We start from the raw sequence: 114265 nt of genomic DNA, 5'->3' as shown, positions 1-114265 counted from the left end.
GCCAGCGCGCCCTGCGGCGCCGTCGACTTCGAACAGGCCACCAGCGCCCGGGCCAGCGGCTTGGGTCCGGTGACCTTGACCGCGGAATCGTCGGCGAGCAACTCGATCAGCAGCTTCACCGAATCGAGCGCCGACTTGCTGCGCACGAAACGGGGGAAGGCCTCATGGGCCGCGGTGAACGCCTCGAGCACCAGGTCGTGGCGAGCCCGCAGATGCGAACGTTCGTGGCTGAGGATCGCGGTGAGTTCGCGCTCGTCGAGATTGTCCAGCGTGCCCGCGCTCACCACCACCCGCTGGCGCAGGCCGGGCAGGCAATAGGCGATGGGTTCGGAGGCGGCGAGCACCCGGATATCGGCGGCGCGGCGTTCGGGGCCGCTCTGGTCCAGCAGGTCGACCAGCATCCGATGGCGAGCGCGCCGGCGCCGGGTGTGCACGCCGACCCGGATCGCGGCCCAGATCAGGCGTGCGCCGACCATCAGCGTCAGCGCGAAGACGAACACATAGGCCAGCCACAGCGGCAGCCCGAGCGCGTCGATCTCGTCGGTGGGTGAGGTGGTCGGCCGCCCGTCCGCACCGGGCACCAGCAGCTCACTGGCGATCGCCAGTCCGGAACCGAACGCGCTCAGCACGGCGGCCAGCGCGATCGCCTGCCACAGCACCAGCGCGGCCCGGGGTGTGCGGTATGTCCACTTCGACCGGGCGAGCAGGGCTGGGGCAGGCCCCGCGAGAAGCAATGCGAGACCGGCGAAGACCGGCGCGGTTGCGTTCATCGACTCAGCTCACTGCGTTGTGGGGCCAGGGGTCGAAGACACTGCGGTCACGGCGACGGTGCGGTGTCCTCATCTGCTTCGAGCTTAGCGAGTGCCTCGCGCAGCGCCGCAGCCTCGTCCTTACCGACCTGTTCCACGAAGTGCACCAGGGCGGCGGCCTTGCTGCCCGCTTCCTCGGCCTGCTGCAACGCATCGACCATGAGGCTGGCCACCAGCTCGTCGCGGGTATGCACGGGAGCGTACCGATGGGCGCGGTCATCGCGCCGCTGAACGACCAGGTTCTTCTTCGCCAGACGCTGCAGAACCGTCATCACCGTGGTGTACGCGAGCTCGCGGCGCGCCGACAGCGCTTCGTGTACCTGCCGGACCGTTTGCGGTTCGTCGGCCGACCACAGTTGGTCCATGACCGCTTTCTCGAGTTCACCAAGTCCTGCCATTCCACAATTTTACGGACTCAACGACGCGGATGCGTACTACAGGGTGTCGTAACTGGCTGGTAGCTGGTGTGGTATTGGTCATACTCCGTCGGCGGCCTCGGCGGCGACCGGGCCGCCCGCCGTACCGAGCACATGCCTGGTGCCGATCGGCACGATCATCGGCCGCCCCGACATCGGATCCTCCAACACGGTGGCCTCGAGCCCGAACACCTCGCGCAGCAGCGGGGCGTCGATGATATCGGCCGGTGCGCCCTTGGCGATGATGCGCCCGTCGCGCATGACGATCAGCTGGTCGCTGTAGCGGATGGCCAGGTTGAGATCGTGCAGCACCATCACCACGGTGCGGCCGAGCTCATCGTGCAACCGGTCGACCAGATCCAGCACCTCGAGCGAATGCGCCAGATCGAGGTAGGTGGTCGGCTCGTCGAGCAGCAGGATGTCGGTGCCCTGGGCCAGGGCCATGGAGATCCAGGCCCGTTGGCGCTGGCCACCGGACAGTTCGTCCAGCGATCGGTGCGCCAGATCGGCGATGCCGGTCTGTTCCAGGGCGGTGAGCACCTCGGATTCGTCGGTGGCCGACCACTGTTTGATCCACGACTGGTGTGGATGACGTCCGCGCGCGACCAGATCGGCCACCGTCAGGCCCTCGGGGGCGACCGGAGTCTGCGGCAGCATGCCGACGATGCGGGCGACGTCCTTGGTTTTCATCGACGAGATCGCCTTGCCGTCCAGCAGGACCTGCCCGGCGCTCGGCTTCAACAGCCGGCCCAGTGACCGCAGCAGGGTGGATTTGCCGCAGCCGTTGGGTCCGATGACGGTGGTGATCACGCCGGGGGCGATGTCGAGACTCAATCCGTCGACGATGACCCGTTCGCCGTAGCCGAGCGTCACGCCGTCGGCGGCCAGCTGATGCGAGCCGTTCTGCGGGGCTTGTCCGGTCTTCACAGCGTGGCCTTCCGATTCAAACGAATGAGCAACAACAGCAGGAACGGGCCGCCGATGGCCGCGGTCACGATGCCGACGGGCAGTTCGACCGAGAACAACGTGCGCGAGACGATATCGGCGCCGACTACCAGGATCGCACCGATCACCGCCGAACCGATGAGCGGTTCACCGGGAGTGCGCAGCACGCGGCGGGCGATCTGCGGCGCGGCGAGCCCGACGAACGCCACCGGCCCGACCGCCGCGGTCGCCACCGACGCGCCGATCACCGCCGCGCCGATGAGCACGGCCTGCTGGGTCTGGATCCGCACGCCGAGCACGCGCGTGGTGTCGGTGCCGAGGCGCAGCGCCGCCAGCGTCCTGGCCGAGCCGACCGCGACGACCAGCACCACGGCCAGCGCGATCGCGGCGGGTACGAGTTTGGAGTCGTCGGCCGAATTGAGCGAGCCGGTCAGCCACAGCTGGGCGCGGGCGGCGTCTTCGAGGCTGGCGCTGGTGAGCATCCAGCTGATCGCCGACAGCAGCAGCGAGTTCACCCCGACGCCGATGAGCACCAGCCGCATCACCGTCACCCCGCTGCCGCCGAGCGGGTTGCGTCCCCAGGCGAGTAGATAGATCACAGCGGCCGTGCCGAGCCCGCCGACCATGGCGGCGATGGGGGTGCCGAGCGAGATCGCCCAGCCGGTGGTCGCGCCGCCGGTGCCGACCATCACCGCGACGGCGCCGAGCGCGGCCCCGGAGGTGATGCCGAGGAAGTCCGGCGCGGCCAGTGGATTGTGCAGGATCGACTGGGTGATGGCGCCGGCGATCGCGAGCGCCGCACCGACCACGACAGCCGTCAGGGCGCGTGGCAGCCGGGATTCGAACACGATGAACCGTTGCGAGCGGGTGCCGCCACCGGCCAGCACATCGAGCACCTTGCCGAAGCCCAGATTGGTTTCCCCGATGGCGATGTCGAGGCAGAACAGGCCGAACAGCGCGACGGCGAGCACCGCGATGATCACGACCATCCTGGGCCGCAGCACCAGCGAAACCGGGCCCCACCGCAGGGCCGAACGCAGCCGCGGCGCGGTGGCCTGCTCGGACTCGGGCAGTGAGATCGTCATACGCTCACCAGCTTCCGTCGCCGGACCAAGGCGATGAAGAAGGGCGCGCCGACCGCGGCCAGCATCACGCCCACCTGGAGTTCGCCCGGACGCGCGACCACCCGGCCCGCCGTATCGGCGACCAGCAGCACCAGGGCGCCGAACAGGCCCGAATAGGGGATCAGCCAACGGTTGTCGGGCCCGGTGAACACGCGCGCGATATGCGGAACCACCAGGCCGATGAACGCGATCGGCCCGACGGCGGCCGTCGCGGCACCGCACAGCAGCACCACCGCGGTCAGGCCGAGTGCCCGGCTGCGGCCGATGTTCACGCCGAGACTGCGCGCCACATCGTCGCCGAGGCTGAGCAGATTGAGTCCGGGTGCGGCGATCAGCGCCAGCACCGCGCCGGCCGCGAGGAAGGGCAACACCTGCCAGAAGACCTCGGCGCCGCGCCCGGAGACCTCGCCGACCACCCAGAACCGGTAGCTGTCGAGGGCGCTGGTGTCGAGGGTGACGATGGCGTTGGTCAGCGCCTGCAGGAACGCCGTCACCGCGGCGCCCGCCAGCACGAGACTCAACGGGCTCGCCGAGCCCGCGCCGATCGAGGATGCGCCGAACACGATCAGCCCGGCGATGAGCGTGCCCGCGAACGCGAACCAGATGTACTGCTCCGGGGCGGTGAACGCGAACAGGTACATGCTCAGTGCCGCGAGGAACGCCGCACCGGCGTTGAGGCCGAGCAGTCCGGCGTCGGCCAGCGGGTTACGGGTGTAGCCCTGGATCAGCGCACCGGCCATGCCGAGGGCGAGCCCGGTGACCAGCGCGAGGACGGTGCGCGGCAGCCGCAGCCCGCGCACGATCTCTTCCTCGGTGGACAGCGCGGCGCAACGGAAGGGCCCGTCCGCGCAGGACAGGGCGTGGTCGAGGGCGTCGTAGACCGTGGTCGGGGCCAGCGATCGGGTTCCGATCGCGACGCTGGCGATCAGCGTCAGCCCCAGCAGCGCAATGAGCAGCAGGAGACCGGTGATACGACGCCGCCTCATGGTCGCAAGGGCGGTCACGGCGGCGAAAGACTCCTCACTGTGTTCGACGCAATACTTGCTAGGTCTGGTAAGGCTAACCTATCTTCCGAGTGACACCGCGACGGAGTCCACCCCGAGGAGGTTCGATGCCCGAACTCGCGACCACTGGCACATTCCGTGCCACCCAGCCGGCCTTCGGGCGCGCCTGTACCCGGCTGCGGGCATTGCAACCGGAGCATCCGAGAGTGTATGCCGTCGCCGCGATGGCCGAACAGGGCAAACGCCGCTGGTGGCGGCTGGCCGACGGGCTGCGCGAAGGCAGGATCGAACTCATGTACCGGCGCCATGCCGCCGAGATGATCAGCGCCGACATCGCCGCGGAAGTGGTTGCCACCGCGCTCATTCACGCCGTGCTCGGCCGGGTGGTCGCGCTACTGGTCGCCGAGGGCAGAGCCTGGGATCCGGGTCTGGAGAACCTCTGGATCCACACCGACAACGACGGCGGCATCGACTGGGCCGGCCTGGTCGACACCACCATCCGCGCGCTCGACGACGACATCCATGCGGGCGAGCGGGGTGTGGTCGGGTTGCCGTGCGAGGAGGCGATGTTCGTCTGGCTGGCCCATCGCTGCGAGCCGTCGCTGACCCTGATTCAGGAGTGCCTGACCCGGTGCTCGGGTCTGAGTGCCCGCCGTTTCTGGGGCCTGGTCGGTGAATCTGTGTCGGGCGCAGCGACTTACGTGCCCGATCTGGCGCGCACCGATGCTGCGGTCGGCATGCGCCGTGGGCAGGGTGTGCTCATGGCACTGGAGGAGCGCGGGCTGCCGGTGCGCCGTGCGGCAACGGGGGCACTGGTCCGGTAGGGCGCTCGACCCGGCGCGATGCTCGCGCGCCGGGTTTCCGGGCGTTCGGCTGTGCCGGGCGGGTCATGACGCGGGACCGAGGTGTCCGGCGTTGTTCCTGCCCGGTGCGGCGCTAGTGGGCGGGAGCCGAGCGGTCGAGGACGGCCGCACCCACGGCGGCCTGCATCGCGACCCCGTCCACATAGGAATGCTTTTCCTTGACGGCCCCGTTCTCGACCAGCACGAAGTCAGCGAGATCGACGGCCACCGGATTACCGGTCGCGGAGGTGCCGCGCAGCTGCCACCGCACCACCCAGAAGTCTTCGCCGACGCGCAACGAGACCAGATCGAAGACCAGGTCGGGCACCAGGGCGAAGGTTCCAGCGGCGGCGTCGCGGATCGCGGCCCGGCCGCGGGCGGGCTCTTGGCCCGAATGCAGGTGGAATATCGAGTCCTCGGTGTGCAGGGCGACAATGCGATCGGGATCGCGGTCGGCCCAGCAGGCGTGATAGCGGTCGAACAGCTCACGGGTTGCGGTGCTCATGGCGAGGAACTCCTGTCGTGGTGCGTCGGATGCGCGCGATCGGCGATGGCGCCGGGAATCGGTGTGCCCACCGCTGGAATTCGATGCTGATCGCGGACGTCCAGTGTCTTCGCCGCGGGCCCGTCGTGGCGACGGGCGTACGCCCCCGCTTCGGGCATTCCCGATGTGCGGCCGCACAACGGGAATTAGACTCGCCGGGTGACCTGGGACTCATCCGCCGGGCCTGCCGCGCTGTTGTCGGGCCTGCGGGCGGACCTGGCCGCGATTTCCGAAAGGGTCACCACCAGAATCGAATCCGACGAGCAGGATTACAGCGCCGCCGCGTTGGATCACGACGAGCTGGCAGCCGTCGTGACCGGCAACATCGCATCCATGCTCGACGCCATCGGGGGCGTGCCGTATTCCCTCGAGCCCGCCCGCCGCACCGGTCGTCTCAAGGCCGAACGCGGGGTCTCGCTGGACAGCCTGTTGCACGCCTACCGGCTTGCCGGGCTGGCGTTCTGGGAGATCATCGCCGAACGAGCGGGCCGGGCCGACGGCGCCGAGCTGTCCCGGCTGTCGACCGTCGTGTGGGCGACCGTGGACGAATACTCGGTCGCCGCGGCGGACGCCTACCGGCACATCGTGGCCGCCGAAGACGAGCGGCCCATGCCACGGCTGCTGCGCGCACTGCTCGATCCCGGGCTCCCGGCGACACGCCGTGCGCGGCTGTGTGAGCGGATGGGCCTGCCCGCACGTGGCGCGTTCCTCATCCTGGTCGGCGATGTTCGCCTCCAGGCCCCGGGCGTGACGACGGTGCGGACCGTGGTGGCCGACGATCGCGTGACGCTGGTCGCCGCGCGGACCCCCGACGTCCTCGATGACGCCGTACGCCGGGTGCGGTCCCGGGCGGGCGCCAGCAAGCCGTTCGACGATCTCGCCGCCGCACCCGGCGCGCTCGATCAGGCCCGGCTGGCTTTCCGATGCCTGGGCCCGGACGATCTCGGCGTCCACCGGTACGCGTCCTCGCCCGCGCGTGCCCTGATCGCGGCCCACCCCGCGCTCGCCACCGATGTCCTGGCCGACACCCTGGCCGCATTCGACGGACTCCGGCCCGACGACGCCGACGATCTCGTCCGCACCCTGTCGGCCTGGTTCGAACTGGCGGGTTCGACCGCCGCGGTCGGACAGCGAATGCACTTGCACCGCAATACCGTCCTGCACCGGCTCAAACGCGTGGAGAAGCTCACCGGTATCGCGCTGGCGGTGCCTGCGGAGGCTGCCCTGCTGTACCTGGCCGTGCAGGCTCGGTTGCTCGGGGCTCCCGGCAACGGGTTGCTCAGTTAGGTAAGCCTGACCTATACTCGGTCCTGGCGTACGGATCGAGCGAGAGTCCCGAGGGCTGCGGTGACCCCCGATCCATTGCCGCGACGGGCTCCACTCCGGTGGAGCCCGTCGCTCTGTTCCCGGACCCGCTGACGGGATGTGCCGCGAGCGGCCGAGACCGGTGGTGTAAAGGTGGATCCATGACCGAACAGCAGACCCACGCGCTCACCTCGCTGGCCGATATCACCCCCGAGCTGATGACGAAGTACAGCGAAGGCACCTTCACCGATCTGATCGGCCTGCGCTACACCGCCGTCGGCCCGGATCTGGTGCGCGGCGAATGGGAGGTCACCCCCAAGCTGCACCAGCCCGCGGGCATCCAGAACGGCGGCGTGCTCTGCACCGTCATCGAATCGCTGGCCAGCGTCGGTGGCGGCGTCTGGTACGGCGAGCGCGGCAATGTGGTCGGCGTGAACAACAGCACCGACTTCCTGCGCGCGGTGCGCGAGGGCACGCTCACCGGCGAGGCCACCCCGCTGCATCAGGGGCGGCTCCAGCAACTGTGGCAGGTCGTGGTCACCGACGAGACCGGGCGCGTGGTCGCGCGCGGTCAGGTGCGGTTGCAGAACCTGCCCCATCAGTCCTGATCCTCGCGGCCGGCCTTCCCGCCCGAGCGCTGTCGAGCGCGGAGCGGGGCACCGGAACCCGGCGACCCGGCTAACTTTCAGCGACCTCGGCTGCGGCGGTGCCGCGCAGATGGAAACTCTTCTCGCTCAGCGGCTTTGCTGCGGGGATTGTTAGGATCGCGCGGGCGTCGGCCGCGACGCCCGGTGGCCGTTGTCACCCGACGTCGACGTGGAATCGGCGGCGCCCAGCAGCTGGGCGCGGCCGCGCGGGAGTGAGGGAAAACGCTGTGTTCGGACTGACCAGGCGGCGCAGCCGGCAGATTCTGGCCGTGTTCGCGGTGCTCGCACTGGCCATGGGAATGCTGAGCTCGACCCTGTTCGACAAGGTGCAGGGCGGCGGATATATCGCCCCCGACAGCGAATCCAGCAGGGCCACCGAGGCGCTGGCCGACGAATTCGGGCAGGCCCCGCCCAACCTCGTCCTGCTGGTCGAGGCCGACCGGCCCGTCGAGGACGATGAGGTCGCCACCGCCGCAACCGAACTGGTCGATCAGCTGAAGGGTGAGGCAGGCGTCACCGGCGTCGCCTCCTACTGGACCGACAAGACGCCCGCGTTGCGCAGCGCCGACGGCCGCAAGGGCCTGATCGTGGCCAGCATCCTCGGCGACGAGGCCGACGTCGATCGCCGGGTCGGCGATATCGCCGAACGGTTCGAGGGCAGCCACGGCCCGGTCGAGGTCCGCATCGGCGGCTACGCGATGCTGCTGCGCGAAACCGTGCAGCAGAGCGAAAAAGACGTCGTGATGGGCGAATCCATCGCCTTCCCGATCACCCTCATCGCGCTGCTGTTCGTCTTCGGCGGCCTCGTCGCGGCCAGCCTGCCGCTGGTGGTCGCCATGGTCACGGTGATGATCACCATGGGCACGCTGTGGCTGATCGCGCTGGCCACCGATCTGGCCGCGACCGCGACCAATGTCGCCACCCTGCTCGGGCTCGGTCTGGCGATCGACTACAGCCTGCTGATGATCAACCGCTTCCGTGACGAACTGGTCGCGGGGACCGATCCGGGCCCCGCGGTCGCGGCCACCATGCGCTCGGCCGGTCGCACCGTGGCCTTCTCCGCCGCCACCGTCGCCGTCGCGCTGTCGGGGCTGCTGTTCTTCCCGCTGCTCGCGGTCCGCTCGATGGGCTACGCCGGGCTCGCCGTCGCGCTGATCGCGGCGACCGTCTCGCTCACCGTGCTGCCGGCGATCCTGTATCTGGTCGGCACCCGCATCGACAAAGGGCAGCTGGGCTGGTTCTTCCGGGCGCCGCGGCCCGCGCCCGGCGAAGGTTTCTGGCATCGCCTGGCCACCGCGGTCATGCGCAGGCCCGTCCCGATCGGACTGGCGGTCGCGGCGCTGCTGCTGGTGCTCGGAGCACCGTTCCTCGGCATCAAACTGGGCTTCCCCGACGAGCGTTCGCTGCCGGAGTCGATGAACAACAGGCAGGTCACCGAGGCGATCCAGCGCGATTTCACCGTCACCGAACAGAGCGGGCTGTTCATCGTGCTGCCCGAGGGCAAGTCCGGTCTCGACGCCTACGCCCGCCGCGTCTCCGACATCGACGATGTGCAACGGGTCGACACCGCGACCGGCAGCTACGCCCACGGTGGCCTGCTGGCCCCGGCCACCGACACCCACGAACAGTTCGCCACCGACTCCGCGGCCTACCTGTCGGTGGTCCCCGACACCACCGATCCCGAGGTGCTGGATCGGATCGTGGACGATGTGCGCGCGGTCGAGGCGCCTTCGGCGGTCCTGGTCGGCGGCGTGGCTGCCGCCAATGCCGACGCCATCGACGAGGTGATCTCGACCCTGCCGATCGCGCTCGGGTTCGTCATCCTGGTGATGCTGGTGGTGCTGTTCCTGCTCACCGGCAGCGTGGTGCTGCCGGTGCTGGCGGTCGTGCTCAGCTTCCTCAGCCTCACCGCCACCTTCGGCGCGCTGGTCTGGATCTTCCAGGACGGACATCTGTCCGGGCTGCTGGACTTCACCGTCACCGGGGATCTACCGGCCACGGTGCCGGTCATGCTCTTCGGCGTCGCCTTCGGCCTGGCGATGGACTACCAGGTCTTCCTGCTGGCCCGGATTCGCGAGGAATACGACCAGACCGGCAAGAACGAGGTCGCGATCGCGGTGGGCCTGGAACGCATCGGCCGCATCGTCACCGCCGCCGCGGTGCTGATCTCGCTGGTGTTCCTCGGCTTCCTCGCCTCCGACATCACCTTCATGAAGGCCTTCGGCATCGGACTGCCGCTGGCGGTGCTGGTCGATGCGACGCTGGTGCGCGGATTCCTGCTGCCCGCGGCGATGAAGGTGCTCGGCGACTGGAATTGGTGGGCGCCGGGACCGCTGCGCCGACTGCACGAGCGGTACGGCCTGGACGAGGGGCCGTCGCTGCCGCCGGCCCCGGTGGACAAGGACAAGGACGACTGGCGTCAGCCGGTCGGGGTCTGACAGCAACGGCGGTGTCCGCGACGACGCGGACACCGCCGAGTTGTTCGCCGGGTCTGTCAGATTCCGCCGGTGGAGAGCAGACCGCCGTCGACGCGCACGGTCTCGCCGGTGATCCAGCCGGATTCCGCCGAGACCAGGAACCCGATCAGCCGCGCCACATCCTCGGGCGCACCCAGCCGCTTCAACGGATACACCTTCGCGGCGGCCTCTTCATCGGCCGAGTAGAGCGCATCGGCGAAGGACGTCTTGACCACGCCGGGCGCCACCGCGTTCACCCGGATCTTCGGTCCCAGCTGCCAGGCCAGCTCCTCGGTGAGCCGGATCAGCGCGGCCTTGGACGCGCCGTAGGCGGCGATCACGCCGGTCGACCGGATGCCGGCCACGCTGGCCACGTTCACCACCGCGCCGCCGTGCTCACCCATCCAGGCCCGGTGGGCCTGCTGGATGTAGCCGAGCGCGGCCACCACGTTGACGTCGAAGATCTTGCGCACGGCATCGAGGTCGGCGTCCATGAGGGAGCCGTAGACCGGGTTGATGCCGGTGTTGTTGATCAGGATGTCGAGCGAACCGAACTCGGTCACCGCGCGATCCACCGCGGCTGCGCGCGCGTCGGCGTCACCGGAGTTGCCCGCCAGCGCCACCACCTCGCCCTGATGGCCGAGTTCGCGCAGCTGTGCGGCCGCCTGCTCGAGGGGTTCCGCCTTGCGCGCGGTGATCAGCACGTTCGCGCCCCGGCGCAGCAATTCGGCGGCCACCGCGTGACCGATTCCGCGGCTGGCTCCGGTCACCAGTGCGCTTTTGCCCAACAGATCCGTAGTCATGTGACGTCACGTTACTTCAGTCGCCGTGCCCACGGTGCCTGGCTGTGCGGCCGTCGCGGGCGACGGTAATGCCTCTCACGTCCGCCGGGTGTCCGGGGCGGGGCGGGCGGCAGGTAAAATCGGTGGTTCTTGTGCGCATCCCGTCGCACAATCGAGCAGCATTCCCACCACGCGCCTAGGAGACATCTGTGATCACCGCGACCGACCTGGAGGTCCGGGCCGGAGTCCGCACACTGCTGTCGGCCCCAGGGCCGGCCCTGCGCGTGCAGGCGGGCGACCGGATCGGGCTGGTCGGGCGCAACGGCGCGGGCAAGACCACCACGCTGCGCATCCTGGCCGGCGAGGGTGAACCCTATGCGGGCAAGATCCTGCGTTCCAGCGATATCGGCTACCTGCCGCAGGATCCGCGCGAAGGCAATCTCGATGTGCTCGCCCGCGATCGGGTGCTGTCGGCGCGTGGCCTGGACACGCTGATCCGCGATATGGAAAAGCAGCAGGCGCTGATGGCCGAGGTGGCCGACGAGGCCGAACGCGATCGCGCGGTCCGCAAATACGGCCGGCTCGAGGAGCGGTTCTCGGCGCTGGGTGGTTACGTCGCGGAGAGCGAGGCCGCGCGCATCTGCAGCAGCCTCGGCCTGCCCGATCGGGTGCTCGGCCAGGCGCTGCGCACGCTGTCCGGTGGTCAGCGGCGCCGCATCGAACTGGCGCGCATCCTGTTCGCCGCCTCCGACGGCAGCGGCGGCCGCTCCGATACCATCCTGCTGCTCGACGAACCGACCAACCACCTCGACGCCGACTCCATCACCTGGCTGCGCGGCTTCCTGCAGAACCACGAGGGCGGGCTGATCGTGATCAGCCACGATGTCGAGCTGCTCGCCGACGTGGTGAACAAGGTGTGGTTCCTGGACGCGGTACGCGGTGAGGCCGACGTCTACAACATGGGCTGGCACAAATACCTCGACGCCCGCGCCACCGACGAACAACGCCGCCGCCGCGAACGCGCCAATGCCGAGAAGAAGGCCTCGGCCCTGCGCGCGCAGGCCGCCAAGCTCGGTGCGAAGGCCACCAAAGCCGTTGCCGCGCAGAACATGGTCAAACGCGCCGAACGACTGATGTCCGAACTCGACGAGGTGCGCGTGGCCGACAAGGTGGCGCGGATCAAGTTCCCGGAACCCGCGGCCTGCGGCAAGACCCCGCTGATGGCGGAGAACCTGACCAAGGTCTACGGCTCGCTGGAGATCTTCACCGGCGTCGATCTGGCCATCGACCGCGGCAGCCGGGTCGTCGTGCTCGGCCTCAACGGCGCGGGCAAGACCACGCTGCTGCGATTGCTCGCCGGGGTGGAGAAGCCCACCGCGGGCGGACTGGTCGCCGGGCACGGACTGAAGGTCGGCTACTTCGCCCAGGAACACGACACTCTCGACGACAACGCGACGGTGTGGGAGAACATCCGTCACGCGGCGCCCGATGCGGGCGAACAGGATCTGCGCGGCCTGCTCGGCGCGTTCATGTTCACCGGCCCGCAGCTCGAGCAGCCCGCTGGCACCCTGTCCGGCGGTGAGAAGACCAGGTTGGCGCTGGCCGGTCTGGTGTCCTCGGCGGCGAATGTGCTGCTGCTCGACGAGCCGACCAACAACCTCGACCCGGTCTCGCGCGAGCAGGTGCTCGACGCGCTGCGCACCTATGCGGGCGCGGTCGTGCTGGTCACCCACGATCCGGGCGCGGCCGAAGCCCTGGCCCCCGAGCGGGTGATCCTGCTGCCGGACGGCACCGAGGACCACTGGTCGGCCGAGTATCTGGAATTGATTCAGCTCGCGTGATTTTCATCAGGGGAATCCGTTGATCACGGCCTCCGGAGTGCTTAGCCTGGAATGACGCTGCTCGGCGACTCGGAGGAAGCCATGAGCGACAGGCCGGCACACAGAGCCACATCGGGAAAGACCACCCTGGGTAAGGGCACACGCGTCACGGGAAAGTCGCGCGACCGCCTGCAATCGCAGTTGAAGAAGCAATACGAGGCGGGCGCGAGCATCCGCTCCCTGGCGCGCGCGACCGGCCGCTCCTACGGCTTCATCCACAACGTGCTGGTGGAGTCGCATGTGCAGCTCCGCAGCCGTGGCGGGGCCAACCGGCGCAAAGCCCAGTAATCACACCGGGGCGTTGCCGCGCACCCATGGTGGCGCGGCGTCTACCGGTGCGCGCGCATCAGCGCTCGGCGACGGCACCATCGCCGAGCACCAGCAGGTTCGCCAGGCTGGTGAAGATGGGCAGCCCGGTCTTGATCTCCAGGTAGGCGAACTGGCCCTGCGGATTGACCTCGAGGAAGTAGTACTCGCCGTCCACGCCGAGGCGCAGATCCAGCACGCCGAAGCTCAGACCGAGTGCCCCCATCAGGATCGCCAGCGATTTGCTCACCGAGGCCGGCAGCTGATCCGGGGCGAACTCGACCGAGGTGTCCAGCCGCGAATCGACGTGCCCGGCTCCGGCCTGAGAGTCGATGCGCACCGTCCACGCCACCCCGTCGACCCACACCACCCGCAGATCGCACCGGGCGACGACGTAATCCTGGAAGATGGTCGGCGCGCTGCGGATCCCGGCGAGCCTGGCCAGATCGGATTCGCCGACGATCCTGGTCTCGGCGAACTCGGCCCTGCTGGTGCCGGTGCGTTTGTAAACCACTGCGCCGGGCCGGGATTCGATGAAACTGCGCGCCTCGTCCGGATCGTTGGTGATCAGCGTCTCCGGGATGGCGAAGCCGGCCCGGTGGGCGGTCTCGAGCTGGACGATCTTGCGGTTGGCGGTGCGATCGTTGCCGGGGTCATTGACCCACAGCGCCGGGATCGACCACAGCAGGCCCTGGATGAATCCATCGCATTCGGCCTGCCGGAAGGCGTCGTCGGTGGCGCGCACGCCTGCGGGCACCTGGGCGGGATGCGGACGCCGCCACCACACCGAGCGCACCTCGTCGAGGCCGATGAGATGGGACATCGACCGTGTGGTGCCGAGCCGGTCGAGCCGGAAACTACCGGACTCGCGCGGAAAATCACGCAGATCCAATTGAATCGGGTTGACGCCGTGCTGTTCTCGCAGCGTCACCGCCATGGCGGTCGCGTGCAGATCGTCGGATTCGGACACGATCAATACCGAACCCGTCCGGGGAGCGGCCACCTGCCCGCCGCTCAGTCGAGGCTGTCGCAGTTGATGCCGTCGTCGCTGCCCGCGTGCGATTTCGTTTGGCAATAGGTGAATGTCGCGCCGGAGCCCGGTGCGTCGAGCAGCTGGAGTTCGTCGGCCCAGGACTCGGTGAGCTCACGTAGTAGATCGTCGCCGAAGGCCGGTGACGGTGGCGCGGCCAGCGTCATGGGCCGGTCGACGACGTCGATGCGTAGCCTGCGGGTGAAGTCGGCGGTGGCGCCGGGGCGGATGTCGACCAGCACCGGACGCCCCGGCGCGGCAGCGGTGGCGTCGGATTCGAGTACCCGCAGCACATCGGCGCGCCGGAAGGTCCACGTCCCTTCGGCCACCCGGACGGTGATATCGCGTTCCGACTGGGCCACGAGCATGCCCTGCAGTGCGGGAACACGGTCACCGGTCGCCGCGGCGCCGGGGAAGTGGATGGCATCGGTCATGGTGGAAACTCCGATCTGCTCACGATTTGCCAGGACCCCCGAGCGTGCTCTGGATCATATCGCGTGCGGGGTTGTCCCCGGCCCGGTTCGCGAGATTTACCGCGGCTCCGGCAAACCGGAATTGCGCGCGGGAACCGCTAGCGCCGAAAGATTTTCGGTGCGGTGGGGCGAACAGGCGCGCAATCACATGGCTATCGTGGGCGCGGCGCACCCGCCTGCGGGTATTGCCCGAAGGTGGCGTGCGCCCGGTCTCCGGGCGCAGTCAGACCCGTACGAGTTTCACAAAGACGCGGAGCCGGATGCTGCGTCCCGATGCGGTCCGGGTCGGCGCAGCGTCGGCGCCGGGTTGTCAGAGCCCGAGCAGTTCGGCGCGATCGGTGAGCGCGCGGAAGCGTTCCCGGGGATCGGCCACGAGTTTGCGCGCGGACAGATCGAGCAATCCGCCCACCACCCGGAATTCCGCCGCGACGGTGCCGTCGAGTTTGCGGATCTGCTGGAGCAGGCCGTAGATCTTGCCGTCCTGCCAGTCGAACTCGCAGGTGACCTCGACCTCGTCGCCGCCGCGCAGTTCGCGCAGGTACTTGATGGTCTGCTCCAGTACCACCGGGCCGACGCCGCTGGCGATCAGCTTGTCCTGGCTGACACCGGCCGCGCGCAGCAACTCCCAGCGCGCGTGTTCGGCGTACTGCAGGTACACGGCCTGGTTCAGGTGGCCCTGCGTGTCGAGCTCGTATCCGCGGACGATGACGGGGACGGAGAAGGTCATGCCTTGGCGAACCCCGGCGCGGCCCGCGATGTTCCCCGGTCCGGTGATATTCGTGTCACAGCGCGGGATTCAGCGGCGGCCCGCGGCGCGTTCATCCCACCACCGCGGCGCGTCGAGGAAATGGTTGTCGAACTCGTCCTGAGTGGCGGCGAGGTCGGCGAGCGTGGCCTCGCCCGCGGCGATCGGGTCCAGCAGCCGGAAGTAATCGAACCGCTGCACACCGGGCATCAGTGCGATCAGGATGCGGGCCCCGCTGTCGGGCGTCGCGCCGAAGGCGTGCGTCATATGCCGTGGGACCACGATCGACCCGCCCGCGCCCACGGTGACGATCTCCTCGCCTGCGAGCAGTTGCAATTCGCCGTCGGCGACGTAGAACAGCTCGTCGGAGCGGGTGTGAAAGTGCGGTGCCGCACCGTCGGCGCCGCGGCTCAGGGTGACTTCGACCGTGCTGACCGAGCCGCCCGTTTCGTCGCTGTCGATGAGCAGGCGCACCCGGGTGTCCTCGGTGCCGAGGAGTTCGGTCTCGTGCGGCTGACGGATGGCGGCGGCGCGTTCCGGGATCGGTATGACAGCTCCAGTTGTTCGTTGGTTGATAATTCGGTACCGAACTATATCCCAGCGAATAGAATGCTGTCCATGAACCAACCGATCGCCGACGCGGTGGACGCGATCGCGGCGCAATGGCGCCGCGAACGGCCCGACCTCGACCTGGAGGCGATGGCCGTACTCGGACGCCTGGCCCGGTTCGAAGCGCTGGCGCGCCGCGAGATCGAAGCGGTGTTCACCGCGCACGGCTTGCAACGCGGCGAGTTCGACGTGCTGGCGACGCTGCGCCGGGCAGGCGAGCCGTTCGAACTGAACCCCTCCGTGCTCGCGGACACGCTCATGCTGTCGCGGGCGGGCATGACGGGGCGGTTGGACCGGCTGGAATCGGCGGGTCTGGTGCGCCGCATCGCCGACGCCGCCGACCGCCGCGCCATCCGGGTGGCGCTGACCGACGCGGGCCGCGCGCTGATCGATACCGTCGTCACCGCGCACACGGAGAACGAAACCAGGCTGCTGTCGGTGCTTTCCGCTGCCGACCGCGGTGAACTGGACCGCATCGTCCGCGCCCTGCTCGCCGGATGGGAAGGCGATTCGCCCTAGCCGACGGGCTGGGCGCGGGCACAATTGGGGTAGTTCGCTACTCGGGCGCCGCTCGTGGCCCGGCCATACCGTTGGGTGCCCGCCGAGCAACGGCGGGCCGGTGAGGAGGGACTGGCGATGATCGACATCATCACGCTGCGCGGGACCGGAGAGCCACGCGATCCCGGCGGCGCCCCGACGGGGATGCTGCGCGACGTCACGAAACTGCTGGATCCGCAGCGGTTCCGGTGTTTCGAACCGGACTGGCCCGCCTCGGTGGGTCCCTCACCGGATGTCTGGGGGCCGTCGCTGGACACCTCGGTGCGGATCGGCACCGCCGCAGGCGTCGAAGCCATCCAGCAGTCCCCGAATGTCTGTGGGCTACTGAGCTATTCGCTGGGATCGATCTGCGCGAGTCGGATCCTCGAGGGCGTGCGGGCTGGCACCTACACCAATACCGACGGCAGCCCGCTCGAGATCGCCTTCGTGGTGAACTTCGCCAATCCGCTGCGCCGCGCGGGGGAGTCGGTGGGCGATCTGTGCCCGCCCGACACCTTCGGCCTGCACGGTCAGCGCGGCGACTGGCCCGATCTCGCGGTCCGCGAATACGCCAACCCCGGCGACATCATCACCTCGGTGCGCGCCGATTCACCGCTGCGTATCATCGATGTCGGGATTTCGCCGTTCTCGTTCGTCGAGGGCGCCAGGTTCGGCAACGCGGCGCCGCTGATCTTCGCCGAACTGCTGCGCTTCCTGCTGGCCGACCCGCTGGCCAATGCCGCCCGCTATGCCGAAGCGGTGCACGGGGTGATCGGTTACCTCACCCCGTGGCCCGATGGCCAGCACGTGCTGTACTCCGGCCACGATATGCCGGGCACCGGCGTGCTGTGGACGACGCACGCCGCCAATTATCTGAACGCGACGTTCTGACACCGCGGGCCATCATTCCCTGCGGCGCACCGATGCTTCGACCAGATCCAATACGGCGGACAGGTTTTCGTTGGTGTGCCCCGACGCGATGCGCGCGATGAGCCCGTCGAGCACCAGATCCAGATAGCCGAGCAGGACATCGGTCGGCACATCGTCGCGCAGCGCGCCCGCGGCCTTGCGGCGTTCCAGCCGCGCCAGCGTCGCGGCGGTCAACTCGGCCGAGCGCTGGGTCCAGCCGGCCCGGAACTCGGGATCGGTGCGCAGCCTGCGCGCGATCTCGAGCCGGGTGCCGAGCCAGTTGAACTGCTCGGGATTGGCCAGCATGTCCCGCATGACCTGCACGATGCCCTGATTGGCCGCGACATCGGCCATCCGCTCGGCGTCTTCCTGGGCCAGCGCGAGAAACAACGCGTCCTTGTCGCGGAAATGATGGAAGATCGCACCGCGCGAGAGCCCGATGGCCTCCTCCAATCGGCGCACGGTGGCGCCGTCGTAGCCGAATTCGGCGAAGCAGCGCCGGGCACCGTCGAGTATCTGGCTGCGCCGGGCAGCGAGGTGATCGTCACTGACCTTCGGCATGGTGCGAACTCCCTGGGAGTGGGGTGCGAACGAGAAATGTCGAATCGAAGGAATGCGCGAAGGTCCGCGCACCGCGGGCACGGTGCGCGGACCTCACTCTGCGCGACGACCGGAACCGGTCGCGAGGGTCATTCCCGCGTGCGCGGAGACCTGGCCTGATCAGCCACGAATCATGTTGCGCAGCACGTACTGCAGGATACCGCCGTTGCGGTAGTAGTCCGCCTCACCGGGGGTGTCGATGCGGACCACCGCGTCGAAGACGATCTTCTCGCCGTCCTCCTTGGTGGCGGTGACCTTCAGCGTCCGGGGAGTGACACCCTCGTTGAGCTGGGTGATGCCCTCGATGTCGAAGGTCTCGGTGCCGGTCAGGCCGAGGGTCGCGGCCGACTCGCCCGCCGGGAACTGCAGCGGGATGACGCCCATACCGATCAGGTTCGAGCGGTGGATGCGCTCGAAGGACTCGGTGATGACGGCCTTGACGCCCAGCAGGCGGGTGCCCTTGGCGGCCCAGTCACGCGAGGAGCCCGAACCGTACTCCTTACCACCGAGCACGACCAGCGGGATGCCGGCCTTCTGGTAGTTCTGCGAGGCGTCGTAGATGAACGCCTGCGGGCCACCCTCCTGGGTGAAGTCACGGGTGTAACCACCGGAGACGTCGTCGAGCAGCTGGTTGCGCAGCCGGATGTTGGCGAAGGTGCCGCGGATCATCACCTCGTGGTTACCACGACGCGAGCCGAGGGAGTTGTAATCCTTGCGCTGCACACCGTGCGCGTCCAGGTACTGCGCGGCCGGGGTGCCCGGCTTGATCGGACCGGCAGGGCTGATGTGGTCGGTGGTGACCGAGTCGCCCAGCAGTGCGAGCACGCGCGCACCCTTGATGTCCTCGACCGGCGAGGGCTCGAGCTGCATGCCGTCGAAGTACGGCGCCTTGCGCACGTAGGTCGAGTTCTCGTCCCATGCGAAGGTGTCGCCGGACGGGGTGGACAGGTTCTGCCAGCGCTCGTCGCCCTTGAAGACGTCGGCGTAGGACTTGCGGAACATGTCCTGGCTGATCGCCGACTTGATGGTGTCGTCGATCTCCTGCGGGGAGGGCCAGATGTCGCGCAGGAACACGTCGTTGCCGTCGGTGTCCTGGCCCAGCGGGTCGGTCTCGAAGTCGAAGTCCATGGTGCCCGCGAGCGCGTAGGCGATGACCAGCGGCGGCGAGGCCAGGTAGTTCATCTTCACGTCGGGGGAGATGCGGCCTTCGAAGTTGCGGTTACCCGAGAGCACCGCGGTGACCGACAGGTCGTTGTCGTTGACCGCCTTGGAGATCTCCTCCGGCAGCGGACCGGTGTTACCGATGCAGGTGGTGCAGCCGAAACCACCCAGGTAGAAGCCCAGCTTCTCCAGGTACGGCCACAGGCCGGCCTTCTCGTAGTAGTCGGAGACGACCTGCGAGCCCGGCGCCATGTTGGTCTTCACCCACGGCTTGGACGACAGGCCCTTCTCGACCGCATTGCGGGCCAGCAGCGCGGCGCCGATCATGACCGACGGGTTGGAGGTGTTGGTGCAGGAGGTGATACCGGCGACCACGACCGCGCCGTGGTCGAGCACGAACTCACCGCGCTCCTCGGACTTGACCAGCACCGGCTTGGAGGGGCGCCCCTCGGAGCCGTTGGCCGCCGAGGTGACGTCGATCGCGCCGTCGTCGGCGAAGGACAGCTCGGCCGGATCCGACGCCGGGAAGGACTCCTCGAGCGCCTCGTCCAGCTTGCTGTGCGGGGTGGCGACGGCATCGTCGGTGTAGTTGTAGATGTCCTTGCGGAAGGCGATCTTGCTCTCCGACAGCAGGATTCGGTCCTGCGGGCGCTTCGGGCCTGCGATGGACGGGACCACGGTGTTGAGGTCGAGCTCCAGGTACTCGGAGTAGGCGGGCTCGTGGTCCGGGTCGTGCCACATACCCTGCTCCTTGGCGTACGCCTCGACGAGCGCGAGCTGCTCGTCGCTGCGGCCGGTCAGGCGCAGGTAGTTGATGGTCTCGCCGTCGATCGGGAAGATCGCCGCGGTGGAACCGAACTCGGGGCTCATGTTGCCGAGGGTGGCGCGGTTGGCCAGCGGAACCTCGGCCACACCCTTGCCGTAGAACTCGACGAACTTGCCGACCACACCGTGCTTGCGCAGCATGTCGGTGACGGTGAGCACGACGTCGGTGGCGGTGACGCCGGGCTGGATCTCACCGGTGAGCTTGAAGCCGACGACGCGCGGGATCAGCATGGAGACCGGCTGGCCGAGCATGGCGGCCTCGGCCTCGATGCCGCCGACGCCCCAGCCCAGCACACCGAGGCCGTTGACCATGGTGGTGTGCGAGTCGGTGCCGACGCAGGTGTCGGGGTAGGCCTGGCCGTTGCGGACCATCACGGTCGGGGCCAGGTACTCGATGTTGACCTGGTGCACGATGCCCATGCCCGGCGGGACGACGCGGAAGTCGTCGAAGGCGCCCTGGCCCCAGCGCAGGAACTGGTAGCGCTCGGCGTTGCGCTCGTATTCGAGGTCGACGTTGCGCTCGAGGGCGTCGGCGCGGCCGAAGACGTCCAGGATGACCGAGTGGTCGATGACCATGTCGGCGGGGGAGAGCGGGTTGACCTTGTTCGGGTCGCCGCCGAGGGTGGTGACGGCCTCACGCATGGTGGCGAGGTCGACGACACACGGCACGCCGGTGAAGTCCTGCATGATCACGCGGGCCGGGGTGAACTGGATCTCGACGTTCGGCTCGGCCGACGGGTCCCAGTTGGCGATCGCGCGGATGTGGTCGGCGGTGATGTTGGCGCCGTCCTCGGTGCGCAGCAGGTTCTCCGCGAGGACTTTCAGTGCGTAGGGGAGTTTTTCGGTACCGGGCACGGCCGAGAGCCGGAAGATCTCGTAGGAGTTGCTTCCGACCTCGAGGGTGCCTTTGGCGCCGAAAGTATCGATACTTGTCGTCACGTCAGCTCCACTCATCTGTGAGGGTTGCCGTCGGCGGGGCTGTGCCGACGGCCTACGTCTTCGGAGGGCTGCCCGCACCGCACGGTGCCGGTTCCTCGCGCCTTCGACTCTAACAGTACGCTTGTCCTATGAACGCGGCGGGGCGTCGTTGCGGCGCCGGTCGGCGTGGCGAGTGGCGCCGATGCGACACTGCGTCGCGTACTGTGCCACCGTGAGCTGTCGGGGCGGCCGGTCCGGACGGACGGCCTCTCGGCGTGCTCATCCGCAGTGTAGGAGACCCCGTCGCCTCGCGTGCCGATGCGGCTCGACAAGACCGGATGGAAGATGACCGTCTCGCACACCTGGGCTTTTTCTCTCGTCGCCACCGGGCTGCCGGAGAACACCGACCTCGGCGAGATCCGCGCGGATCTCGCCGACGACGGCGTTGCCGCACCCGAGGGCAAGGATCAGTCCGAGCTGGCCGCCCTCGTGGCTCAGGCGCGCGCCGATGGCATTCCGCTGAGCGTGGTCGTGGTGCAGGGCAATCCGTGGCACGACTCGAGCCTGCGCGATCTGGCTACCGAGGTCGGCAAGTTCCAGCACGGCACCGTCGCGGTCTTCAGTGATGACTGGATGGGCACCTACAGCGATTCGATCAGTCGGGTGCACCTGGAATGGGCCGAGGACGCCGCGAAGTGGAAGGGCGGTAAGTCCGAAGAGGCCGTGCAGATCTTCGCCGACCGGCTGCAGCAGCCGGAATCGGTGCCGTGGACCGGATTCACGAGCGTGCTGCTGGCCGGCACCGTGGCCGCCGTCGGCGGGCTCTACTGGGTCAAGCGGCGTCGTGCGGCGAGCGCTGCGGCCGGTTCCGCCGACGATTCGGCGTCGGCGTCCGCCTGAGCCTTTCACTCGGCTCGCATCTCGATCCGCGCCGCATTTCCTGACGGTCGGTTTGTTTTTCGGGGCCGAAGCCTGTGCCGCATTCGGCTAATTTCGAGCAAAGTGCAAATTACGCACCTGTGATTCCGTCGCTGTAGTTCCGCGCGTGACGCAAGTGTCGTACGGTTCGAATGATCGCTGTTGGGGAAAGAGTGTTGACAGGGCAATATGCCGACCACAGTGCTCCATGGGTCGGCTGGTGCTCGTGATGCCACGCCGCAGTCGGATCGTCTGGAGGTGCGATGCGCAACATGCGAGGGCCCAGCCGTCGTCGTCCGCTCTCGATCGCTCTCGGTTTGCTGGTCGCGGCGGCGATCGTCGTCACCGGCGCCCCGTCGACCGCCGTGCCGCCGCCCCCGCCGAACCCGAGCGACGGTGAACTCGCCGACGCCGGAGCACGCGTCGACGCAGGCATCGGCCAGGTGGGTGTGCTGATCAATCAGGTCGCCGCCGTCGACGAGCAGGTGCGTCAGCTCGACGATGCGGTCGCGCTGCGCCGCGAGCAGGTCAACAAGGCGCTGGTCGATCTGCAGAACGCTCGCGATGCCGCCGACGCCGCGGCCGACCTGGTGGCCACCACCCAGCGCGAACTCTCCGACGCGGGCACGCGAGTGGACCAGGCGCGCACCAACTTCGACGCATTCGCCACCCAGGCCTACACCCGGCCCGGCACCGGCACGATGATGACCTACCTCTCGGCCTCCGACCCCGACGCCGCCCTCGACCGTGCGCAGATCATCGGCCTGGTCACCAAGAATCAGCAGCAGGTGATGGACGGCCTGCGCCGCGCCCAGATCGATCAGGGCAACAAGAACGCCTCGGCCCGGCACGCCAAGACCGCCGCCGACGCCGCGGCCGCCGACGCCGAGCAGAAGAAGACCGCCGCCGAGGCCGCCGTGAGCGCCGCGACCGCCGAGCTGAACCAGCAGACAGCGGTGCGCGATGACCTGCTGCGCCAGCGCGCGGATGCCCAGGCGCGGCTGGACGCGGCGCGGATGAACGTCACCGGGTTGCAGAACCAGCGCGATGCCTATCAGGCCTGGGATCAGCAGCGCCGGGCCGAAGAAGCGGCGGTGCTGGCCGCGGCGGCCGCTGCGGCGGCGCGTGCGGCCGCCGATCAGGCCGCCAAGGACCGCGCGGCCCAGCTCGGCGCGGGGAAACGCCCGCACACCCAGCTCGACGACTCCCCGCGCACGACCAAGCCGACCCCGAGATCCGGGACCGACGACGATGACTCCGAATCCGAGAGCGAATCCGGATCAGAGGACGGCGACGTCCCCTCGGTCACCGGCAGCGAGGCCATCGAGATCGTCGTCGACCGGGCCATGTCCCAGCTCGGGGTCACCTACGCCTGGGGCGGCGGCGACGAGGACGGCCCCACCCTCGGCATCCGCGACGGCGGCGTCGCCGACAGCCACGGCGATTACAACAAGGTCGGGTTCGACTGCTCCGGCTTGATGATCTACGCCTTCGCCGGAATCGGTGTCTCGCTGCCGCATTACAGCGGCTACCAGTACAACGCGGGCACCCGCGTGCCGGTCGACGAGCGCGAACGCGGCGACATGCTGTTCTGGGGGCCCAACGGCAGCCAGCACGTCGCGCTGTATCTGGGCGACGGCAAGATGATCGAGGCCCCACAGTCCGGCGATGTGGTCAAGGTTTCTCCGGTGCGGGAATCGGGCATCATGCCCTACGCGGTCCGCATCGTCACCGCCTGATCGGGCGCGAGTGCACGTACGGTGGACGGCGTAACGTCGCCAGGAGCGCGGATTCCGGCGCCGAATCCCGGCATATCGGGTCCGGTTGCGGCGAATGCGGTCATTACCTGGAATAGTTGTGGCAACACGCACAAGACCAAGGCGAAAGCGGGGATGTTGGTGACTTCGACGGACGGTGTGAGCGGGGCAAGTTTGGCGAAAAAGGCGCCTGCACCCGGGTCGAGCACCCTCGAGCGTGATGTCCAGACTCTCGAGAAGGCGATCTACGAGGTCAAGCGGGTCATCGTCGGACAGGACCGGCTCGTCGAGCGGCTGCTCGTCGGCGTGCTCGCCCGCGGCCACGTGCTGCTCGAAGGTGTTCCCGGTATCGCGAAGACCCTTGCCGTGGAGACCTTCGCCAAGGTCGTCGGCGGCTCGTTCTCCCGCGTCCAGTTCACCCCCGACCTGGTGCCCACCGACCTCATCGGTACCCGCATCTACCGGCAGGGCCGCGAGGAATTCGACACCGAGCTCGGCCCGGTGGTGGCGAACTTCGTGCTCGCCGACGAGATCAACCGCGCTCCCGCGAAGGTGCAGTCGGCGCTGCTAGAGGTGATGGCCGAACGGCATGTCTCGATCGGCGGCAAGACCTATCCTATGCCCGATCCGTTCCTGGTGATGGCGACCCAGAACCCGATCGAGAGCGAAGGTGTGTATCCGCTGCCCGAGGCGCAGCGCGACCGCTTCCTGTTCAAGGTCGTCGTCGACTACCCCTCGGTGGAGGAGGAGCGCGAGATCATCTACCGGATGGGCGTCAGCGCGCCGGAGGCCAAACAGATCCTGGAGCCGGCCGAACTCATCCGGTTGCAGCAGCTGGCCGCCAACACCTTCGTCCACCACGCGCTGGTCGATTACGTGGTCCGGGTGATCGCCGCGACCCGCACCCCCGCCGAATTCGGCATGAACGACGTCGCCGGTTGGATCTCCTACGGCGCCTCCCCGCGCGCCAGCCTCGGCATCATCGCCGCGGCGCGTGCGGTGGCGCTGATCCGCGGCCGCGACTATGTGGTGCCGCAGGACGTGGTCGAGGTGATCCCGGACGTGCTGCGGCACCGGCTGGTGCTGTCCTACGACGCACTCGCCGATGAGATCAGCCCCGAAGACGTCATCAAGCGGGTACTGCAGACCGTCGGCCTGCCGCAGGTCGCCCCCCAGGCCGTCGGCCAGGGTGGACCGGCCGCGCCCGCGCCGGTGCCCGCCAACGGCGCCCACCCCGGTAGCCCCGCGCCGCAGCAGCCGCAGCCGGCGCAGCAGCCGCCGGTGCCGCAGCAGGCGGGCCAGGTGCCGCAGGCCGCCGGCAACAGCCCGTCGAAGTGACCTCGACGCCGGAGCCGGTCGACCGAGTACCGATGTCATCGCACGCACCACCGTCGTTCCGATCGGGCGAGCTGACCGACCCGAAACTGTCGGCAGCCCTCAAGACCCTCGAACTCACCGTGCGCCGCCGCCTCGACGGCGTACTGCACGGTGATCACCTCGGTCTCATCCCGGGCCCCGGTTCCGAACCGGGGGAGGCCCGCGCCTACCAGCCGGGTGACGATGTGCGCCAGATGGATTGGTCGGTGACCGCGCGCACCACCCATCCGCATGTGCGGCAGATGATCGCCGACCGCGAGCTGGAGACCTGGATGGTCGTCGACCTGTCGGCCAGCCTGGATTTCGGCACCGCGGCCTGCCAGAAGCGCGATCTCGCCATCGCCGCCGCCGCCGCCATCACCCACCTGACCAGTGGCGGCGGTAACCGCATAGGCGCCGTCGTCGCCACCGGTGAGCACCTCACCCGGATTCCCGCGCGCAGCGGCCGGGTGCACGCGCAGTCGTTGCTGCGCGGCATCGCCACCACCCCGCACGCCCGTGATGGTGTGCGCGGTGATCTGCGCGGCGCCATCGAATCGTTGCGCCGCCCGCAGCGCAAACGCGGACTGGCCGTGATCATCAGCGATTTCCTCGGCGATATCGACTGGCAGCGTTCGCTACGCGCCATCTCCGCCCGCCACGACCTGCTCGCCGTGCAAGTGCTGGATCCGCGCGATATGTCGCTGCCGGATATGGGTGATGTGGTGCTGCACGATCCGGAGACCGGCCGCACCCGCGAGTTCAGCGTCACCCCCGCACTGCGCGCCGACTACGCGGCCGCGGCCCTGCGCCACCGTCAGCAGGTGGAGCAGGCGCTGCGCAGCTGCGGCGCGCCGGTGCTCACCTTGCAGACCGACCGGGACTGGATCGCCGACGTGGTCCGGTTCGTATCCACCCGGCGCCACAGCCTCGGCGCCCCGACCGGGCGGGTGCCACGTCAGTGAGTATTTCCAACTTCACCGCGCAGATCTGGCTGGGTTTCCTCGCCGTCGTCGCGCTCATCGCCCTCGGCTATGTGCTGGTGCAGCGCCGCAAACACCGGCACATGCTGCGGTTCAGCAACATGGAGCAGCTGGAGCGGGTCGCGCCTTCGCGGCCGAGCCCGCTGCGGCATGTGCCGGTGGCATTGATCCTGGTCGGCTTGGTCTTCTTGACCATCGCCGCGGCCGGACCCACCAAGGCGCAGAAGGAACCGCGTAACCGCGCCACGGTCGTGCTGGTCATGGACGTGTCGCTGTCGATGGAAGCGACAGATGTCGAACCGAACCGGCTCGAGGTGGCGCAGAAGGCGGCCAAGAAGTTCGCCGAGGGTCTCACCCCTGGCATCAACCTGGGGCTGGTGGCCTTCTCCGGCACCGCCTCGGTGCTGGTGTCGCCGACGACCAACCGCGAAGCCGTCAAGGCCGCGATCGACAACATCAAGCTCAGTGAGCGCACCGCCACCGGCGAGGGCATTTTCGCGGCGTTGCAGTCGATCGAGACGCTGGCCTCGGTGCTCGGTGGCGCCGAAACGCCGCCGCCTGCGCGCATCGTGCTGATGTCGGACGGTAAACAGACCGTGCCCGACGATCAGGACGTCGACAACCCGCGCCACGCCTTCACCGCGGCCCGGCTGGCCGAGACCAAGAACATCCCGGTGTCGACCATTTCCTTCGGCACCGAATGGGGTGTGGTCGAGATTCCGGACGAGGACGGCGGGCGCCCGCAGCGTGTTCCGGTGCCGGTGGACGACGATTCGCTGCGTGAAATCGCCAAATTGTCCGGCGGCGATTTCTATACGGCGTCCAGCCTGGCCGAACTGACCGCTGTTTACGACACTCTCGAAGAGCAGATCGGCTACGAGATGACGATGGGCGACGCCAGCAGACCGTGGTTGCTGTTCGGCCTGGTGTTCATCTCCGCCGGTGTGGTCACCGGTCTGGTGACGCGGCAGCGGCTGCCGTAGTCGCAGGCTGTGCCGGGGACCGTGCGGTTCCCGGCACGCCGCGGGTGCGTCGGCTGCTGCCACCGCGGTGGTTTCGCCGATTCTCGTTGCGCCCGAAATGGCATCCCGCCGGCGGTCTATCGCAGCGGCTCCCGTCACGTGCGATTGGTGGGTTTCCACGGCCGGTCGATGCTCATTCTGTGAATCGCGACAGTGGCCTGTGCGATCGAACTGTGACACCCGTCCCCGGCGGTTCACGAGCACAATTGTGATCGACTCCGCCGATCCGGACGTGTTTTTCGGTGGCAGGAACCATCGGCTAGATTGTCCGCATGTCGAACTCTGTCGAGGACAGTCGTAAGTCGGAATCGCAGAATGCGGAGCGGGCCTCCCGGTCGGTACTGGTGACCGGTGGTAACCGTGGCATCGGTCTCGCGGTCGCGCAGCGGCTCCTCGCCGATGGACACAAGGTTGCCGTCACCCACCGCGGCTCGGGTGTGCCGGACGGATTGTTCGGTGTGAAATGCGATGTGACCGACAGTGAATCGGTCGATCGGGCGTTCTCCGAGGTGGAGGCGCATCAGGGCCCGGTCGAGGTGCTGGTGGCCAATGCCGGTATCACCGACGACACGCTGCTGATGCGGATGACCGAGGAGCAGTTCACCCGGGTCATCGACGCCAACCTCACCGGCGCGTTCCGTTGCGCCAAGCGTGCCAACCGGGCCATGCTGCGGGCTCGCTGGGGGCGGATGATCTTCCTCGGTTCGGTGGTCGGCCTGGGCGGCGGGCCCGGCCAGATCAACTACGCCTCCTCGAAAGCCGGTGTCATCGGCCTGGCTCGCTCGGTCACCCGTGAGCTCGGTTCGCGCAATATCACCGCCAACGTGGTCGCCCCCGGTTTCATCGAAACCGATATGACCGCCGAGTTGCCGGAGGAGATGCGCGAGACCGCCAAGAAGTTCATTCCGTTGCAGCGTCTCGGCGCGCCCGAGGAGGTCGCCGCGGTGATCAGCTTCCTGGCCTCCGAGGACTCCCGCTACGTCTCCGGCGCCGTGATCCCCGTCGACGGCGGTATGGGCATGGGGCACTGACCCGACCGCCCGCCCACCGAGAATTCGAAAGCCGCGCTAACGAAATACGGCGTGCAGCCGACAGTCCTCGCGGACCGCGGCCCACATCCACACTGCAGGGAGAACCCAGAACTCATGAGCGGACTGCTCGACGGTAAGACCATCCTGGTCACCGGCATCATCACCGATGCCTCCATCGCGTTCCACGCGGCGGCCATCGCGCAGGAACAGGGCGCGAAGGTGATCATCACCGGCATCCCGGAGCGCCTGCGACTGATCGACCGGATCGCCAAGCGCCTGCCCAAGGAGGTGCCGCCGGCGATCGGCCTCGACGTCACCAACGAAGAGGACTTGGCCGCGCTGGCCGGCAAGATCGGCGAGCTGGCTCCGGAGGGTCTCGACGGTGTGCTGCACTCCATCGCGTTCGCGCCGCGCACCCTGATGGGGCCGGAAGCCAAGCCGTTCCTCGAGGGCCCGGGCCCGGATGCGGCCAAGGCGTTCGAGATCTCGGCATGGAGCTACGCCTCGCTGGCGCGGGCGGTGCTGCCGGTCATGAACGAGGGCGGCTCCATCGTCGGCATGGACTTCGATCCGCGCACCGCGATGCCGTACTACAACTGGATGGGCGTGGCGAAGGCGGCGCTGGAATCGGTGAACCGCTACGTCGCGCGTGAGGTCGGCGAGGCGAAGAAGATCCGCTCCAACCTCATCGCCGCCGGTCCGATCAAGACCCTGGCCGCCAAGGCCATCGCGGGCACCGCCACCGACGACGCCGCCAAGCTGAACCAGCTCAACACCTATTGGGACGGCGCCTCGCCGATCGGCTGGGACGTCGACGATCCGACCGTGGTCGGCAAGTCCGTGGTCGCGCTGCTCTCGGATTGGCTGCCCGGCACCACCGGCTCGATCATCTACGTCGACGGCGGCGCCAGCCACAACACGTGGTTCCCGGAGAACATGCCGGTCAACTGACCCTGCACCCGCGACAGAGGAGACACTGTGGGCCGCTCGGCCGATGCGTTGCTACTGCTGTCGTTCGGCGGCCCCGAACGCCCCGAGGACGTGATGCCGTTCCTGGAGAACGTCACTCGGGGCCGGGGCGTGCCGCGGGAACGTCTCGCCGAAGTCGCCGAGCACTATATGCACTTCGGCGGGGTGTCGCCGATCAACGAACTCAACCGCCGCATCATCGCCGATGTGGAAGCCGAATTGCGCACTGCCGGAAAAGATCTGCCGGTCTATTTCGGTAATCGCAACTGGCATCCGATGGCCGAGGACACCCTCGCCCGGATGGCTGCCGACGGGGTGCGTTCGGCGCTGGTCTTCCCCACCTCGGCGTGGGGTGGCTATTCGGGGTGCTTGCAGTATCAGGAAGACATCGTCCGGTCCCGCGCTGCAGTCGGCTCGGAAGCCCCCGAGCTGATCAAGTTGCGTCAGTACTTCGACCACCCGCTGCTGATCGAATCCTTCGCCGATGCCATTCGCGCTGCGGCACAACAGATCCCGGCTGATCGCCGCGACCGGATCCGAGTGGTGTTCACCGCCCACTCGATTCCGGTCTCGGCCGATCGCACCGCCGGACCGCCGGGCGAGGGCGGCGGGCTCTACAGCCGCCAGGTCGCCGAAGCCGCCCGCTTGTGCGCGGCGGCAACGGGTTTCGGAGACTACGACGTGGTATGGCAGTCGCGCTCGGGCCCACCGCAGGTGCCGTGGCTCGAGCCCGACATCGTCGATCACCTGGAGGAGCTGTCCGGCAAGGGCGTCGACGCCGTGGTGGTGTGCCCGGTCGGGTTCGTCTCCGATCACCTCGAGGTGATCTGGGACCTGGACAACGAGGCCGCCCAGAAGGCCGCCGAACTCGGCATGGCCTTCGCCCGCGCGGGCACACCGGGTGCCGATCCGCGGTTCGCGCGCATGGTCGTCGAGCTGATCGGTGAGCACCTCGACGATGTGCCGCCGCGGCGGCTCGGGTCGGTGCCGGGATACGGGTGCACCGTCGATGGCGCGCCGTGTGCCGTCGATTGCTGTAAGCCGGCTACGCGGCCCGGGCGCTGACCACAGCCGGAACCGGCGCAGGTCAACCGGGCGGAGCGAAGGCCGCGACATCGACCGGGCGCCGATGCCAAGGGTGCGGTAGTAGCCGGCAGCCTGGCGGTGCTGCCACGATCGACTCGGTGGCGGCGAACAATGGATCGACACGGCGTCCAGTGGGTCCGGTCGGTACGCCGCTATCAGGCGGTTGCCGCCCTGCCGGGCCGGCGGGAATCAGGCTCGGCGAGCCGAGGCGTGCACGGCGACCAGCCGCGCCGCCCGAATGGCATCCCACAGCGGCCGCAGCAGCGATTCGTGCTCGATGACCGCGCTCGCGGAGGTGGGGGAGGAGGCCGGTTCACGCTGGGCCACGGTGAGGATGGCGGCCACGTGATCGGCGCTGTCGAGGATGCGGCGCGCGCGCAGCGGAATCGATTCCGGGTAGTCGTGGCGGGAATAGTCGGCCAATTCGGCTTCGATCAGCTCACGCGGATCGGCGTCACCGGATCCGAGGCCGGTCGTGTGCAGACGCATGAGCGCGTCGGCGGCGTCGCGGACCGCCTCGCGCATAGCGAATTCGGCTTCGCCCAGCGACATGTCGATGCCCGTGGTGGCCGGGATGGGGGCGCTGTACACGGTCCATTGCAGCGTGTCCTCGCTCTCCCACTGCGGGATCAAACCGGTGCCGTCCGCGCCGGGCACACCGATCAGGATCCCCTCGCCTGCCTCGATGGCGTCGGCGGCGAACGCGGTACCGACCGGCAGCCCGCGCACATCACCGGGCACCGGAAGCACCAGCCGCAGATGCGCGCCCGGCTCGGCGAGAGCTTCCCGAATCACCTTGAGCAGCGGCATGACTCCGGTGCCCGTCGTCCCACGCGAGGACCACGGCAGATCGGTGCGTGCGCCGCTGAACGGATCCCCGGCGGCGATGGTGTGCCGCGGAGCCCATGCGTGTAGCGCCTCCAGTACGTCGTCGGGCGCACTGGAACCGGCCAGCCAGGAGCCGGCCCACACCGTCAGCGTGGCACTCGGGGAGCACATAATCTTCGAGCATAAAGGTTCGCCGCGACACGTGGACATCGGTGCGCCCGCTCGATCACGGCGCCGCCGTGATCGGGCCGCCGTCGTGATCACCGATCAGGTGTTGCACCCCTGCGACGGATCGCCGGAAGCCGACGGGGGCAGCTGGATGAGGCAGACGATCAGGTCGAGCAGCGCCGGCGCCAGATCGGCGGAACCGGTCGCGGCGGGGTGGCGGTGCTCGGTGCCGGGCGTGGCGCTCGCGGCCGGAGCAGCCAAGGCCGGCAGAGTCAGGGCGGCGGCTACCAGAAACGCCGACAGCGGCTTCACGGACATGTTCACCTCCGAATCCGGGCCGGCCGGGCGTTCCGGCCGGGCCGGCCGACCGCGCACCGGCGGTCGGCGAACTCCTCGAACGCCGGACGCTACCCGGGTTCGGTGACGAAGTCGATGAGCCGCTCGACCGCGCCGATCAGCGGCGCCTCGAGATCGCGGAACGAATCGACGGCGTTGTAGACCCGGCGCCACCCTTGCTGCGGTGTGCCCCAGCCGAGGCGGCGGCACACACCCGTTTTCCAGTCCTCCCCGCGCGGCACCTGCGGCCACTGCTGGATCCCGACCGCAGCCGGGCGCACCGCCTGCCAGACATCGATGAAAGGATGGCCGGTGACCAGCACATGGGGGCCGAGACCGGTGGTGAGCTGGGTTTCCTTCGAGCCGGTGACGAGATGGTCGACCAGCACCCCGACCCTCCGGCCCGGTCCCGGACCGAATTCGGCGAGTCGCGCCGCCAGATTGTCCAGGCCCTCGAGATGCTCGACCACCACGCCCTCGACCCGCAGATCGTGGCCCCATACGCGCTCGACCAGCGCGGCGTCGTGCACGCCCTCGACCCAGATCCGGCTTGCCGCCGCTACCCGGGCGCGCAGGCCTTCGACTCGGGTGGAGCCCGATGCGGAGCGTGTCTCGCGCTCGGGTGCGGCGCGCGCGGGCCGCACCAGGGTCACCGGCTGTCCGTCGATCAGGAACGCGGCCTCGCGCATCGCGAACAGCCGCACCGCGCCGCGAGCGTCCTCGAGTTTGACGAACTCGCCGTCGTAGCTGCGGTCGAATCCGACGACGGCGCCGCAGAATCCGCTCGCCGCGTCCTCGACGACGAGGTCACGCTCGGCGTCCACTCGCGGGACCGCGCGCTTGGTGGCGCGGGAGTGGCCGGAAAAGATGTCACCGCCGTACATGTCACGCGAACTCACCTGCCCGAAGCTACTGCACCGGAATCGCTTCGAGGGTGCGGCGCACCGGGGTCGCGCCGTGGCGGGCCGCACAGCGAACACGCCGGGTGCGTGCGGGTGAACGGGATGATCTTGCGCTGTAGGGCACCGGAATCGGCTCCGGCCACTACAGTGGAGACGTGGCCGCAGTTATCTGGCTGGTCGTGGGCATCCTGCTCGTGGCGGCCGAGATGTTCGTCGGTGAGCTGACCTTGCTGATGCTCGGTGGTGGGGCACTCATCACCGCCGGTATCAGTTTCGCCGCCGACACCAGTGTCGTGGCCGATGCGATCATCTTCGCGATCGTGTCCGTCGCGCTGATGCTCGGTGTGCGCCCGATGTTGTTGCGGCGCTTCGCGACTCCGCCGCCGACACTCACCAATGTCGATGCGCTGCCCGGTAAGACGGCGCTGGTGATCGATGACGTCGGTGCGCACAGCGGCCGGGTGAAACTCGGTGGTGAGGAGTGGACGGCGCGGCCGTTCGATCCGGCCGAGGAGTATCCGAAGGGAACCACGGTGTACGTGATGAAGATCGACGGCGCGACCGCCGTCGTCTGGAAAGGGCCGTAATGGCTGTATTGATCGTGGCCGCCGTCCTCGTGCTGCTGGTCGTGGTGGTGGTGTTCAAATCGATCGCGCTGGTGCCGCAGGCCGAGGCGGCGGTGATCGAGCGACTCGGCCGGTACTCGCGCACGGTGTCGGGCCAGCTGACCTTCCTCGTGCCCTTCGCCGACCGGATCCGGGCCAAGGTCGACCTGCGTGAACGGGTGGTCTCGTTCCCGCCGCAGCCGGTGATCACCCAGGACAACCTCACCCTGCAGATCGACTCGGTGGTGTATTTCCAGGTCACCAGCCCGCAGGCGGCGGTGTACGAGATCAGCAACTACATCGCCGCGGTCGAGCAGCTCACCGTCACCACACTGCGCAACGTGGTCGGCGGTATGACCCTGGAGGACACGCTGACCTCCCGCGATCAGATCAACAGCCAGCTGCGCGGTGTACTCGACGAAGCCACCGGACGCTGGGGTCTGCGGGTGGCGCGGGTGGAGCTCAAGGCGATCGATCCGCCGCCGTCGATCCAGGAGTCGATGGAAAAGCAGATGAAGGCCGACCGCGAGAAGCGCGCCATGATCCTCACCGCCGAGGGCCAGCGCGAATCGCAGATCAAGACCGCGGAGGGCGCCAAGCAGGCCCAGATCCTGTCCGCCGAGGGCGCCAAGCAGTCGGCCATCCTGTCGGCCGAGGGTGAACGTCAGAGCCGCATTCTGCGCGCACAGGGTGAACGTGCCGCCTCCTATCTGCAAGCCCAGGGCCAGGCCAAGGCGATCGAAAAGGTCTTCGCCGCCATCAAATCCGGTAAGCCGACGCCGGAACTGCTGGCCTACCAGTACATGCAGACGCTGCCGATGGTTGCGCGCGGCGACGCCAACAAGGTGTGGCTGGTGCCGAGCGATTTCGGTAAGGCCCTGGAAGGTTTCGCCAAGAACTTCGCCACCAAGGGCGAGGACGGCGTTTTCCGCTACGAGCCGCCGGAATCCGACGGCAGCGAGAGCAAACCCGAAGACGATTCCGAGGACGTCGCCGACTGGTTCGACACCGCACCGGATCCGGCCATCGAACGCGCCGTGCGCGCGGCCGAGGCCACGGCCCGCACCCCGGTCGAAGGTTTGGTGCCCGGTGTCGACCCCTCGCCCGCGAACCTGAACAAAGCCGCACCGACGGCGCCGCAATCGCCCGCGCGGCCGGAGCCGCCACAACCGCCGAGCGCCGGGGACATCCACGGCCGGCCGTGGCAGCCGCCGGGGGCGCAGCAGTAGCTCTCCGAACGCGCTGCGGCGGCGCAGCGTTATTCCCGGCGTCGATGTCGGATTGTGCACAGCCGAGGCGGAATTGCCTCGGGCCCGCGCGAGGTTGCTCTGCTGCGACAGGTTCGCGGACAGCGGATCGCGCGAGTGAGGGAACGCAGATGATCGCGTGGAGAAAGCGGCGCACGACCGCGCAGACGAGCACGATCGGCAGGCGGCGCGGCACCGTGGTGGCCGCGCTGCTGGCCACGGCGGCACTGGTACTCGCCGGCTGCTCCGACGACGCGGATGCCGAAGCCGCGGCCTGGTCCGACAGTTGGGTGAGCGCGCAACAGCCGGCGGTCGATCTGTGGGAACCCAATTGGTCCACCGGCGGATTCGACAACCACACCGTCCGTCAGGTGATCCGCCCGACCCTCGGCGGTGACGAGGTACGGATCAAGTTCTCCAATCTCTACGGTGAGCGTCCGCTGCGCATCACGTCGGCGACCATCGCCGAGCCGGGGCAGGGTGCGCAGGTCCGGGCCGACACCGTGCGTCCGCTGCTGTTCGGCGGGGTGGCGTCCACCGAGATTCCGGTCGGCGCGGAATCGACCACCGACGCGGTCGATTTCGCCATCACCGCGCTGCGGCCGGTGACGGTGACGATCTATCTGGCCGAGGCCACCGGGCCGGCCACCTTCCATCAGACCGCCAACGCCACCAGCTATCGGGCCGGCGGTGATCACGCTGCCGACCCGACCGCCACGGCGTTCACCGAAACCACCCGATCCTGGTACTACCTCGCCGATCTCGAGGTGAACAGCACGGCCGCCGAGGGTGCGGTGGTGACCTTCGGCGATTCGATCACCGACGGCGCAGAAGCCATCGCCGACGCCGACAACCGCTACCCGGACGTGCTGGCCACCCGGCTGGCCGCCGACGGATCCGGCCGCGCGGTGCTCAACACCGGCATCAGCGGCAACCGGGTGCTCACCGACTCCGAATTCACCGGCGACAGCGCCAGGACCCGGTTCCGCCGCGACGTGCTCGACCGGGACGGGGCGAGCACCGTCATCCTGCTGGAGGGCATCAACGACATCGGCGCCAGTGAACTCGACGAGCCGTGGGTGTACCCCAACCCGGAGGTCAGCGCCGAGCAGCTCATCGCCGGATACCGCGAACTGATCGCGCTGGCGCGCGCGGACGGCCTGCGGGTGGTGGGTGCGACGCTGATTCCGTACAAGGGGGCGCCGTACTACAGCGAACGCGGTGAAGCCGTGCGCGATGCGGTGAACGCGTGGATCCGGTCCTCGGGCGAGTTCGACGCGGTCATCGATTTCGAACGCGCGGTGGTCGCCCCGGACGATCCGGACGCGATCGCTGCGGCCTTCGACAGCGGCGATCACCTGCATCCGAGCCCGGCCGGATACGCCACGATGGCGCAGGCCATCGATCTGGCCCGACTCTGAGCGGAGCTTCGGCACCCACCTCAGCAGACGCGGGAGGTGGGATGGTCGGTCGGTGGTGCCGGACCGGTGTGACGCGGCCTCGGAGGGACCGCTCAGTGGCCGCGCGCCGAGACACGGGACCGAGCGAGCTTTCCGCGGCGCACAGCGTGGTCCCGGCAATTCGAGTGTGCCCGCCGACATGACGATTGCGCTTCTGGTGAACACGCTGCGTGCGCCCACACAGCTCGGCATCCTGGAGATATCGGGGTGCGAAGCAGGCGGTGATCAACGTGGACGATGCGGCGATGGATGCGTACTCGCGCACGGTGATCGCGGTGGCGGCCTCGGTGACACCGCATGTGGCCAGTGTTCGGGCGCGGCGGGGGAGCGGATCGGCGGTGGTGGTGTCCGGGGACGGATATCTGTTGACCAACGCGCACGTCGTCGGGTCCTCGCGCGGGGGTGAGCTGGTGTTCGCCGATGGCGCCGACACTCGGTACGACGTGGTCGGGACCGATCCGCTATCCGATCTCGCGGTGCTGCGCGCGCGGGGCGCGGCCCCCGGCGCCGTCACTCTCGGCGACGCCGACGCCCTCGTCGTCGGGCAGCTGGTGGTCGCCGTCGGCAGCCCGCTGGGGTTGGCGGGTTCGGTGACGGCCGGGGTGGTCAGCGCCCTCGGCCGGGCGGTGCCGGTGTCCTCGCGCCGCGCCGGACGGGTCATCGAAGACGTCATCCAGACCGACGCGGCGCTGAATCCGGGCAATTCCGGTGGTGCGCTCGCCGATTCGGCCGGGCGGGTGGTCGGGATCAATACCGCCGTCGCCGGCATCGGCCTCGGCCTGGCGATCCCGATCAACGCGACCACCCGCATGATCGTGCGGACCTTGCGCGCCGAGGGCCGGGTCCGCCGCGCGTATCTCGGACTGGTGGGTGTTCCGGCGCCGCTACCCGACGACGTCGCCGAACGCACCGGGCAGGACGGTGGCGTCCGCATCGTCGAAGTCATCGGCGGCGGCCCCGCCGATCGCGCGGGCCTGCGCCGTGGCGATCTGGTGCTCAGTGTCGCTCGCGCCGAGGTCAGGGACGCCCAAGGGATCCAGCGGCAGCTCTTCGCCGAGGCGATCGGGTCGCAGCTGCCGGTCACCGTGTTGCGCAACGGCGCCATGGTCGACGTGATCGCGGTGCCGATCGAACTGACCGTCGACTGATCGCCGGTGCCGCGTCAGCTGCACACCACGAGCAGCCGGTCAGTCGGTGACGGGGACCGGCTCGGCGGCGTTCTCGCGCGGCGCGGGGGTCCATCGGGCATCGAGGACCAACCCGATCACACCGATCGCCAGGCAGGTTCCGGAGATGACGACCATCGCCGGATGACTTCCTCCGGTCAGCGCATCCGCGAGCACCACCGTGGCGACCGTGCCCGGCAGCGACCCGAGGACGGTCGCGATCAGGTACGGCCAGAACCGGATCGAGGACAGGCCACAGCAGTAGTTGACCACCGAGAACGGGGCGAACGCGATCAAGCGCAGTGAACCGACCGCCAGCCAGCCGCGGCGCTCGAGCCGCTCGTCGATGGCGCGCACCGACGGATGGGTCAGCCGGGACGCTACTCGATCCCGGTCGAGGGCGCGTACCAGCAGCAGGGCCAGCGCGGCGGCGACCGCGGTGGCCGTGAGCGCCACCGCGCTGCCGAGGCCGGCGCCGAACAGCACGCCGCTGCTCACAGTGAGCACCGTCCGCGGCACCGGTGCGACAGCGACCAGCGCGTAGCCGAGGAGGAACAGCAGTGGGAAGATCGGGCCCACGCCCTCGGCCCAGTCCTGGATCTGCTCCGGACTCGGCAGCTCGATCAGCAACGCGACGACGAAAAGCGCGCCGACTCCGAGGATCAGCGCGACGACGCGTCGATCACGAATCAGTCGAGTCACCCGGGCAAGGTTACCGGTTGGTAGTGGTGGCCTCGCTCGAGCGCGTATTGGCGTCGGGCTAGCATCGGAGGAAACGAGTCGAATACTCGTTAACCAAAGTGTCCGCTGAGCTGGGCGGATGCACAGGTGCGGGCGTGCAGGAGTGGTGCGCCCGTACTCGAATGGAAGAGGGAAAGCAGCGTATGCCGATAGCTTCAGAGCCGGTGCCCGAGTACGCCGCCTGGCGTCAGGGCGTAGCGGGTGTGCTGGCCAAGACCCGCAGGGTCGATGCCGCGGAGCTTCCGGACGAACCCGAGAAGCTGCTCGAGGTCACCACCTATGACGGCCTCACCATCGCCCCGCTCTATACCCGTCGCGACGAGCTGCCCGAGCAGCCGTTGCCGGGGCAGTTCCCGTTCGTGCGCGGCCGCGACGCTACCCGCGATGTCCACCGCGGCTGGTTCGTCGGCGATCGGTTCACCGGAACCGATGGTGCGAGCGTCAACCAGGAGATCCTGGCGCGCCTGGAGAACGGCATCAGCGCCGTCTGGCTCAGCGCCGGCGAGCGCGGCGTGCCGGTCGCCGAGCTGCCCGCGGCGCTGTCGGGACTGCTGTTCGAGCTCGCCCCGCTGACCCTGGACGCCGGTGCCGCGGCGACCCAGGCCGCGCAGCAGGTGTTCGACGTGCTCGACGGCTACGACACTTCCGCCCGCGCCGATATCCGCGTCGGCCTCGGTTGCGCCCCGCTGACCAGCCGCTTCGCCGGGACCGATGATCTGGACCTGGCCGAGGCCGTGGCGCTGGCCGGGCAGGCGAACGGCCGGACGGAAACCGTGCGGGCGATCACCGTCGACGGCCGCGTCTTCCACGACGCCGGTGCCGCCGACGCCCAGGAGCTCGGGGCCGCGGTCGCCGCAGGTCTGGAATATCTGCGCGCACTGACCGGTGAACTCGATGTGGTCGCCGCGCTCGGCCAGCTGGAATTCCGCTTCGCCGCCACCGACGACCAGTTCGCCACCATCGCGAAATTCCGTGCCGCCCGCACGCTCTGGGCCCGCGTCGCGCACGTGTGCGGCGCGCCGGATGCCGGTGGCGCACCGCAGCACGCGGTGACCTCGGCGGCGATGATGAGCCGCCGCGATCCGTGGGTGAACATGCTGCGCACCACCCTCGCCGCGTTCGGTGCCGGTGTGGGTGGTGCCGATACGGTGACGGTCCTGCCGTTCGACGTCGCGTTGCCGCCGGGGGAGCTGGGCGTCTCACGTTCCTTCGCCGATCGGATGGCGCGCAATACCCAGCTGCTGCTGCTCGAGGAATCGCATCTGGGCCATGTCCAGGATCCGGGCGCCGGCTCCTGGTACGTCGAGGATCTCACAGCGGAGCTCGCCGCCAAGGCGTGGGAGTTCATGCAGGAGATCGAGGCCGCGGGTGGTTACCTCGCGGCTCTGGAATCGGGTCTGCTGGCCGAGCGCATCGCCGCCACCAAGGCCACCCGTGACGCGGATATCGCCCATCGCAAGACCGCGGTCACCGGCGTCAACGAGTTCCCGAATCTGGCCGAGCAGCCGCTGTCGGAGGCGGCCAGGCGCATCGAGTCGACGAGCTACGGCGCGGCATTCGAGGCGCTGCGTGATCGCTCCGACGCGTACCTGGCCGCGCACGGCAAGCGCCCGACGGCGCTGCTGGTGCCGCTGGGCACGGTGGCCGAACACAATGTGCGGGTCACCTTCATCGCGAACCTGCTGGCCTCCGGCGGGATCGCATCGATCAACCCCGGCCCCCTCGATATCGACGCGATCGAGGCCGCGGCCACCGAATCCGGCGCCCCGATCGCGGTGCTGTGTGGTTCGGACGCCCGGTACGGCACCGACGCGGGCCCGGCGACCGAGCGGCTGCGGGCGGCCGGTATCGAGACAGTGCTGCTGGCGGGCCCGGACAAGGCCGTCGCCGAAGTGGACGGCGCGCAGCGCCCGGACGGATTCCTGACCGCGCGCATCGACGCCGTCGCCGCGCTGTCGGGTCTGCTGGAGAAGGTGGGAGCCTGATGACATCGCGTATCGAGCATCTGATCGGCAGTTTCGCCGCGGTACCGCTCGCCGAGCGGGCGCCCGAGCCCGCCGCCGTCGACGCCGCGCAGGTCGAGCAATTCGTCCGCACGGCCGCCGCGGCCAACAACTACACCCCCGAACAGCTGGTGTGGGCCACCCCCGAGGGCATCGACGTGCCGCCGGTGTTCACCAAGGCCGATCGGGATGCGATTGCCGCGGCGGGCTTCCCGCTCGACAGCGTCCCCGGTATCGCGCCGTTCGTGCGCGGGCCGTACCCGACCATGTACGTCAACCAGCCGTGGACCATCCGCCAGTACGCGGGCTTTTCCACCGCCGCCGATTCCAACGCCTTCTACCGCCGCAACCTCCAGGCCGGTCAGAAGGGCCTGTCGGTGGCCTTCGACCTGGCCACCCACCGCGGCTACGACTCCGATCACCCGCGCGTGCAGGGCGATGTCGGTATGGCGGGTGTGGCCATCGACTCGATTCTCGACATGCGTCAGCTCTTCGATCACATTCCGCTGGACCAGGTCAGCGTCTCGATGACGATGAACGGTGCGGTGCTGCCGATCCTGGCGCTGTACGTGGTCGCCGCCGAAGAGCAGGGTGTCACCCCCGAACAGCTGGCCGGAACCATTCAGAACGACATTCTGAAGGAGTTCATGGTCCGCAATACCTACATCTATCCGCCGAAGCCGTCGATGCGGATCATCTCCGATATCTTCGCCTACACCAGCGCGAAGATGCCGAAGTTCAATTCGATCTCCATCTCCGGCTACCACATCCAGGAGGCCGGTGCGACGGCCGATCTGGAGCTGGCCTACACCCTCGCCGACGGTGTGGAGTACATCCGCGCGGGCATCGACGCGGGTATGGAGGTCGACAAGTTCGCCCCGCGGCTGTCGTTCTTCTGGGCGATCGGCATGAACTTCTTCATGGAGGTCGCCAAGCTGCGCGCGGGCAGGCTGCTGTGGAGCGAGCTGGTGGCGAAGTTCAACCCGAAGAGCGCGAAATCGCTGTCACTGCGCACTCATTCGCAGACCTCGGGCTGGTCGCTGACCGCGCAGGACGCCTACAACAACGTCGCGCGCACCTGCATCGAGGCGATGGCCGCCACCCAGGGCCACACCCAGTCGCTGCACACCAACGCCCTCGACGAGGCCCTGGCGCTGCCCACCGACTTCTCCGCCCGCATCGCCCGCAACACCCAGCTGCTGATCCAGCAGGAGTCCAACACCACTCGTCCGATCGACCCGTGGGGCGGTTCGTACTACGTGGAGTGGCTGACCCATCAGCTGGCCGAGCGTGCCCGCGCCCACATCGCCGAGGTGGAGGCGCACGGCGGTATGGCGCAGGCGATTTCGGAGGGGATACCGAAGCTGCGCATCGAGGAGGCGGCCGCACGCACCCAGGCGCGCATCGATACCGGCCAGCAGCCGGTGATCGGTGTCAACAAGTACCAGGTGGAAGAAGACCACGAGGTCGAGGTCCTCAAGGTCGAGAACTCCCGGGTGCGCGCCGAGCAGATCGAGAAGCTGCGGCAGCTGCGTGCCGAACGCGATTCCGCCGAGGTGGAGCGGGCGCTGAACGAATTGACCCGCGCCGCAGCGTCTTCCGACGGCGGGATGGAGAACAACCTGCTGGCGCTGGCCATCGATGCCGCCCGCGCCAAGGCCACCGTCGGTGAGATCTCCGATGCGCTGGAGAAGGTGTACGGCCGCCATCAGGCCGAGATCCGTACCCTGTCGGGTGTGTACCGCGACGAGGCAGGCAAGGTCACCAACATCACCACCGCCGGTGCGCTGGTGGAGGAGTTCGCCGAGGCCGAGGGCAGGCGTCCGCGCATCCTGGTGGCCAAGATGGGCCAGGACGGCCACGACCGCGGCCAGAAGGTGATCGCCACCGCCTTCGCCGACCTCGGCTTCGACGTCGACGTGGGCCCGTTGTTCCAGACCCCCGAAGAGGTGGCGCGCCAGGCCGCCGACAACGACGTGCACGTTGTCGGTGTGTCCTCGCTGGCGGCGGGCCACCTCACGCTGGTGCCGGCCCTGCGGCAGGCACTGGCCGATGTCGGTCGCCCCGACATCATGGTCATCGTCGGCGGTGTCATCCCGCCCGGTGACTTCGAGGAGCTCTACGCCGCGGGTGCGGCGGCGATCTTCCCGCCGGGCACCGTGATCGCTGACGCCGCGATCGATCTGCTGAAGAAGCTGGCAGCCGAACTCGGGCACGAGATCGGGGGCGGCGGCGCCGAATGAGCGGTCAGCCTGGCCGCGGTCGTGCTCAGACCAGTGGTCCCCGCGTACGCGGGGGTGATCCGCGCGTCATCGATATCGATGCACTAGCCCAGGCGGTCCGCTCTAACGAGCGGGCCGCCTTGGCGCGGGCGATCACCCTGGTCGAATCGACCCGCGCCGATCATCGGGAACTGGCGCAGCAGCTGCTGTTGCGTGTGACGCCGTCGACCGGTGCGGTGACCTCGAACCGGGTCGGCATCACCGGTGTGCCCGGCGTCGGCAAATCGACCTTCATCGACACGCTCGGTATGTATCTGATCGAGCAGGGGCATCGGGTCGCGGTGCTGGCCGTCGACCCGTCCTCGACCCGGACCGGCGGCTCCATCCTCGGCGACAAGACCAGGATGGCGCGGCTGTCGGTGCGGGAGGAGGCCTTCATCCGGCCTTCGCCGACGGCGGGCACGCTCGGCGGCGTCGCCAAGGCCACCCGCGAGACGATCGTGCTGCTCGAGGCCGCGGGCTACGACGTGATCCTGGTGGAGACCGTCGGCGTCGGCCAGTCCGAGGTGACGGTCGCGAACATGGTCGACGTGTTCTGCTTCCTCACGCTGGCCCGTACCGGCGATCAGTTGCAGGGCATCAAGAAGGGCGTGCTCGAACTGGCCGATCTGGTCGCGGTCAACAAGGCCGACGGCAAACACGAGATCGAGGCGAAGAAGGCCGCCAGGGAACTGACCGGCGCCATGCGGCTGATCCATCCGCACGACGCGCTCTGGCGACCGCCCGTGCTCACCATGAGCGGGCTCGAGGGCATCGGACTGGAGAAGTTCTGGTCCACGGTGCTCGAACACCGCCGGGTGCTCACCGACGCCGGTGAGTTCGACGAGAAGCGCCGCCGCCAGCAGGTGGACTGGACCTGGACCATGGTGCACGACCAACTGCTGCGCCGCCTCGCCGACAACCCACGGGTGAAGGCGATCCGCGACGACGTGGAAAAGCAGGTCCGCGAAGGCGCCCTCACCGCCGCCCTGGCCGCCGAGGAACTGCTGCGCGCCTTCGACGAAGGCTGATCGTTCGACGGGCTAGACAGCGCCGCTGTCCTTGCCGCCGGCCACGACGTCCGGCAGCTCGAATACCCGCACCGCGTTGTCGTGGCAGACGGCCCGCAACCAGTCGTCGCCCAGCTCGAGCCGTTCCAGAGCGATGATCGCCTGGTGGTACGGGTAGGGAATGTTCGGGAAATCGCTGCCGAAAAGGATGCGGTCGCCGAGATCGCGCAACCGGGGGCGGTCGGCGGCGGGGAACGGGACCTCTTCCTCGGTGAAGTCGGTGAAGGCCATGGTGGTATCGAGGCAGACGCCGGGGTAACGGTCGGCCAGATCCATGAACTCGGCGTACTCGGGCATGCCCATGTGCGCGACGATCAGCCGCAGGGCGGGATGGCGGCGCAGCAACTCCGCGATGGGCCCTGGACCGGTGAATTCGCCGGGCGCCGGGCCGGAACCGCAGTGGATGACGATCGGGGTGCCGGATTCGGCGAGCACGCCCCACACCGGGTCGAGCAACGGATCGAGCGGCGAGTAGGCGCCGACCTGGATGTGCGACTTGAATACCCGCGCCCCCTGCTCCAGCGCGGTGGTCACATAGTCGGCCGCGCCGGGCTCGGGGTAGAAGGTGGCGGTATGCAGGCAGTCGGGAACCTCGGCGGCGAACTCCGCGGTCCAGGAGTTGAGCCACGCCGCCATCAGCGGCTTGTGCGGATAGACCAGCGCCGTGAACGCGCGTACACCGAAGCCGCGCAACGTCTTCAACCGCACCGCCTGATCGTCACGGTAGGCGATCGGCCATTCACGTCCGGTGAGCGGGCCGACCGCATCGAAATAGGCCCACACCTTGCGCATCACCTGATCCGGCATGAAATGGGTGTGCACGTCGACGATGCCGGGCAGCCCGAGCCTGCCGCGGAATTCGGTGAGATAGCCGACGGTGTCATCGGTCATGGCGCCTCCTGTGCATGTGCGGGGATCAGACCGGTCCGCGCTGGGTACACCGCGGCCGCGAAGTCGCCGACGCGGCTGATCAGCCGGTCGAAGAACAGCTCGGGATCGGTGCCGACGACGATGTCGGCGTTGGGTTCACGCCCCCACATGCCCGCCCAGTCGGCCACCGTGGTGGCGCGGGTGAGGGTGCCGGTCAGCTCGACGTCGACCGTCGCGGGCCTGGTGCGCGCCAGCGCCGGGTCGAGCGCGACGGCGGCGGCGAACGGATCGTGCATATGCGCCAGGTACCCGAGGTCGTAGGAGTGGTGGAAATCGAAGTAGAAGCGCACCGCGTCGGTCAGGTGCCGGATAATCGGGTTGCTGGTGGCCGAGCGCGCGCCCGGCGGGTCGCTGGGCGAAACCCGTTCGGCGGGCACACTTCCCGCGCGTTCGGCCAGCCGCGTCAGATGCTCGGGCCGCATCTCGATGGTTTCGGTGATATCGAGGGCGCAGATCAGCGGACGCCGGTCGGGCGGTGCGGCGGAGAAGGCGTCGAAGACCTCTTTGGCGGCCTCGGGATCGACATGGATGTTCCACTCGTTGGTCGGCGTGGTGTTGCCCGGATGGTTGAACGCGCCGCCCATCACGACCAGCCGGCGCAGCAGCCGCGGCAGCGCCGGTTCACGGCGCAGCGCCAGCGCCAGATTGGTCAGCGGACCCGTGCACAGCCCGATGATCTCCCCTGGATGTTCGCGGGCCGATTCCACCCACAGATCGGGGGCATTGCGGTCGGAGACCTTCCGGCTCGGCGCCGGCAGCTCCGCATAGCCGACACCCTGCGGGCCGTGCGTGTCCTCGGTCGTGCGCAAGGCGATGACCAGCGGTTCGGCGGATCCCAGCGCGACCTCGATCTCGGGCGCGCGGCACAGCTCGAGCCAGGCCAGATTATTGACCGCGACCTGTGCGGCGCCGACATTGCCTGCGGTGGACACGATGCCGAGGATCTCCGCCTCGGGACTGGCCAGCAGATACAGCAGCGCCAGCGAATCGTCCACCCCGGTATCGACGTCAACGATGATCTTCTGCCGCACGGTTCGAGCCTATCGAGCGGGGCCGGGCCGGTGCCCGCCCGGACCCGTTCACACCCGCCGCAGCGGCGCCGGATGCGACCAGGTCGGCCGGTCGCATCCGTAGCGGCGGGCAGGCGCCGGATAATCCGGATACTCGGCGAGGGCGGGGATGGCGGTGGTGACGTTGCCGTGCGTGAGGGCGCAGTGCGGATCCGGTTCGGTGGCCGCGGGGTGCCGGGGCGTGCGTTCGGGCGCGGCGAGCAGCCAGGACGCGGTGCGCGCCAACGACACCCGCACATCGCGGCCGATGCCGTCGTCAGCGCGGGCGACGAGCGCGTCGATCACCCCGGCGGCGAGCAGATACCCCGAGGCGTGATCGAGTGCCTGGGCCGGCAGCGCGCTCGGCACCGACGGCGCGCCTTCGATGATGGCGATGCCGGTCGCGGCCTGCACGATGCTGTCGAATCCGCGGCGCCCGCCCCAGGGACCGAGTTCGCCCCAGGCGCTGACCCGTGCGTGCACCAGGCCCGGCCGGATCGTCAGCCCGGCGTGTTCGAGCGCACCGGGCCGGTAACCGGTCACCAGCACATCGGCGGTGTCGAGCAGGGCGTCGACTCGCGCGCGATCGTGGCGCAGATCGAGCACGGTGGTGCGTTTGCCCTGGCAGGTGTCGCGGAACTGCCACGCAATCTCGGGCAGTCCGGGCGGGTCGATCCGCAGCACGTCGGCGCCGAGCAGCGCGAGGGTGCGAGTGGCGACCGGACCGGCGATCACCCTTGTCATATCGAGGACGCGGATGCCGCGCAGCGGTTGGAACGGCGTCGCGCCGTCGGGCAGGCCGAGGCCGCGCGCGTCGGCGCGGGCGGTCGTGGCGACCAGCGGGCCGGCCGCTGCGGCCCGCGCCTGCGGGGTGGCCGCCCATTCCCGTTCGGTGCGCACCCGCACCGCGATGGCGCCGGTGGCGGCGGCCGCGTCCTCGATATCGGCGGCGCGGCTCATCGCGATCTGCGCGACGGCGAGGTCGACCGGGGCGTCGGCGGGCAGGTGCAGCGCGGCGAGCAATCGCGCGCGGTGATGGGGGTAGTTGGCGTGGGTGCGGACCCAGCCGTCGAAGGTCGGGAAGAAGCCCGACAGATCGGCGAACATCGCCACCGGCGCGTTGTCGATGCGCAGCAGCCGCTCGCTGGCGAAGGCGGCCGCCACCCGGCGCGGTTCGATGCGATGGTGCACCGGATCGAGTCCGCGAGCGCGCCGCAGCCGATTCGCCGCACCGATGACCGCGCCGATCGCGCCCGAGGCGAGCCCCGCCACGGGCAGCGCCGCCGCCAGCGTGGCACCGAAGTCCGGTGCGGGTGGCACGTACCGATCGTCGATCCCGATGCCATCCTGATAATCACGGACCAGCCGCTCGTGCACGCTCACCGCACCCAGCGTAATGGCCGGCGAGACGAACGGATTCCGACGTGAGCACCCCCACCGGGCCGATGCCGCGGTGGCGCGTGGCGGGTTCACCAGGGGGAGGGCCGGTAATCCTTCAGGAAGCAGCCGAACAGGTCGTTGCCCTGCTCGCCCTGCACGATCGGGTCGTAGACCCGCGCGGCACCGTCCACCAGATCCAGCGGCGCGCGGAAGCCCTCATCGGCCAGCCGCATCTTGGTGTAGTGCGGCCGTTCGTCGGTGATCCAGCCGGTGTCGACGGCGGTCATCAGAATCGAGTCGGTCTCGAACATTTCCCGGGCACTGGTGCGGGTCAACATGTTCAACGCCGCCTTGGCCATATTCGTGTGCGGATGTCCCGCACCCTTGTAGGCCCGGCTGAACTGCCCCTCCATCGCCGAGACGTTGACGATGTACTTGCGCCGCGCCTGCGCCGCCGCCATGGCCGGCCGCAGCCGCGAGACCAGGATGAACGGCGCGACCGAATTGCACAGCTGCACCTCGAGCAGCTCGGTCGGATCGACCTCGCCGACGGTTTGCACCCAGCTGTTGGTGTGCGCGAGGTCGGGCACCAGGCCACCGGCATCGATGGCGACCCCGCGGGAAATGCGTTCGGGGGTGGCCGAACCCGCCACCAGCGCCAGCTCGGCCACATCCGCGGCCGACAGCGTCGGGGTCAGCGAGGCCGTCAGCGCGCTGGGGTGGGCCTGCATCGTCTTGCCGAAGGTCACCACATCGGGCAGTTCACCGGCGGGCAGCGGCATGGATTCGGCCTCGACCAGTGCGCTGTAGGCCCCGGCCGAGCGCCGCACCGTCTGCGCGGCGTTGTTGATCAGGATGTCGAGCGGACCCTGCGCGGCGACGTCGTCGGCCAGCGCCACCACTTGCGCCGGATCACGCAGATCGATGCCGACGATGCGGACCCGGTGCAGCCAGTCGGCGCTGTCGGGCTGGGCGGCGAAACGCCGGATCGCGTCATTCGGGAAGCGGGTGGTGATGGTGGTGTGCGCGCCGTCGCGCAGCAGTCGCAGCGCGATGTACATGCCGATCTTGGCGCGTCCACCGGTGAGCAGCGCCCGCCGGCCGGTGAGGTCGGTGCGGGCATCGCGACGGGCGTGGCTTTCGGCGGCGCAGTCCGGGCACAGCTGGTGGTAGAACGCGTCGACCTGGGTGTAGCGCTCCTTGCAGATGTAGCACGGGCGCGGCCGGATCAGAGTGCCCGCGGTGGCGCCGGTGGCGCTGGAGCTGATCGGGATGCCTGCGGTCTCGTCGTCGATGCGCTGCGGCGAACCGGTCGCCGTGGCGGCGACCACCGCGCGGTCGGCCGAGGAGACCGCCTGCCTGGCCTCGGCGCGCCTGCGCTGCTTGAGCTTTTTGAACATATGCCCGACAGCGCGCTGCACCGCGACCGAATCCGGATGATCCTTGTCGAGCTGTCCGGCCTGCTCCAGGACCCGCAAACAGGTGGCGAGCGCGTCCGGATCGATCGTGGTTTCGGCCATCGGAGCTGGGATCATCCTTCATGAGCTGGGCGAGTATCGCGTCCATTGTCGCAAATGGCCTCCGGTGACCGGCCCCTCACCTCTGCTCGGAACCGGTCTCGCGCGCCCGGTTCAGTCGCGCAGCGCGGCCATCGTGGACTGCGCGGCGTCGGTGAGTTTGTCGATGACCTCCGATTCCGGCAGTACCTTCGCTTTACTCGTCGACGACGATGAGGTGGACACATACTGCGACCAGGTGAAGTATCCGATCACCCACCCGTCACGGACGCGGATGGTGACCGTGGGGGAGGGATCTCCGGCCTTGCTGGGCTCGACGGCCACCCACGCCTCATCACCCAGGCCCGAGATCTTCTCCTTGCGGCCGTCGCCGCTGTCATCCGACCGTGAGTTCTCCCAGGTGTCGAAGCCCGCGGTGAATTCCGGACCCGGATCGCTCTTCTTGTGGATCGTGACGCCGGAATACATGTACGCGTCTTCGTAATCGTCGTCGTCGACACCCTGCGGAAGGAACCGTTGCGCACAGAACATGGAGTCGCGTGCGGCGTGTTCGGAGCCTTCGAAGTTCGGGTAATCGTTCTTGCCGGAGGAGGACCTCGTGGAGACCGTGTAGCCGGCCTCGGTGAATGGCGCGGTGTCGGCGAGGTCGCAGAAATCGGCGGAATAGGTGTAGCCGCGCAGGTCGGGCACGCCCGGCGGGACACCGGCGGCGCTGCTGCCACCGAAGCCGCCGAATGCCAGCACCGCGCCGCCCCACACGGCCGAGGCGAGGACGATGCCCCCGAGCCCCCACAACCAGCCTTTGCCCGCGAGCCCCGAGGATGCGGGGGCGGCGGGTCCGGTCGAGCCGTAAGCGGAGGCGGACTGAGCGAAACCGGGACCGCCCGGCCCGAACCCCGCGGGGACGTTCTGGCCCTGCGGCGCGAATCCCTGGCCCTGGCCGAAGTTCTGGCCTTGCGGTGCGAACCCGTGGCCCTGGGGTGCCGAGGCGTGGCCTTCGGGTGCGAAGCTCTGGCCCTGGGCAACGCCATGTCCCTGCTGCGCGAAACCCTGGCCCTGTGGCGCGAAACCCTGGCCCTGTGGCGGGAGGCCCTGGCCCTGCGGCCCGAATCCCTGGCCTGGCGCCGCGAAACCTTGGCCCTGCTGTCCGAAGCTCTGATCCTGCGGTGGGTAGCCCTGTCCCGGGGCGGCGAAGCCCTGGCCCGGGGCGAAACTCGGGTCGGCGGTGAAACCTTGATCGGAGGTGCCACCGGGCTGCGCCGCGGCGGGCACGGCATAACCCGGCCCCGACTGCTGCGACGGCGGGAAAACCGGCTGCCCGAAACCCTGCGCGGGCGGCGGTGCGGCGGGTGCGAACCCACCCTGAGGCTGATCGAAGGAGCGCAGTTGAGTGGGATCCTGCTGCGGGTCCGGCGAATTCGGCTGCCGCAGAATCGTCGGATCCGAAGGCGCTACGTGCTGCTGCCCGGCATCGCCTGCCGTCTGCGGCTGATCACCTTGCGCGCCCGGCTGATTCGAAGAGTCCCCCGATGTCGTCATGGCGGGGAACGTACCACCGCAGCCAGGTGAGCGGCCATTCGACAGTGTCCGCGGCCGGACTCGGCAGTCGGCTAGTCGACTCGCAGTGCCTCGGCGAGCCGGTCACGCGCGGAGGCCGACCCGTCCCCGGCGGAGGCGGGCCGGGACGCGCTCGCTGCGTCGTCGGGCTCGGTCATCACCGGCAGCGCGGCCAGCCGGCGGCGATCCTCGTCCGGCAGCGCGGTGGCGAGGGGGATCACGGCCTCCCACTGGCCCGCGGCCCCGGCGCGGCGCAGCAGATCATCGAGCCGGTCCTCGGGTTCGGCGGCGATCCGGTCGGCGACGAAGGCCAACGGCTGCGGGGGCAGATAGCCGGTCAGCGGAAGCAGATCCAGCCACAGTTCCTCGCGCAGGGCGACGTCGACGCACGCGGCGAGGAACTGCTCGTCGTGCACGGCGGGCCGGGACGCCAGCGCCGCGAGCGCCGTGGCGCTCATGGCACGGGTGACCGGAAGCAGCGTCGATAGCGCATCGAGTTCGTAGGCAGCGCGGACGAGTCCGTCGAGGACCTCGTCACCGAGCCCGGCGACGATATCGCCGAGCCGGGCCTTGTTCGCGTCGTTCACGGTGGCGAGCAGATCCAGGCCCTGCGCCCACAACCGCTCGGTGTGCGCGGCGCGGATGATGGCGGGCAGCCGGTCGGCCACGATATCGATCAAGGTGTTGATCGAACTCTTGTCCTCCATCAGGAAGCCGATCCGCAGCAGGTCGGCGTCGTCGGTGACGGCGGCGGCCGCGCGCAGCGAGGGCTCGGGCACCACGCCGACGAACCGGCCCATGGTGACGTGCTCGTCGCGGCCCAGCAGTTCGGTCGCGACCGCGGCGACCTGCCGCGGCGGAACCTGGGCGATCACCGCGGCGGTGCGCCGCGGATCCAGGGCAATGGCCGCTTCGGCCAGGAACGGCGCGGGCAGGGCGGCCGCGATGTCCACGGCGCGCCGCGGCTCGACCGAGGCGGCCACCGCGGCGCACAGCACGGGCCCGAACGCGCGGGTGGCGATCTTCGCACTGATCGCCACCGGTACGAGATTGGCCGCCGCGGCCACCATCGCGAGTTTGGCGCGGTCGCGGTCGAAGAGCATGTCGGTGCTGCGATCGCGGAACTCACGGATCGCCGCAGGCGGCAGGTCGACCAGGAAGTCGAGCCGCTCGGTCTCCACGCCGAGCAGCCGGGCAAGTTTGGTCGTCTCGGCGAGCGCGAGCAGATGGTTGCTCACAGGCCGAGCGCCTTCTTCACCGCGGGACGCAGCAGTCGCGGGATCATCTGCAATCCGGATTCGAAGGCCGCGTGCATCTGCGCGGCCCGGCGCTCCGACGCCGCGCTCAGCACATGATCGAGCTCGGTGAGTTGTGCTTCGGACAGACGGGAGAACGCCTCGGGCAGGCGAGCGCCCAGCCTCTCGGACAAGGTGTCGGCTGCGGTGGTCATGATGCCTTTCGTCGGTGAATGGCTCGTCGCCGGTGGATGCCGGTCGTTTCAGTGCGTGGTGCGGAAGACGGGGTCGCTGTCGGCGCGCAGATCGCTGACGAAATTGGCGATGGCCTCGCCGACCAGCAGCGGTTCGGTCACCGGAAGCCAATGGTCCGCCGGCAGCGTGTAGCACCACAGCCGATCCACTCGTTCCTGTACGGCGGCCCGCACGCCCGGCCGCGCGGCCGGGTCGGCGGCATCGAGGAGCAGCTGCACGGGCACCGCGGCGTGCTGATCGCGGGGATGACGGAGATGGTGGCCGAGATTGGCGCGGACGATCCGCGCGCCCGCGAGGAGATCAGCGCGCCAGGTGGGCGCGATCGGCGCCACCGTATGGGCGGAGCGGTGCGTGAGCTGCCGTAGGCCGGCGTGGACCCGCGGCTGGTAGAGCGCCCGGCGCAGCATCGACGGCGAGCTGTGCAGCGTCAGCAGCGCCTCGTCCAGTGCGGACGCCATCGGCGCGCGCCGGCGCGGGCGTCGCGCCCGGGAGTCGGGTGCGGGTGCGGTGTCGCGTGGTGGGGCGGCGCCGTCGATCCCGGCCGCGGTGCGGCGCTCGAGCGGCGGGACGGCCGCGAACCGGCGCACTGCGCGGGATTGCACCCGATGCGCGGTGCGCCTGGTGCGACGACGCAGCTGATGCAACCACAGTCCGAGGTGGTCCAGATGGGGCGCCGACAGGGCCGTGAACGATGCGATGCGGGTGTTCGCGCGCGGATCGAGCACCGCTTCCCAGCCCTGCACCGCACCCCAGCCATGACCGGCCAGATGAACCGGCTGGTGCGGGGACGCGGTGTCGATGACGGCGTAGAGGTCCTCGGCGAGCCGGTCGAGCCGGTAGGCGGCGAGCTCATGGGGCGCGCCGGACCGGCCGTGCCCGCGCACGTCATAGGTGATCACCCGGAATTCGTCGGCGAGGATCACCGCCACCTGTTCCCAGACACGGTGGGTGTCGGAGGCGCCGTGTACGAGTACCAGGGGCTGCGCCGCCGGGTCTCCCCATTCGAAGCCGGCGAGCTCGACGCCGTCGACCGTGATCCGCCAGCGGCGGTCGGGTGCGGGCCCGTCCTGCGGGTGGCGGGCGGGATCGCGCGGTTCGGTCATCACGTCACCTCGTTCGAGCGTACTGGCGGTACGGTCGACGATACTGCCAGTACGTCGGCCGGAGAAGTCGGATACCCCAGGTAGACGCCGATGTGTGATGGATCACGTGAATCGCGGGTTTACTAGGCGAGCGGCCGAGCTCGGCTCGCGCGTACCAGGAGTACGTGTATGCTCTCGCACCAGGGTCGGTGGTGTTGCTCGAGGGGTGAATGCCGCCGCACTCGCCAACATCGACGTCGCCGGCACCCGGAGATGACCAGCGTGAACCGCTCCACCGTGCGCGCCGCCCCGCGATCCATCGGCCGCGACGAGATCGTCGACGCCGCCATCAGGGTGATCGATCGCGACGGCCCGCGGCCGAGCATGGACGACATCGCGCGCGAGGCAGGCATCACCAAACCACGCCTGTACCGGCGTTTCGCGGACAAGGCCGATCTGTTCACCGAGATCGGCGGCCGGATGGCGAAATCGGCGTTCGCCGCCGCGGGCAGCGACTTGACCCTCGTGCTGCAGCCGCCGCGGCAGGCGCTGCGGACGGTCCTGCGTGCCTACGCCGACAGCATCCTCGAACACCCGAACGTCTTCCGTTTCCTCGGCCAGGCCCCGACCGGACACGACCGCGACGGCTCGGTGGTGCAGGTGGACCTCGGCCGTCAGGTCGCCGGGCGCCTGGCGCGGCGGGCCGGCGCGGTGGCCGAAGCGGTGCCCATCGACGACAGCGGCGTCGACTATCTGGCGCGCGCCATCACCGGTGTGGTCGTCTCGATCACCGACCTGTGGCTCGGCGGCGATGATCCGGCCGACGACGCGAACGAATTCGTCGATCAGACCACCGAATACGTGTGGGGGCTCATCGACAGCTTCCTGCGTCGCCGTGGGATCGAGGCCGATCCGGCCACGCCCATCTTCACCACCCTCGCCGCGGTCGAACCCGACCGCTGAGTTCCCGTGCGCGCACTCGCGGCACCGCTGCGCGCGGCTTGTTGACAGAACGCCAATAGTGGGTGAATCTGAGTGCACGAGCCCCGGCGCGGCCGGGCGGGAGAGCGGAGGATGCGAGATGGCACGCGCGATGTGGAGTGATGACGAGGTCGAAGCGGTGCGGGATCTGGCCCGCAATTTCTTCGAGCGCGAGGTCGTTCCGCACGAGGAGAAATTCGTCGAGCAGGGTCACCCCGACCGCGAGCTCTACCGGACCGCGGGCAAGCTCGGCCTGCTCTGTGCGGCGCTGCCCGAGGCATTCGGCGGTGGTGGCGGCACCTTCGCCCACGAGGCCGCGATCATCGAGGAGCAGGTCCGCGCCGGTGACGGCGCCATGGGCATGCCGGTGCACAGCGCGATCATCGCCCCCTATCTGGCCGAATTCGGTTCCGACGACCTCAAGCAGCGGGTGCTGCCGCGGGCCGCGAGCGGCGATATGGTGCTCTCGATCGGCATGACCGAACCCGGTACCGGCTCGGACCTGCAGAACATCAAGACCCGCGCGGTGCGCGACGGCGACGACTACGTCATCACCGGATCGAAGATCTTCATCACCAACGGCTGGCTCTGCGACGGCATCATCGTCGCCGCCAAAACCGATCCCGAGCAGGGCGCTGCGGGCGTCTCCCTGCTGTTCGCCGAGGTGGGCGAGGACACTCCGGGTTTCACCAGGGGCCGCATCCTGTCCAAGATCGGCGGCAAGGGGCAGGACACCGCGGAGCTGTTCTTCGACGGCCTCCGGGTGCCGGCGGCGAACCTGCTCGGCGGCGTCGAGGGCCAGGGCTTTTACCAGATGATGCAGATGCTGGCCCAGGAACGACTCGTCACCGCGATCATGGCGGTCGCGATGATGGAACGCGCGGTCGAGCTGACCGTCGAATACACCAAGGGCCGTGCGGCGTTCGGCAAACCACTGTTCGCCATGCAGAACACCAAGTTCGAACTCGCCGAATGCGCGACGCTGGCCACGGTGAGCCGCACCTTCCTCGACGACTGCATCACCAAGCACCTGCGCGGCGAACTCGATATTCCCACCGCTGCGATGTCGAAGTACTGGTTGACCGACCAACTGGGTATCGTGGTTGACCGCTGCCTGCAACTGTTCGGCGGCTACGGCTACATGACGGAGTACCCGATTTCCCAGCTCTACACCGGCGCTCGTGTGCTGCGCATCCTCGCCGGGAGCAACGAGGTGATGAAGGATCTCATTGCGCGATCTCTCTGATACCCCAGTCTCGGCCACCGACGGGCAACCGCGCCGCCGGCGGCTCGAGCCAGACGAACGCCGGGCCCAGATCCTGGCCCAGGCGATCGAGATGTTCGGCGAGCGGCCCTATGCCGCGGTGTCGACGGCGGAGCTGGCGCAGCGCGCGGGCGTCGCGCGCGGGCTGATCAATCACTACTTCGGCAACAAGCGCGATCTGTATCTCGCGGTGGTGCGCCGGATGGTGACCCTGCCGCGCATCGACGACATGATCGTGCCCACCGGCACCGAACGCGAACGGGTCGAGGCCAGTGTGCGCTGGCTGCTCGACACCATCTCCGAACACGGCAGCACCTGGGTCAAGGTCACCAGTCATGAGGGCGTCGGCGACGATCCGGATGTGCAGCAGATCCTGGATCAGGCCGATGACGCCGCCGCGGAACGGCTGCTGCTGATGATCGGGCTCGCCGATTCGGCACACAGCGCCTCCATGCGCGCGATGGTGCGCGCCTACGGCGGATTGGTGAAAGTGGCCGGACGGGAATGGATCACCCGCGGCACGCTGTCCCGCGACCAGGTGCACGGACTGCTGGTGGACATGCTGCTCACCCTGGTCACCGAATCGCTGCCGAAGGTCGAACGCGGCCGCTGAGCTGCCCGCGTTCGCGGGACGGTTCAGCGGTGGGCCTCTATCCTTCTCATGTCGGGGCGGGTCCGGATCTGGCGGGGTTTCGCGCGACGGTGAGTGTGAGAGGTACCTCGGATGGCAGATTCGCAGCGCTGGGCAGATGAGCGCTGGCCGGAAGTTCGCGACGACACCACCGCGGCCCCCCGCCGTGGCCGAGGCGTCGCCGTCGACGAACCCGACGACGACTACGACTGGCCCCGCGGCTACGACGAACCCGCCACCCGCCGAATCGTCAACCCCTACGCGGTCATCGCGCTGGTCGCGGCCCTGCTGCTGTTGATCCCGGTCGCGATCGTGTTCGGGCTCATCGCCTTCAGCCACCCGCGCGGCCGGGTGATGGCGTTGTTCGCGCTGCTGCTCGGGCTGGCCGAGGCCGCGGTGATCGCGGCCTTGCTGGTACTGCCCGGCGACCTGCTCTCGGACGTGGTCTCCCGGACCGAGGACCTCGCCTCCACCCAGACCTCCCAGACCGCCTGGGCGACAGCGGCATCGGCGACCGGACCGGCCGCCGGTGGCCCGCCGGAGCACGCGGGTGCGCCGGAGGCGACCACCGGCCCCCCCGCCTCCGGTGCCGAGCCCGCCGGGCCCGCGGCGCCGACGGCCGTCCTGCGCACCGCCTGCCCGGAGGCCGGACTCATCGGCACCGCCGCCGACGGATCGACGCTGCTGTGCCTGACCGCCGCCACCTCCACCACCGGATTCCAGTGGAAGGGGCCCTACACGATCTCCGAGGTGGTCGGCGAAGGCGGCACCAGCTGCAATCCGGGGGTCGCGGCGACCGCGCGCACCGCCGACGGACGCGCGTTGGTCTGCGAAGGCCAGGGCCGAAGCGCGACCTGGGTGCTCTGGACCGCCTGAGCGCGCCGGATCGTCGACGGTGCGATGTCCGAATGTGACAGACAATCGTCATTGCCGTCATCGGTGCCGCGGGTGAGGATGGGTTCGTGCCCAGTTCCCATCAGGTCGTCATCGCGGTCTTCCCCGAGGTCGACCTCCTCGACGTCACCGGCCCGGCCGAAGTCTTCGCCCTGGCCAACCGCGAGACGGCAGGCCGCGCGGGCTACCGGGTCCGCCTCGCTGCTCCGGCGCCCGGCCCGGTCACCACGTCGGCCGGCGTGCGGGTACTGCCGGACCTGACCTTCGACGAAGTCGACGGCCGCGTCGACACCCTGTTGGTGCCCGGTGCCGTCGAGATGACCGAGGGCGGGCCGCTGGCGCGCATCGATACCGACGTGGTGGAGTGGCTGGCAGCGACCGCCCCGAGCGCCGGGCGGGTGGCCTCGGTCTGCGTCGGCGCGCACCTGCTCGCCGCGGCCGGGCTGCTCGACGGCAAGACGGCCACCACGCACTGGTCGACCGCCGCCCAGCTCGCGGCCCGCCATCCCGAGGTCACCGTCGATCCGGATCCGATCTTCGTACGCACCGACCGGGGCAGGCTGTGGACCGGCGCGGGCATCAGCGCCTGCCTGGACCTGGCGCTGGCCCTGGTCGCGGAGGACCTCGGCGAGCAGACGGCGCTGGCCGTGGCGCGTCAGCTGGTGATGTATCTGAAACGACAGGGCGGGCAGAGCCAGTTCTCGGTGCCGCTGAGCCGTCCCGCACCGGCCCGCCGCGATATCGACGAGCTCCGGCTGTGGATCGCCGAGCATTTCGACGAGGAACTGTCCACCGAGGTCCTCGCCGCGCGGATGCGGTTGAGCGAACGCCATTTCGTCCGGGTCTTCACCGCCGAGACGGGGGTCGGGCCCAGCGCCTACGTCGAAGCGACCAGGGTCGAAGTCGCCCGACGACTGCTCGAAGCCACCGACCACAGCCTCGACCAGATCGCCGCGAGCTCGGGACTCGGCTCGGTGGAGACCCTGCACCGGGCCGTCAAACGTCAGCTCGGTACCACACCGGCGGCCTACCGCCGCCGCTTCCGCACCCGGACGGCCTGAGCCCTCCGCCCCCACAGACCTCCCTCGGCCACCGCGCCGGGAGGAACTTCGCCATGCCCACATCACTGTCGAAAGGCTGTCATGACCACACCCCGGCCCTCGGATACCCTGCGCACCGTCGTCGGACTGAACGATTCGGCGCCACGGTTGCGCGATAGCGCCCTGATCATGATCGATTTCCAGAACACCTACCGGACCGGCGTGATGGCATTGGAAGGCGCCGAGCCGGCGTTGGCGGCCGGTGCCCGCTTGCTGGAACGTGCACGGGGTGCGGGGATTCCCATCGTGCACATCGTCAACGACGGCGGCGAAGGCACTCCGTACGACATCCGCGCCGAGATCGGCGCCATCAGCGCCGAAGTCGCGCCCATCGATGGTGAGCCGGTGGTGGTCAAGCTGTTCCCCGATTCCTTCCACCGCACCGAACTGGAACAGACGCTGCGGGATTCGGGTGTCGAGCCGGGCGGCGATCTGGTGCTGGCCGGGTTCATGACGCACATGTGCGTCGGCCACACCGCGCAGGGCGCGTTCAACCTCGGCTACCGCCCGACCGTCGTCGCCGAAGCCAGCGCCACCCGCGCCCTGACCGGCCCGGACGGTGCGGTCGTGCCCGCGGCCGCACTGCACACCGCGGCCCTGACCACCGTCACCGATCTGTTCGGCGTCGTCGTCCCGACCGTGGACGCGCTGCCGGACTGAGCCTCAGTCGGCCTTCTTGGCGCGGCTGGGCTGGACGCGTGGTGGCTCGTTGGGCATCTTCGGATACTGCGGCGGCCACGGCGCGTCCATCAGACCCGAGGCCATATCCCGCTCCGACATCTCCAGCAGCGGTTCGATCGACTGTGGCGGCCGATCGGCCCATGGGTCGCCGCGTTCGGCCAGCCGGGCCGGGACGGTGGCGATGGTCAGCTCCTCCGGCACCACCGTCGCCAGATCATCCCAGGAGATCGGCGTCGACACCTGGGCGCCGACTTTGGGCCGCACACACCACGCCCCGAAAACCGTTTTGTGCGGGGCGTTCTGGTTGTAGTCGACGAAGACGCGGCGGCCGCGCTCTTCCTTCCACCAGTGCGCGGTGATCTCCTCGGGATGGCGACGTTCCAGCTCACGGGCCAGCGCGACCGCCGCCGCACGCACCTGGTAGCCGTCCCAGCGCGGCTCCAGTGCCACATAGAGATGCAGCCCGCGCGATCCGGAGGTCTTGACCCGAGCGTCGATACCGAGTTCGGCGCACAGTTCCCGGGTGCGCACGGCAGCCGCGCGCAGATCGTCGAAGCCGATACCGGGGGAGGGGTCGAGATCCACGCGCAATTCGTCGGCGATGCGGAGATCGTCGACGTGATTGGGCCACACGTGGAACCCGAGACAGCCCTGATTCACCGCCCACAGAATGTGGGCCAGATCGTGGGCGACGAGCGCGTCGCTGGTGGTGCCGTTGGGGGTGGACACCTCGACCGTGTGCAACCAGTCGGGCGCGGATTTCGGCACCCGCTTCTGGAACCAGGATTTGCCCGACGCACCGTCGGGATAGCGCTCCAGCAGCAGTGGCCGGTGGCCGATGACGCCGAGCAGTGGTTCGGCCACGGCCTGGTAGTAGTGCACCAGATCGAGTTTCGTCTCCCCGCGCTTGCTGAAATACACCTTGTCGGGGTTGGAGATGGTGAGATTGCGGCCGTCGACCTCGATCTCGACCGAGCTGCTCATCGCGCCACCTCGGAACCGAAGATGGCGGCCAGTTCGGCCGGGGCGACCTCGTCGAGCTGGCCGTAGGTGCACGATTCGGGCGTGCGGTCGGTGCGGAACCGCACCAGCCTGCCGCCGTGGCGGAACCGCCCCGACTGCACATGCTCGTAGCGGACCTCGGCGACGAGCTCGGGCCGCAGCGCCTCCCAGGACAGATCCTTGCCCGCACTCCAGCGGCTCATCCCGCCCGGCATCTTGCCTTCGGCCGATGCCTGGGCAGCCGCGTCGGCCCAGTCGCGCCACGGATGGTTGTCCAGCGCGCCCTCGCGCCAGGGCGCGAGCTCGTCGATCAACTGCTTGCGTTTGGCCGCGGTGAAGCTGCTCGCCACCCCGACATGATGCAGGTTGCCCTCGTCGTCGTAGAGCCCGAGCAGCAGCGAACCGACCCCCTCGCCGTCTTTGTGCCAGCGGAATCCGGCGACCACGCAATCGGCGGTGCGTTCGTGTTTGACCTTGAGCATCACCCGTTTGTCCTGCTGATACCGCTGATCGTCGGCCTTGACCATCACTCCGTCGAAGCCGGCGCCCTCGAAGCGGGTGAACCAGTCCTCGGCGATATCGGGATCGGAGGTGATCGGCGTCAGGTGCACCCGGGCGAGTTCGGTATCGAGGATGGTCTCGAGCAGGCGCCTGCGTTCCCGGAACGGCTCGCCGGTCAAATCGTCGTCGCCGAGCGCGAGCAGATCGAAGGCGACGAAACTCGCCGGGGTTTCCGCGGCGAGTTTGGCCACCCGTGAGGCGGCTGGGTGCAGCCGCAGCTGCAGGGTGTCGAAATCGAGGCCGGCCTCGGTGACGATGACGATCTCGCCGTCGACCACGCAGCGCGGCGGCAACGCGTCCTTCAACAGCTCGGCGACCTCGGGGAAATACCTGGTCAGCGGGCGATCGTTGCGGGAGCCGAGTTCGATCTCGGCGCCGTCGCGGAACACGATGCACCGGAATCCATCCCATTTGGGTTCATAACTCAGCCCGGGTTCCCGCGGTACCGCTGGGGCGGATTTGGCGAGCATCGGCCGCACGGGTGGCATCACCGGTAGGTCCACGCGATCCTCCTCGGAGTCGGTCCTCACCGATGTCGACGTCGCGACCGACGATGATTCATCGGTGGGGCCGATGGATTCATCGGTGTGGCGATCGTATGTGGCGGCACCGACAGCGTGCGGGATCCCGGGCAGAACGGCGGGCGTGCCGGACGGGCGCGAGTGGCCGGGGTCAGTCGTCGAGCCAGCCGTGTTCGGCGGCGAAGGCGGTGAGTCGTTCGCGGATGGTGATGATCTCACCGGCGGTGAGGGCCGGGCTCGCATCCAGGAGCAGTTCGGTGACCAGCCGGGTGTGCTCGGCGGGGCTCAACACCACCACCCCCGCCCGGTCTTTGATGCGGACGCGAGGAGCGGGGCCGAGCGCGCCGCCAGCGGCGGCGAGATTGATCGCCTTCGGCCCGCGGTCGCCCTCGGTGATCTCGAACTCGAACACCCGGCCCTGGCGCAGTTCGTCCTCGTCGAGACCGATGTCGTTGACGTGCACGAAAACATCCGGGCCACCGTCTTCGGGGCGAATGAAACCGAATCCGCGCGAGCTGTCGAACGACACCAATTTCCCGATGGCCACCACACCCGCTCCTCGTCGCCGACGCTACCGGGCCACTTTAGCCCGCATTTTCTCCATCGTTGGAGGAAAGCGCCTTTTGCAGCGATGAGAACACCGTCAGGCCCTGACCGACCATCCCGTTGACCAATTCGCTGACCCCATCGGGTCCGTTGAGCACGGTGAGGTTGGCATTGGACAGACCGTGCGATGCCTGGCGCACGATCTCGGGCAATTGCTCGATGAGCAACTGGTCCAGCGCGATCCGGTTGTTGGAGGCCGCGGCCTCGGCCTGGATCCTGGTCCGGTCCGCCTCGGCCTCGGCGAGAATGCGCACCCGCTCGGCCTCGGCAGCGGCGGGTTTCACCACCTCGGCCTGCAACTGCTGTTCACGCAGTTCGGCTTCCTTGCGTGCCTGTTCGGCCTTTGGCGATGAGCACCTCTTGCTGGGCCAGCGCCTGCGCCAGCGGGCCGGCCGCGGCCGCCTCGGCTTCGGCCTTGTCGATATCGCGCTGGTACTGGGCCTTCAGGATCGAGGTCTCGCGCTGGTATTCGGCCTGCCGGCGCAGCGATTCCTGTTCGGCTTCGGCCGCCCGCTGCGCGGCCTGCGAGCGCGCGATCTGCGCGTCGCGCTGCACGGCGGCATTGTGCGGTGCGGCGAGGGCGTTGATGTAGCCGAGGTCGCCGTCGTCGATGGACATGATCTGGAACGAGTCGACCCACAGGCCGATATTGCCCATCTCGACCTTCGACGCCACCAGCACCTCGTCGGCCAGCTTCTGCCGTTCCCGGATGATTTCCTCCACGGTCATCGAACCGACGATGGAACGCAGATGGCCGGAGAAGATCCGCCCGGTCAGCATCGACATCTCGCGTTCCTGTTCGGACAGGAACCGTTGCGCGGCATTGACGATCGAGGCGGTGTCGTTGGCGACCTTGAACGCGACGACCGCGCGCACATCGAGCTGGATCGCCTGTTTGGTCTCGCAACGCTCCTTGATCTCGGCCTCGAACATGGCCAGCGACAGGTACCGCACCTTACGGAAGAACGGCACCACCCAGGCGCCGCGTCCGATGATCACCTTGAACGGCGCGTTGTCCTTGCTCTTGGCGCCGCTGACCAGCATTGCCTCGTCCGGATCCGGAACGTGGTAGCCCAGCACTGTGTCTCCCTTGCTGTTTCGAACACCTCATTGCGGCGGATCCGGGAGCGGGATCCACGGCACCACCTCGGCGATGCGGCCGGAGTCGACAGCGATGATCAGCACGGTCGCCCCGGCCGCGATCGGCTCGGTGGCGCGCGCGATGTAGAGCTCGGTTCCCCCTCGGACGGCGACCAGGACCTCACCCAGCATCCCGGCCCCCCGGATCGGCGACATCAGCGTACCCGTACAACCCACTACCGCATCGGTCAACGTTCGAACCTCCTGCGGTGAGCCTACTTTTCGCGGGGCCGGCCGAGCCGGCCGTCATGGATGATGACAGCGGCCCCGAGAAGTCCGATGCCGGAAACGATCTGGGCGGCCGACGCCAACGCCGGGCGGGGCCACTCGATGGTGAGCGGTGCCGCGGCCGCGATCAGTGCCGGTACAGCCCGCGGTAGGCGGTGATCATCGCGACGAGATGATCGACGATCTCATCGCGATCGGCCCGCAGGGATCCGTTGAGCCAGGCCGAGAACATGCCGGCATTGCCGCTGGCCATGGTGACCGCCGCCAGACGCCGCCGCACCGGGTCGTCGATATGGGAGAACAGGTGGTCCTGGATGAGCCGGGTGAACGCGGGCATCACCGCGATGGTGGTCTGCCCGAGGCCGGTACTGGAATACGGCTCCACCAGGAACAGGCGTGACTTGCGCGGATCCTCCAGCACCTTGTCGACCAGGACTTCCGACAGGGCGCGGTCCCTCGACGGATCGTCGGCCACGGCGAAGGCCGTCATCGGTTCCAGGAATTCCTCGGCGACCTGCCGGTAGAGCACGTCGAGCAGTTCGTCGCGGCTGGCGAAGCTCTCGTAGAAGTAGCGGTCGGTGAGAGTGGCCCGGCGGCACACCGCCCGCATGGTGACTCCGGCTGCTCCGGATTCGCCGATCAGATCCAGCGCCGCCTCCAGTAGCGCTGCCCGCCGCACCTGCTTGCGCTCGGTGAGGGTGGTTCCGCCCCAGATCCGGGGTCCGGCGAGTGGATCCGCGTGCGGGTGGTCTGATTCCTGGCCTGTCTGCACCGTTCCACCCTAGTGCCGGCCTTCGCGCCGCTCGGCCACCCCGCCGGATCTCCGACTCGGCGCCTTCACGCATCGGTAACTGTCGGTTAACTCGACCCGGTTACCTTTCCCGCGAGATCGAGCGTGTTGGTGAGGTGCAGGTGGTGGACTCCGCTACGAGGGCCGGGTCGAGGAGTTCGGGTGACCGGCTCGGTACGGGTCCGATACCGGTGTTGCGATCCGGGCACGCGCTGCCGGCGGCGGCGCGCCCGCCGGTGTTGATGCGCCGTCCCCGTCCGGCGCATCTGCCGCTGGCACCGGCGCAGGAGCGGATGTGGCATGCGGCGCGGGCGGGCCGCTCGGCGGACTGGAACGTGGCGCGCGCGGTCCGCATCCGCGGTGCCTCGATCGACGTCGACGCGCTGGTCACCGCGCTCACCGATGTGGTTGCCAGGCATGAGCCGTTGCGTACCCGCTACCCGGCCACCGAACACGGGCCCGAGCAGGTGGTGGTCCCGATCGCCGAGGCCGATCTGGACATCCGGGTATGCCCGGTATCGGAGGCCGATCTGCCCGCCCGGCTCGCCGAATTCGCCGGCCGCGAGTTCGACCTGGCCGCGCAGCTGCCGCTGCGGGCGCGGGTGTACGTGCTGAGCGAGGACGACGTGGTGCTGCTGCTGGTGGCCCATCACATCAGCATCGACGGCCGCTCGGTGGCCCCACTGATGCGCGACCTGGGCGCCGCCTATACCGCCCGCGCGTGCGGCCGGGCGCCGGTTCTGCCGCCGCTTCCGGTCGAGTACGCCGATTACACGGTGTGGAAGCACGCCAAGCTCGGTGAGTACGCCGACGAGTGGAGCCGCGCCACCCAGCAGCTGCGCTACTGGGCCAACACCCTCGCCGGACGGCCCGCGATGCTGCGGTTCCCCTACGATCGGCCCCGTGCCGCGGTGCCGTCCGCCGACGGCGCGACCATCGCGGTGGCTTTCGCGCCATCGGTGCACGCCGCCCTGCTCGCACGCGCCCAGCGGGGGCGGGCCAGCCTGTTCATGGTCGTGCAGGCGGCGTTCGCGGTGTGTGTCGGCTGGTTCGGCCGCAGCGACGACGTCACCGTGGCGACCGCGGTGAGCGGACGCGACCACCGGCTGCTCGACGATCTGGTCGGCAACTTCGCCGACGACGTGTTGCTGCGAATCCGCTTGGACCGTGCCGCGGATATGGACGAGCTCATCGAGCAGGTCCGCAGGGTGGCGCTGGCCGCGTTCGCGCATCCGGACACACCGAACCCGCGACTGAAGCGCTGCCTGCTCGAGGACGCGCGGACCCCGCTGTTCCAGGCCACCCTGATCCTCGAACGCGCGGCCGCGGCGCCACCGTCGGCCGGCGCGCGGACGCCCACCGTCACCGAGGTGCCGGTCGGGGCCCCGCGGGCCAAACATGATCTGGAGTTCGGGCTGGTCGAACGCTACGACGACGCCGGAGCCCCGGCCGGCGTCGACGGCGTGTTCCTCTATCCCACCGCGCTGTTCGATCCACCGACCGCGGAATCGTTCGTTGCCCGCTTCGAGTCCGTGGTACACGCTCTGGCGGCCGGCTACCGCGGGCCCATCCGAGCCGTCGTCGATCATTCATCGACCGCAGTGGCGTAACCGCACGGAACCTGTTGGCCATTAGGAGAATTCACAACCGTAACGTCCAGTCGCTTCCGGCCGGTACGTTGGATGACGTCCAACAGTGCTGGTATGAGCGGAAAGGACCCGGCCCCTTGGCAATCGGCGTGCTGGTCCGATCGGATCGACGAGATCGTCGCGGGCGCGCCGGAGTGTGCGCCGCCGTACCCGGGATCGGGTGATGTTCACTCGCTGGGGGCAGCTGGTGTACCGGTGGCGGTTCGCCGTCATCGTGGTGGTGGGCGCGGCGATGCTCGGCCTCGGCGCGATCGGCACCGGCCTCGACGACCACCTGACCTCGGGTGGTTTGGACGATCCCACCTCGGAATCCGCCGTAGCCGCACGCTTGTCCGACCGGGCCTTCGGCCGCAACCATGACGTCGACGTGGTGGTCCTCTACACCGCGCCCGACGGCGGCACCGTCGACGACCCGCAATTCCGCGATCGCGTCGTGGACAACCTCAACCGCCTGCCCCGCGAGCACCCCGACGAGATCCTCGGCATCAATGCCGCCTATTGGCCGACCGAGACCGGCAAACTGAGCGGACCGCAGGCGGCGACCGACGATCGCACCCACGCCGTCGCCGCGATCGCCATTCGCGGCGAGACCGACACCGAGATGGTGCAGAACTATCGCAAGGTCAAGGACGCCTTCGCGATTCCGGGGATCGAGGTGCAGGTCGGCGGCCTGCAAGCGGTCGCGGGCACCTTGAACGACACCGTCGCCCACGACACCAGGCGCTTGGAGATGCTGGCCATCCCGGCGGTCGCGGTGCTGCTGTTCTTCATCTTCGGCGGCGTGGTGGCGGCGGCGCTGCCGTTGATCGTCGGCGGGCTCACCGTGTTCGGCGCCTACGGCATTCTGCGGCTGCTCACCATGGCCACCGACGTGAATACCTTCGTCTCCCCGGTGGTCTCGATGATCGGGATCGGGCTGGCGATCGACTACGGCCTGTTCGTGGTGAGCCGGTTCCGCGAAGAACTGGCCGCGGGCCATGACACGCCGACCGCGGTGCGCCGCTCGGTGCTGACGGCCGGGCGCACGGTGGTGTTCTCGGCGACGATGATCATCGCCAGCCTCGGCGGCATGCTGCTGTTCCCGCAGGGTTTCCTGAAATCGATGGCCTACGGCGCCATCGCGACCGTCTCACTGGCGGCGCTGGCCTCGATCACCCTGTTGCCCGCGATGCTCGCGGTGCTCGGGCCCCGGGTGGATCTGCTCGGCTTCGAGCGGTTCCGTCGCACCAGGTCCGCCGACGAGATCGAGCACGGATTCTGGGCGCGCAGCACCGCGTGGGTGATGCGGCATCCGCGGAAGATCAGCATCGCCCTGTGCCTGGGGCTGCTGCTGTTGATCCTGCCCATGCGCAACCTCGTCTTCGGCGGTTTCAGTGAACGCTATCTGCCGCCGGACGATCCGACCCGAGTCGCCCAGGAGCGGATCGACGCGCTGTTCCCGGTCCGGAAATCGGATCCGCTGGAATTGATCTTCGTCTCCGACAACAGCACCGCGGTGGGTGATCTGTGGGATGCGGCGAATACCGCCCCCGGCCTGGCGGGCGATTTCGAGATTCCGTCGCGCTCGACGGTGCAGGGCGACGTGTACCGCACCAAGGCCACCCTCGTCGACTCGGCCGAAGCGGGCGAGACCATCGAGTACCTGCGCGATCTGGAACGGCCCGACGGGGTGACCATGCTGGTCGGCGGGGTCCCCGCGATTCAGAAAGACAGCATCGACGCGTTGCTGGTGCGTATCCCGTTCATGATCGCGCTGGTGCTGCTGGTGACCACGATGCTGATGTTCTTGACCTTCGGTTCGCTCGTGCTGCCGATCAAGGCGGCGTTGATGAGCGCGCTCGGGCTCGGCTCCACGCTCGGCATCCTGACCTGGATCTTCCTCGACGGGCACGGCGCCGACCTGCTGAACTTCACCCCGCAACCCATCCAGGCCAACATCCTGGTGCTCATCATCGCCATCATCTACGGGCTGTCCACCGATTACGAGGTCTTCCTGCTCTCGCGCATGGTGGAGGCCCGCGCCAAGGGCGCCTCCACCGAGGAGGCGGTGCGCACCGGCACCGCGCACACCGGGCGCATCATCACCGCCGCCGCGCTGATCCTGCTGGTGGTGACCGGCGCCTTCGCCTTCTCCGATCTGGTGATGATGCAGTACATCGCCTTCGGCATGATCGCCGCGCTGATCATCGACGCCACCGTGTTACGCATGATGCTGGTTCCGGCCACGATGACCCTGCTCGGCGACAGATGCTGGTGGGCGCCGGAATGGATGACACGGCTGCAGCGGCGCATCGGATTGGGCGAGCCCGTGCTCGCCGATGAACCACCGCAACCGACACCCATCGGCAAGGGGTGAGCGCCCGTCGGCGTCGCCGGGCTCTGGGCGAGATCGGCCGCCGCGGGTCCACGATGGCGTGAGCCGGCCATGCACAGCGCCGAATACAGTGGCGCGCAGCGGAACTCGACGTCTGCACCGCCGGTTGTCCAGCCCGGATTCGGGCGTGGCGCGTGCCGGGTCGCTAGACTCCGACAGTGCCGTGGCCGATGCCCGGTGGCCCGGCGAGAAGCGAGGTAAGTAGTGAGTGCGGTGGATCGGTGGCTGATAGCGCGTAGTGCCGACTTACGACCCACACCGGCGGACCGGGTGCTGCGCAAACTGAGCCGGATGGCCGACCGCAACCTGCTGTGGGTGGCCATCGCCGCGGTCATGTACCTGGTGGGGGACCGGGCGCAACGCCGGGCCGCGGTACGCGGAGTGCTGTCGGTCGGGCTGGCCAGCGGTATCGCCAACGGTATCGCCAAGCCGATGTTTCCGCGCCGCAGGCCACCGGACGCCTCCGTGCCGTTCGTGCGCAGGCCGGTCAAACCGCCCTACTCGTCGTCGTTCCCGTCCGGGCATTCGGCGTCGGCGGCCGCGTTCGTCACCGGCGTCGCGCTCGAAGACCGCCGCGCCGCCGTCGCGGTGGCACCGGTCGCGGTCGCGGTCGGCTACTCCCGCGTGCACATCGGGGTGCACTGGCCCTCCGATGTGGTCGCGGGCGCGATGCTCGGCTCGGCGCTGGCACTGGCCACCCGGCGCTGGTGGGCGGTGCACGCCGGTGAACCGGCCACCATGGGGCCCACCGAATCCACCACACCGTTGCCCGACGGCAAAGGGCTGCTGCTGGTGGTCAACCGGTCCTCCGGGCTGGGCAACGGCGACCAGCTCGACCCCCTCCGCGACAGGCTTCCCGCGGCGCAGATCCTCGAACTGGATCCGCGCGCCGATCTCGGCGCACAGATCGCCGAGCAGGTCCGCGCGGGAGGAGTGGTCGCACTCGGTGCACTCGGCGGCGACGGCACCGTCTCCGGTGTGGCCGAAGCCGCGCTCCGCCACGACCTGCCACTCGCGGTCTTCGCCGGCGGAACCCTCAACCATTTCGCGCGCGACCTCGGCGTCGACGACCCGGCCGCGACGGTGGCAGCGCTGGAATCGGGCGAGGTGATGCGCACCGATATCGCCCGCGTGCGCTTCGGTGGCGACGGTGAACGCACCTTCATCAACACCGCCAGCCTCGGCGGCTACCCGGATTTCGTGCGTCTGCGCGAGAAGCTGCAATCGCGACTCGGGAAATGGCCGGCCGCGGCGGTCGCGATGCTGCGGGTGCTGTCGCGGGCGCAGCCGTTGCACGCGATCATCGACGGGGAACGGGTCGAGATCTGGATGCTGTTCGTCGGCAACGGCACCTATCTGCCCGGCCACCAGATCCCGACTTCGCGCCCGCGCCTGCACGGCGGCACCCTCGACGTCCGCTACCTGCGCGCGGATCTGCCGCTGTCACGAACCCGGCTGATCTGGTCGACCATCACCGGCAGCCTGGAGCATTCGCACACCTACGTGCACCGTCGGGTGGCGCAGATGCGAGTGCAGGTGGTCGGCTCGGATGTCTCCCTCGCCACCGACGGCGAGGTCAACCATCGGGTCAGCGACCTCACCATCAGCAGCGAGCCCGGCGGGCTCGGCGTCTTCCGGTCCGCCGCCGTCGAGAGCACCACGCCACGCTGACTCCCGACGAGGCACGACCGCCTCCGGCGTCGGTGTCGGCTCCCCGGTGGGCTGCCGCACGGCGACAGTCACCGGTGTCGTCAGCCGGTCGGCGGCACGCCGAGGGTGGGCTTTCGCGGGCCGGCGCGGGCAACGCCTAGGCTGATTCGATGGTGTGGTTGGCGATCGTGCTCGCGGTGTCGGCGGTGAGCCTGACCTGGTTCGTCCTGCACGGCGGCGCCGAGGCGGCGGTGGATGTGCCGATCATGGACTGGGTGGTCGCGCACCGGGTCGACGCGCTGACCCCGGTCGTGAAGGTGATCACCCACTCCGGCGGCACCATCGCGATGTGGTCGGCGGCGATACTCGCGTGCGCGGTGCTGGCCACCCGCCGCCAGTGGCCCGAACTGACGCTGGTCGCGGTGACCGGAGCAGGTTCGGCGCTGCTGATTCCGCTGCTCAAATCCGTGATCGATCGCGAACGCCCGCCGATGGCGGACCGGCTGGTCGTGGTCACCAGCCACTCCTATCCGTCCGGGCACAGCCTCGGGTCGGCGGTCGTGGTCGGCGTCATCGCCGCCGTGGTCATCGCCGGCCTGCGCCGGCCCGGCCCCAAACGTGCCGTGGCCGTCGCCGCCGCGACGTTCGTCGCGCTGGTCGGCCTGTCCCGCGTCTACCTCGGCGTGCACTGGCCCACCGACGTCCTGGCCGGCTGGAGCATCGGCCTGCTCTGGTTGACCATCATGCTCACCGGCTACGCCCGCTACCGCCGCACCCTGCCGCCGGTCCAGGAGGATCTACCGGTCTCAGCGGCGGCTGCCGGCCGCGAACGCAGCACCGGCACACAGCGGGGCGCTCCCGTCCGGCGAGCTGCCGAGACCGGCCGCCGCGCCCACGACCATCGAAACGTCCGATCCGACAGCGGTGCCGACACCGAGCCGGACAGCGCAGGCACGCAGCGAAGCCTTCCCCGCTAGCCCGATCTCGCTCAGGCGACGGATGCGCTGAGCGCGCTGTGCAGCCAGCGTTGCGCGGTGCCGGTGGTGTGCTCGGTCCCGAGTATCGCGCCGGTCAGCGTCCAATACCGGCTGGTCGCCGGGTGAGTATCGGGGATGCCGAAGGCCAACTCGCGGCGGAAGGCCGTGGTGTCGGCGCGGCCGCGCACCTCGGCGTGCACAGCGACGAAACGGTCGAGTTCGGGGCCCGCGCACGGTGGGTGGCCGTCCAGTACTCGCTGCGCTACCGCGGCGTAGGCGTCGGCGACCCCGAGCAGCAGGGCCCGCCTGTCCTGGATCCGTTCGGTGTCGGTGCGCCAGAGCTGGCGTGCGATGACCCGATCCAGCTCCGGTGTGCCGACCAACCGCACGAGTTCGGCGAAGGCGATTACGTGATCCGGCGTCGGATGCGCCGGTACCCGCGGCACGTCCATCTCGACGAAGTCATCGAACAACTCGGTCGGCATGGCCGCGAGTACCCGTCGCCAGAACGAGATGATGGCGCTCCGGGCGGCGGCTCGATCCGGTACCTGCGCGAGCAGTTCGAGGCGGGCGGCACGTTCGCCGGGTGCGGCTCGTTCGATGGCGAGCAGCGAGGCGTGCCGCCACGACAGCGCGTCGAGTCGGCCGCTCACCTCGTGGCGGGCATCGGCGATCGCGTCCTCGATCGTCATGTCACCCGAGAGGATTCCGGCGATCTCGGCCAACCCGAGCCCGAGCGCGCGCATCCGACGCATCGATAGCACCTGGTCGACGACGGCGGGTTCGAACACCCGGTGTCCGCCCGCGGTGCGGCGCGGTGCGAGAAGTCCTTCGTCGCAATAGAACCGGAGGGTGCGCACCGCGACACCGGTGCGGCGGGACAGCTCACCAATGCTCACCAGATCACGAGGATGTGTGTCGTGCGTCACTTTAGCTGGAACCTCCACCCGGCTGGAGTTCCTACGGTACCGGTAGTCGAGCAACCAGGAGGAACACCGATGACGCAGGTATCGACCCCATCCGAGGAGCAGATCTGGCGGGCGGTCGCCGCCGAGCGCGAACGTTTGGCCGATCTGCTCGCGAGCTTGCCCGGCCATGCCTGGGATCAGGACTCGCTGTGCGCGGGCTGGCGGGTCCGTGAGGTCGTCGCGCACGTCGTGATCAGCTCTGAGGCATCCCTCGGCCGACTGCTATGGGAGCTGGTGCGGGCGCACGGCAGTCTCGACCGGCTCAACCGCGACACCGCGATTCGGCTCGCCACGCAGCTCGACAGCGCCGGCTTGCTGCGGCGGCTGCGCGCATCCGCCGACCGCCGTATCACCCCGATCGGCACCACACCCACCGATCGGCTGATGGATCTGCTGGTCCATGGCCAGGACATCGCCGTCCCGCTGGGCCTGCGGTACGAGATACCGGAGGAACCGGCTCGCTGGTCGCTGGAACGGATCTGGACGATGGGCTGGCCCTTCCATGCGGCGCGCAACTTCGCGGGCTATCGGCTGCGCGCCACCGACGCCGACTGGTCGGCGGGTGACGGTGTCCTGATTGCCGCACCCGCCTCGAGGCTGTTGCTGCTGCTGACCGGGCGGATCGCGCCGACGAGCCTGATCGCCGACTGAATCGCGCGGCCTGTCCGGTAGGTTCGGCGGCACCCGAGCAGCACGGTCGCCCGCGGAGCCCGCGCGCCGACCGGCCCGCGCCCACTCTCAGCTGCCGCGTTCCAGCGGCAGCCCCGCATCCCGCCAGGCGATCAGGCCGCCGTCGAGGCTGTAGGCCCGATGTCCGGTGCGCTGGATGGTGGCGGCGAAGTGACGGGACATGTCGCCGGTGGGGCAGATGAACACCACGGGACGGGTCACGGAGAAGGGGGTGGCGTGGGTGAGCAGATCGGCCAGGTGGTCGTCGGGGATATTGAGCGAACCGGGAACGTGGCCGATCCGGTAGGCCATGGCGCCTCTGGTGTCCACCAGCACCGGGTGCTCGGTGCGGTTCAGCTCGGCGAGTTCGGTGGGCGTGAGGACCGGTACGGCGGCCAGCTCCTGCGGTGTCGGTGTGTAGCGCCGCTTCGTCCCGCCGAACAGGTCGGGCCTGCGCTTCTTGATATAGGACAGATACGGTTCGATCCGATCGCAGACGACGACGACCGCCACGATCGGTTCGGTGCCCGAACGCTCGACGTCGGCGAGGCTGTCCACCGCCGCCGCGTATGCCGCGCCGCTCGTCGGGCCCGCGAGCACGCCGTAGCCGTGTGCCAGCGTCAGCGTCGCCTCGATCGCGCGGGCCGAATCCACGGTGACGATGCGGTCGTAGAAATCGGGCTGGAACAGCCCCACATCCCACATCTCGTGTTCGGAACGAATCCCCGGGATGAAATCCGACCGCTCCGACACCACGGCGATAGTGCGCAGCTCCGGATGATGTTTGCGCAGGTAGGTGGCGGTGCCGCGGGTCGAACCGGTGGTGCCGAGCCCGCCGACGAGGTAGTCGACGCGGTCGATGCCCACGGCGGCGAGGTCCTCATGGATCTCGCGTCCGGTGCCGTCGTGGTGGGCCTGCACGTTCTTCTCGTTGGTGTACTGCGACGGATGATGGAATGCGCCCGGCCGCTCCGCCATCGTCGCTTCGATCACCGAGTAGACGTCGTTGGGTGTGGTCGGATCCGGGCATTCGGACAGACCGGGCAGTTCCACGATCTCGGTGCCGAGCAGGCGAAGCAGATCGCGCACCTCGTCGACCTTGATCCGGTTCGTCACCGCCCGCAGCCCGACGCCGTGCACCGCGCCCAGCATCCGCAACGCCTTCGCGGTATTGCCGCTCGACGCTTCGATGAGCGTGCGCTGCTCGTCGGCGAGACCGGGGAGCTCGTCGCGAATCATGGCCCAGGCGACCCGGTCCTTGACCGAACCGAACGGGTTGTGCGACTCCAGTTTCGCGTACAGCTGCACGCCGTCGAGCCCGTGCACGGCGGGATCCAGGCGCAGCAGCGGAGTGTTGCCGATGAGTTCGGCGACGTGGTCGTAGAGCATCACCGCACCTCCGACAGTCCGGCCGTCGACTCGGCCCCGAACGCCGCGTCGGCATATACCCGGAACCCGCCGCTGTCACCGATGACGGCGACCTTGGCGGCGGGCGGGTGCATCGATGCCGTCGCCGCCGACAAATCCATGTGGTAGGCGGCGGTATTCGGGAAGACCACCCGATCTCCGGGGCGAGGCAGCCAGGGAAGGGCGACGACCCGGTTGGTGATCAGATCTCGCTCCAAACACAGCCGCCCGGCGAAGAACACCCGTACCGCGCCCGGATCCGGCGTCTCGCGCGCGTCACCGGGCAGCACCAGCGGATCGACCATGACCTCCTGATCGGCCGGGGTCACCGCGTCCCGGCTGATATCGAGATCCACCAGCACCGAACCGTTCGCGGCCTCCTTCACCACCTCGACCGTCGCCACCGTGATACCGGCGTGGTCGACGAGCGCCTTACCCGGTTCCAGCCACAGTTCGAGCAGATTGTCGGCCGCCACCTGCGCGACGGTCCGGCCACCGTGCCGCTCCAAGGGCGTATCCAGCAACTCGGCGAGCATGTGCTCGGCGGCAACGGTATTGGCGTACTTGTGGAACACCGGCACCCCGCGCACCGTGCCGCCGTCCACCTGATAGCCGAAGGTGGTGTTGCCCCAGCTCATCGGCTCGCCCAGACCGGCGAGCGAGGCGCGCAGTGCGCGCACGTACTGGTCGAAATCCGTGGCGTCGGCGGTGAATACCTGGCGCAGACCGCCGCCGATATCGAGCACCGACGGGGTGAGGTCGTGCTCGTAGGCGCGTTCGATCAGCGCCAGGCAGGCATCGAACGCGCGTACCCGCTCGCCGACATCACCGGAATCGAGATGGAACGCGAAGCCACGCAGGTCGATCCGACCCCGATGGGCCGCCAGCGTCCGCAGGGCCGGATCCATCCGCGCCAGCGCGATGCCGAACCGGCTCACCCGCGCCGGATCGAACCCGGACACCCGCACCAGCACCGGAACCGGCGCGCGCCCTTCCGCCAGTTCGGCGATCGTCTCCAGCTCCCACTGGTTGTCCACGTTCACCGTGACGCCCGCCTCGATCAGCTGCCGGAGAAATCCGGCGCCCTTGGGTCCGGTGGCCTCGATTCGCTCCGGCCCGAACCCACCGCGTCGCGCGCTGGCCAGCTCTCCGGCCGAGGCCACGTCGATGCCGATGCCCGCTCCGGCCGCTGCTCGGACGAAGGCCCGCGCCTGGTTCACCTTGTGCGCGTAGCAGATTCGGTACGCGATGCCACGCTGGTCGAGCACGCCGCGGAGTCGGCCCAGGTTGTGCTCGAAGACCTGGGGAAACACGATGTTCAGCGGGGAGCCGTACTCGGCCAGCGCGGTCTCGAGGCTCGCGCGTTCGGCGAGGAACGCCCGCACGATCGGAGCGATCAGTCCGGGCAACGCGGGTGCGGTCATCGACCGGATTCCGCCGCCGCGGCCGGCACACCCGCACCGGACTCGGACTGTGCGGGCACCGCCGACGGGTTGTACCCGCCGTCGCGCAGCGCCTCGAACGCGCGCGCCCGATTGCGGGGACTGCGGAAATCCGCCACCACCCGCTTGCTGACCAGATCGATCTCCGACACCCGGATACCCATGGACTCCAGCACGCCTCCGATGGTCCGCACACAGTGCTTGCAGGTCATATCGGGCACATAGAAGACCTGGTCGTCGGCGGCGAGCGGACCGTCACCGTCGAGCCCGTCCCTCTCATGCGGCAGCTCGCCGATGGTGAGATCGGAATGAATCCGGACGAAGGTGGCGACGAACTGCTCGGCCACCACCGGCAGAATGCTGTAGTGCTCGTCGCCGATCCGGTGCGGCATGGCGGCCAGACAGGCCGGTCGCGCACCCGAGGGCAGCAGCGCGTACTGGCGGGAGATGAGATCGAGGTCGTCGTGGTATTTCTCGATCGCCTCGGCCACGGTCAGACCCTCCGGCCCGGTGGCGCGTCGCATCACCGTGTGCGCGTCGGCGATCGTGGCGTCCTTCATCGCCCGCAGTACCGCGACCGTCTCGGCCGAATACCGCACCGTCGCATCCGGTTGCGCCCGCAACGTCACCGGGATCATGCCGCGCCGATACGTGGAGGCCTGGAGCTCCCAGTACCAGCGAGTCGCGACCGCGGCGAAAATGCCGGATCCGAGCAAGCCGTGGGCGAACTCGGCGCCGTCGCGGTAGGGGGTCTGCCGGGCCAGTAGCGCGTGCTGGGCCAGCGCTCGGCCGGTGGCCTCGATACCGACCCGGAAGATCTCGATCGGATCGTGATCGGTGGTCGTCGCCTCGAGCAGACCCTGCGCCGCGCCACCCAACCGCGAGATGCGTTCGGCCAGCTCATGATTGGCCGCGAGCCGATCCCAGAGCTCCAACACGGCCTCGCGGGCGGCGATCGGCATGATCGGGCCGAGGCCGTCATCGCGGTAGTGGCCGGTATTGGGGATGCCGTGGCTGTCGGTCCAGGTGATTCGATGGGTGGCGGTGGTGACCTGATCCGGGCGGCAGGGCCGCATGAACCGCTCCAGATACATCCGCTGCGAGACCGTGAGCTGGTGGCCGGGCTCGGGGGTCAGCGCTGTGCTGGTGTAGTCGATGTGCCGCGGCCGTGCCGGCGGTGCGGCGGCGAACAGGCCCGGCTGGGCGAGTTCGGCGAGGACCCGGGAGGCGCCCCTGCGGTCGTAGTGGAGCGGGGGGACGGCACCGGTCCCCGTCGATGCTTCCGTCATAGGACCTCCTCGGCGATCTGGCGGACGCAGTCGGTGAAACGATCGATCTCCGTGCGGGTGTTGTAGATCTGGGTGCTGACCCGCACCGATTCCGCCTCGCCCGGCGCATACCCCGGATCGGCGGGCACACAGTGGGCGCCGGTGCGGACCATGAACCCGGCTTCGGCCAGCACGAAACCGAGGTCACTCGCCGAGATCGCGTCGAGGGTGAACGCGGCGATCCCGTAGCCGTTCGCGCAGGGGGCGTGCGCGGGGCCGGGCAGCAAGCGCACACCCGGCACCGTGCGCAGGCCGTCGACGAGCCGCAGGGTGAGATCGCGATTGTGCTCGGCGATCGCCTGCATCCCGAACGACTCGAGCACCTCGAGCGCGGCACCCAGCGCCAGCAGCGCTGCGATATCGGGGGTTCCACCCTCGAGCAGGCCCGGCATCCGCGCCGACGCCGAGCCGCCGGGCCCGGAGCCACCGCCCGGCAGGAACGCCGTCAACTGATCGTGGACCCGGCGGTGGCAGTACAGGACGCCGGCGCCGGGTGCGCCGAACATCTTGTGGGCGGCGAACACCGCGAAGTCGGCCCCGAGTTCGACGACGTCGACCGGCAGGTGCCCGCCGCTCTGGCTGCAGTCGAAACACAGCAGCACTCGCTCCGGAATCCGGTCGCGCACCTCCTCGAGCGTGCTGACCGCCCCGTAGACGTGATGCAGGTGGCTGGTGGTGATCAACCGTGTGCGCGGGCCGATCTTGGCGGCGATATCGGCGACGTCGGCCTCGCCGAGCTCGGTCGTCCGATAGGGCACCAGCTCGATTCGCCGGCCGAACCTGGCCATGATCTCGCGCAGGTGCTGCCAGGGCAGCACGTTGGCGGCGTGATCGCGCGGACTGAACAGGATCTGGTCGCCGTCGTCGAGGTTCGCCAGACCCCACGACAGCGCAACGGCATTGAGCGCGGCCGTGGCCCCGGCGGTGAACACCACCTCGTCGGCATGCGCCGCGCCGATGAAACCCGCCATCCGCTCGCGCACCTGTGCGATCCGGGCGGTGAGCGTGGTGGACCACCGATAACTACCGCGCCCGGCATTGGCGGTGTGCGCGCGGTGATAACCGGTGACCGCATCGATCACCGGCCATGGCTTCTGAGTGGTGGCCGCGCTGTCGAGATACACCTCGCCGGTATCGCCCAACGACGGGAACAACGCGCGAGCGGTGTCGATCGCCCGCCGGGCGGGCGCGGGCCGATGGGCATGCTCCGGGGCCGGAGCCGGGTTCGACGCTCGCGCAGGTGACCCCACCGTGCCGCTCCCTCCGCCGGACGCGCTGAATATCGCTCAACGATACGCACAAACCGGAAAAGCTTCGAACTTTTCTCGTAGCCAACAGCTTTCACCACCACCCGGGGGCCTCGAGCACCGAAATGTGTCGGTGGGTCGGCGTAGTGTGCGGGCCATGCCGCTGACTTCCGTGGAACGCGAACAGTTTCTGGCCCAGCCGCAGCTGGCGTCGCTGGCCGTCGCAGGCCTCGACGGCCGCGGGCCGCTCACGGTGCCCATCTGGTACCAGTACAGTCCCGGTGGTGAGCTCTGGGTCATCACCGGCGCCGAGTCGCAGAAGCTGACCCATATCCGGGCCGCCGGTCGGTTCAGCCTCGTCGCGCAGCGTCTCGAACCGACGGTTCGGTACGTCAGCGTGGAGGGGCCCGTCACTCGGATCGCATCGATGACCGAGGAGCACAGCCGCGAGATGGCCACGCGGTTCCTGCCCGCCGAGAACGTGGAGGGTTATCTGCGCGTGTCGGCCCAGTTCGGGGAGCAGGTGGTGGTGTTCATGCGCCCCGAACACTGGCTGTCGGCGGATATGGGCGACACCTCGCAGCTGTGAACGCTCAGTAGGTGCCCTGCACGTAGCCGACCAGTTGTTCGCGTTCGGTGGCCAGTTCGGAGATCGCGCTCTTGACCACGTCGCCGATGCTGACGATGCCGATCAACCGGCCGTCGCGCACCACCGGAAGATGCCGGATGCGATGGTCGGTCATGGTGCGCCGCAGCCCGTCCACCAGATCGTCGGGGTCGCAGGTACGCACATCGGTGGTCATGATCTGCGAGACCGGGGCGTCGAGCAGTGCGGCGCCGTGCTGGTGCAGACTGCGCACCACATCGCGTTCGGAGACGATGCCGTTGATGCCGGCACCATCGGAGGAGACGACCACCGCGCCGATATTGTGCGCGGCGAGCGTCGCAAGCAGGGCACGAACCGTCGAGTCGGGCCGGACGGTCGCTACCTCACTGCCTTTTCTGCGCAGTATTTCCGCGATTCGCATGGTTCACCATCCAGAGGGGGACACTCCGCCTCTCAGGATCCCTCGTCGACGAGCGGGTGACCAGCACGAATCGGCATCACCTACGGGCGGCCGGCCGGACCGCGGTCCAGCTCGCGGGCCAGCAGCGCGATCGAGGCCTGGGAAATGCCCGCTGAGGTGGCCAGGTCGATCGTGGTGAGCTGGGCGATGCGACGTAGCCGGTAGTCGACGGTGTTCGGGTGCACATACAACTGCCGGGCGGTGAGCTGGCGGTTCATATCGTTGCGCAGATAGGCCCGCATGGTGGCGAACAGTTCGGGATGGTCGTCGAGCGGTGCCAGGATGGTTGCGAGCCGCCGGGTGGCGGGCCCGCCTCGGGTGAGCTGGTATTCCACCGCGAGATCGGTCATCTGGTACAGCCCGGGAGCGCGTTCGCCGGCCCGGACCAGTCCGAGCAGCTCATGTGCCTGATCGGCGGCTTCGGGCACCTCCGCGGTCGCGCTGACCACCATCGCGGCGGTGACCGGCACTTCCGCGGCGGCGGACAGCCGCACCAGTACGTCGTCGGTCAATTCGGCGTCGCCGTCGAGGGGGATGAGCAGGGTGCCGCCCTGCGGGCTGAGCAGCGCCAAGGCTTTGCCGTCGAAGACGATCGCCAGTTCGGACTGCACTCGGCGCAGCTTGCGGCGCGCCGCCACCCTGCGGTCGACCCTGGTGTCGAGCTCGTCGGGATGCGGCGGAATCGACAGCGCCGCCACCTGATAGCGCTCGGCCACCGGCATGCCGGATTGCAGCGCGAGTGCGGCGTGCGCGCGGCCGCTGAGCAGGGCGGATGCCAGCGTCTGGGTCGCGGTCTGGTGTTCGCGGGCCACCAATTGCTGTTCCTCGACATAGGCGTCCGACACCGCGGTGGTGATGGCCTCGAGCAGTTCCAGGATCAGGTCGGTCGCATCGAGCAGTTCCGGAATATCGGTGGCCACGGCGGGGGCGGTCACCAGTCCGAAGGCGAAGCGAATCCCCTCGTGATAGGCCCGCAGAATGGTGCCGAGCGGCACGCCTTCCCTGGCCCATCGCGCGGCCACCGAACGGAATTCGGCGAAGGCGGATTCGTCGGGCACCGCCCTGCGATCGAACATCTCGGCCACCAGGGCGAGGCAGTAGCGGGTGGCCTCGGTGACGTCGCCGCGCATCTGCTCGCCCGGCAGCGTGCGGCACGGTGCGACGCAGGTGGCGAAGTAGTCGACCATGCGAGAGGCGACCCGGTCGGCGTTCTGTAGGGGGACCGACGCGGGCCTGCCGCCGATCTCGACCGTGTCGTTGTCGCTGACCGACAGGTCGAGCGCGGAAAAGCTCATGTAGTTGCTCCGTTGCCACCTCGGATGCCGACCAGCAGCATCCGGTTCGTTCGCCTCACTATACGAGCGGGCGGGCAACGTGAAAGGGGTTCGTCTCAGATCGGCCGAACCGGTGGCGCGGCGGTAGATTTCGCCGGCGAGTAGCCGATCACTCGTCGTCGAGGCCTGCCGACAGGTATGCGGCGGCGGCGAGCCACTGCCTGCATCGCGGCCCGTGTACCTCATGGACCCGCAGGATTTCGCGGGCCTGCCGGTAGGTGAGACCCGGTGGTTCGAAATTGCAGTCGGCCGTGGCGGTTTCCGGTGCCGGGTAGTGGCGCAGGGCATCGGGAAGGTGCCGCAGGGTCTCGACGCCGGAGGATCCGGAGATCGCGACTCGGCGGGGAGTTCGGAATGGCTGGCTCATTTCGACCGCCCCTCGCATCAGAACGTGGGGGGAGGTGTGAATGGCGACGTCGGCGTGAACTCCGGCGTACCTCCCCGACTCTCATGATCGAGTTTAAGTGTCTGTCGCTTGCAAATGCAAGTACATTTGTAGCTTACATTGAAGAGAACACTTCGCCGCCGACGCGGTGGGCGGCCGATGATCGATGCTGTGTCGCAGGCGGATTCCCGATCGCCGGACACGCGCGAGTCCTAGTCATACACGGGGAATAGCCCACCGTCGCCGATCTGTGCGGCCGTCGTCGTTTCGTGACCCAGATGAGGCCGTGCGGCGACCGGTAGCGCGCATTCGTGCTGGTGGGGGCGCTGGTGGTGGTCCGGTGGCAGCGGGTCTGGCCTCGGCGGCCGCCCTCGGTGCGCGAACTGGACGGGTGATCATGCCGGCCGCCGCCACCGGTGATCGTGCACCTGTCAGGTTGCCGCGGTCGGGCAGCCGAACCTCTGTTGGCCTCCTTCGCCGAATCGCTGCCGTGTCGCTATTTCATTGCGGCAGCATGCAATTCGGTCCGGTCGGCGGCTCTGCGCGCGAGACTTACCGGATGCGGCTTCGCCGGCGCCGCAACCGGTGGTCCGGCCGGTTGCGCCGAGGTCGCGGAAGGGGTGTGAATCTGCGGGCGCGCGCGGGCGCGCGCCGTGCTATCGTCCAGATGGGTGTGCAAATGCAAGAACATTTGCGTGTGCATCTGCAAACACTGCGTCTAGGTAAACGTCGTAACCGAGGAGTGGGTCCAATGGCGGAGTCAGTCACCAATCGCGTCGCCGGAGCATGGCGCAAGAGCACTTTCAGCAATCCGAGCGGTAACTGCGTGGAAATGGCGGAGGCGACCAACAACCTGGTGGCCGTGCGCAATTCGCGCGAGCCCGACAGCGGCATCCTGTTCTACACCCGGCCCGAGATCGATGCCTTCATCCGCGGCGCGAAGGCCGGAGAGTTCGACGATCTGGCTAGCTGAGAGGTAGCATGGGCCGTCGGTGCGGTGTGTTCACGGTCTCAGTTGTGACACACTGTGGGTAAATCCCGAGTATCGGAGACGACTCCATGATCGCAGAGCCCGATGACGATGGTCGTGTGCAATCCGTTGTCGCGGAACGTGGTCCGACAGTGCTACGGATCGCCCTCGGTGGCCAGCTACGCAAGCTCCGGGAGGGCAAGGGCATCACTCGCGAAGCCGCGGGCGACGCCATCCGCGGCTCACACGCCAAGATCAGCCGGCTCGAACTCGGCCGCACCGGATTCAAGGAACGGGATATCCGGGATCTGCTGACCCTCTACGGCGTCCATGATCCCGAGGAGCGCGAGTCCTTCCTTGAACTCGCGCGCAAAGCGAACGAACCAGGATGGTGGCATCGCTACAGCGATCTGCTGCCGTCCTGGTTCGGCACCTATCTGGGGCTCGAACAGGCCGCCACCAAGATCCGCACCTACGAGGCGCACCTGGTGCCCGGCCTGCTGCAGACCCCGGAATACACGCGCGCCGTGGTCACCCTCGGCTACGAGGACGCCGACACCGATCGCCGCGTCGCGGTGCGCCAGCGCAGGCAGGAAATCCTGCACCGCTCCGATCCGCCCTTCGTCTGGGCGGTGATCGACGAGGCCGCGCTGCACCGCCCGGTCGGCGGCGCCGACGTGCACCGGGCCCAGATGCACCATCTGATCGAATTGGCCCAGCTGCCCAACGTCACCATTCAGGTGGTGCCGTACTCGGCGGGTGAACACGCCGCGGCGGGCAGCTCGTTCAGCATCCTGCGCTTCGCCGAGCCGGAGCTGCCCGACATCGTCTATCTCGAGCACCTGACCAGCGCCCTGTACCTGGACCGGCGCGAGGATCTGGCGCTGTACCTGTCGGTGATGGACCGGCTCAGCGTGCAGGCCGCTCGTCCGGAACGCTCGATCGAGATCATCAGTGACTACGCGAAGGGCCTGTGAGCGCAGCCCCGCGAACACCTCGGCCGTGACCGCCTGCCGGGCAGGCGGTCACGGCCGTCACGATCATCCGACAACGATGACGCCGGCCGGGAGCGGGCAGGTGGCATCGCGAGACGAGCCGGGCTAGGGCTACTCCTTGATGAAGCTGGAGGCGACGCGCCAGAACGTCGCGCTCTGCAACGAGGTGAAATCCCAGTCGTCGGCCAAGGCGTGCACCGTGGTGACGATCTGGTCGATATCGAAATCGTAACGAGTTGCCGCACCGGTGGATTCGATCGCGTCGATGACGAATTCGACGGCGCTTTCCCTGGTGGGGGGCTGGATTCGCTGGCCACCGCGGGCCGAGATCGTACTCATATCAATACCGTTCGCCGACCGGGCAGCCGGTGCGGGATCGGCAATCGCGAACCGGCCGCTGGGTAATGGTTGTTGCATGAACGCCCCTCACGTCAGGCGGCAGCGAACCGATGGTGATCTCAACCGCCGGCGCGCTCACGCGGCCTTCTTGGTTGTCCCCTGTAAAGCGTTGTACGGCTGAGTCTAAGTTCATGTGCCTTTCAGATGCAAGCACATCTGCACGATCTAATGTGCGCGCGCTCTTGGGTTTTGGCGGGCAAATCCTCAGCGTCGCAAGGCCGCGACCGCGTCCGCGACCGGCGTCGGGCCGCCGACCAGCTCCAGGGTCATACCTGCGGTGTGACCGGCGGGCAGCAGTGCCGCGAGCACCGCGGCGACGTCGGCCCTGGCAATATCGCCGCGCTCGATCCGCGGTGCGGCGAGGGTGACGCGGCCGGTGGCGGCACTGTCGGTCAACACGCCCGGCCGCAGGATCGTCCAGTCGAGATCGCGGGCACGCAGGTCGTCTTCGGCCTGGGTCTTGGCCTCGATGTAGGCAGCCCAGACGTCGTCCCGGCCGGGTGCGGGCGGCAATCCGGCGCCCATGGTGGAGATCTGCAGGAATCGGCGCACGCCCGCCGCCTCGGCGGCATCGGCCAGCAGTACCGAACCGTCGCGGTCCACGCTGTACTTGCGTGCCGCGGTGCTGCCCGGCCCGGCGCCGGCGGCGAAAACCACGGCGTCGGAGCCCTGGACGGTCGCGGTGAGGTCGGCGACGGCGGCGCGCTCGAGATCGATGACGACCGGCTCGGCGCCGACGGCATAGACCTCGGGGGCGTGTCCGGGATTGCGGATCAGCGCCGCGACGCTGTGGCCGCGCCCGGTGAGCAGTTCGGCCAGCAGGAGTGCGATCTTGCCGTGTCCGCCTGCCATGACGATGCGCATGGTCGTGTCCTTTCGCTCACCGTTCCGGTCCACCGGGGTTGCAGCGCGCCTCGACGGTGGCCATATAGCCGACGTCGGGCCGCCAGGGTTCCAGATTCCAGCTGGGCTTGTCGGGTGCGACGATGCGGGCCCAGTCCCAGTGGCAGATGAACTGATCGCGCATGCCTGGGCTGCCCGCCTGCGGCGACTGGGCGAGTACCTCCTGCCAGGCGCGTTCCTCGGATCCGGGGAAGGTGGTCTTGCGACCGGCCGGCGTGGGATGGACGAGTAGGCGGGGACCGTCGATGTTCTCGGTCCAGACGACGTTATCGATCAGCGGCTGACCAGCGTAGGGGTCGACGGTGGGCGCGGAGGCCAGCGGGGTTTCGGCGGGCGCACCGAGCGGCGCAGGAGCTGCCGGAGTGGTCGTGGTGGCGGGGGCGGCCGTCGTGGTGGACGCAACGGTCGTGGGCCGGGCGGCGGGGGAGTCGTCGGATCCGCATCCGGTGAGCGCGAGCGCGGCCGGGATGAGCAGAGCGCAGACCGCCCCTGCGCTTGGTCGCCCCATCTGCCGATCCTCCCGATCTCGTCACCGGCGCTCGTCTGCCCGGTCCGACCGAGCTTAGTGGTTGCGGTGGGCGAGGGCCCGATCGCGCCGCCACCCGCCGCGCGCCCCACCGATTGTGGTGTCTTGCCCGGCGTTGCCGGGTGCGGCGATAGTCGGTCGGTGAAACGGACTCGGATCTCGACGGTGACCGCGGGTGCCGTGCTGGCGGTGGCAGTTGTGCTGGCGAATCCGGTGGCCGCCTCGGCGGTGCAGGCGCCGGGCGCGGTCACCGACGCGGTGGTGTTGTCGGGACGCTTGTCGGTGCCCGCGGCGGCGTCGGCGCAACGATTGACCTACTGGTCGCGCGGCCCGCACGCGCCGATGCAGAGCACGGCGGCGGTGTACGTGCCGCCGGGTCCGGCACCGGCGGGTGGCTGGCCGATCGTGGCCTATGCGCATGGCTCGGTCGGGATCGCCGATCATTGCGCGTTCACCGAGAATCCCCGCGACTACTACCTCGACACCCTGTATCCCCGGCTGCTGGAGGCCGGGTACGCGGTGGTGATCTCCGATTATGTCGGGCTGGGAACACCGGGAATCCATCCGTATCTGGACGGTCCGTCCCAGGCGCGCAGTGTGATCGACGGCGTGCGGGCCGCACGGTCGGCGGTCCCCGAACTCAGCGCGCGGTGGGCGGTACTCGGCCAGTCCCAGGGCGGGCAAACCGCACTGTTCACCGCGCATATCGCTGCCGCCGACGCCCCCGAACTCGATTTCCGTGGTGCCGCGGCGACCGGGGCGCCGTCGAATCTGGAGTTGGCGGTGCCGCTGGCCGGGCCGTGGATTCCACGATTGCCGTTGCGCCGCACCACCACATATTTCGGTCTGCTGCTCGCCGGCCTGCGGGTCACCACACCCGAACTCGATATCGACAGCTACCTGACCCCGATCGGACACGATGTGCTGCGAATCGTGGAGTCCGAATGTGTGCCAGAAGCCGCCGCGCGAGTCGACGAGATCGCCATCGGTGCGATGCTGAACCGTCCGCTCGACGATCCGGCGCTGTGGGCGGCCGCCGAGGCGATGATGCGGATCCCGACTTCCGGCTATACGGCGCCGTTGTTCGTGGCCCAGGGACTCGGCGATCGGGAGGTGCCTGCGCCGTTGAGCGCCAAACTCATCGCCGAACTTCGGGCCTCGGGAACCGATATGCGGGTCGGGGTGTATCCGGGCGATCACCTCGAGGCCGCCGATCAAGCGTTACCGGACGTGCTGGTATTCCTGCATCGCCTCTTCGGAGGAGGATGAATCGGCCGGGCGCTGTCAATGCCAGAGCGAGTGGCACGGCAGGCGGCGCAGGCCGGGCCGGATCATGCCGTCGACGGTGACGGTGAGCCCGGCATGGACCGCGGCGGAGGTGAACTCCCATGCCTCGGTGGTGGTGGCCGCGTATTCGAGGATCGACGCGTCCTCGGGCGTCGGGCCGTCGAAGTAGACGGTGACGCGCCGGGTCGGCATCTCCGTGGGGTGGGTGCGGTAGGCGAATGCGTGTGCTGTGCCGTCCATGTCACCGTCTCCTTCCGCGGCGCCGGATCAGCGCCGCTAGGTGTGACGGTAAGTCCTCACCATTACCGAGAACATGTTCCAGCAGGCGTGCTGGACAATTCACAGCGGCACCCGTGGCAGTGTCGGAGATTCTCACCAGTGCGCGCCCCACCCGCTCACAGGGCGGTCGGTTCACACTTGTGAATTGTCAAAAAGTCTTACCGGACATGGGCCGGACGGCGCCGCCACGACAGAGCATGTTCACAAAACAGATCGCGAATATCGGGAGGCTCGACGTCGATGTGGCAGGCCAAACCTTCGACCGGAAAGGGACGGCCGCGTCGTCGGCTGCTGCGTGCGGCGGGCGCACTGGCCGCCGGGGTGATGCTGATCCTCGGCACTGCCGCACAGGGAAGCGCGGCGCCGCTGTATCCGGCTCCCGATCCCGACCCGTTCTACGCCGAACCGCCGGGACTGGCCGGCAAACAGCCCGGTGAGGTGCTCGCGGTCCGCCAGATGCCGCCGTTGCCGATGTTCCCGGACACCACGGTGACGGTGGTGCGTTTCCGATCGACCAACTCCACCGGCAAGCCGATCGCGGCGACCACCACGGTGCTGACCCCGCGCTCGCACCAGAAGAACGGCCCGCTGCTGTCGTTGCAGCACATCATCAACGCGCTCGGGGCGAAATGCTCGGTCTCGCGGGTGCTCTACACCGACGACCCCGATCTCATGGTGCGCGAGGCGCCGGCGTGGAACGTGCTGTTGCAGCGTGGCTGGAGCATCGCGCTGCCCGACCACCTCGGGCCGCAATTCGCCTACGGCGCAGCCAAACTGGGTGGCCAGGTGACCTTGGACGGCATTCGCGCGGTCAAACGGGTGGGTGAGCTCGGGGTCGAGCACAGCCCGGTGTCGATGGTCGGCTATTCCGGCGGCGGTATGGCCACCGCCTGGGCCGCGGCCTTGCAGCCGACCTACGCGCCGGAACTGACGATCGCCGGCGCCGCGATGGGCGGGGTGCCGATGAATCTGGTGAAGATGCTCGAGGGGCTCGGCTTCGGCTCGCATCCGGTGTTCGGGCTGGCGTTGGCCGCAGGCATCGGCCTGGAGCGGGAGTACCCGGAGCGTTTCCCGATCAGCGATCAGCTCAATGCGAAGGGCCTGGCCGCGCGGGCCGCGATGGCCAACAGCTGCACCAACGGGCTGCTGGCAACCGGTGCCGGGCACGGAGTGCTGGACTTCGCCGCGACGACCTCGATGGTCGACGACCCGCGGGCGCGGGCGGTCGTCGAGGAAAACAGCCTCGAGCTCTACGACGGTGCGCCGACGATGCCGGTGTTCGAATGGCATTCCCCGATCGACGGACTGGTCCCGGTCGACGCCATCGTCAACACCAACCGCCGCTGGTGCGCGGCGGGCACCAAGGTGCAGGCCGAGACCGTGGCTGTGCCGGACCATCTGACGGCGGCCGTGCTCGGTCTTCCCGCGGCGCTCACCTGGATCGATGCCAGATTCCGCGGGGAGCCCGCGCCGAGCAACTGCTGAGCCCACGGTAGGCGAATTCCGCTGGGCGAGGCCGTATCCGCACCGATCGTCACGATCCGGCCTCGCCACGCGCACAACTCGGGAACGGTGCGGTATCCCGGTGCGCGCAGCCGCGTAATCTGATCTTCCGGCCCCGGCGCACAAGGGGGTTTTCGGGGGTCGACTACCGCATCACCCGGGTGCCGGCATTCGAGGTCGCTGCAGAGGCGGGTGCCATGAAATCCTTCCGAGCCGTCGTCGTCGCGACCCTGGTCGCGGGGGTGGTGTCGACCGGTCCCGCCGCCGCGCAACCGACGTTTCCCGCCCCGCCACCGCCGGCGCCCGCCCTGGGTATCCCGTTGCCGCCGCCACCGATACTGCCCGATCCGGCGACCGTGCTGCCCGGAATCCAGCAGTGGATCGACCAGGTGGTGCCAGCGCCGCCGATTCCGGCGCTGCCCACGGGCCCGGCGCAATTGCCCACACCCACGATCACCTCACCTGCCGTGGCCGCCCTGCATCAGGCGGTGCTGCCGTCGCCGGTGGGCGACCCGATGTTCGACCTGTGGCCCGCCGACCTGGCCGATCAACGCAATGGGCAGGTGCTCGCGGTCCGCGATGTCACCGCCACCGCCGCACCACTGCTGACCGTGCCGATCGCCAGGGCACAGCTGGTGAAGTACCGCACCGAGGACGCGCACGGCAGGCCGTCGTTCGCGACCGCGACGCTGGCGGTCCCGGCCGCGGCGTGGACCGGACCGGGTGCGCGGCCGGTGGTCGTGAACAATCTGCCCATCGACGCTCTCGGGCGCGATTGCACACCGGGATACACCCTCGCGCATGGATTCTCGCCCCACACCGCGCTGACCGACTTCATCCCGCCGACCTCGCAACTGGCATTGCTGCGCGGCTACGCGCTGCTCATTCCCGATCACGAGGGCCCGCGCATGGCCTACGCCGAACCGTACGTCGCGGGCCATGCGGTGCTCGACGCCATCCGTGCGGTGCGCGCGCTCGCCCCGCACGAGCTCGGCACCAGCCGGTTCGCCCTCACCGGCTATTCCGGCGGCGCCATCGCCACCCACGGTGCGGTCAAACTCATCGACGGTTATGCCCCGGAGCTGGCGCCGGTGATCGTCGGTGCCGCGCTGGGCGGTGTGCCCGCCGACTACGAGATCCTGGCCCGCAGCATGAACGCCAATCTGGCGTCGGGGGTGTTCATGGCCGCCGTGCTCGCCATCGGCCGCGAGCGACCGGAGATCCTGGAACGGATGAATCATCTGGCGCAGTGGGTGGCGATCTCGCCGATGAAAGACCAGTGCGTGTCGATCTTCGCGCTGCCGGGCATCCTGCATCTGCCGATCGACATCGCCGCCGATATGGCCGACCCGCTGCGCTCACCGCTGGCCGCCGACATCTACCGGGTCACCCGGATGTCGGGTCTGCGCTCGGCCACCCCGCTCTACATCTACCACGGTGAACAGGAGTTCTGGCTGCCCGCCGAGGGGGCGAGGGCACTGTTCGACGAGCAATGCGCGCTCGGCGCGAACGCGGCCTACCGCAGCGTCTTCGGCGAACACATCATCGCCGCCGCCCTCGGTTATCCGGAGGCCATGCTCTGGCTCGACGAGCGACTGCGCGGGGCGCCCGCGGTCAGCGAATGCCCGCCGTGATTGTGACCGCCGACGACGCAGGCGCACGCGCGTTGTCGCCCGCCCCAGACTCGCCGCGCGGACCGGCGCAGTGCGCGAAGCGCCGATACCGTTACCCGGTCCCGGCGGCGTGTGGCCGGGTCGGAAGGCAGGCAGATGAACCCCACCTCGACCACGGCATCGGCACAGGCCGCCGCCCTCGTCGGACGGCACTACCGGATGGTCGACCACTATGAGGTCGGCCGGGAGAAGATCCGCGAATTCGCCCGAGCGGTGCAGGACCCGCACCCCGCGCATCGGCGCGAAGACGCCGCCGCCGCGCTCGGCTACGACGGTCTGATCGCCCCGCTGACCTTCCCGTCGGTGGTCTGGATGCAGATGCAGCGCGCGATGTTCGAGGCCGTGCTCACCGGCTACGACATCAGCCAGGTCCTGCAGACCGAGCAGACGATCCGGATGTACCGGCCGCTGGTGGCCGGTGACCGGTTGCGCTGCGACGCCTATGTCGAATCGTTTCGCCAGTTCGGTGACAAGGATTTCATGGTCACCCGCAACGTGCTCTCCGATGAGCACAAGGAGATCGTCCAGGTCGCCCACACCACGGTCGTCGCGGTCACCGGCGCGGTCGTCACCGATGAGCTGGCCGCCGCGGTGGACGGGGTGATCATGTCCGGGCATTCGAAGGCCGACCGGCTCGCCCTGGCGGCGCGCCGGGCCGAGGACGCCGACGAACCTGCGGTGCTGGAGTGTTTCGACGAGCTGACCCCGGTCGAGCTGGACCCGGCCCGACCCTCGCGGGCCCGGATCCGCTTCGACGACGTCGCGGTCGGCGACAGCCTGCCCGTGCGCACGGTGGCGCTCTCGCGCGGCGATCTGGTCAACTACGCGGGGGTGTCGGGCGATTCCAATCCGATCCACTACAGCGACCGGGTCGCCCGCGCGGCCGGTCTGCCCGACGTGGTGTCCCACGGTCTGCTCACCATGGGTCTCGGCGCCGGATACGTCACCGAGTGGCTCGACGATCCGGCCGCGGTCACCTACTACGGGGTGCGGTTCGCCGGGTTCGCGCCGATCGACGCCACCCGCGCGGGCGCGGTCGAATTCCGGGGCCGGATCAAGGCGCTGGACCCGGTCCGCCGCTGCGCGACGGTGGCGATCACCGCGACCTGCGGCGGCCGGAAACTGTTCGGCCGGGCCACCGCGGAGGTGCTGCTGCGCTGATCACGGCCGGTCGTGGCGTGAATGACGGTCGGGCCGAGCGGGTTTCGCGGACGCTGGGGCGCGCCGTTTCATGGGAGACTCGAAGGATGGGTGCCTCGGAGCTACGTTCTGTCCCTACCGACATCCCGCATACGGCGGGGGAGCGGACCCCGGCGATCGACGGCGGACCGACCGTCTTACGGATGGTGCTCGGCGGCCGGTTACGGCGGCTGCGGGAAGCGGGCAATATCACCAGGGAAGCGGCCGGTGAGCATATCCGCGGCTCGCATTCCAAGATCAGCCGCATCGAACTGGGCCGCACCCCGATCCGCGAACGCGATCTGCTGGACCTGCTCGCCCTCTACGGGGTGACCGACGAGGCCGAGATCGACGAATTCCGCAGGCTCGCAGAGCAAGCGGGCAGCTCGGGCTGGTGGCACCGGGACAGCGACTGGCTGCCGAAATGGTTCGACATGTATCTGGGCCTCGAACAGGCCGCGTCGATGATTCGCGGCTACGAGCCACGTGCGGTACCCGAACTGTTGCAGACCGCCGACTACGCCCGTGCCCTGATCCGGCTCGCCCATCCCACCGAATCCGAGGACGGCATCGAGCGCCGGGTCGCGCTGCGGATGCGCCGCCAGGCGATCCTCACCCGGCCCGACCCGCCCCGGCTGTGGCTGATGGTGGAGGAGGCGGCATTGCGTCGCCGCATCGGCGGCACCGCGGTGTGGAGTGAACAGCTCGACCGGTTGATGGCGGTGGTGGAGCAGCCGAATGTGACAGTGCAACTGCTCGCCGATCACGTGGGCGGCCCGGCCCTGACCGAGGGCGCGTTCACCATGCTGCGCTTCGCCGAGCCCGATCTGCCCGACATCGTCTATATCCAGCAGCTCACCGGCGCACTGTATCTGGACAAACGGGCCGATCTGGATGCCTACCGGGCGGTGGCCAACCAGCTGTCGGTGCACGCCACCCCGCCCGAACACACCCCGGGCCTGCTGCGCGCGTTGCGGCATCGGCAGCCGCCGATCCTGCGGCATCCCACCGGCGATTAGGTGCGCCCGCGACAGTGGCCTGCCCGGCGCGCAAGGGTAGGGAACGAGCGCGCCGGGCAGGCCGTGCACCCGGTCGACGCGGCGAACGAGAACCGGGCACGGCACCGACGTTAGGGCACATCGGCGGGCACGGCACGGTGCGCGGCCCGATCTCGGGAATTCTCCGGATCGGCGTGGAAACCGTTGTGAGCGAACACAACCGCCCGGCTACACCGGGAACAGGCTGTGCCGGCGCGGGTCGTGGTCGGCGACCGCGCCCTTCTCGCGCAGCAACCGCAACGCGCGCCGGATCTCGAGGCGGGTGTCGGCCGGTTCGATGACGGCGTCGATGTAGCCGCGTTCGGCCGCGATCCACGGCGTCGCGGTGGTGGCGTTGTACTGGTCGATCATGAACTCGCGCACGGCAGCGCGCTGGTCGGCGGGCACCATCGACAGCTGTTTGCGTCCGACGATGCTCACCGCGCTCTGCGCGCCCATGACCGCGATCCGGGCGGTCGGCCAGGCCAGGCTGATATCGGCGCCCAGCTGCTTACAGCCCATCACCGCGTAACCGCCGCCGTAGGCCTTGCGCACGACCACCGTCACGATCGGCACCGTCGCCTCCAGCACCGCGCGGAAGAACCGCCCACCGCGTTTGATCACGCCGCTGCGTTCCTCCTCCACCCCCGGCAGCACGCCGGGGGTGTCGACGATGAAGATCAGCGGCAGCCCGAAGGCATTGCAGAGCCGGATGAAATGGGTGGCCTTGTCCGAGCATTGCGCGTCGATGGCGCCGCCGAGGGCCATCGGCTGATTGGCGACCACGCCGACGCTGCGGCCGTCGACCCGGGTGAAGCCGGTGATCAGATTCGGCGCGGTGGCGGCGCTGATCTCGTGGAAATCGCCGTCGTCGAACAGGCGCACCAGGATGTCGTGCATGTCGTAGCCGTGGCTGTCGGCATCCGGGATGATCGCGTTCAGTTCGAGGTCGGATGCGGTGCGCTCGGGTTCCAGACCCGGGTTGACCACCGGCGGTTGTTCCAGGCAGCTCGACGGCAGGTAACTCAGGTAGCTGCGGGCCCACGCGAACGCGTCGTGTTCGGTGGCCGCGACGTGGTGCACGGTGCCGTTGGCGGCCTGCACCTGCGCGCCGCCGAGCTCCTCCATGCTGACCTCTTCGCCGGTCACCTCCTTGATGACCTCCGGCCCGGTGACGAACATGTAGGACTTCTCGGTGGCGATCAGTACATCGGTGTTGACCGGCGCATACACCGATCCGGCCGCGCATTTGCCCAGCATGATCGAGACCTGCGGGACGAACCCGGACAGTTTGCCCTGCCTGCGGCTCATCAGCGCGTACCAGGCGAGGGAGGTGACCGCGTCCTGGATGCGGGCGCCGCCGGAATCGTTGATCGCCACCACCGGGCAGGCGTTGTCGAGCGCGAAGTCCAGCGCTGCGGCGACCTTGCGGCCGAACATCTCGCCCACCGACCCGCCGAAAACGGTCTGGTCATGGGCGATGACCACCACCGGCCTGCCGTCGATCCGTCCGCGCCCGGTCACCACGCCGTCGCCGTACATGGCGTCGCCGGAGCCGGGTTGCCGCACCAGGGCGCCGATCTCGACGAAGCTGCCCGGGTCCACCAGGGCGCGTACCCGTGCCCGGGCGCTGGGAATGCCCTTCTGTTTGCGTTTGGTGATGCCGGCTTCGCCCGCGGGTTCTTCGGCGAGCTCCAGGATGGCCTGCAGCTGTTCCAGCTTTTCTCGGGTACCGCTCATCAGTTGTGGATCCAGCCCTTCACTCGCCGGCGCCGAAAATGACCGCGAGGCGGAGCCGTGCGGAGGCGCAGCGCTCGATGCTAATGGTGCGACGGGGCCGAGCACAGCGATGGAGCAGATCTGATGGGAGACCTCACAGCCGCGCACGCCCGGCTCTCAGCTGACCTCGGCGTGCGGTGGCGCGGCACCGACGGTTTTTGTGGGTATTCCCTGACAGAAAAGATCGGGCTGGTGATCGGTCCTCGAGGCGAACCCGGGCGCTGTGAACCGTTCTCGGGCGGCCGTACAGTGACCGCGACGCGGCGCCGGGAAATGCGCGGCCGGCGCCGCGTCGCACACATTTTCGTGACCATGACGACCGCTCGTGCGGATCATCGTACTCGTGGCCCGTTATCTGATTGTGATTCCGCCCAACCGGCCAGGATCGCGCTCATGACTTCTCCGATTCCCCGACGCTGTGGGCAATTTCGGCGCCGATCACCGATAACGTCCGGTAGTCATGATGGGCACACAGGCCGGCGCGGATATCTCGAGCCTGGAAGCGGAACTCGTGCGATTCCTGAGGCGCCGCAGAAACGGCACGTCCGGTGGCGACCTCGCGGCCACGGTGCGGCAGTGCCTGGCCGAAGCGGTGCAGCAGATGCATCCGCGCACCGCACGCCCTGGTGCGGGCGCCGCATCGATCGCGGGGTCCGCGGCACGCTGGGCACGGGAGGGGATCGCCCTCGAAACGGTGCTCGGCGCTTATCACGAGGGGATTCGGCAGGGGCTGGAATTCCTGGCCGATCACACCACCGCCGACGACGCGCCCGACGATTCGGCGCAGCGACTGCTGGCAGGCACCCAGCTGATGGTGCGGGTGCTGGAACTGGCCACGGTCACCGCCTCGGCGGCCTACCTCGACGAGCACCGCCTCGTCGCTCGCGAACATCAGACCGCCGCCCAGACCCTGGTCTCGGCGCTGCTGAGCGGTCACGGGGCCAGCGCGCTGGCCAGGCGCACGGGCATCGCGGTGGCCCCGGCCTACCAGGTGGTGGCCCTGGCGATCCCGCCGCATCCGGACGAACTCGATCCCGGGATCGGGGCGGTATCGGCGGGCAGGCGCAAATTGCGCCGCGTACAGGCCGCTCTGGCGGCACCGCTGGGGTCGCGATCGCTGTCGTTGCTGTCGGCCGACGGCGGCACCGTGCTGATCCCGCAGGATCCCGCCAGCGCCTTCGCGCCGTCGCCCGCGATGACCGGCGAGGTGCTCGAAGTGGTCGGCGAAGCCGCCGAAGTGGCGCTCACCGCGGTGGTGATCAGCGGCGCCACCGAGCGCATCCCCGAACTGGCCGGCCGTGCCCACGACGTGCTCGAACACGTGCGCGGCGCGGGGCATCCGGCAGGGCTCTACCGGATCACCGAAGGCAACGACGCGGACAGCGGCGAGGCGGGCCAATGGCGGTATCTGCCGGTCGGCGGCGCGGCGGCCGCCGCACGCATCGGCCGCTCCGCTTGAGCGGCGTCCGACGCCGAATCCGCCCCGGGACAAGGAGAACATTGTGACCACCGCGCTGACCGACCGCGATATCCTGCGCGAGTTGGAGCCGATCGCCGAGCGCCAGCTCGAGGACCATCTGCGCAAGGCCAAGGCCTGGCATCCGCACGACTATGTGCCCTGGGACGACGGGCGCAATTTCGCGGCTCTCGGCGGCATCGACTGGGAACCGGGACAGTCGAACCTGTCGGAAGTCGCGCGCGTCGCGATGGTCACCAATCTGCTGACCGAGGACAATCTGCCGTCTTACCATCGGGAATTGGCCGACACCTTCACTCAGGACGGGGTGTGGGGCACCTGGGTGGGCCGGTGGACCGCGGAGGAGAACCGGCATTCCATCGTGATGCGCGACTATCTGGTGGTGACCAGGGCGGTCGACCCGGTCGCGCTGGAACAGGCCCGCATGGCGCATATGACCACCGGTGTGGCGAAACCGGAGAAGGGCTCGCAATTCCTGCGCTCCACCGCCTACGTCACCTTCCAGGAGCTGGCGACGCGGATCAGCCATCGCAATACCGGAATCGCCTGTCAGGAACCGATTGCCGAACGGATGCTGCAGCGCATCGCCGCCGACGAAAACCTGCACATGATCTTCTATCGCACGATCAGCGGCACCGCACTGGATCTCGCGCCCGACGACATGCTCTGCGCGATCACCGATGTGGTGACCCGGTTTCAGATGCCCGGCCTCACCCAACCCGATTTCCGGCGCAATTCGGTGCTGTTGGCCAAGCACGGAATCTACGACCTGCGCCAGCACCTGGATGTGGTGCTGCGCCCGGTGCTGCGGGCCTGGCGGATCTTCGAACGCAGCGATCTCGGCGCCGCGGGCGAACGCGCCCGCGACGAACTGCACACCTTCCTCGACGATCTCGAGCGGCGTGCCCTGCGGTTCGAGGGACGGCGCGAGGCCGCGGCCGCGCGCCGGGCGGAACGGGCCGCCGCGGCCGGATGAGCACACGAATACCGGTGACAGCGGCGGCGATGGCGATGGTCGCCGCCGTCTGCGTGACGCCCGCGGCCGCGTTGCCGGCGCAGACCGCGCCGGGCCTGCGCTCGCCTGGGCCGAGCACCGAATCCGTCGTCACCCGAACCTCGCTGGTCCGCATCGAAGTGCTCGGCAAGCAGCGCATCCGGCTGCATATCGCGTCCGCGGCGATGCGGCGTGTCATCGCCATCGACACCCTGATCGGCACCGGCCCGGCGCCGCGTCCGACGCTGTATCTGCTCGACGGTGTCGACGGGGAGCAGACCTCGGGCTGGCTGACCAAGGGCGGGGCCGCGGAATTTTTCGCCGACAAACCGGTCGACGTCGTGCTCACCACCGGCGGCACCGGCAGCATGTACAGCGACTGGGTGCGCTCGGATGCGGCGCTCGGCCTGAACCGCTGGGAAACCTTCCTCACCGAAGAGCTACCGCCGCTGGTGGAAACCTATCTCGGCGGCACCGGCGTCCGGGCGATCGCCGGGGTGTCGATGGGTGCGCAGGCGGCGATGATGCTCACCCAACGGCATCCGGGAATGTATCGGGCGGTGGCGGGGATGAGCGGATGCTATTCGACCGCAGATCCGCTGGGCCGCGCCGTCACCACCATCACCGTCGCCTCCCGCGGCGGGAACCCGGAGAACCTGTGGGGGCCGCCATCGTCACCGGAGTGGGCCGCCCACGACAGCCTGCTCGGCGCCGAGCAATTGCGCGGCACCGCGATCTACCTGTCCGCGGCCACCGGCGCGCCGACCGGCGTCGATCTGACCGAGGTGGCGCGGGCGCCCGATATCGTCGCGGCCCTGGGGGAGATGGGCGGCGGTGCGGCGCTGGAGGCGGGCGCGCGCTCGTGCACCGAACGTCTCGCCGCCCGGCTGGACGAACTCGGCATTCCCGCCACCGTGGAGCTGCTGGACGCCGGCATGCACACCTGGCCCGATTTCCGGGCGCAGCTGCCACGCACCTGGCCGACGCTGGCGACAGCGCTGGAAGTGCCGCGCACTCCAGCGCGCTGAAACTCATTCGGCGAAGCGCACTTCGGCGGCGGCGTAGCCGAACAGTTTGCGCCCATCCGAGCGCGCGTCGATGGCGATGGTGCCGCGGCGCCCACGCGGATCGAGCGAGGTGATCCGTCCGCTGAACTCGATCGGGCTCGACGCCAGCGCCGGCACCCGCAGATAGTGGGTGTTGTGCGCGAATTGCGCGCGCAGCCGGGTCACCGCCGCCGGGTCGCCGAGCCAGGAGCTCAGATAGCCCGCGGCCAGACCGAGCTTGAGCATGCCCGGTGCCACCACGGTGGGCAGCCCGCATTCGATGGCTGAGCGTTCGTCGAACAGTACCGGGTTCGTATCCCCCGTGACCCCCGCGTAGTTCACCAGATCACCACGAGACAGCCACTGCACCCGGGCCGGTAGGACGGCGCCGACTCGTAGCGTCGAGGGATCGATGGCGGTGCGCGGGACATGGGGCGGCGACATGGCCGTGACGACCTCCGAACCGGCTTCGGTGATGGTGCCGGGCACGGTGTCCGCGCGTGCGTCGGTCATCGCCACCCGGCGCACCGCCTCACCCAGGCGCTCGGCCTCACCGGTGCGGGCCAGCAACGCCGTCGATCCGGTCTGCACCACCTGGCCCTTGGCATCGGTGAGGACGCTCTTGATCGCCATGACGTCGTAATCGGCGAAATGGCGGAACGATTCGAAGTAGATATCGCAGGTCAGCTCGTCGCCGGCGATGAGCGGGCGGCCGATGTCGATCACCTGATCGGCGTGCAGAATCCGGGCGGGGTCGTAGCCGGTGAGCACCGTGTCCAGGATTTCGCGGTGCACTCGGAGCAGGATGATCGACGCGAACGTCGCCGGTGCGATCAGGCCGGGATACCCCAGTGCGGCTGCGGCGGATTCGTGCCGATGGGCCGGGTGGCGGTCCTGCACCGCGCGGGCGTATTCACGAATCTTCTCCCGGCCCACGGTGTATCGGTGCGAGGACCGGTAGCGGTGGTCGAGCAGCGCCCGTACCTGATCGGCGGGGGCTACTGTCGTGGCTGCCTCGGACATCTGTGCTCCTCAGAATGCGCTCGGAACGGGGATGGGCAGGTCGGGCTCAGCGCATGGGGCCGAACACCCAGGCGGGAACGGGGTTGTGGTCGGGGGTGACGGCGCTGGCCACCGGGACGCCGGCACCGAGGAAACTGGCGACCGCACGGTCGATGTGGTCGGCAGAGGTGACCACCACGGCGTCACGGGCACCGATTTCCTGCATGATCCGCGCCGAATGGTGCGCGTTCTGCACGGTGTCGACGGCCGCCGCCTCCAGATGCACCCGCTCGGCCGGAATGCCGTGGCGTACCAGCCAGTCCGCCATCGCGACCGCCTCGCTGACGCCGTTGCGCGGGTTGCCGCCGGTGACGATGATCGGTGAGCCCGGCGCCAGCAGGGCCTGGACGTATCCGGCGCGCAGGCGCGCGATCAGCTCGGGCCGCATGCTGCCGTCGGGGAGTAGACCGTAGCCGAGGATCACGATCGCGGTGCCCGGCCCGTGCACCTGGGCCAGTGGACCGGAGACGAATTCGGCCGAGCCGGTCGAATCGGCCGCCGCCGCAGGCGGTTGCAGGCCGGACCCGATCACGGCGGCCGCGCCGAGCAACGTGCAGGCGGTGAGCCGCAGGCCGAGTCGTCGGCGCCGGGGCCTGCCTGCGGGCCGTGGGCGGGTCGGCGATGCCATCGAGTCGATCATGGGCGCTCCCAGAAAATGTGCCGAGTGGTTGCCACCGTCGGCGGAAATGTACTGCTCCATGATTCGGCACCGCGTGGTGAATATGTCGTGATCTGTTGGTTATCTGGAGGATTCACCGATTTTCGCGGCCGCTTTTCGTGTCGATCCACGTGCGGTTGTGATGGCGTACCTGCCGCGGCTTTGCGGCGCTGTGAAATTCACCGTGGCCGCGGGCGCGGGATATCTGTGCCCGGTCCCTAAGGGCGGGCAACGGCGTTCGTGAGGTTTCCAGACACCGTTGCCGCACGGCGGTTTCAGGGGCGTGCGGACTTAGCGTTGGCGCAGTTTCCGTGCCGTCGACCGGCACGTCGGCACTGGATCGTATGTTCAGGAAGGCATGTGATGAGACGTAGTACCTCTGGCCGGTTGTGGCGTTCGGTGGTGGTGGCGGGCGCGGTGGCGCTGGCGTTGACGTCGGTGGGTGGTCGGGCTGCGGCTGCGCCGACGGAGCAGGATTTGGCCGATTATATTGCGGCGGGTCGGTCGGTGGCGGGGCCGGTGGCTGATTCGGGGTCGAGTTCGGGGTCGGCGTGTGATTCGGGGTCGGGTGCGGGGTCGGGTAATGGTTCCGGTGATTGTTACGGCGGGTCCGGGAGTAGTTCGGGGTCTTCGGGTGGGTATGCCTCCGACACGGTCGGGTGGGGTCCGGCGCAGACGTCGTGGCTGGCGGCATTCGCCTATGGGCTGGCCAATGGTGATGCGGCGCCGCCGGGGGCCAATGACTGGAATTGCAAGCCGACGCCCGAGCATCCGCGGCCGGTGTTGTTGATCCATGGCACGTGGATGAACGCCTACAACGGTTACGCCTATATGGGTCAGCCGATCAAGGATGCCGGGTTCTGCACCTTCACCTTCAACTACGGGCGGTCGAACCTGCTCGAGGGTGGTGGCCTGGGGTCGGTGTTGCCGGGGGTGATGGGCACCGGCTACATCCAGGACTCGGCCAAGCAGTTGGCGGTGTTCGTCGATCGGGTGCTGGCCGCCACCGGTGCCTCCGAGGTCGATATCGTGGCCCACTCGCAGGGTGGGTCGATGTCGAACTGGTACACCAAGTTCGAAGGCGGTGCGGCGAAGGTGAAGAACCTGATCACCTACGGCGCCACCCATCACGGCACCAGCCTGGACGGGATCGGCGCGCTGGGGCGTGCGATCAACAACCTGGGCATCGATATCCTCGGGTTCATCGAGATCTTCGTCGGGCATGCCGGGATCCAGCAGACCATCGGTTCGGACTTCGTCAACCAACTCAACGCAGGTGGTGACACCGTGGCGGGGGTGGATTACACGATCGTGGGTTCCCGCTACGACGAGATCACCAACCCCTACGACCTGACCTTTTTGAAGCCGGGTCCGGGTGCCACCGTCCGCAACATCACCCTGCAGGACGGTTGCGAACAAGACATCTCCGACCACCTGACCATGATGTATTCCCCCCGCGCGCTGTCGATCGCGTTGAATGCCCTGGATCCGGTGCAGTTCCCGCAACTGCAATGCACCTTCAACCCCTGGCTCATCGGCGGCGGCGGACAACTCTGACCACCCCCCTAGACCGGCACCCACCGGACCGGATCGACTAGCGACTCCGGCGACCGGCCCGATGGCTGCCAGGCCGCCGTGCCCAGCGTGCCGGCGGACGGGAGACCCCTCAACCCGCCCCTGTCCGTCCTCCGCATCGAGCGCGCGGCGGAAAGTGCCCACCGAACGGCCGAAACGCACCCGGCCGTTCGGTGGGCATGCGGCGTTTCCGGGGTACGTCGAGAGCCGGTCCGATCGGGCCGGCTCTCGACGCCATGATGGACCGACACTGGGACCGAGGCGAGGCCGTCGGCCTCCATCGACCACCGATGGCGGCCGACGGCCTGTGTTGTGCGCATTTCGGCGCCGGAACAGGATCCGGCGGCGCACGCGGAATTCGTCGCCAAGTCTCGCTGCCGCCCTGACCCCAGACGTGGCGATGGCGGTAGGCGCGATGGACCGAACGCGGTGAGGTTCACGGTCGATGGACGTTCTCGGTTGTACTAAGTTACTGGGCATTGCTGGCGCCTATTGCCCCGTGTGCGGCTGGGGCCGCGGTGCCGGGCGGCCTCTCCGCATCACAGCGCACTTCATCTGCGGAACGCGGTTCTCCCTGGTGATGCGTGTCCGTTCAGCGTTGTTGATCATGTCCGTGCGGACCGACTGCTGACGGAAGGGGAGTGGACGCACCGTTGCTCCGAAAACGTGTACAAGGTTACGGCGCCCTGTTAAGTTAATGACTATTCCGCGATGTCGCGGAGGTGGCGTCCGGGCCGCCCTCCGCGTGATCGGGATCTGCTTGTACTCGATGAGGAGTGGACGTCATGGATGCAATCAACAGGCGTAATGCGTTGAAGGCCGGGGGGATTCTGGGGGCGATCGGCGCCATGGCGGTGGTCTCGCCTGCCCGCGCGCAGCCCTGGACCTGGTCGCCGAACGGTTCGGTCGCCGGATCCGGGACCGGCGCCGATCCGATGACGGTGTGGGATCCCGAGGCCGACGAACTGGTCGCTGGTCTGATCGACCGTGGCGAAGTCCCCAGGGTCAACGAGTTGCTGCGCACCTGGACCAGAAACGGTCAACCGCTGCCCGACGGGTTGCCGCCGCAACTGCGCGACTTCATGGAGTACGCCCGGCAGATGCCGCACTGGACCGATCCGGCGAAACTGGGCACCGCGATCGAGTTCAACAAGAAGCGCGGGCTCTACCTCGGCGTGCTCTACGGCTTCGCCAGCGGAATGATGAGCACCGTCATCCCGAAGGAAGCCCGCGCGGTCTATTACTCCAAGGGCGGCCACGACCTGAAGGACCGCATCACCAAGACCGCCAAACTCGGCTACGACATCGGCAGCAACAACGCCTACGCCCCGGACGGGGAAATGGTCGTCACCTGCGTCAAGACGCGGTTGGTGCATGCGGCGGTGCGGCATCTGCTTCCGCAATCTCCGCACTGGGTGCAGTCGGCCGAGGAAGACATTCCGATCAGCCAGAACGACATGATGGTGACCTGGCACAGCCTGCCGACGACCGTCATGAAGCACCTGACCAATTGGAAGGTGCCGATCCCGCCGCACGAGTCGGAGGCGTTCCTGCATTCCTGGCAGGTCGCCGGGCACATGCTCGGTATCCGCGACGAGTACATCCCCAATTCCTGGCCCGAAGCCAATTCCCAAGCGGCGCAGGTTCTCGACCCGATCCTCGCCGCGACCCCGGAAGGGGCGCGGCTGGCCGACCGGCTGCTCGGCCTCGGCGCCAACGTCGATTTCGCCATCCTCAGCAAGCCGGTGCTCGGCTCGTTCACCCGGTTCCTGCTGGGCGACCGCATCGCCGACGGGCTGGCCATTCCGCGTGAACCGGTCTGGGATCCGCTGCTGCGGTTGAGCTGGGGGCCGTTCATCGCGGTGCGCGAAGGCGTGCTGACCGTGGCACCGCCGACGGCGGAGGTGTACTGGCTGTTCGACGAATTCCTGCGCAAGGGCGCGCTGACGTATCTGTCCGAGCTGCGGATGCCGATCAGCATCGAAATCCCGACCATGAACCGCGATATGAGCAAGCCGCATCGCTGACCACCCGATTCATCGAATAAAGGAGCGCGACAGTGCGTAATTCCCTCCGTTGTGCCGCGGCCTCACTCGCGGCGGCTTCCCTGGTCGGCGCCGCGGCCGGTGCGAACGCCGACGCCGGGTCCGCGGCTTCGGTCACGCCGGTGGCCGAGGCAGGTACCGGATCGTCCATGCTCGACGCTGGCTCCTCGGCCGCGCGATCGGCCGGAGTCCTTGCGCAGCAGGGCGACATCATCGGCATCATCGTGCTGCTCGGCATCACCCCGTTCCAGATGCTCACCAGCGGCATCTGCGATCTGGCCACCGGTTCCGGGCTCGGGAATCCCTGCTCGCCCTCACGGTATTGATCCGCGGCGCCGATGGACCGCTCCGGCGCCGATCAGGGGATGACGACCGGCCCCTGGATCGGTGCCGGATCGTCGGCCCATCGCTGCCCGGCCTCGCGCGGGGTGAGACCCTGCTCGGCCCGGGCCGCCAAGAGCTGGGCGACCTTGGTGTGCATGATGGTGCGCAGCCGGTCGAACGAGGTGTCCGGGTTGTCGTCGACCTCACCGAGCAGCAGCCACCACGCCCAGGCCACCGCGCCGGCATTGGCGACGAAATCCGGCACCACCGGGATGCCACGGGCGGCGAGCATGGCCTCGGCCTCCGGTGTGGTGGCGGCGTTCGCGGCCTCGACCACGACCCGGGCCCGGACGCCGAAGGAATTGTCCGGAGTGATCGCGTACGAGATGGCCGCGGGCACCAGAATGTCGGCGTCGCAGGACAAGATCGCGCCACGCGGCAGCTGTTCGATGCCCGCGGGCAGCCGGTTGCGGTCGATCTCGCCGTAGCCGTCGCGCAGCTCGAGCAGCGCCGGAATGTCGAGGCCGGCGGCGCGGTAGAGCGTGCCTGCGGCGTCGGCGACGGCGGTGACCGTCATCCCGGCCTCGTGCAGGTAGTAGGCCGCGGCTCCGCCCATGGTGCCGATGCCCTGGATCGCCACCCTCGTCCGGGCCGGCGCCTGCCCCCACCAGACCGCGACCGCCAAGCAGGCGTGAGCGACGCCGTATCCGCCGATCACATCGCCGAGCAGGAAACCGCCGTCGACCGCCGCGTCGAGCCCGCGGCGCACCCGGGCCAGCGTGGCGGCCGGGTCGTCGGCGCGACGGATCGCGGCATGATAGCTCTGCCCGAGGCCGAGCTTGTCGAACACCGCATCGATCAGATGTTGCGGAACACCGAGATCCTCGGCGGTGACCCAATGCGCGTCCAGCCACGGGCGCATCGCCTCGCAGAACCGTTCCAGCACCTCGATCGCCCGCGGATCCTTGGGGTCGAAGTCGATTCCGCCCTTGGCTCCGCCGACCGGTAGGTCGAAGGTGGCGGTCTTGGCCGCCATGCCGCGCGCCAGGTCCTCCACCTCGCTCATCGTGCATCCGGCGCGCATCCGGGTGCCGCCGGTGGCCAGCCCGGCGCGCAGGGTGTGCACGACCAGATAGCCGGTGGCGCCGGTGAGCGAATCGGTCCATTGCAAGCGCAGATACGGTTCGGTCCGGCGAACAGCAGCGCTGGGCGGCGTCGGCGCGCATCCAGCGACATCGCTCACCGGTGCGGGACCGCCGACCGGTTCGTGCATTGTCGTCATGACGGACACCTCCCTGTTCGTGCTCGTTCCGGCCGTCGGGGAATCGCCGCGTCGCGCACACTCCGGTCCGGTTTCGATCCCACCCGATGTGGGTAGGACCTGTGCTGCCCAGCGTGCATTCGCACAGGTCCACCCGTCTATTTACGGTTGGTTCACGGCTGTGTTCACCGTTGCTGCACAGCGCTGCGGGCGGACGGAGCGCTTAGGCTCGGGGACATGGATCTGTCGCTGGCCCGCCTGCGGATGCTGCGCGAGTTGCATCGCCGCGGCACCGTGACCGCGGCCGCGTCGGCGCTGCACTACACCGCCTCGGCGGTGTCGCAACAGCTGGCGCAGCTCGAGCGCGATGTCGGCACCCGGCTGCTGGAGCGGCGTGGACGTCGGGTCCAGCTCACCGACCAAGGAGTGCTGCTGGCCGAGCATGCCGAAGAAATCCTGGCCTCGGTCGAACGCGCCACCCAGGCGCTCGAGGATGCGGCCGAATCGGTGACGGCGAAACTCACCGCCGGGGTGTGGGCTTCGGTGGCTTCCGGTCTGCTGCCCGACGCCCTCAACGCCCTCGCGCGCACCCACCCCGGCATTCTGGTGCGCACCCGTGAACTCGCCCCGGAATCGACCGCCGCGGCGGTCCGTGACGGGGCGCTCGATCTGTCGTTCGTGCTCGACTACTCCAATTACCCGATGGCATGGGACGGCGGCCTGGAACGTGCGGTGATCGCGGTGGAGCGGCTCTACGCCGCGGTACCGGCCGGTGCCGTCCCCGCCACCAGCGTGACGTTGGCCGAGCTGGCCGAATACCCGTGGATTCTGGCGCCGGCCCGCTCGCACTTCGGGCACGCGGTCCGGTTGGCGTTCCAATCGGCAGGGGTGTCGCCGCGGATCGACCACGAGGTGGAGGAGCAGGCCACCGCCATGGCGATGGTCGCTGCCGGGCTCGGCGTCACCCTGGTGTCCGATCTCGGCCTCGCCTTGCGGCCGCCGGGAGTCGACATCATCGCGCTCGGCGACATCCTCACCCGCACCGTGTCGCTGGCCTACCGCACCACCACCGCGCGGCGCGCGGCGCTGCTGCTGGTGGTGGACGCGATCAGGGCCGCTGCTCAGGACAAGGGCCTGGGCGCCGATACCGCGCTACCGGATTCGGCCGAGGCGCCGCCGCCGCGATGACGGGCAGCCGCCGGCGTCATGTCATCAGTTGTCCCAACCGGCCAACGCCGAGGCCAGATCCGGCACCTCCAGAATGTCGATGGCCTGTTGACGCACATCGGGGCAGGTCTGGGTGGTCACCGTGTCGACGATCGAATTGTCACGGATCACCTCGTCGTTGAGCCCTTCATTGCGTGCGGCCCAGTTCTGCACCGTGCCGTTGAAGCTCACCTTGGCCACGGTGGAGCCCTGGTCGCGCCAATTGTCGAGTTCGGGTTCGATCATGTCGCACAGCTGCTGCGCCGCCTGCGGGGTCACGGTGTCCTCGTCTCCGCCGGGTGAGGTCGTCGCCGCCCCCTGGGTGGTCATGGTGATCGTCGGCAGGTCCGGCGTCCGGGGCGCCGGATCGGACCCGTCGTCGTCACCACACCCGGCCAGCACCGCACCCGCCGCCAACGCGGCAGCCGCCACCGTCGATCGCATCAGATAGCCACGGGACCGTTGCATCACTTCTCCTCACAGATAGGGGTACCTGTCGTGGCTGTACCCGATCGATGTACGGGCAACCAGGGGCTGGTAACGCGCCGCCGATCGCGAAGACGATCCGCGCACTCCGAGGCTGCGTCGATAATCGTCCGCAGCGCATCATCGGCCATGGTGGCGCGGCGTATTCGCATCATCAGTGCCGCGCGTAGCGGTGACGCCGGACATTCGAATCGCAAGGAGTGAGGTTGACCCCGATCCAGGTAGCTGTGTGCGGGCCGCGCGAATGCGGCGAGGCCGATGCCGCCAACGCGCGTGCGGTCGGCCGGTTGCTGGCCGAGGCGGGGGCGACGGTGCTGTGCGGGGGTGGTGGCGGGGTGATGGCAGCGGTCGCCGAGGGGGCCTCGAAGGCCGGTGGGCTGGTCATCGGGGTTCGCCCGGGCACCGACCGGGACGGCGTATGCGACGGCTTGTCCGCCGTGCTCTACACGAATATGGGCCAGGCGCGTAACGCCATCCTGGTCTGGTCCGCCGACGCCGTCATCGTCATCGGTGGCTCATGGGGGACATTGTCGGAACTGGCGCTCGCGAACCACCGCGGCGCCGTCCGGGTGGTGACGCTGGGTGGGTGGCGGATTCTCGACGCGAACGGGAAACACGTCGGATCCGGCATCATCGCCACCACTCCCGAATCCGCTGTCGAAGCCGCGCTGGCCCGGGAGTAGCTCACCTGTCTCGCCGTCGGTTACGCGCCGCGCCGCGCCGCGCGGTGTGGTCGCCGGTGGCCGCGCACACCTGGACGACGACGCCGGATTGTGTTGTCTCTCTAGGCGTGAACTCCGCTGTTGGTGAGGTATCCAGAGGCGATCTTGTTCGCCCGGTGACGGCCTCCGCGCGCTCTAGGTTGGTCGGTGATTCACCAGCAGTCGACCAGCTGGACGGCGCCGCGACCGGTCGCCGTCCAGGACAGGAGCTTTCGCGTCTCATGATCGGATCAGGAATGGCCCGCCGTACGCGGGGACGCGTGCTTGCGGTCGCGTTCGCGATGATGGCGGTGGCGCCCGGTGCCGCGGCGGTGGCGCCGAACGCGACGGCCGAGCCCGCATCGTCGATCACCGGATCCTGGGAGGTCGACGACCGCACGGTGCAGCTGCGGGTGCACTCGGCCTCGATGGACACCGACATCATGGTGAACGTGCAGCGGCCCGCGGATCGGTCGGTGCCGCGGCCGACGTTGTATCTGCTCAACGGCGGTGGTGGTGGGCAGGACAGCGCGACCTGGCAGAAGAACACCGATGTGCTGCGGTTCCTGGCCGACAAGGATGTCAACGTGGTGCAGCCGATCGGCGGGCGATGGAGCTACTACACCGACTGGCGTGCCCGTGATCCGAAACTCGGTGTGTACAAGTGGAAGACGTTCCTCACCGAGGAACTGCCGCCACTGATCGACGCGGAATTCGGCACCACCGGCGTCAACGCCATCGCCGGGCTGTCGACCTCCGGTACCTCGGTGCTGCAGCTGCCCATCGCCAAACCCGGCCTGTACCGCGCCGTCGCGGCCTACAGCGGGTGCGCGCAGATCAGCGATCCGATCGGGCAGCAGTTCGTGAAGATGGCGGTGGAGTCGTGGGGCGGTGGTGACACCGACAACATGTACGGCCCGCCCGGAGACCCGATGTGGGCCGCCAACGACCCGTATGTCAATGCCGAGGGATTGCGCGGGCTGAAGTTGTTCATCTCCACCGGCACCGGCATCCCGGGGATGTTCGACGTGTACAACGGCACCCACATGCAGCCGGGTCCGCGTGGTTTCGCCAATCAGCTGGTGCTGGGCGGGTTGATCGAGGCGGCGGTGAACTGGTGCACCCACAATCTGCGCGACCGGCTGCATCAGCTGGGCATTCCGGCCACCTTCGATTTCCAGCCCACCGGCACCCATTCGTGGGGGTATTGGCAGCAGGCGATGAAGGACTCGTGGCCGGTGCTGGCCGACGGCCTGGGGTTGCCGCGATGACGGCGCGCGCACGAGTGGTCGTCGGGTGATGGGTATGGGTAGCATCGTCCCGGCCGCGTCGGCCCGGGAAAGCTGGGTCTTGCCCGGCCCGTGCCGTGCGCTGGATGGTGTGCTGGACCCGCCTGCCGTGTTCGGCGCGGCAACAGCGATACGAGACCGATAGGGGCGCCGAGATGCAACCGGCACTGCGATGTCTTGTCTGGGAACTGGACAACACGCTGTGGGACGGCGTCGTCTACGACGGCACGGCCGGCGCGTTGGATCGTTCCGCTCTGCGCACGCTGCGGATGCTGAGCGAACGCGGAATGTGGCATGCGGTGGCCAGCCGGGGCGACCGGACGCGCACCACGGACATGCTGCGCAGGCACGGACTGCTCGAGATGTTCTCCGTCGTCGAGATCGGCTGGGGCCGTAAGTCTTCGGCGATCGTCCGGATCAGCCACACCCTCGGGCTGCGATTGGACTCCATCGGATTCGTCGATCCCGAACCGGTGGAACGGGCGGAAGTGGCGCGGGCGTTGCCGCTGGTGCGTTGCTATGCGGCGCGCAATGCGGGCATGCTGCTCAACCATCCCGACTTCCGGCCGGTGGTGCGCCCCGACCGCGATCCCACGCCGCCGCTGGGATTCGCCCGGGTGCCCGCCCTCTGAACCACCCGCGCGCCACCTTCCCGCTCGCGACCGGGAGACCGGATCTCAGCGAGAACGCTGCCGCGCGACGCCGGCCCGGCCCGCCCTCGTGCGGTTCTCACCGAGATCGAGGGCGTGCCGCCCGGTTCAGCCGCGCGCGTCGCGCTTGATGAACGTCGCCGCCTGCTCACCGATCAGCACCGACGGCGCGTGCGTATGCCCGCGCACCAGCACCGGCATCACCGACGCATCGGCCACCCGCAGACCCTGTACCCCACGCACTTGCAGCTGCGGGGAGACGACGCTGGCCGAGTCGGAGCCCATCCGGCAGGTCCCGGCCGGGTGATAGAGGGTATGGGAGTAGCGGTTGAGCGACAGCTCCAGCGTCTGCTCGATATCGGCGGGCGGCTGCGGCGGGTAGATCAGCGGCCCGAGCACCGATTTCAGCGCGGGCGCCTCGGCCAGCCGCACGCAGGTGCGCAGCCCGGACATGATCGCGGCTCGGTCGGCGCCCTCGGCGTCGGACAGATAGCGCGGGTCGATGATCGGCTTGGCGGACGGATCCTTGGAGGCGAGGCTGATGCGGCCCCGGCTGTGCGGGCGCAGCAGGACCGTCGCCAGCACCACACCGTGCTCGGTGGGATCGACGAGCCCCTCATGGAAGAACGGGGCAGGGGCGAAGATCAGCTCCAGATCGGGCAGCTCCAGATCGGGGTCGCTGCGCAGGAAGCCGTAGGCCTCGCCGACATTGGAGGTGAGCATGCCCCGATGGCGCAGCAGATAATCCAGCAGCTGACGTGGCTTCTCGGCGGCGAACAGCGAATCCGATTCCACCCCGTAGCCGACCGCCGCCACCAGATGATCTTGCAGGTTCGCGCCGACCTCCGGTGCGTGGTGCACGGTCTCGATGCCGTGGCGCTCCAGTTCCGCACGGTCGCCGATGCCGGAGAGCATGAGGAGCTGCGGTGTGTTGATCGCGCCGCCGCACAGCACCACTTCGCGTCGCGCAGTCGCGGTGACCGTGGCGTCGCCCTGCCGGAATTCCACGCCGGTGGCGCGGGTTCCGTCGAAGAGCACGCGGGTGGCCAGCGCTTCGGTGCGCACGATGAGGTTCGGCCTGCGCAGCGCCGGACGCAGGTAGGCGTCGGCGGTGCTCCAGCGCCTGCCGCCGCGCTGGGTCACCATCGTCTGGCAGAAGCCCTCCGGCGCGGGCCGGTTGGGCGGCTCCACGGTGAAGCCGCATTCGCGCACCGCCTCCAGATAGGCGGCGGTCGATCGGCGTGGGCTGCGCTGATGGGCGATGTGCAGCGGACCGTCGGTGCCTTCGTCGGGATATTGGGCGCCTTCGACGTTTTCGATGCGACGGTACTGTTCGACGACCTTGGCGAAGCTCCAATCCTCGCCCGCCAGCAGCGCCCATTCGTCGTAGTCGGCGCGGAACCCGCGCACCCACATCATGGCGTTCATCGACGACGACCCACCGAAGGTCTTTCCGCGCGGCCAATAGATCTGGCGGCCGTCGAGCTCCGGCTGCGGTTCGGTCAGGTAGTCCCAGTCCACCTCGCTGCGGAACAGCTTGGCGAACCCGGCCGGAATATGAATGAACTTGTTCTTGTCCTGCGGCCCGGCCTCCAGCAGCAGCACCGTGGTATCGGGATCGTCGCTGAGCCGGGCGGCCAGCACCGCGCCCGCCGACCCCGCCCCGACGATCACATAGTCCGCAGCGACCTCACCTGTACCCACTGTCCATCTCCGATCTCACTGTGTAGGGCAAACATACGAGCACGTGAAGGTCACCGGGCCGGATTCCGTCCATCGCGGGCCGATTCGCGCCGCCGACGTCGCCGGATACGCCGTGCCCCCGCCGGCGAGGAGCCGACGGGGGCACAACGAGACGGGGGATCAGCCTGCCGCGGGAGCGTTGTCGGAGCGGCGACTCGGCACGGTCGGCAGCTTCAACGCGGTGGGGGCATGCGCCGGGACGACCGGGTTGCGCGGCGCGATGGGCGCGATGCGCTGATATGGGGCGTTCTGATCCGGACGCAGATCCTGCTCACCCTTGTTGGGCCAGTAGGCGGCGGCGCGTTCGGCCTGCGCGGTGATGGTCAGCGACGGGTTGACCCCGAGGTTGGCCGAGACGGCCGCGCCGTCGACGACGCTGAGGGTGGGATAGCCGTAGACGCGGTGGTAGGCGTCGATCACTCCGGATTCGCGGTCGGCGCCGATGGCCGCGCCGCCGAGGAAGTGCGCGGTGAGCGGGATATTGAACACCTCACCCCAAGTGCCGCCTGCGACGCCGTCGATCTTCTCGGCCACCCGGCGGGTGACGTCGTTACCGGCGGGAATCCAGGTCGGGTTCGGCTGGCCGTGCCCCTGCTTGGAGGTGAGCTTGCGGCCGAAGAGCCCGCGTTTGGTGTAGGTGGTGATGGAGTTGTCCAGATGCTGCATGACCAGCGAGATGATGGTGCGCTCACTCCAGTTGCGCACGCTCAGGAAGCTCAGCAACGTCAGCGGATGGCGCAGCGCGATGCCGAGGAAGCGCAGCCAGCGCGGGATGCGCCCGCCCCCGTCGACCATCAGCGTCTGCAGCAGGCCCATGGAGTTCGAGCCCTTGCCGTACCGCACCGGCTCGATATGGGTGTCGGGAGTGGGGTGGATCGAGGACGTGATCGCCACGCCCTTGGTGAAGTCCTGGCCCGGGATCACCTTCTTGGTGGCCGCACCGACGATCGACTCGGAATTGGTGCGGGTGAGCACGCCGAGCCGTTCCGAGAGGTCGGGCAGCACGCCCTGATCGCGCATGGCGTGCAGCAGCTTCTGGGTGCCGAGGGTGCCTGCGGCGAGCACCACCTTGCCCGCGGTGTAGGTGGCCGGGCTCTTGCGGACCCAGGCGCCGGTGCGTTCGGTCGCCACTTCCCAGCTGCCGTCCGGCTGCGGGCGCAACGCGGTGACGGTCGTCATCGGAATGACCTGCGCGCCCGCCTTTTCCGCGAGGTAGAGGTAATTCTTCACCAGGGTGTTCTTGGCGCCGTACTTGCAGCCGACCATGCAGTCGCCGCACTCCAGGCAGCCGGTGCGCTCGGGGCCGACGCCACCGAAGTACGGATCCTCCACCGTTTTGCCGGGTTCACCGAAGAACACTCCGACCGGCGTCTGCACGAAGGTGTCGCCGACGCCCATGTCCTCGGCGACTTGCTTGAACACCTCGTCGGCGGGGGTCATGTGCGGATTGCGGACCACGCCGAGCATCTTCTGCGCCTGCTCGTAGTACGGGGTCAGCTCATCACGCCAGTCGGTGATATCGCGCCACTGGGCGTCCTGGAAGAACGGCTCCGGCGGCACGTACAGGGTGTTGGCGTAGTTGAGCGAGCCGCCGCCGACGCCGGCGCCGCCGAGGATCAGCACATCGCGCAGCGGGTGGATGCGCTGAATGCCGTAGCAGCCGAGCTTGGGCGCCCACAGGAATTTGCGCAGATCCCAGCTGGTCTTGGGCAGCTCGTCGTCGGCGAAGCGGCGGCCGGCCTCGATGACGGCGACCTTGTACCCCTTCTCCACCAATCGCAGCGCCGTGACGCTGCCGCCGAACCCGGACCCGACGATGAGGACGTCGTAGTCCGTCGCTTGCTCAGACATGGGGAAACTCCTCGGTGGGCGTCGGCAGTGACGCCGGTTACGCTAATGACGACAGTTGGAACTGTCAACGAAGGGTGCGCTTGGTATCTATGCTGGTCGCGTGTCCCGATACAGCCGCACCCAGCTGGCCGAACTGAGCGGCGTCCCGGCGCGAACGATCCGCTACTACCACTCGCTCGGCTTGCTGCCCAAGCCCGAGCGAGTCGGCAAGGAAGCCCTCTACCGCACCGAACACCTCGACCGGCTGCGCGACATCCTCGCCATGCAGGCCCGCGGCCTGCGCCTGGACGCGATCCGCGAGGTCTTCGCCAGCGACGCCGGGGCGGGCGCGAGCGATTGGCGCGCGGTGTTCGACCCGCGCAAGCCGGGACATTCCGACCAATCCGCCGTCCTCGACGACGACGAACTCACCGAACTGCTCGGCGACCGCCGGCCCGACATCGTCGAGGAACTCTTGGCCGCCCAATACCTGGAACGGCACGGCGAGAACTGGGCAATCCCGGACCTGCCCATGCTCAAGGGGGCGCTGATCCTCTACGACGTCGGCACCGACGTCACCCTCAGCGGCGCACTGCGCAAACTGATCCGGGCGCGCATCGCCGAGCTCGCCGACGAAATGGTGCGCACCTTCCGCGACGCGGCCGCGACCAGTTACGGCGGCGAGGGCATCGGCAGCGACCTCAGCCGATTCCGCGACCGGTTCCGTGCCGCGGCCTGGGAGGTCGGTGGCGCCACGCTGGCCGACGAAATCGAACGCGCGGTCGCCGAGCTGGACGAATCCGGGCGCTGAGCCGGCGGCCGGCCACGCTGTGGGGGAGCGGTGATCACTGTTGTTGACATCGCTCTCGGCGATGGGTCAGGGTGAGCGCATGACCACACCGAGGGCCCGCGCACGCGCCCAGACGATGGAAGACATCAAACGCATCGCGCGCACCCAGCTGGCCACCGAGGGGGCCGCCGCGCTGTCGCTGCGCGCGGTCGCCCGTGAACTCGGCGTCGTCTCCTCGGCGGTCTACCGCTACGTCCGCAGCCGCGACGAGCTGCTGACGCTGCTGGTGGTCGACGGGTACGACGCCCTCGGCGATGCCGTCGACGCCGCGGTCGCGGCCGCCGCCGCCGATCCGGCCGCCCGGCTGCGCGCCGCGGCGCACGCCGTCCGCGACTGGGGTCTGGCCGAACCCGCCTGGTACGGACTGCTTTTCGGCACACCGGTGCCGGGCTACGCCGCGCCCGCCGAACAGACCGTCGCGCCCGGCACCCGCGTCATCGCGACACTGCTGCGCCTGGTCGAAGCCGCGCACCGCGACGCGGCACTCGACGAGCCGGCCGCGACCAAGCCCATTTCCTCGGCCACTCTCGGCGATTTCGCGCGCATCCGAACCGAATTCGGCCTGGAGATCCCCGACTGGCTGCTGGCGCGGGCACTGGTGCTGTGGAGCGCGCTGTTCGGCGCCGTCAGCTTCGACGTCTTCGACATGTACGGGCCGGGCACCTTCACCGACCGCACCGAGGTGTTCGACCTGCAGTTGACCGGCTGGCTAACCCTGCTCGGATTCCGCTGAACCCGCGCCGGGCCGCTGTGCACCGCACAGGATGAGTGCGGTCCTGGTGAACAGTGGCGCCAGGTCCGGCAAATGCTCGGCACCGCGCTCGTACAGGCAGGCGACGATCCGATCACTGATCCCGCCGAGCAGCATGTCGATCAGCGCCGGATCCGGATCGACGGGAACCTCACCGCGCTGCACACCGATCCGCCCGACCGCCACGATGTGCTCGGCGAAGAGCCGATGGACCCGCGCGCGATGCTCGATCAACGCCGGTCCGGCGGCCAGGATCTCGATGTAGAGTGCGCGCGTGGCGGCCGGGCGGGCGGCCAGGATCTCCAGGAACACCCGGAACGAGGTGTGCACCCGTTCGGCGAACGGCGTATCCGCGCCGAGGGTGATCGTCTCGGCGAGCAGTCCGAGGCAATCGGCCACCGCGCTGTCGTAGGCGGCGGCGAAGCATTCCTCTTTGCCGCCGAACAGTGCGTAGAAGGTGCGCCGGGCCACCCGGGCCCGCCCGACGATCTCGGTAACCGTGGTCGGGGCATAGCCCAGCTCACCCACCGCCTCCAATGCGGCCGCGCACAACCGCTGGTACTGCGAGTTCTCGACTTCTTCGCGGGTGAGGCGGTGCGGGCCATGGGGCAGCCGATCGGGCGGCCCGTCAGTCAGCACGGTCATGCGACCAGGATATGGGCTCGACGGACACGAGCTCTTCGCCGCGACCGGGCACCGGTGAGATCCGGGTCATAGTTGCCACGGAATGTGATCCATCCTATGGTTACCCGCGAGTCAGGAACGATGGAGTTCCGCTCTTGTCGGGATGAGGGGACACATGATCAGACATCGATGTCTCGTTCGGAGTGCCGTAGCCACCCTGGTGACCATCGTCGCGGTCACCACCGCGCTGGTGGCGGCCCAGACCGGGCAGGCACAACCGGACGGCGGCGCGCTCGGCGCGCACTGGACCGCCACCCATGACGGCCCACGCGCCTACCCGAATGTGCACATCGACTGGGATGTGCCCATCACGATGAGCGACGGCACCGTCCTCAAAGCCAACGTCTACCGTCCGGCCGACGCCGCGGGCAGGCCGCTCGAGGAGAAGACGCCGACGATCGTCAACCTCACCCCGTACACCAAACTCGTCGGCAACGTGCTGGATTCGGCGCTCACCTTCCCGGTGCTGGCCGACGCCCTCACCGAGCTCTTCAAGAGCTTCGACCTGTCCGCTTACGGCCTGGGTGGGCTCACCGAGATCACCAAGGCCATGCCCGCGGGCACCCTGCGATCGTTCGGCGTGGACCGCAAGCTCATTCAGAGCGGCTACACCCAGGTCGTCGTCGACGTGCGCGGCACCGGCTTCTCCCAGGGCACCTGGCAGGTCTTCGGCGAACGCGAACAGCTCGACGGCGTCGAAGTGGTGAACTGGGCCGCCGCCCAACCCTGGTCCACCGGCAAGGTCGGCATGACCGGCATCTCCTACTCGGCGATCAACCAGTTGCAGACCGCCGAACGTAAACCCGAAGCGCTGCAAGCGATCTTCCCGATCGTGCCGGGCAGCGACCTACTGCGCGACATCGCGGCCACCGGCGGCGGCGTGGGATTCGGGTTCCTGCCCGCCTGGCTACTGGCCGTCAACACCTCCAAACTGATCCCGGACGTGAAGTCGATGTTCGACGGCCGGTTCGACTGGAAATGGCTGGCCGACCGCGTCCAGGACCCATTGACCTTCGTCAACTACCTGCTCGCCGCGCTCACCGTGCCCAGCGTCGACGCCATTCCGCCGCACCTGCTCGAACTCATCCAGGAAGACAGCGCCATCCGGCAATCCTGGCTCGGCCACCCCGACAAGATCGACATCCCGACCTTCGTCTACGGCGGCTGGCACGACATCTTCACCTATTCCTCGCCCCGGGTCTACAACGCCGTCGACGTGCCCGACTCGCAGAAGAAGCTCATCATGGGCGACATCTACCACCTGACCACCGGCAGCGGAAACGGCCTTCCCGGCGCGCCACCGCGACTGGACGTGCTGCAACGCGCCTGGTTCGACAAGTGGCTCAAGGGCATCGACAACGGCATCGACACCTACGACAACGTCACCCTGTGGCAGCAGGGCGGCGGCTGGACCAGCACCACCGCCTTCCCCCGCCCCGGCATGGACTACCGCCGCATGTACCTCGACGCGGCACCGTCGGGCACCGTACGCAGCGTCCACGACGGCAGCCTGAGCCCCGCGCCCGGCGCACCCGCCCAGCTCACCGTCGCACCCGGACTGGCCACGCTGTGCTCGCGTGATTCGGCCACCGGCACCGCGGGCATCACCGGCATCCTCGACGCCTGCGCCAAGGACTCGCGGATCAGCGAAACCAGCGCACTGACCTTCACCAGCGCCCCCGTGCACGGACCGACCGAGATCTCCGGCCCGATCAGCCTGCACCTCAACGCCGTCCACGACGCCACCGACGGCTACTGGTCGGTGACCGTCAACGATGTCGCGCCCGACGGACGCTCTACCGTGCTCACCAGCGGCCAGCTCACCGCCTCACTGCGGACCGTGGACGAGACGCGCGCGAGCCGCTCGGCCAACGGCGACTACACCGACCCATACCCCGTGCTCACCCTCGCCACCAGGCAACCGCTGGTGCCCGGTCAACCCACCGTCATCGATATCGGGCTCACCGCCACCGACGCCATCCTGCAGCCCGGGCACCGGCTGCGCGTGGACGTCTACGCGATGAACTTCCCGCGCGGGCTGCCGCTGCGCCCACTGCTCAACGAGAGCGAGCTCAAACCGCAGCACGTGCGACTGGACCCGAACCAGCCCAGCTGGATCAATATCCCGGTCTCGGGCACGCCGGGGTGGTGAGCGCCGCCGTCAGAACCGGATACACGGTTCGGTGAGCTGTAGCCGGCGCGAAGTCGGACCGTGGAAATCGGTGGCCACGGTCCGCAACCCGCTCGGCGCCCCCGCATCCGGCACCCCGACCACCGCCCGATGCGCCGCCGGGTCGGGCGCTCCCGCCGCATAGTCGTGCGGCGGGAGCATGCCCTCGAAATCCACCGGCAACCCCGCGGCCACGGCCGTACGCAGCGCCGCCCGGTCGACGGTTCCCGCGGCCACCACCTTCTCCAGCACCGCC

106 protein-coding genes and 1 pseudogene (2 of these 107 running past the window's edge) are annotated in these 114265 nt (G+C 68.9%); 55 read left to right on the top strand and 52 right to left on the bottom strand.

The window, feature by feature from the left end; translation table 11 throughout:
• The 5 genes from AC4HOU_RS23010 to AC4HOU_RS22990 all read right to left on the bottom strand — a co-directional run.
• On the bottom strand, positions 1-770 hold the 5' portion of the coding sequence (locus tag AC4HOU_RS23010) for a M56 family metallopeptidase (RefSeq protein ID WP_163814709.1). The gene continues 169 nt to the left of window position 1, outside the view; 770 of the gene's 939 nt are visible here — the first part of the coding sequence; it begins with the start codon at positions 768-770; its stop codon lies beyond the left edge, outside the window.
• Positions 771-817: 47 nt separating this feature from the next.
• Positions 818-1207 carry a BlaI/MecI/CopY family transcriptional regulator gene (locus tag AC4HOU_RS23005; RefSeq protein ID WP_036536516.1) on the bottom strand — a complete coding sequence of 130 codons (390 nt, stop codon included), beginning with the start codon at positions 1205-1207 and terminating at the stop codon, positions 818-820.
• Between the two features lie 78 nt (positions 1208-1285).
• Complete coding sequence (locus AC4HOU_RS23000) at positions 1286-2152, bottom strand: ABC transporter ATP-binding protein (protein WP_490725216.1); 867 nt, start codon at positions 2150-2152, stop codon at positions 1286-1288.
• The gene (locus AC4HOU_RS22995) at positions 2149-3255 is read right to left on the bottom strand and encodes a FecCD family ABC transporter permease (RefSeq protein ID WP_163814711.1); all 1107 of its coding nucleotides are present in this window, start codon (positions 3253-3255) and stop codon (positions 2149-2151) included. Before AC4HOU_RS22995 ends, AC4HOU_RS23000 begins: the two co-directional genes overlap by 4 nt.
• Positions 3252-4298 (bottom strand): FecCD family ABC transporter permease, encoded by a 1047-nt coding sequence (locus AC4HOU_RS22990; RefSeq protein ID WP_490725214.1) that lies wholly within the window; start codon positions 4296-4298, stop codon positions 3252-3254. The genes AC4HOU_RS22995 and AC4HOU_RS22990 overlap by 4 nt, the downstream gene beginning before the upstream one ends.
• Positions 4299-4405: 107 nt before the next feature.
• On the opposite strand from AC4HOU_RS22990, the gene AC4HOU_RS22985 reads away from it, so the two are divergent.
• The gene (locus AC4HOU_RS22985; RefSeq protein ID WP_163814713.1) at positions 4406-5122 is read left to right on the top strand and encodes a hypothetical protein; all 717 of its coding nucleotides are present in this window, start codon (positions 4406-4408) and stop codon (positions 5120-5122) included.
• A 112-nt stretch (positions 5123-5234) separates the two neighbouring features.
• Here the strand turns inward: AC4HOU_RS22985 and AC4HOU_RS22980 are convergent, their stop codons facing one another.
• Positions 5235-5645: a nuclear transport factor 2 family protein gene (locus tag AC4HOU_RS22980; RefSeq protein WP_163814714.1), complete on the bottom strand. Its 411-nt coding sequence runs from the start codon at positions 5643-5645 to the stop codon at positions 5235-5237.
• 198 nt (positions 5646-5843) lie between these two features.
• Here AC4HOU_RS22980 and AC4HOU_RS22975 point away from each other — a divergent pair, with 198 nt between their 5' ends.
• From AC4HOU_RS22975 to AC4HOU_RS22965, 3 genes are all read left to right on the top strand, one after another.
• Positions 5844-6971, top strand: coding sequence for a PucR family transcriptional regulator (locus AC4HOU_RS22975; RefSeq protein ID WP_490725211.1), 1128 nt, complete (start codon positions 5844-5846; stop codon positions 6969-6971).
• Between the two features lie 236 nt (positions 6972-7207).
• On the top strand, positions 7208-7597 hold the full coding sequence (locus tag AC4HOU_RS22970) for a PaaI family thioesterase (protein WP_228815323.1): 390 nt from the start codon (positions 7208-7210) through the stop codon (positions 7595-7597).
• 266 nt (positions 7598-7863) lie between these two features.
• Complete coding sequence (locus AC4HOU_RS22965) at positions 7864-10074, top strand: MMPL family transporter (protein ID WP_163814717.1); 2211 nt, start codon at positions 7864-7866, stop codon at positions 10072-10074.
• Positions 10075-10130: 56 nt separating this feature from the next.
• On the opposite strand, the gene AC4HOU_RS22960 is transcribed toward AC4HOU_RS22965, so the two are convergent.
• The gene (locus AC4HOU_RS22960) at positions 10131-10895 is read right to left on the bottom strand and encodes an SDR family oxidoreductase (RefSeq protein ID WP_163814718.1); all 765 of its coding nucleotides are present in this window, start codon (positions 10893-10895) and stop codon (positions 10131-10133) included.
• A gap of 188 nt (positions 10896-11083) precedes the next feature.
• On the opposite strand from AC4HOU_RS22960, the gene AC4HOU_RS22955 reads away from it, so the two are divergent.
• Positions 11084-12715, top strand: a complete 1632-nt coding sequence (locus AC4HOU_RS22955) for an ABC-F family ATP-binding cassette domain-containing protein (protein ID WP_490725208.1) — start codon at positions 11084-11086, stop codon at positions 12713-12715.
• Positions 12716-12796: 81 nt separating this feature from the next.
• Complete coding sequence (locus AC4HOU_RS22950) at positions 12797-13042, top strand: helix-turn-helix domain-containing protein (protein WP_048834140.1); 246 nt, start codon at positions 12797-12799, stop codon at positions 13040-13042.
• Positions 13043-13100: 58 nt separating this feature from the next.
• On the opposite strand, the gene AC4HOU_RS22945 is transcribed toward AC4HOU_RS22950, so the two are convergent.
• The 4 genes from AC4HOU_RS22945 to AC4HOU_RS22930 form a co-directional block, all read right to left on the bottom strand.
• Entirely contained in the window at positions 13101-14030 is a 930-nt protein-coding gene (locus AC4HOU_RS22945; protein ID WP_280212958.1) for an MvdC/MvdD family ATP grasp protein, read from the bottom strand.
• Between the two features lie 44 nt (positions 14031-14074).
• A complete protein-coding gene (locus AC4HOU_RS22940; RefSeq protein ID WP_163814720.1) occupies positions 14075-14524 on the bottom strand; it encodes a hypothetical protein in 450 nt (149 codons plus the stop codon).
• Between the two features lie 349 nt (positions 14525-14873).
• Entirely contained in the window at positions 14874-15290 is a 417-nt protein-coding gene (locus AC4HOU_RS22935) for an acyl-CoA thioesterase (protein WP_163814721.1), read from the bottom strand.
• A gap of 69 nt (positions 15291-15359) precedes the next feature.
• Entirely contained in the window at positions 15360-15776 is a 417-nt protein-coding gene (locus AC4HOU_RS22930; protein ID WP_490725294.1) for a cupin domain-containing protein, read from the bottom strand.
• A gap of 150 nt (positions 15777-15926) precedes the next feature.
• Here AC4HOU_RS22930 and AC4HOU_RS22925 point away from each other — a divergent pair, with 150 nt between their 5' ends.
• Positions 15927-16436, top strand: coding sequence for a MarR family winged helix-turn-helix transcriptional regulator (locus AC4HOU_RS22925; protein ID WP_490725204.1), 510 nt, complete (start codon positions 15927-15929; stop codon positions 16434-16436).
• Positions 16437-16553: 117 nt separating this feature from the next.
• The gene (locus AC4HOU_RS22920) at positions 16554-17345 is read left to right on the top strand and encodes a hypothetical protein (RefSeq protein WP_490725202.1); all 792 of its coding nucleotides are present in this window, start codon (positions 16554-16556) and stop codon (positions 17343-17345) included.
• A 12-nt stretch (positions 17346-17357) separates the two neighbouring features.
• Here the strand turns inward: AC4HOU_RS22920 and AC4HOU_RS22915 are convergent, their stop codons facing one another.
• The gene (locus AC4HOU_RS22915; RefSeq protein ID WP_014350851.1) at positions 17358-17924 is read right to left on the bottom strand and encodes a TetR/AcrR family transcriptional regulator; all 567 of its coding nucleotides are present in this window, start codon (positions 17922-17924) and stop codon (positions 17358-17360) included.
• Positions 17925-18083: 159 nt separating this feature from the next.
• Entirely contained in the window at positions 18084-20903 is a 2820-nt protein-coding gene (locus tag AC4HOU_RS22910) for an aconitate hydratase (RefSeq protein ID WP_175585953.1), read from the bottom strand.
• Between the two features lie 282 nt (positions 20904-21185).
• On the opposite strand from AC4HOU_RS22910, the gene AC4HOU_RS22905 reads away from it, so the two are divergent.
• The 8 genes from AC4HOU_RS22905 (at position 21186) to AC4HOU_RS22870 (ending at position 29968) form a co-directional block, all read left to right on the top strand.
• Positions 21186-21767 (top strand): Rv1476 family membrane protein, encoded by a 582-nt coding sequence (locus AC4HOU_RS22905; protein ID WP_228806771.1) that lies wholly within the window; start codon positions 21186-21188, stop codon positions 21765-21767.
• 281 nt (positions 21768-22048) lie between these two features.
• On the top strand, positions 22049-23524 hold the full coding sequence (locus AC4HOU_RS22900) for an NlpC/P60 family protein (RefSeq protein WP_490725198.1): 1476 nt from the start codon (positions 22049-22051) through the stop codon (positions 23522-23524).
• Between the two features lie 153 nt (positions 23525-23677).
• Positions 23678-24880, top strand: coding sequence for a chaperone MoxR1 (moxR1, locus tag AC4HOU_RS22895; protein ID WP_163814855.1), 1203 nt, complete (start codon positions 23678-23680; stop codon positions 24878-24880).
• 32 nt (positions 24881-24912) lie between these two features.
• Positions 24913-25863, top strand: coding sequence for a DUF58 domain-containing protein (locus AC4HOU_RS22890; protein ID WP_138448339.1), 951 nt, complete (start codon positions 24913-24915; stop codon positions 25861-25863).
• Positions 25860-26864 carry a VWA domain-containing protein gene (locus AC4HOU_RS22885; protein WP_163814856.1) on the top strand — a complete coding sequence of 335 codons (1005 nt, stop codon included), beginning with the start codon at positions 25860-25862 and terminating at the stop codon, positions 26862-26864. The genes AC4HOU_RS22890 and AC4HOU_RS22885 overlap by 4 nt, the downstream gene beginning before the upstream one ends.
• Before the next feature lie 311 nt (positions 26865-27175).
• Positions 27176-27934, top strand: a complete 759-nt coding sequence (gene fabG1 / locus AC4HOU_RS22880) for a 3-oxoacyl-ACP reductase FabG1 (protein WP_051016579.1) — start codon at positions 27176-27178, stop codon at positions 27932-27934.
• A 114-nt stretch (positions 27935-28048) separates the two neighbouring features.
• The gene (gene inhA, locus AC4HOU_RS22875; protein WP_130916394.1) at positions 28049-28885 is read left to right on the top strand and encodes an NADH-dependent enoyl-ACP reductase InhA; all 837 of its coding nucleotides are present in this window, start codon (positions 28049-28051) and stop codon (positions 28883-28885) included.
• 27 nt (positions 28886-28912) lie between these two features.
• Positions 28913-29968: a ferrochelatase gene (locus AC4HOU_RS22870; protein WP_490725195.1), complete on the top strand. Its 1056-nt coding sequence runs from the start codon at positions 28913-28915 to the stop codon at positions 29966-29968.
• Positions 29969-30178: 210 nt separating this feature from the next.
• Here AC4HOU_RS22870 and AC4HOU_RS22865 read toward each other — a convergent pair whose 3' ends face one another.
• The 3 genes from AC4HOU_RS22865 to AC4HOU_RS22855 all read right to left on the bottom strand — a co-directional run bounded on the left by AC4HOU_RS22865 (position 30179) and on the right by AC4HOU_RS22855 (position 32205).
• Complete coding sequence (locus AC4HOU_RS22865; protein ID WP_194992675.1) at positions 30179-30988, bottom strand: Rv1486c family protein; 810 nt, start codon at positions 30986-30988, stop codon at positions 30179-30181.
• Positions 30989-31084: 96 nt separating this feature from the next.
• Complete coding sequence (locus AC4HOU_RS22860) at positions 31085-31303, bottom strand: hypothetical protein (protein ID WP_490725193.1); 219 nt, start codon at positions 31301-31303, stop codon at positions 31085-31087.
• 89 nt (positions 31304-31392) lie between these two features.
• Positions 31393-32205, bottom strand: a complete 813-nt coding sequence (locus AC4HOU_RS22855; protein ID WP_490725293.1) for a DUF3097 domain-containing protein — start codon at positions 32203-32205, stop codon at positions 31393-31395.
• Positions 32206-32378: 173 nt separating this feature from the next.
• Here AC4HOU_RS22855 and AC4HOU_RS22850 point away from each other — a divergent pair, with 173 nt between their 5' ends.
• The 4 genes from AC4HOU_RS22850 to AC4HOU_RS22835 all read left to right on the top strand — a co-directional run bounded on the left by AC4HOU_RS22850 (position 32379) and on the right by AC4HOU_RS22835 (position 36683).
• Positions 32379-32810, top strand: coding sequence for an NfeD family protein (locus AC4HOU_RS22850; protein ID WP_163814860.1), 432 nt, complete (start codon positions 32379-32381; stop codon positions 32808-32810).
• Positions 32810-34057, top strand: a complete 1248-nt coding sequence (locus AC4HOU_RS22845) for an SPFH domain-containing protein (protein WP_163814861.1) — start codon at positions 32810-32812, stop codon at positions 34055-34057. The genes AC4HOU_RS22850 and AC4HOU_RS22845 overlap by 1 nt, the downstream gene beginning before the upstream one ends.
• Before the next feature lie 149 nt (positions 34058-34206).
• Entirely contained in the window at positions 34207-35496 is a 1290-nt protein-coding gene (locus AC4HOU_RS22840; protein WP_490725191.1) for an SGNH/GDSL hydrolase family protein, read from the top strand.
• Between the two features lie 284 nt (positions 35497-35780).
• On the top strand, positions 35781-36683 hold the full coding sequence (locus tag AC4HOU_RS22835; RefSeq protein WP_175585955.1) for a S1C family serine protease: 903 nt from the start codon (positions 35781-35783) through the stop codon (positions 36681-36683).
• A gap of 39 nt (positions 36684-36722) precedes the next feature.
• Here the strand turns inward: AC4HOU_RS22835 and AC4HOU_RS22830 are convergent, their stop codons facing one another.
• Entirely contained in the window at positions 36723-37403 is a 681-nt protein-coding gene (locus AC4HOU_RS22830) for a TVP38/TMEM64 family protein (protein ID WP_490725189.1), read from the bottom strand.
• Positions 37404-37585: 182 nt separating this feature from the next.
• Between AC4HOU_RS22830 and AC4HOU_RS22825 the strand changes: the two genes are divergently transcribed.
• From AC4HOU_RS22825 to meaB, 3 genes are read left to right on the top strand one after another with little or no spacing between them, the layout of a single operon-like run.
• Positions 37586-39427, top strand: coding sequence for a methylmalonyl-CoA mutase family protein (locus AC4HOU_RS22825; protein WP_163814864.1), 1842 nt, complete (start codon positions 37586-37588; stop codon positions 39425-39427).
• The gene (gene scpA / locus AC4HOU_RS22820; RefSeq protein WP_490725187.1) at positions 39427-41688 is read left to right on the top strand and encodes a methylmalonyl-CoA mutase; all 2262 of its coding nucleotides are present in this window, start codon (positions 39427-39429) and stop codon (positions 41686-41688) included. The genes AC4HOU_RS22825 and scpA overlap by 1 nt, the downstream gene beginning before the upstream one ends.
• Positions 41685-42737 (top strand): methylmalonyl Co-A mutase-associated GTPase MeaB, encoded by a 1053-nt coding sequence (gene meaB, locus AC4HOU_RS22815; protein ID WP_490725185.1) that lies wholly within the window; start codon positions 41685-41687, stop codon positions 42735-42737. Before scpA ends, meaB begins: the two co-directional genes overlap by 4 nt.
• Positions 42738-42749: 12 nt before the next feature.
• Here meaB and AC4HOU_RS22810 read toward each other — a convergent pair whose 3' ends face one another.
• The 8 genes from AC4HOU_RS22810 to AC4HOU_RS22775 all read right to left on the bottom strand — a co-directional run bounded on the left by AC4HOU_RS22810 (position 42750) and on the right by AC4HOU_RS22775 (position 51802).
• Positions 42750-43667 (bottom strand): amidohydrolase family protein, encoded by a 918-nt coding sequence (locus AC4HOU_RS22810; RefSeq protein WP_194992421.1) that lies wholly within the window; start codon positions 43665-43667, stop codon positions 42750-42752.
• Positions 43664-44737, bottom strand: a complete 1074-nt coding sequence (locus AC4HOU_RS22805; RefSeq protein WP_194992422.1) for a nucleoside hydrolase — start codon at positions 44735-44737, stop codon at positions 43664-43666. The genes AC4HOU_RS22810 and AC4HOU_RS22805 overlap by 4 nt, the downstream gene beginning before the upstream one ends.
• A 48-nt stretch (positions 44738-44785) precedes the next feature.
• The gene (locus tag AC4HOU_RS22800) at positions 44786-46138 is read right to left on the bottom strand and encodes a CoA transferase (RefSeq protein WP_163814868.1); all 1353 of its coding nucleotides are present in this window, start codon (positions 46136-46138) and stop codon (positions 44786-44788) included.
• Between the two features lie 86 nt (positions 46139-46224).
• Positions 46225-47655, bottom strand: coding sequence for an SDR family NAD(P)-dependent oxidoreductase (locus tag AC4HOU_RS22795; protein WP_490725182.1), 1431 nt, complete (start codon positions 47653-47655; stop codon positions 46225-46227).
• 111 nt (positions 47656-47766) lie between these two features.
• The gene (locus AC4HOU_RS22790; RefSeq protein ID WP_195007155.1) at positions 47767-49191 is read right to left on the bottom strand and encodes a hypothetical protein; all 1425 of its coding nucleotides are present in this window, start codon (positions 49189-49191) and stop codon (positions 47767-47769) included.
• Positions 49192-49262: 71 nt separating this feature from the next.
• Complete coding sequence (locus tag AC4HOU_RS22785; protein WP_490725180.1) at positions 49263-50447, bottom strand: hypothetical protein; 1185 nt, start codon at positions 50445-50447, stop codon at positions 49263-49265.
• On the bottom strand, positions 50444-50659 hold the full coding sequence (locus AC4HOU_RS22780; protein ID WP_490725178.1) for a hypothetical protein: 216 nt from the start codon (positions 50657-50659) through the stop codon (positions 50444-50446). The genes AC4HOU_RS22785 and AC4HOU_RS22780 overlap by 4 nt, the downstream gene beginning before the upstream one ends.
• A gap of 48 nt (positions 50660-50707) precedes the next feature.
• The gene (locus AC4HOU_RS22775; RefSeq protein WP_490725176.1) at positions 50708-51802 is read right to left on the bottom strand and encodes an alpha/beta fold hydrolase; all 1095 of its coding nucleotides are present in this window, start codon (positions 51800-51802) and stop codon (positions 50708-50710) included.
• Positions 51803-52054: 252 nt separating this feature from the next.
• Between AC4HOU_RS22775 and AC4HOU_RS22770 the strand changes: the two genes are divergently transcribed.
• From AC4HOU_RS22770 to AC4HOU_RS22745, 6 genes are all read left to right on the top strand, one after another.
• Complete coding sequence (locus AC4HOU_RS22770; RefSeq protein WP_163814873.1) at positions 52055-52744, top strand: TetR/AcrR family transcriptional regulator; 690 nt, start codon at positions 52055-52057, stop codon at positions 52742-52744.
• A gap of 118 nt (positions 52745-52862) precedes the next feature.
• Positions 52863-54008 (top strand): acyl-CoA dehydrogenase family protein, encoded by a 1146-nt coding sequence (locus tag AC4HOU_RS22765; protein WP_490725174.1) that lies wholly within the window; start codon positions 52863-52865, stop codon positions 54006-54008.
• The gene (locus AC4HOU_RS22760) at positions 53992-54639 is read left to right on the top strand and encodes a TetR/AcrR family transcriptional regulator (RefSeq protein ID WP_163814875.1); all 648 of its coding nucleotides are present in this window, start codon (positions 53992-53994) and stop codon (positions 54637-54639) included. The genes AC4HOU_RS22765 and AC4HOU_RS22760 overlap by 17 nt, the downstream gene beginning before the upstream one ends.
• A gap of 111 nt (positions 54640-54750) precedes the next feature.
• Entirely contained in the window at positions 54751-55533 is a 783-nt protein-coding gene (locus tag AC4HOU_RS22755; RefSeq protein WP_490725171.1) for a hypothetical protein, read from the top strand.
• An 86-nt stretch (positions 55534-55619) separates the two neighbouring features.
• Positions 55620-56612 (top strand): GlxA family transcriptional regulator, encoded by a 993-nt coding sequence (locus tag AC4HOU_RS22750; RefSeq protein ID WP_490725169.1) that lies wholly within the window; start codon positions 55620-55622, stop codon positions 56610-56612.
• Between the two features lie 81 nt (positions 56613-56693).
• On the top strand, positions 56694-57311 hold the full coding sequence (locus AC4HOU_RS22745) for a cysteine hydrolase family protein (RefSeq protein ID WP_490725167.1): 618 nt from the start codon (positions 56694-56696) through the stop codon (positions 57309-57311).
• Positions 57312-57314: 3 nt separating this feature from the next.
• On the opposite strand, the gene ligD is transcribed toward AC4HOU_RS22745, so the two are convergent.
• The 6 genes and pseudogenes from ligD to AC4HOU_RS22715 form a co-directional block, all read right to left on the bottom strand.
• Complete coding sequence (ligD, locus tag AC4HOU_RS22740; RefSeq protein WP_163814879.1) at positions 57315-58316, bottom strand: non-homologous end-joining DNA ligase; 1002 nt, start codon at positions 58314-58316, stop codon at positions 57315-57317.
• Entirely contained in the window at positions 58313-59398 is a 1086-nt protein-coding gene (locus AC4HOU_RS22735) for an ATP-dependent DNA ligase (protein WP_195007153.1), read from the bottom strand. The genes ligD and AC4HOU_RS22735 overlap by 4 nt, the downstream gene beginning before the upstream one ends.
• Before the next feature lie 169 nt (positions 59399-59567).
• On the bottom strand, positions 59568-59966 hold the full coding sequence (locus tag AC4HOU_RS22730; protein WP_163814880.1) for a cold shock domain-containing protein: 399 nt from the start codon (positions 59964-59966) through the stop codon (positions 59568-59570).
• 34 nt (positions 59967-60000) lie between these two features.
• Positions 60001-61102 (bottom strand): annotated as a pseudogene (locus AC4HOU_RS22725) (SPFH domain-containing protein).
• A gap of 27 nt (positions 61103-61129) precedes the next feature.
• Positions 61130-61318 carry an NfeD C-terminal domain-containing protein gene (locus tag AC4HOU_RS22720; RefSeq protein WP_163814882.1) on the bottom strand — a complete coding sequence of 63 codons (189 nt, stop codon included), beginning with the start codon at positions 61316-61318 and terminating at the stop codon, positions 61130-61132.
• Between the two features lie 199 nt (positions 61319-61517).
• Entirely contained in the window at positions 61518-62162 is a 645-nt protein-coding gene (locus tag AC4HOU_RS22715; protein WP_163814883.1) for a TetR/AcrR family transcriptional regulator, read from the bottom strand.
• Positions 62163-62371: 209 nt separating this feature from the next.
• On the opposite strand from AC4HOU_RS22715, the gene AC4HOU_RS22710 reads away from it, so the two are divergent.
• The 4 genes from AC4HOU_RS22710 to AC4HOU_RS22695 all read left to right on the top strand — a co-directional run bounded on the left by AC4HOU_RS22710 (position 62372) and on the right by AC4HOU_RS22695 (position 68830).
• Positions 62372-63790, top strand: coding sequence for a condensation domain-containing protein (locus AC4HOU_RS22710; RefSeq protein ID WP_490725292.1), 1419 nt, complete (start codon positions 62372-62374; stop codon positions 63788-63790).
• 202 nt (positions 63791-63992) lie between these two features.
• Complete coding sequence (locus tag AC4HOU_RS22705) at positions 63993-66185, top strand: MMPL family transporter (RefSeq protein ID WP_194992426.1); 2193 nt, start codon at positions 63993-63995, stop codon at positions 66183-66185.
• A gap of 309 nt (positions 66186-66494) precedes the next feature.
• Complete coding sequence (locus AC4HOU_RS22700; protein WP_228807041.1) at positions 66495-67874, top strand: bifunctional phosphatase PAP2/diacylglycerol kinase family protein; 1380 nt, start codon at positions 66495-66497, stop codon at positions 67872-67874.
• Positions 67875-68023: 149 nt separating this feature from the next.
• On the top strand, positions 68024-68830 hold the full coding sequence (locus AC4HOU_RS22695; protein ID WP_195007152.1) for a phosphatase PAP2 family protein: 807 nt from the start codon (positions 68024-68026) through the stop codon (positions 68828-68830).
• 11 nt (positions 68831-68841) lie between these two features.
• Here the strand turns inward: AC4HOU_RS22695 and AC4HOU_RS22690 are convergent, their stop codons facing one another.
• Complete coding sequence (locus tag AC4HOU_RS22690; protein ID WP_194991205.1) at positions 68842-69729, bottom strand: MerR family transcriptional regulator; 888 nt, start codon at positions 69727-69729, stop codon at positions 68842-68844.
• A 99-nt stretch (positions 69730-69828) separates the two neighbouring features.
• On the opposite strand from AC4HOU_RS22690, the gene AC4HOU_RS22685 reads away from it, so the two are divergent.
• Positions 69829-70449: a maleylpyruvate isomerase family mycothiol-dependent enzyme gene (locus AC4HOU_RS22685; protein ID WP_195019282.1), complete on the top strand. Its 621-nt coding sequence runs from the start codon at positions 69829-69831 to the stop codon at positions 70447-70449.
• A gap of 87 nt (positions 70450-70536) precedes the next feature.
• On the opposite strand, the gene AC4HOU_RS22680 is transcribed toward AC4HOU_RS22685, so the two are convergent.
• The 4 genes from AC4HOU_RS22680 to AC4HOU_RS22665 are packed head-to-tail and all read right to left on the bottom strand — an operon-like array spanning position 70537 to position 75894.
• Positions 70537-71856, bottom strand: a complete 1320-nt coding sequence (locus tag AC4HOU_RS22680) for a pyridoxal-phosphate dependent enzyme (protein ID WP_195019283.1) — start codon at positions 71854-71856, stop codon at positions 70537-70539.
• Positions 71856-73298: an alanine racemase gene (locus AC4HOU_RS22675; protein ID WP_195019284.1), complete on the bottom strand. Its 1443-nt coding sequence runs from the start codon at positions 73296-73298 to the stop codon at positions 71856-71858. The genes AC4HOU_RS22680 and AC4HOU_RS22675 overlap by 1 nt, the downstream gene beginning before the upstream one ends.
• Positions 73295-74605, bottom strand: a complete 1311-nt coding sequence (locus tag AC4HOU_RS22670) for a heavy-metal-associated domain-containing protein (protein ID WP_195019285.1) — start codon at positions 74603-74605, stop codon at positions 73295-73297. The genes AC4HOU_RS22675 and AC4HOU_RS22670 overlap by 4 nt, the downstream gene beginning before the upstream one ends.
• Entirely contained in the window at positions 74602-75894 is a 1293-nt protein-coding gene (locus AC4HOU_RS22665; protein ID WP_324197295.1) for an aminotransferase class V-fold PLP-dependent enzyme, read from the bottom strand. The genes AC4HOU_RS22670 and AC4HOU_RS22665 overlap by 4 nt, the downstream gene beginning before the upstream one ends.
• Before the next feature lie 154 nt (positions 75895-76048).
• On the opposite strand from AC4HOU_RS22665, the gene AC4HOU_RS22660 reads away from it, so the two are divergent.
• Positions 76049-76480 carry a pyridoxamine 5'-phosphate oxidase family protein gene (locus AC4HOU_RS22660; protein WP_163814898.1) on the top strand — a complete coding sequence of 144 codons (432 nt, stop codon included), beginning with the start codon at positions 76049-76051 and terminating at the stop codon, positions 76478-76480.
• Positions 76481-76484: 4 nt separating this feature from the next.
• Here the strand turns inward: AC4HOU_RS22660 and AC4HOU_RS22655 are convergent, their stop codons facing one another.
• The 3 genes from AC4HOU_RS22655 to AC4HOU_RS22645 all read right to left on the bottom strand — a co-directional run bounded on the left by AC4HOU_RS22655 (position 76485) and on the right by AC4HOU_RS22645 (position 78659).
• Positions 76485-76919, bottom strand: a complete 435-nt coding sequence (locus AC4HOU_RS22655; protein WP_194991199.1) for a CBS domain-containing protein — start codon at positions 76917-76919, stop codon at positions 76485-76487.
• An 80-nt stretch (positions 76920-76999) separates the two neighbouring features.
• A complete protein-coding gene (locus AC4HOU_RS22650; RefSeq protein ID WP_194991198.1) occupies positions 77000-78253 on the bottom strand; it encodes a PucR family transcriptional regulator in 1254 nt (417 codons plus the stop codon).
• Positions 78254-78401: 148 nt separating this feature from the next.
• Positions 78402-78659: a hypothetical protein gene (locus AC4HOU_RS22645; protein ID WP_228806636.1), complete on the bottom strand. Its 258-nt coding sequence runs from the start codon at positions 78657-78659 to the stop codon at positions 78402-78404.
• Positions 78660-79428: 769 nt separating this feature from the next.
• On the opposite strand from AC4HOU_RS22645, the gene AC4HOU_RS22640 reads away from it, so the two are divergent.
• On the top strand, positions 79429-79650 hold the full coding sequence (locus AC4HOU_RS22640; protein WP_036536711.1) for a DUF397 domain-containing protein: 222 nt from the start codon (positions 79429-79431) through the stop codon (positions 79648-79650).
• An 86-nt stretch (positions 79651-79736) separates the two neighbouring features.
• A complete protein-coding gene (locus AC4HOU_RS22635) occupies positions 79737-80624 on the top strand; it encodes a Sco1979 family transcriptional regulator (protein WP_163814907.1) in 888 nt (295 codons plus the stop codon).
• Positions 80625-80753: 129 nt separating this feature from the next.
• Here AC4HOU_RS22635 and AC4HOU_RS22630 read toward each other — a convergent pair whose 3' ends face one another.
• The 3 genes from AC4HOU_RS22630 to AC4HOU_RS22620 all read right to left on the bottom strand — a co-directional run bounded on the left by AC4HOU_RS22630 (position 80754) and on the right by AC4HOU_RS22620 (position 82452).
• Positions 80754-80981, bottom strand: a complete 228-nt coding sequence (locus AC4HOU_RS22630) for a hypothetical protein (protein ID WP_163814909.1) — start codon at positions 80979-80981, stop codon at positions 80754-80756.
• A gap of 264 nt (positions 80982-81245) precedes the next feature.
• Positions 81246-81905: an NAD(P)H-binding protein gene (locus AC4HOU_RS22625; RefSeq protein ID WP_163814911.1), complete on the bottom strand. Its 660-nt coding sequence runs from the start codon at positions 81903-81905 to the stop codon at positions 81246-81248.
• Positions 81906-81921: 16 nt separating this feature from the next.
• Positions 81922-82452, bottom strand: coding sequence for a DUF2599 domain-containing protein (locus tag AC4HOU_RS22620; RefSeq protein ID WP_163814913.1), 531 nt, complete (start codon positions 82450-82452; stop codon positions 81922-81924).
• Between the two features lie 159 nt (positions 82453-82611).
• Between AC4HOU_RS22620 and AC4HOU_RS22615 the strand changes: the two genes are divergently transcribed.
• Positions 82612-83739: an alpha/beta hydrolase gene (locus AC4HOU_RS22615; RefSeq protein ID WP_280499632.1), complete on the top strand. Its 1128-nt coding sequence runs from the start codon at positions 82612-82614 to the stop codon at positions 83737-83739.
• 15 nt (positions 83740-83754) lie between these two features.
• Here the strand turns inward: AC4HOU_RS22615 and AC4HOU_RS22610 are convergent, their stop codons facing one another.
• Positions 83755-83997, bottom strand: a complete 243-nt coding sequence (locus AC4HOU_RS22610; protein WP_490725160.1) for a hypothetical protein — start codon at positions 83995-83997, stop codon at positions 83755-83757.
• A 279-nt stretch (positions 83998-84276) separates the two neighbouring features.
• On the opposite strand from AC4HOU_RS22610, the gene AC4HOU_RS22605 reads away from it, so the two are divergent.
• The 4 genes from AC4HOU_RS22605 (at position 84277) to AC4HOU_RS22590 (ending at position 89410) form a co-directional block, all read left to right on the top strand.
• Positions 84277-85521: a lipase family protein gene (locus tag AC4HOU_RS22605; protein WP_163814919.1), complete on the top strand. Its 1245-nt coding sequence runs from the start codon at positions 84277-84279 to the stop codon at positions 85519-85521.
• 215 nt (positions 85522-85736) lie between these two features.
• Positions 85737-87173, top strand: coding sequence for a lipase family protein (locus AC4HOU_RS22600; RefSeq protein ID WP_195019287.1), 1437 nt, complete (start codon positions 85737-85739; stop codon positions 87171-87173).
• Positions 87174-87308: 135 nt separating this feature from the next.
• The gene (locus tag AC4HOU_RS22595) at positions 87309-88373 is read left to right on the top strand and encodes a fused (3R)-hydroxyacyl-ACP dehydratase subunits HadA/HadB (RefSeq protein ID WP_163814923.1); all 1065 of its coding nucleotides are present in this window, start codon (positions 87309-87311) and stop codon (positions 88371-88373) included.
• Positions 88374-88459: 86 nt separating this feature from the next.
• The gene (locus tag AC4HOU_RS22590; protein ID WP_490725156.1) at positions 88460-89410 is read left to right on the top strand and encodes a Sco1979 family transcriptional regulator; all 951 of its coding nucleotides are present in this window, start codon (positions 88460-88462) and stop codon (positions 89408-89410) included.
• 207 nt (positions 89411-89617) lie between these two features.
• Here AC4HOU_RS22590 and AC4HOU_RS22585 read toward each other — a convergent pair whose 3' ends face one another.
• A complete protein-coding gene (locus AC4HOU_RS22585) occupies positions 89618-91168 on the bottom strand; it encodes an acyl-CoA carboxylase subunit beta (RefSeq protein ID WP_195019288.1) in 1551 nt (516 codons plus the stop codon).
• 499 nt (positions 91169-91667) lie between these two features.
• On the opposite strand from AC4HOU_RS22585, the gene AC4HOU_RS22580 reads away from it, so the two are divergent.
• The 3 genes from AC4HOU_RS22580 to AC4HOU_RS22570 are packed head-to-tail and all read left to right on the top strand — an operon-like array spanning position 91668 to position 94706.
• Complete coding sequence (locus AC4HOU_RS22580) at positions 91668-92666, top strand: RsbRD N-terminal domain-containing protein (RefSeq protein WP_490725154.1); 999 nt, start codon at positions 91668-91670, stop codon at positions 92664-92666.
• A 43-nt stretch (positions 92667-92709) separates the two neighbouring features.
• Positions 92710-93660, top strand: coding sequence for an acyl-ACP desaturase (locus AC4HOU_RS22575; protein WP_195019290.1), 951 nt, complete (start codon positions 92710-92712; stop codon positions 93658-93660).
• Entirely contained in the window at positions 93657-94706 is a 1050-nt protein-coding gene (locus tag AC4HOU_RS22570; protein ID WP_163814931.1) for an alpha/beta hydrolase, read from the top strand. The genes AC4HOU_RS22575 and AC4HOU_RS22570 overlap by 4 nt, the downstream gene beginning before the upstream one ends.
• Before the next feature lie 3 nt (positions 94707-94709).
• Here AC4HOU_RS22570 and AC4HOU_RS22565 read toward each other — a convergent pair whose 3' ends face one another.
• Positions 94710-95747 (bottom strand): fused (3R)-hydroxyacyl-ACP dehydratase subunits HadA/HadB, encoded by a 1038-nt coding sequence (locus AC4HOU_RS22565; protein WP_195019291.1) that lies wholly within the window; start codon positions 95745-95747, stop codon positions 94710-94712.
• A 46-nt stretch (positions 95748-95793) separates the two neighbouring features.
• Positions 95794-96414: a YdcF family protein gene (locus tag AC4HOU_RS22560; RefSeq protein ID WP_228815068.1), complete on the bottom strand. Its 621-nt coding sequence runs from the start codon at positions 96412-96414 to the stop codon at positions 95794-95796.
• A gap of 393 nt (positions 96415-96807) precedes the next feature.
• Between AC4HOU_RS22560 and AC4HOU_RS22555 the strand changes: the two genes are divergently transcribed.
• The 3 genes from AC4HOU_RS22555 to AC4HOU_RS22545 all read left to right on the top strand — a co-directional run bounded on the left by AC4HOU_RS22555 (position 96808) and on the right by AC4HOU_RS22545 (position 100390).
• Positions 96808-98001 (top strand): esterase/lipase family protein, encoded by a 1194-nt coding sequence (locus tag AC4HOU_RS22555; RefSeq protein WP_195019293.1) that lies wholly within the window; start codon positions 96808-96810, stop codon positions 97999-98001.
• An 803-nt stretch (positions 98002-98804) separates the two neighbouring features.
• Positions 98805-100046: an oxygenase MpaB family protein gene (locus tag AC4HOU_RS22550; protein WP_163817485.1), complete on the top strand. Its 1242-nt coding sequence runs from the start codon at positions 98805-98807 to the stop codon at positions 100044-100046.
• A 32-nt stretch (positions 100047-100078) separates the two neighbouring features.
• Positions 100079-100390, top strand: a complete 312-nt coding sequence (locus AC4HOU_RS22545; protein WP_194989827.1) for a hypothetical protein — start codon at positions 100079-100081, stop codon at positions 100388-100390.
• 32 nt (positions 100391-100422) lie between these two features.
• On the opposite strand, the gene AC4HOU_RS22540 is transcribed toward AC4HOU_RS22545, so the two are convergent.
• A complete protein-coding gene (locus tag AC4HOU_RS22540) occupies positions 100423-101670 on the bottom strand; it encodes a Glu/Leu/Phe/Val dehydrogenase dimerization domain-containing protein (RefSeq protein ID WP_228815069.1) in 1248 nt (415 codons plus the stop codon).
• A 216-nt stretch (positions 101671-101886) separates the two neighbouring features.
• Here AC4HOU_RS22540 and AC4HOU_RS22535 point away from each other — a divergent pair, with 216 nt between their 5' ends.
• The gene (locus AC4HOU_RS22535) at positions 101887-102837 is read left to right on the top strand and encodes a LysR family transcriptional regulator (protein WP_194989826.1); all 951 of its coding nucleotides are present in this window, start codon (positions 101887-101889) and stop codon (positions 102835-102837) included.
• Positions 102838-102861: 24 nt separating this feature from the next.
• On the opposite strand, the gene AC4HOU_RS22530 is transcribed toward AC4HOU_RS22535, so the two are convergent.
• Complete coding sequence (locus tag AC4HOU_RS22530) at positions 102862-103323, bottom strand: hypothetical protein (protein WP_163817479.1); 462 nt, start codon at positions 103321-103323, stop codon at positions 102862-102864.
• Between the two features lie 224 nt (positions 103324-103547).
• Between AC4HOU_RS22530 and AC4HOU_RS22525 the strand changes: the two genes are divergently transcribed.
• The 3 genes from AC4HOU_RS22525 to AC4HOU_RS22515 all read left to right on the top strand — a co-directional run bounded on the left by AC4HOU_RS22525 (position 103548) and on the right by AC4HOU_RS22515 (position 105963).
• Positions 103548-104024 carry an SLOG cluster 4 domain-containing protein gene (locus AC4HOU_RS22525; RefSeq protein ID WP_228815070.1) on the top strand — a complete coding sequence of 159 codons (477 nt, stop codon included), beginning with the start codon at positions 103548-103550 and terminating at the stop codon, positions 104022-104024.
• 260 nt (positions 104025-104284) lie between these two features.
• Entirely contained in the window at positions 104285-105313 is a 1029-nt protein-coding gene (locus AC4HOU_RS22520) for an alpha/beta hydrolase (RefSeq protein ID WP_195019294.1), read from the top strand.
• Positions 105314-105486: 173 nt separating this feature from the next.
• The gene (locus AC4HOU_RS22515) at positions 105487-105963 is read left to right on the top strand and encodes an HAD-IIIC family phosphatase (RefSeq protein WP_163817475.1); all 477 of its coding nucleotides are present in this window, start codon (positions 105487-105489) and stop codon (positions 105961-105963) included.
• Between the two features lie 126 nt (positions 105964-106089).
• Here AC4HOU_RS22515 and AC4HOU_RS22510 read toward each other — a convergent pair whose 3' ends face one another.
• Positions 106090-107685, bottom strand: a complete 1596-nt coding sequence (locus AC4HOU_RS22510) for a GMC family oxidoreductase (protein ID WP_195019295.1) — start codon at positions 107683-107685, stop codon at positions 106090-106092.
• 159 nt (positions 107686-107844) lie between these two features.
• Positions 107845-109575: a GMC oxidoreductase gene (locus AC4HOU_RS22505; RefSeq protein WP_195019296.1), complete on the bottom strand. Its 1731-nt coding sequence runs from the start codon at positions 109573-109575 to the stop codon at positions 107845-107847.
• Positions 109576-109675: 100 nt separating this feature from the next.
• Here AC4HOU_RS22505 and AC4HOU_RS22500 point away from each other — a divergent pair, with 100 nt between their 5' ends.
• Both AC4HOU_RS22500 and AC4HOU_RS22495 read left to right on the top strand, forming a co-directional pair.
• Positions 109676-110365, top strand: coding sequence for a MerR family transcriptional regulator (locus AC4HOU_RS22500; protein WP_163817468.1), 690 nt, complete (start codon positions 109676-109678; stop codon positions 110363-110365).
• 79 nt (positions 110366-110444) lie between these two features.
• On the top strand, positions 110445-111137 hold the full coding sequence (locus tag AC4HOU_RS22495) for a TetR/AcrR family transcriptional regulator (RefSeq protein WP_163817466.1): 693 nt from the start codon (positions 110445-110447) through the stop codon (positions 111135-111137).
• On the opposite strand, the gene AC4HOU_RS22490 is transcribed toward AC4HOU_RS22495, so the two are convergent.
• Complete coding sequence (locus tag AC4HOU_RS22490) at positions 111114-111800, bottom strand: TetR/AcrR family transcriptional regulator (RefSeq protein ID WP_195019297.1); 687 nt, start codon at positions 111798-111800, stop codon at positions 111114-111116. The genes AC4HOU_RS22495 and AC4HOU_RS22490 overlap by 24 nt on opposite strands.
• Before the next feature lie 154 nt (positions 111801-111954).
• On the opposite strand from AC4HOU_RS22490, the gene AC4HOU_RS22485 reads away from it, so the two are divergent.
• The gene (locus AC4HOU_RS22485) at positions 111955-113991 is read left to right on the top strand and encodes a CocE/NonD family hydrolase (RefSeq protein WP_195019298.1); all 2037 of its coding nucleotides are present in this window, start codon (positions 111955-111957) and stop codon (positions 113989-113991) included.
• 9 nt (positions 113992-114000) lie between these two features.
• Here AC4HOU_RS22485 and AC4HOU_RS22480 read toward each other — a convergent pair whose 3' ends face one another.
• On the bottom strand, positions 114001-114265 hold the end of the coding sequence (locus AC4HOU_RS22480; protein WP_195019299.1) for an ABC transporter substrate-binding protein. Its footprint extends 1040 nt past the window's final position; 265 of the gene's 1305 nt are visible here — the last part of the coding sequence; the start codon falls outside the window, past its right edge — the gene reads right to left on this strand; the stop codon is at positions 114001-114003.

The organism is Nocardia sp. JCM 38205 (genome assembly GCF_058222935.1).
This window is presented reverse-complemented; position numbering and strand designations above follow the sequence as displayed.

Coding starts and splice junctions, on each gene's coding strand:
- AC4HOU_RS23005 (WP_036536516.1), bottom strand. CDS start 1,207: ATGGCAGGACTTGGTGAACTCGAGAAAGCGGTCATGGACCAACTGTGG.
- AC4HOU_RS22995 (WP_163814711.1), bottom strand. CDS start 3,255: ATGACGATCTCACTGCCCGAGTCCGAGCAGGCCACCGCGCCGCGGCTG.
- AC4HOU_RS22985 (WP_163814713.1), top strand. CDS start 4,406: ATGCCCGAACTCGCGACCACTGGCACATTCCGTGCCACCCAGCCGGCC.
- AC4HOU_RS22980 (WP_163814714.1), bottom strand. CDS start 5,645: ATGAGCACCGCAACCCGTGAGCTGTTCGACCGCTATCACGCCTGCTGG.
- AC4HOU_RS22970 (WP_228815323.1), top strand. CDS start 7,208: ATGACGAAGTACAGCGAAGGCACCTTCACCGATCTGATCGGCCTGCGC.
- AC4HOU_RS22960 (WP_163814718.1), bottom strand. CDS start 10,895: ATGACTACGGATCTGTTGGGCAAAAGCGCACTGGTGACCGGAGCCAGC.
- AC4HOU_RS22950 (WP_048834140.1), top strand. CDS start 12,797: ATGAGCGACAGGCCGGCACACAGAGCCACATCGGGAAAGACCACCCTG.
- AC4HOU_RS22940 (WP_163814720.1), bottom strand. CDS start 14,524: ATGACCGATGCCATCCACTTCCCCGGCGCCGCGGCGACCGGTGACCGT.
- AC4HOU_RS22935 (WP_163814721.1), bottom strand. CDS start 15,290: ATGACCTTCTCCGTCCCCGTCATCGTCCGCGGATACGAGCTCGACACG.
- AC4HOU_RS22925 (WP_490725204.1), top strand. CDS start 15,927: ATGAACCAACCGATCGCCGACGCGGTGGACGCGATCGCGGCGCAATGG.
- AC4HOU_RS22920 (WP_490725202.1), top strand. CDS start 16,554: ATGATCGACATCATCACGCTGCGCGGGACCGGAGAGCCACGCGATCCC.
- AC4HOU_RS22915 (WP_014350851.1), bottom strand. CDS start 17,924: ATGCCGAAGGTCAGTGACGATCACCTCGCTGCCCGGCGCAGCCAGATA.
- AC4HOU_RS22910 (WP_175585953.1), bottom strand. CDS start 20,903: ATGAGTGGAGCTGACGTGACGACAAGTATCGATACTTTCGGCGCCAAA.
- AC4HOU_RS22905 (WP_228806771.1), top strand. CDS start 21,186: ATGCGGCTCGACAAGACCGGATGGAAGATGACCGTCTCGCACACCTGG.
- AC4HOU_RS22900 (WP_490725198.1), top strand. CDS start 22,049: ATGCGCAACATGCGAGGGCCCAGCCGTCGTCGTCCGCTCTCGATCGCT.
- moxR1 (WP_163814855.1), top strand. CDS start 23,678: ATGTTGGTGACTTCGACGGACGGTGTGAGCGGGGCAAGTTTGGCGAAA.
- AC4HOU_RS22890 (WP_138448339.1), top strand. CDS start 24,913: ATGTCATCGCACGCACCACCGTCGTTCCGATCGGGCGAGCTGACCGAC.
- fabG1 (WP_051016579.1), top strand. CDS start 27,176: ATGTCGAACTCTGTCGAGGACAGTCGTAAGTCGGAATCGCAGAATGCG.
- inhA (WP_130916394.1), top strand. CDS start 28,049: ATGAGCGGACTGCTCGACGGTAAGACCATCCTGGTCACCGGCATCATC.
- AC4HOU_RS22865 (WP_194992675.1), bottom strand. CDS start 30,988: ATGTGCTCCCCGAGTGCCACGCTGACGGTGTGGGCCGGCTCCTGGCTG.
- AC4HOU_RS22860 (WP_490725193.1), bottom strand. CDS start 31,303: ATGTCCGTGAAGCCGCTGTCGGCGTTTCTGGTAGCCGCCGCCCTGACT.
- AC4HOU_RS22855 (WP_490725293.1), bottom strand. CDS start 32,205: ATGTACGGCGGTGACATCTTTTCCGGCCACTCCCGCGCCACCAAGCGC.
- AC4HOU_RS22845 (WP_163814861.1), top strand. CDS start 32,810: ATGGCTGTATTGATCGTGGCCGCCGTCCTCGTGCTGCTGGTCGTGGTG.
- AC4HOU_RS22840 (WP_490725191.1), top strand. CDS start 34,207: ATGATCGCGTGGAGAAAGCGGCGCACGACCGCGCAGACGAGCACGATC.
- AC4HOU_RS22835 (WP_175585955.1), top strand. CDS start 35,781: ATGGATGCGTACTCGCGCACGGTGATCGCGGTGGCGGCCTCGGTGACA.
- AC4HOU_RS22825 (WP_163814864.1), top strand. CDS start 37,586: ATGCCGATAGCTTCAGAGCCGGTGCCCGAGTACGCCGCCTGGCGTCAG.
- scpA (WP_490725187.1), top strand. CDS start 39,427: ATGACATCGCGTATCGAGCATCTGATCGGCAGTTTCGCCGCGGTACCG.
- meaB (WP_490725185.1), top strand. CDS start 41,685: ATGAGCGGTCAGCCTGGCCGCGGTCGTGCTCAGACCAGTGGTCCCCGC.
- AC4HOU_RS22810 (WP_194992421.1), bottom strand. CDS start 43,667: ATGACCGATGACACCGTCGGCTATCTCACCGAATTCCGCGGCAGGCTC.
- AC4HOU_RS22795 (WP_490725182.1), bottom strand. CDS start 47,655: ATGGCCGAAACCACGATCGATCCGGACGCGCTCGCCACCTGTTTGCGG.
- AC4HOU_RS22790 (WP_195007155.1), bottom strand. CDS start 49,191: ATGACGACATCGGGGGACTCTTCGAATCAGCCGGGCGCGCAAGGTGAT.
- AC4HOU_RS22780 (WP_490725178.1), bottom strand. CDS start 50,659: ATGACCACCGCAGCCGACACCTTGTCCGAGAGGCTGGGCGCTCGCCTG.
- AC4HOU_RS22775 (WP_490725176.1), bottom strand. CDS start 51,802: ATGACCGAACCGCGCGATCCCGCCCGCCACCCGCAGGACGGGCCCGCA.
- AC4HOU_RS22770 (WP_163814873.1), top strand. CDS start 52,055: ATGACCAGCGTGAACCGCTCCACCGTGCGCGCCGCCCCGCGATCCATC.
- AC4HOU_RS22765 (WP_490725174.1), top strand. CDS start 52,863: ATGGCACGCGCGATGTGGAGTGATGACGAGGTCGAAGCGGTGCGGGAT.
- AC4HOU_RS22755 (WP_490725171.1), top strand. CDS start 54,751: ATGGCAGATTCGCAGCGCTGGGCAGATGAGCGCTGGCCGGAAGTTCGC.
- AC4HOU_RS22745 (WP_490725167.1), top strand. CDS start 56,694: ATGACCACACCCCGGCCCTCGGATACCCTGCGCACCGTCGTCGGACTG.
- ligD (WP_163814879.1), bottom strand. CDS start 58,316: ATGAGCAGCTCGGTCGAGATCGAGGTCGACGGCCGCAATCTCACCATC.
- AC4HOU_RS22720 (WP_163814882.1), bottom strand. CDS start 61,318: ATGTCGCCGATCCGGGGGGCCGGGATGCTGGGTGAGGTCCTGGTCGCC.
- AC4HOU_RS22705 (WP_194992426.1), top strand. CDS start 63,993: ATGTTCACTCGCTGGGGGCAGCTGGTGTACCGGTGGCGGTTCGCCGTC.
- AC4HOU_RS22700 (WP_228807041.1), top strand. CDS start 66,495: ATGGCCGACCGCAACCTGCTGTGGGTGGCCATCGCCGCGGTCATGTAC.
- AC4HOU_RS22695 (WP_195007152.1), top strand. CDS start 68,024: ATGGTGTGGTTGGCGATCGTGCTCGCGGTGTCGGCGGTGAGCCTGACC.
- AC4HOU_RS22685 (WP_195019282.1), top strand. CDS start 69,829: ATGACGCAGGTATCGACCCCATCCGAGGAGCAGATCTGGCGGGCGGTC.
- AC4HOU_RS22680 (WP_195019283.1), bottom strand. CDS start 71,856: ATGCTCTACGACCACGTCGCCGAACTCATCGGCAACACTCCGCTGCTG.
- AC4HOU_RS22675 (WP_195019284.1), bottom strand. CDS start 73,298: ATGACCGCACCCGCGTTGCCCGGACTGATCGCTCCGATCGTGCGGGCG.
- AC4HOU_RS22670 (WP_195019285.1), bottom strand. CDS start 74,605: ATGACGGAAGCATCGACGGGGACCGGTGCCGTCCCCCCGCTCCACTAC.
- AC4HOU_RS22660 (WP_163814898.1), top strand. CDS start 76,049: ATGCCGCTGACTTCCGTGGAACGCGAACAGTTTCTGGCCCAGCCGCAG.
- AC4HOU_RS22655 (WP_194991199.1), bottom strand. CDS start 76,919: ATGCGAATCGCGGAAATACTGCGCAGAAAAGGCAGTGAGGTAGCGACC.
- AC4HOU_RS22650 (WP_194991198.1), bottom strand. CDS start 78,253: ATGAGCTTTTCCGCGCTCGACCTGTCGGTCAGCGACAACGACACGGTC.
- AC4HOU_RS22645 (WP_228806636.1), bottom strand. CDS start 78,659: ATGAGCCAGCCATTCCGAACTCCCCGCCGAGTCGCGATCTCCGGATCC.
- AC4HOU_RS22640 (WP_036536711.1), top strand. CDS start 79,429: ATGGCGGAGTCAGTCACCAATCGCGTCGCCGGAGCATGGCGCAAGAGC.
- AC4HOU_RS22635 (WP_163814907.1), top strand. CDS start 79,737: ATGATCGCAGAGCCCGATGACGATGGTCGTGTGCAATCCGTTGTCGCG.
- AC4HOU_RS22630 (WP_163814909.1), bottom strand. CDS start 80,981: ATGAGTACGATCTCGGCCCGCGGTGGCCAGCGAATCCAGCCCCCCACC.
- AC4HOU_RS22625 (WP_163814911.1), bottom strand. CDS start 81,905: ATGCGCATCGTCATGGCAGGCGGACACGGCAAGATCGCACTCCTGCTG.
- AC4HOU_RS22620 (WP_163814913.1), bottom strand. CDS start 82,452: ATGGGGCGACCAAGCGCAGGGGCGGTCTGCGCTCTGCTCATCCCGGCC.
- AC4HOU_RS22610 (WP_490725160.1), bottom strand. CDS start 83,997: ATGGACGGCACAGCACACGCATTCGCCTACCGCACCCACCCCACGGAG.
- AC4HOU_RS22605 (WP_163814919.1), top strand. CDS start 84,277: ATGTGGCAGGCCAAACCTTCGACCGGAAAGGGACGGCCGCGTCGTCGG.
- AC4HOU_RS22600 (WP_195019287.1), top strand. CDS start 85,737: ATGAAATCCTTCCGAGCCGTCGTCGTCGCGACCCTGGTCGCGGGGGTG.
- AC4HOU_RS22595 (WP_163814923.1), top strand. CDS start 87,309: ATGAACCCCACCTCGACCACGGCATCGGCACAGGCCGCCGCCCTCGTC.
- AC4HOU_RS22590 (WP_490725156.1), top strand. CDS start 88,460: ATGGGTGCCTCGGAGCTACGTTCTGTCCCTACCGACATCCCGCATACG.
- AC4HOU_RS22585 (WP_195019288.1), bottom strand. CDS start 91,168: ATGAGCGGTACCCGAGAAAAGCTGGAACAGCTGCAGGCCATCCTGGAG.
- AC4HOU_RS22580 (WP_490725154.1), top strand. CDS start 91,668: ATGATGGGCACACAGGCCGGCGCGGATATCTCGAGCCTGGAAGCGGAA.
- AC4HOU_RS22570 (WP_163814931.1), top strand. CDS start 93,657: ATGAGCACACGAATACCGGTGACAGCGGCGGCGATGGCGATGGTCGCC.
- AC4HOU_RS22565 (WP_195019291.1), bottom strand. CDS start 95,747: ATGTCCGAGGCAGCCACGACAGTAGCCCCCGCCGATCAGGTACGGGCG.
- AC4HOU_RS22560 (WP_228815068.1), bottom strand. CDS start 96,414: ATGGCATCGCCGACCCGCCCACGGCCCGCAGGCAGGCCCCGGCGCCGA.
- AC4HOU_RS22555 (WP_195019293.1), top strand. CDS start 96,808: ATGAGACGTAGTACCTCTGGCCGGTTGTGGCGTTCGGTGGTGGTGGCG.
- AC4HOU_RS22550 (WP_163817485.1), top strand. CDS start 98,805: ATGGATGCAATCAACAGGCGTAATGCGTTGAAGGCCGGGGGGATTCTG.
- AC4HOU_RS22540 (WP_228815069.1), bottom strand. CDS start 101,670: ATGACGACAATGCACGAACCGGTCGGCGGTCCCGCACCGGTGAGCGAT.
- AC4HOU_RS22535 (WP_194989826.1), top strand. CDS start 101,887: ATGGATCTGTCGCTGGCCCGCCTGCGGATGCTGCGCGAGTTGCATCGC.
- AC4HOU_RS22530 (WP_163817479.1), bottom strand. CDS start 103,323: ATGCAACGGTCCCGTGGCTATCTGATGCGATCGACGGTGGCGGCTGCC.
- AC4HOU_RS22520 (WP_195019294.1), top strand. CDS start 104,285: ATGATCGGATCAGGAATGGCCCGCCGTACGCGGGGACGCGTGCTTGCG.
- AC4HOU_RS22515 (WP_163817475.1), top strand. CDS start 105,487: ATGCAACCGGCACTGCGATGTCTTGTCTGGGAACTGGACAACACGCTG.
- AC4HOU_RS22505 (WP_195019296.1), bottom strand. CDS start 109,575: ATGTCTGAGCAAGCGACGGACTACGACGTCCTCATCGTCGGGTCCGGG.
- AC4HOU_RS22495 (WP_163817466.1), top strand. CDS start 110,445: ATGACCACACCGAGGGCCCGCGCACGCGCCCAGACGATGGAAGACATC.
- AC4HOU_RS22490 (WP_195019297.1), bottom strand. CDS start 111,800: ATGACCGTGCTGACTGACGGGCCGCCCGATCGGCTGCCCCATGGCCCG.
- AC4HOU_RS22485 (WP_195019298.1), top strand. CDS start 111,955: ATGATCAGACATCGATGTCTCGTTCGGAGTGCCGTAGCCACCCTGGTG.